Raw genomic sequence first — 115343 nt, 5'->3', positions numbered from 1 at the left:
AAATGCTGTCCAATTAACAGAAGAACTTGTTAGAGTAGGAGAGATGTCTGTAAATGTTGTGCTTCTAGAGAAAGAAGTATAATCATCTGTAGAAACATATAATTTTGGTGAACTTCCTTTTCCAAAGACATACATTTTATTGGAAGTTGGTTGAATTATAATGTAAAATAAATCTGTAAATGATGGAAAACTAATAGAAGAACCTGAACCAGCTGTATAGCTATTGGATGCATCTAAAGTACCAAAATGTAGTTGTCCAGAACCAGCAGCAAAAATATAATTACCTTCAATAATTACTTGGTTTACACCTGTAATACCTGTATTATTTGCTGTTACATTGGTTATATTTGTTGAATATAATTCGTTTGAAGAGTTTGTAAAATAAATACTTTCTGAGTTTTCATGAATTTGAATATTCTGTATTCCTGAACCAAAATTTTGAGTGTTATCTAAACTTGGTACAACTTTAAATTTTTTTATTAAAGGAGTTGAACCATTTGTTAGTGCATCTGCATAAAAAACAGAATTTGCACTTTGGGTTGAAACAAATATTCTGGTAGAATCTGCGTGAAATTTATATCCATTTATATAATTAATTCTTCCTCCATAAACATCTTCTACAGTTGGAACACCAAGTGTAGAAAAGTAAGTAAACTCAATAAAAGCAAAGCTTAAAGTAGCAAGTAGCAATAATAAAAATAAGTGTTTTTTTTTCATAATAGTAGTTTTTTGGTTTCATAAAATTATGAAATTAAGTGTATTAAAGAAAAAAAAAGTCAATTATAGGTGTTTTTCCTGTATGAGTCACGTGCTTTTTTTAAACAAAAAAAAGCTCTGAAAAACAGAGCTTTATAAAAAAAAATAAAAATTATAATTTATTTAGATTTATATTTATTAGAATAACGTTTCCACAATTTTGTTTGGTGTGTTTCTAAACTAATTTTTCTTCCTTGAATAAAAGCCTCTGTTAAAATATTAGTTCTCATGTCTAAGGCATCACCTTCAGAAATAAATAATGTTGCATCTTTTCCTACTTCTAAAGTTCCTACGAAATCATCAATTCCTAAAATTTTTGCATTGTTAGAAGTTATCATTTTTAAAGCTTCTTCTCTATCAATTCCAAAAGCTGCATAGGTTCCTGCATAAAATGGTAAGTTTCTAGTATTCATGCGTTCCATTTGTCCTTCCATTCCTAAACCAACAGTAATTCCTTTATCAATTAAAATTTTAGCATTTCTGTATGATAAATCATAATCATCATCTTCTCCATTAGGAATTCTATGTGATCTATCAATAATAACAGGAATGTTATTTTTAACTAATAAATCAGCAACGTTTTCAGCACCATTTGCATGCACCAATACAATGTTACTAACGCCTAATTTTTTAAATGATTTTATAGCATCAGTAATTTCTTTTTCTCCATTTACATGAATAAAAATCTTTTGAGAACTATTAAATAATCCTTTTGTAGCTTTAAATGGAAGGTTTTCTGTTGATGAATTACTTGCTAAGTACCTTTTTGCTTTGTTAAAAAAAGTTATAATTTTTTCAATGTTTTTCACATAGTTTTTGTCTTCTTTTAAAGCAGGATCTTCTCCTAACCACCAACGACCACGAGTTAAGCTTCTAGGCCAATTAATATGTATTGCATCGTCTTTTTTAATAGCAGCATCTTCCCAGTTCCAGGCATCAAATTGCATTACAGAAGAAGTTCCAGAAATTGTTCCTCCACGAGGTGTAATTTGCCCCATAAAAACACCATTTGGTCTCATAGATTCTACAACTTTACTTTCAGCATTATAGGCAATTAAACTTCTAATATGTGGCAACATAGATCCCACTTCATCTTCATCATCAGTGGCTCTTACAGCATCAATTTCAACCAAACCTAAAGATGCATTTGCTGCAATAAAACCAGGGTAAATATGTTTTCCTTTTGCATTGATAATTGTTCCATTTCTTGCAATTTTCATCATTGCAGAACCCACAAATGTAATTTTACCATCAGCAAACATTATGAGTGAATTTTCAATTACTTTTCCATTTCCTAAATGTGCTGTTGCTCCTTCAATAGAAAAAGCTACTGTTTGTTTTGATGCTGGTGTTTGTTGTGCAGAAATGTTTCCTAAACAGCATAAGAAACATACCAAACTATATATATATTGTTTTTTCATTTTGTTTGTTTTTAAATTCTTATTCTGTATCACAATGAAAGTGTTGATTACGTTTTTTCTTAGGCATCACTGTTTTTCCCCCATTCATTTTTTCTGCAAGCATCATTTTTAACAATTTGCTTTTTTCTGATTTTATAGCTGAACGTTTTTCTAAATCTTTTTCGATATCAAAGTAAATAGTTCCATCAATAATTGTTTTTTCTGCTTTTGCATAAATTGATAACGGATTGTGACTCCATAAAACGACATCACCATCTTTACCAACTTTTATAGAACCTGTTCTGTTATCTAAATGTAATAATTTTGCAGGATTAATAGTAACCATTTTCCAAGCTTCCAATTCAGAAACACCACCATATTTAATTATTTTAGCAGCTTCTTGATTTAATCTTCTAGACATTTCTCTGTCATCCGAATTAATTGCAACCGTAATTCCTTGATTGTGCATAATTGCTGCATTATAAGGTATTGCATCTAAAACTTCGTATTTGTATGCCCACCAATCTGAAAAAGTAGAACCTCCAACACCATGTTTTTTCATTTTATCAGCAACTTTATATCCTTCTAAAATATGTGTAAATGTGTTGATGTTAAAGTTAAACTTCTCTGCAACTTTTATTAACATATTAATTTCTGATTGTACATAAGAATGACAAGAAATAAAACGTTCTTTATTAATAATTTCTGCTAAAGTTTCTAATTCAATGTCTTTTCTATAGGGTTTTCCGCTTTTCTTTAAAGCATCATATTCTTTAGCTCTTTGAAAATAATCGATAAAAACCTGTTCTGTTCCCATTCTTGTCTGTGGAAAACGAATGTTGTTATTTGCTCCCCAATTAGATTGTTTTACATTTTCTCCTAAAGCAAATTTGATAAACTTAGGCGAATCTTTATAAATTAAACCTTCAGCATTTTCTCCCCATTTTAGTTTGATGATTGCAGAACGCCCACCAATAGGATTTGCAGAACCATGTAAAATTTGTATTGATGTAACTCCACCGGCTAAATTTCTGTAAATGTTCATATCTGTAGGATTCACAACATCTTCTATAGATACTTCTGCAGTAGAGTTATGGCCAGCTTCATTAACAGCAGATGTAGCAATATGAGAATGCTCGTCAATAATTCCTGCAGTTAAATATTTTCCTGTTCCATCTATAACTTTAGCGCTTCTAGATTTTAAGTTTTTACCAATTGCTGTAATTTTTCCATCTTTTATTAAAACATCTGTATTTTCTAATATTCCTACTTCTTCAGAAGTCCAAACTGTTGCGTTTTTAATTAAAATAGTTTCTTGTTTTGGTAAGGTAAAATTACCATAACCAACATTAGGATAACTTACAGGTAAAAGAGTTAAATCATCTTCTTTCTTTTTATTATCTTTTTTCTTTTTACTGTCTTTTTTTACTTTTTTGAAGCAGACCAAATAGATTTGTTACCTGCTTCATCATAAGCTGTTCCTTGCATTGCATTAGAAGCATTAATGGTTTGACCTATTAATCTTGTATAACCATTATCCATAATTGTTAAGTGAATCCATCCATCTTTAAAAGCAAATTTAGATTTCACTTTTTTATCATCCTTTTTTAAAGAACCAGCTTGTTTAGCTCCTTTACCTGAAATTAGAAGTGAATAATTTTCACCATCAACATTTACCATATAATCACCAGTTATATCAGTAACATTCATATCATTAATAACATTTTTATCACCCTGAACCCAGTTTTCATAAATAGTTGTTTTGCTATTAAAAACATCACCAGAAGTAATTATAAAATTAGCATAACTGCCTGTATTTAAATTACCAATAGTTGTTTTTCCTAACAATTTTGCAGGAATAGTTGTTAAAGATTCCAATGCTTTTTCTTTATCAAAACCATATTTAATTGCTTTCTGTAGGTTTTTATGAAAAGAACTTACTTTTTTTAATTTGTGAGTTGTTAACGCAAAATTAACTCCGTTTTTTGCTAAAACACTTAGGTTAGATGGTTCTTGATTCCATTTACGCATATCACTCAATGCAATGTGTTTTGCAATTAAAGGATTACTAACATCATAAGCATCTTGAAAATTAATAGGAATAATTAAACTTGCATTTGTTTTCTTAATTTCATTAATTCTTTCATATTCATCTCCTCCACCAAGAATTGTAAATTGAATATTAAATTCGTCTCCAACTTTATCAGCTCTTAAAATATCTAACCAACTACCACCTTCAAAAACTTGTAATAGATTTTTATTAGTATTTAAAGCTTCTAAAGATTTGTCTTTGTTTTTTGTATTACCAGTTGCGTACCATTTTGCATCTAAATACATTTGACGTAAAAGTGACATAGATCCCATTTTTGAAGTAGGGTAGGATTGTTTTGATAAAGCGCTTTTAGTAAAAGATAAATATTGGGCAGAAGTATTGTCTAAAATTCGGTAAGCATCTGAAGAATTTGGATTTAATGCTACTAGCATTCCGTTTCCACGAACAATTCCATCCTGTAAATGTGTATTTACAACTCCAAAACCAGCTTTAAGATAGTCAGTTGATTTTTTTGTGTCAAATTTAAATGAATTAGCAGCTTTGGTTTCTGGTCTAATATGATCATTCCAATAAAAACCTTTTCTACCAGCATCATATTGTGGTTTTCCGCTTCTTCTATTTGTAGAAGTCCTTTTTGGTTTTGTGATTCCAAAACTCGAATAAATATCAATAAATGAAGGATAGATTGTTTTTCCAGCAATATCAATAATTTCTGTTCCTTTTGGAATAGAAACAGATTTACCGACAGCTAAAATTTTACCATCTTTCACTAATAAAGTCCCTTTTTTTATGACTTTCTGTGGGGTTACATAAATAGTAGCATTTTTAAAAGCCACTATTTTGTTGGTTGAAGTTTTTACACCTGTATTTGTCGGGAAATATTCTTGCGAATGCAAAGAAAAAGCAACAAATAAGGAGAAAAATAAGAGTAGTTTTCTCATATTAAGTTAGTATTAGTTATTTGAATTGTTTTACAAAATAATTAGAAGGAATTTGTAAAATGTTAAAAGTAATTATTTTAACAAAATTTTAAGGATTTTAAGATGGAGTAGAAGACTCAAAATAACTGATAAATAAATCAACCACATAATTGTAAGATTGTACACCTTTATCTTGTTTATTTGCCTTTAAATAAGCATTGTATCCTTTTTTCATTAAAGGTTCAAAAGGGTTTTTAAATTGTTGCCAATGTTTAAAACTAGCATTATAATCCTTTACAACTCCTTTGTTTACAGTTTTCCAAAGTTCTTTTGTTAATTCTTTATCACGTTTTCTTAATTCAGAAATACAATACCCATAAGCCATTCTATAACTTGCATATTTAAAATAAATATCGTCATTATAATTTGCAGCTAAAAAACCAACAAAATTTGCTTCGTTTTCTGCCGCAAAACCTATTTGATGTGCCATTTCATGACAAGTAGTTGTTGGATAACTTGTTTTAGGAACTCTATTATTAACTTGAGCTTCGCCTGTTAATGGATTTAAATATCCAGAAGTTCCATTATAAGATTGAAACAAACTCATTAACGAGCTTTTAACAGATTTGTGATTGTATTTTAACTGCGGAAAATCATTAGATAAATTTTCATAACCAGCAATTGCCATTTCATACATTTCCTTTTGAGAATAAGGGTTTTCAACTTTTAATGTATCGTTATTTGTAATTTTAAGTTGATAGTCATTCAGTTTTAAAATAATGTGTTTAGTAACTTTTTGTAGTTGTTCTGTGGTATATTTTTGTTGTTGATAGTGTAAGTTTTTTGCTAAAGGTTCTCTGTAATAATTCAATCCCCAAAAAAGATAAAAACAAAAGTAAATGACAGAAAAAACAGCGACTAAATGAATAAGTTTAGGTATTAGGTTTCTAAAACGATTTTTAATCAATCTATAAATAAATCGAATAAAAACAAAGAGTCCAAAACCTAATAAAAGATCGCCAATAGAAAACGGAATCCAACCTAAAATAATTCTAAAAAAAGAAGAAATAGTCGGGTAAATTCCGTTCGAATAATAGTGTTCTATAAATTCAGGATTTTTCGCCACCAATTTCATTAAAAGCATTTGAATTGGTAAGATAATTGCTAAAATAATATGTTTTTTATTCCACTTCATTGTTGTAAAAATAGGTAATCAAAATAGAAGTTGACTGGTTATTAACAAGATAATAACATTTTTGTTTACAATTTTGTTTACAAATTAAAGTTAATTTTTAGAAAGCACTTTCAACCTAAAAAAGTACATTTGTGATAATGGAAAAAACGACTCCTGTTACAGGTAAAAAGATAGACAAATCAAGATTAATTAGTCTTGAAAAAGGGAAAATTCCCCCACAAGCAATAGAGTTAGAAGAAGCTGTGTTGGGAGCAATGATGATTGATAAAAAGGGTATTGATGATGTAATTGATGTCTTAAGTGCTGATGCTTTTTATGATCAGAAACATCAAGAAATTTATGCGGCAATTTATGAATTGTTCCAAAATTCTGAACCTATAGATCTTTTAACAGTATCAAATTTGTTAAAAAAGAATGGGAAATTAGAATTTGTTGGTGGTGATTTTGCATTGATTCGTTTAACTCAAAAAGTAGCTTCTTCTGCGCATATTGAGTTCCATGCTAGAATTATATTACAAAAATTTATTCAACGTAGATTAATATCAATTTCATCAGAAATTATAGAGAATGCCTATGATGAAAGCACAGATGTATTTGACTTATTAGATGATGCTGAGGGGAAGCTTTTTGAAGTTACACAAGGAAATTTAAAAAAGAGTTCAGAACCTGCAGGTTCACTTGTTAAACAAGCATTAAAAAAGATTCAAGAAATTGGGAATCAAGAAGGAATGTCTGGTTTAGCAACTGGTTTTACTAAATTAGATGCTTTAACTTCTGGTTGGCAACCATCCGATTTAGTTATTATTGCTGCACGTCCTGGTATGGGAAAAACGGCATTTGTAATTTCGATGGCAAAAAATATGGCTATTGATTTTAATCATGGTGTTGCAGTATTTTCTTTAGAAATGTCTTCTGTTCAGTTAATTACACGTATGATTTCTTCGGAAACTGGTTTAACATCAGAAAAATTAAGAAAAGGTAATTTAGAGCCACATGAATGGGAACAATTAAATGTAAAAGTAAAACGTTTATCTGATGCTCCTATTTTTATTGATGACACTCCATCTCTTTCTGTTTTCGATTTACGTGCAAAAGCACGAAGATTGGTTTCTCAACATAGCGTTAAAATTATTGTAATTGATTATTTACAATTAATGACAGCTGGAGGAAAAGCAGGAGGGAATCGTGAACAAGAAATTTCTATGATTTCTAGAAACTTAAAAGCTTTAGCAAAAGAATTGGAAGTTCCTGTAATTGCACTTTCTCAGTTATCACGTGCTGTAGAAACTCGTGGAGGATCTAAAAGACCTTTATTGTCTGATTTACGTGAATCTGGTGCAATTGAGCAAGATGCAGATATTGTATCGTTTATTTTTAGACCAGAATATTATGGAATGACAGAATGGGATGATGATGAACATACGCCATGTGAAGGACAAGGAGAATTTATTGTTGCAAAACATAGAAATGGTGGTTTAGATAATATTCGTTTGAAATTTACAGGGCATTTAGCAAAATTTTCGGATTTAGAAGAAGGTTTTAGTTCTGAATTCCAATCTTCTATGAATGCTGATTTCCCAGACGATGTTTTTCCTGATCAAAGAATTGAACCAAAAGATGCTTTTGGTGATGATGATGTTCCTTTTTAGAACATTAAAAATTTTATAAAATTATAGAAATACACAATTGCTTCGGAGTAATTGTGTATTTTAGTTTTTAGAATGAAAAAACTTTTAACAATACTTACGTTTCTTTTAGTATCAAACTCAATTTGGGCATCATTTATATATGTACCAATGAGCCATGATAATCAGAAAAACCATTTAAAAGCATATGGAATTGTTTATTTTTCATTAGAAGCAGGTTTAAAATCGAAATGGTTATTAAATTACGATGGAGGTGCTTTTTTAATAGAAAATAATAAAATTGTAGAGAATGAATGTAAAGTAAGAGGCGTTTCTTATCAAGTAATTTCTGATGCCAAATCTCAATTAATATTACAAGAAATATCATCACCTTCATCAAATCAAGATGCAATAACTTTAGAAAAGGCGCCAAAAATTGCAGTGTATTCTCCAAAAGATAAAATGCCTTGGGATGATGCTGTTACCATGGTTTTAACTTATGCAGAAATTCCTTTTGATGTAATTTATGACAAAGATGTTTTGGCAGATAAGCTCCTTATATATGAATGGTTGCATTTACATCACGAAGATTTTACAGGTCAATATGGGCGTTTTTATGGTTCTTTTAGAACTGCTCCCTGGTATATTGAAGGCAAACAAAGAGCAGAAAAACAATCTGCTGAATTAGGTTTTTCTAAAGTTTCTCAAGAAAAATTAGCAGTTTCTAAAAAAATTAGAGATTTTGTAATTGGTGGTGGTTTTATGTTTGCTATGTGTTCTGCTACTGATAGTTTTGATATTGCTTTGTCTGCAGAAGGAGTAGATATTGCAGAAGCAATGTTTGATGGAGATGCATCAGAACCAAACTATCAATCTAAAATTAATTACAATAAAACTTTTGCTTTTAAAGATTTTCAATTAGTTAGAAACCCAATTACTTATGAGTTTTCTACGATTGATATGACACGTAAACGTAAAATTCCTAAAACTTCAGATTATTTTTCTTTGGTAGAATTTTCTGCAAAATGGGATCCTGTTCCAACAATGTTAACGCAAAATCACACAACTTTAGTAAAAGGTTTTATGGGGCAAACCACTTCTTTTGATAGAAATACTGTAAAAACAAATGTGTTAGTTTTGGGTGAAAATAAAGTAAATAGAGAAGCACGTTATATTCATGGAACCAAAGGAAAAGGAATGTTTACTTTTTATGGAGGTCATGACCCAGAAGATTATACACATAGAGTAGGAGATCCAAAAACAGAATTAGATTTACATCCAACTTCACCTGGTTATCGTTTAATTTTAAATAATGTGTTGTTTCCTGCTGCTAAAAAGAAGAAGCAAAAAACATAATATTATTTTCTACTCCTGTAATTACATTGAAAACAGTAATCTATTTTAAATTTAGGTACAATTATGAAATTCCTACCTTAATTTATCTTGAGTAATAAAGAATGAAAATTAAATAGGTACTATAAAACTTAAGCAACTTCTTTTTTGTTTAATTCCTTAATATAAAATGAAGGCTTTAAACCTGTTTTTTTATAAAATGCATTAGAGAATGATTCTGCTTTTTTAAAACCTACTTCGTTTGCAATCGCTTTAATGGTATATTTTTTTAGAGTAGTATCAGTTTGTAAAATTTCTAAAGCATAATTAATTCGTAAGTCATTTAAATAGGAAGAAAAACTTTTTTCTTTAAAATGGTTTATTGTTTTTGATAAATAATTAGAATTAGTGTTCAAACTTTTTGCTAAAGAATTTAATGTAATATTATTACTAGTAAATTCATTATTTGCCTCAAATAGATCTAACTGCTTCAATATGGTTGTTGTTATATCTTTTGACAAAGAGAAGGCTTCCATAATAGTATTTTGTTTTGGAAGTATTTCTTTCTTATTTTCTAGTTTTACTTGTAATTTATAAAAGCGTTGTTTTAATATTTTTCTTTTTCTATATTGATAAACCACCAAAATAATAGCTAACAAAGCTATTATTCCTAAAACTATTTTTATTTTGTTAGAAGTAAGTGCTTTTTCTTCTAGTTGTTTAATAGCCTCTTCTTTTTCAGTTTTCAATTTTGGAATATCATATTTTTCTGTAAACGTTTTGGCAAGTTTTTTTTCTCTAGAATTTAAAATACTATCAACTATTAAAAGTTTTTCTATATACTTTAATTGATTTTTTAAATCTTTTTTTTCTTTATAATGTTTTATTAAAAAAGTATAGCTTTTTTTTTGTGAGGCTTGGGTAATATTGGTTTTTTGATATAAAGAATCTATCTTTAAATTATAAATAAGAGCTTTTTCTTGTTGATTTAATTTTGAATACGATTCTGCGATTAAATTATAACTTTTTGATAAAATAATATAATTTTCATCTTCAATTATACCAGATATTGATTTTTTTAAATTGTTAATAGCAAGAAGATATTTTTTTTGATTGAATTCTATTTGACCTTTTCTGTAAAAAGAATAGCCAATTAAATCTGAAAAATTTCCTTCTATTGAAAGTTTTAGAGCTTTTTCATTGAAAAAAATAGCAGAATCATATTTTTTTTCTTTTAAATAATTTGAGGAAATATTAATTAATAGAGTACAATATTGAAGATTTTCTTTATTTTCTGAATAATTATTATAAAAGTTATAGGCTTTCAATCTTAATTTTTTTGCTTCAGAATAATTTCCATTTTTGCCATTTAATACAGATATACTTTTTATAGCGATATATCTTAAACTATCATTTCTATATAAATCTGTATATTTTTTTACTAATAAATAATTTTTTAGTGACTGACTATTAATCCCTTTATGAATAAAATACCTCCCTTTATCTAAATAAGCGTAGGCAGGAAACATTTTAGTAGGTTTCCTTTTAGTTTTTTTTATTAAACTATCTATATAATTTAAGTAAATTTTATCATCATTAAAAACTTCACCTAAAAAAGAATACCCAGTAATGGTGTTAATAGTATCTTTCTGTTTTTTAGCCTTTTTTAGAAATATTTCTGCCAATTTTTTAGATTTTATAGAATCAATAAATTTATATTCATAATATTTTTCTGAAATATATTGATAAGAAGAATCTATTAAAGAGTTTATGTTTTGAGAACATGTAGTTTTAGAATAAACTAATGTGGTAAATAAAATAATATAATAAATAATTTTTTTCATAGCTAAGGCCAAATATATGAAACATATTTATCTTTTTTAGTACTCGAAATTTATGAATATCGAATACAGTTTCTTTTTAATAGCAGTATTTAGGCTTAATTTTGATTTAAAGAAAAAAGAGTTCTGTGTACTTTAAGTGAACACTCTTATTATATAGAAATTTACTCGGGAAATAGCCATGAAAAAGATATTTTCACAAACTCTTTTTCTTTTTTTAATACTAGTTGCAAATTGTTTTGTCATTTGTATTTTTAAAATTACTTTTGTGATCAAATTAAAATAACAAAATGCCAACAACACAACAATTACAAGATTTTACACAACAAGTTCGTAGAGATATTTTAAGAATGGTTCATAAAGTAAGTTCTGGTCACCCAGGAGGTTCTTTAGGATGTGCAGAATTTATTACTTGTTTATACCAAGAAGTAATGGAGTATTCTACAGATTTTAATATGGATGGAAAAAATGAAGACTTATTCTTTTTATCAAACGGACATATTTCTCCTGTTTTTTACAGTGTTTTAGCACATAGTGGATTTTTTCCTGTGGAAGAATTAAATACTTTTAGATTATTAGATTCTCGTTTACAAGGACATCCTACAACACATGAAGGTCTACCTGGAGTAAGAATTGCTTCTGGATCTTTAGGTCAAGGAATGTCTGTTGGTTTAGGTGCTGCACAAGCTAAAAAATTAAATGGAGATGATAAAATTGTGTACACTTTACATGGTGATGGTGAATTGCAAGAAGGTCAGAACTGGGAAGCAATTATGTATGCATCAGCAAAAAAAGTGGATAATATTATTGCTACAATCGATTTAAATGGAAAACAAATTGATGGTTCTACAGACGAAGTTTTACCAATGGGAAGTATTAGAGCTAAATTTGAAGCTTTTGGTTGGGATGTTTTAGATGTTAAAAAAGGAAATGATATAGATGCAATTTTAGCTGGTTTAGCTAAAGCGAAATCTATGACAGGAAAAGGAAAGCCAGTTTGTATTTTATTATATACAGAAATGGGTAATGGTGTAGATTTTATGATGCATACTCATGCTTGGCATGGTAAAGCACCAAGTGATGAGCAGTTAGAAAATGCATTGGCTCAAAATCCTGCAACTTTAGGAGATTATTAATACTGAACTTGTTTCAGTATCTTTTTCATATAAACCTACAATTAATTTTGTAGGTTTTTTTATGCTTTTATTTTGATTTCAAGTGTAAGATTACCTTTATCTTTACAACTAAGAAGTTGAAGTTTTTCAGTTTTTAATCATTTAATTTTTAACCTTTCAATATTTATATGAAAATAGGAATTGTTTGTTACCCAACTTTTGGAGGAAGTGGAGTCGTAGCTACAGAATTAGGAATGGCATTAGCAGATAAAGGTCATGAAGTCCATTTTATTACCTATAATCAGCCCGTTCGATTAGATTTTATCTCTCATCATTTACACTTTCATCAAGTTTTATTAGAAGAATATCCATTATTTCAATACCAGCCTTATGAGCTAGCTTTGTCAAGTAAAATGGTGGAAGTTGTAGAAAAATATGAATTAGAAGTTTTACATGTGCATTATGCAATTCCTCATGCATATGCAGCTTACATGGCAAAACAAATGCTAAAGGAAAAAGGACTTTCTGTAAAAGTAGTTACTACATTGCATGGAACAGATATTACTTTAGTAGGCAGTCATCCCACATATAAAACAGCTGTAGAATTTAGCATTAACAATTCTGATGTTGTTACTTCGGTTTCTAATGACTTAAAAAAGACAACCAACAGACTTTTTAATATTAAAAAAGATATTAAGGTTATTTATAATTTTATAGATGTTGATAAATATGATAAAGCACATCAACAAAAGTGCAATAGAATAGCCATTGCAAAACCTCATGAAAGGATTTTAACACATATTAGTAATTTTAGACCTGTTAAAAGAGTTGATGATGTAATAAAGATTTTTTACAAAGTACATAAAGATATTCCTTCTAAATTATTAATGATTGGTGAAGGGCCAGATAGAGCAAAAGCAGAAAATTTAGTAAATAGATTAAAGATTTCTGATGATGTTTTATTTTTAGGAAATAGTTCTGAAGTTACAAAAGTACTTTGTTATACAGATATTTTCTTATTGCCTTCACAAACTGAAAGTTTTGGTTTAGCAGCTTTGGAAGCAATGGCAGCAAAAACGGCTGTAATTTCAACAAATACAGGAGGTTTGCCAGAAGTAAATATACAGGGCGTTACTGGTTATTTAAGTGATTTAGGCGATGTTGAGGACATGGCAAAAAATGCAATTTCTATTTTAAAGGATGATGAAACTTTAGAAACCTTTAAGCAGAATGCAAGAGAGCACACAAAAAGATTTTCGTTAGAAAATATTCTTCCAGTTTATGAAGAAATATATAAATCTTGTTATAAAAGCGAGGTTGAATAAAAAGAAAAAGCTCAAACAAATTAATGTTTGAGCTTTTTTTATATGTAAAATTTAGAAGGTCTTATTTTCCAAAAAGTCCACCTAATAAACCACCAAGTCCACCAGATTTTTTACTTCCACCTAAAACCATTCCAGCAACATCATCAACAATACTACCATCTCCATCTGCGTCTAATATTTTTTCTAAGAAACTTTGTTCATTTGCAGTTTCATTTCCACCTAACATTCCACCTAACAATCCTCCTAATCCTGCAGAATCAGTAACATTACTTTGACGAGATTGCTTTCCTAAAACTCCCATTAATAAAGGAGCAGCAACTTTTAAAATATTACCAACAGAACCAGCATCTAAACCAGATTTCTGACCAATAACTTGTTCAACACCTTGTTGTTTGTTTCCTAAAATATGTCCTAAAATCCCAGCACCATCTTGTTTTACACTTTCTTCTACACCACCACCAAACAAACCTCCAAGGTTGTCTAAAATACTACCATCATGTTTACTAGATAAAGCACCTAATAATCCTGCAGCTCCTTCTGGAGTAGAAGAATTTCTTTCCATTGCTTTCATTAAAACTGGCAAAGCCATTGTTAAAACACTACTTGTTTTGTTTGAGTCATTTCCTGTTGAACCAGAAACTCCTGAAATAATTTGTTTTCCTAAATCACTATTTAATAAGTCTAAAATACCTGCCATTTTTTTGTTTTAATAATTAATATGAATGTTTTCTAAAAATATGACACAATATACAAATAAAGTCACATCACCTCTAAAATATTTTTTTTACCTTTCAAAAATCTTAATAATTTTAAACTAATTAATGAAAAAACTAGCACTACACTGGAAAATTTTAATAGGAATGGTTCTTGGAATCATTTTTGGCTTTATAATGAATTCTGTTGATGGAGGTAAAGGCTTTGTAACGGATTGGATAAAACCCTTTGGAACAATCTTTATAAACTTATTAAAATTAATAGCAGTACCATTAATTCTAGCTTCTTTAATTAAAGGAATTTCTGATTTAAAAGATATTTCTAAAATTAAAAAAATGGGCTTTAGAACCATGATTATTTATATGATAACAACTTTAGTTGCTATTATAATTGGTTTAGGAATTGTAAATGTTGTAAAACCAGGAGCTGGTATGTCTGCAGATACTATTGAGAAAATAAAATCAAAATATGAAACTTCTTCTGGTGTTGTAGATAAATTAGCCAAAGCAACGGCACAACATGACGCTGGTCCTTTACAAGCGTTGGTAGATATTTTTCCGAGTAATATTTTTACTTCTTTAGGAAATGCCAGTATGCTTCAAATTATCTTTTTTGCTTTATTTGTAGGAATTTCTTTGTTATTAATTCCTGAGAAAAAAGCAAAACCATTAATGGATTTCTTTGATTCATTAAATGAAGTAGTGATGAAAATGGTAGATTTAATTATGCTTTTTGCGCCTTATGCCGTTTTTGCTTTATTAGCAAACGTTATTATTGCTTTTGATGATACTGAGATACTTTTAAAACTATTAGTCTATGCATTGTGTGTAGTTGGTGGTTTATTATTAATGATAGGTTTCTATTTGATGTTAGTAAGTGTTTACACTAAAAAATCGCCACTTTGGTTTTTAAAACAAATAAGTCCTGCACAATTATTAGCATTTTCTACCAGTTCTAGTGCTGCAACTTTACCTGTAACTATGGAGAGAGTTGAAGAGCATATTGGAGTAGATAAAGAGGTTTCTGGTTTTGTTTTGCCTGTTGGAGCTACTATTAATATGGATGGAACAAGTTTATATCAAGCCATTGCTGCTGTGTTTATTATGCAAGTTATTTGGCCAGAAGGTCTAACTTTTTCTAACCAATTAATTATTGTAGCTACAGCTTTATTAGCTTCAATTGGTTCTGCAGCTGTGCCAAGTGCAGGTATGGTAATGCTAGTAATTGTATTAGAATCTATTGGTTTTCCGGCAGAATTATTACCAATAGGTTTAGCATTAATTTTTGCAGTAGACAGACCTTTAGATATGTGTAGAACTACTGTAAATGTTACTGGAGATGCTACTGTTTCTATGATTGTTGCAAAATCTTTAGGTAAATTACATGATCCTAAACCAAAAGAATGGGATGACAATTATGAAAAAGTAAAATAGTTTTATATAATATGTCTTTAAAAATATCCAAACCCATTGTTTCTGCAGAATGGCTAGAATCTAATTTAGAGAATCAAAATCTAATAATTTTAGATTGTACCATTCCTAAAGTAACAGTAAAATCTACTTCATCAATTTATAATGATAAAAAACAAATAAAAGGAGCCATTTTTTTTGATATTAAAAAGACTTTTTCTATTGTAAATGCACCTTTTCCTAACACAATTATAGGTTCTAAAGAATTTGAGGTAAAATCCCAAGAATTAGGTATTAAAAAAGACAGTGCAATTGTTTGTTATGATGATTTAGGTATTTATTCATCACCAAGAGTTTGGTGGATGTTTCAATTAATGGGCTTTACCAATATTGCTGTTTTAGATGGAGGTTTCCCAAAATGGGAAGAAAAAAAATATCCTGTTGAAAAACAACAATTTAAATCACCCAGAAAAGGAGGTTTTAAAGCAAATTATCAACCAAATAAAATAAAATTTACAGAAGATGTACTTTCTTCCATCAATAATAAGGATATAATTATTGTAGATGCGCGTTCTAAAGGACGTTTTTATGCCACAGAACCAGAACCAAGAAGTGATGTAAAGGGAGGTCATATTCCTAATTCTGTGAGTTTGCCTTATTCAGAACTAATAGAAAATGGTAGTTTAAAATCTGAAGTAGCTTTAAAGACAATTTTTAATAACCTAAACCCTGAAAATAAAGCGTTTATTTTTTCTTGTGGAACAGGTATTACTGCTTCAATTTTAGCGTTAGGTGCAGAAATATCAGGTATTAAAAATAATGCAGTTTATGATGGTTCTTGGACAGAGTGGGGAAGTACAGAAGGTTTACCAATAGAAATTAAGATGAAAAATATAACTTGGAGCAAAAATGAGTTTTTAGCATATGTATTATTATATGCTGCTCATTGTAATTTTTTTGAAACTAAAGAAGAAGAAAATTATATTCTTTCTAAAGTAGATAAAATCATTTTTAATAAAATACATACTGAGGTTGTTATAGATTCAGATGAAGAAAACTTGAATAAAATTCAGCAATATATTTCTGAAAATAAGCTTAGTCAAGAAGAGAAAGACGCATTGTTAAAAGATATAAAAAATGTTTTTTTTGCTGATGGATCTGTAGATGTTATTGAAAAAAAGGTATTTGGTTTGTTAAAGAAGATTATAAGTTAGTAGTGTGAAATTATAAGATAGGATTAATATAAGTAGTTTTTTATCGAAAATATTAATGATTAAAAGCGTACTTTTTTTACAACAAAAAAACCTCAAAAATAGATGAGGCTTTTTAATTTCTGATGATTTGGTTTAATTTATTTTGCAGGTAATATTTTACCAATACATTCACCAAAACCAATACGAACTTTATCATTTTTACAATGTGCGCGCATAATTACAGTATCATAATCATTTATAAATTTACGTTCTGTACCATCTTTTAATTTAATAGGATTTTGGCCTCTCCAAGTTAATTCTAACATAGAACCATAACTATCTTTTGTAGGTCCAGAAATTGTTCCAGATCCCATCATATCTCCAGCTTCAACAGGACAACCATTTACTGTATGATGTGCTAATTGTTGAGCCATTGTCCAATACATATATTTAAAATTAGAATTGGCAAGTATTGTTTCTTCACCATTTTCAGGTTTAATTCCAACTTGCAGTTTTATATCATAACTTCCTTTTCCTTTTTGTTTTAAATATGGTAAAGGTTCATAAACTTGCTTAGGATTATCAACTCTAAAAGGTTCTAAAGCATCTAAAGTTACAATCCAAGGAGAAATAGTTGAAGCAAAGTTTTTACCTAAAAACGGACCTAAAGGCACATATTCCCATGCTTGAATATCTCTTGCAGACCAATCGTTAAATTGTATTAATCCAAAAATATATTCTTCGGTTTCTTCAATCGGAATTCTATCACCTAAAACATTAGCATCTGTTGTAATAAATGCCATTTCAAGTTCAAAATCTAATAATTTTGTAGGTCCAAATCCTGGAGTATTACTTCCTTCAGCAGGTTTTGTTTGTCCATAAGGTCTTCTAATTGGTGTTCCAGAAGGAATAATAGAAGAACTTCTACCATGATACCCAATAGGTACATGCAACCAATTTGGTAATAATGCATTTTCTGGATCTCTAAATAAAGAACCAACGTTTGTAGCATGTTCTTTACTTGCATAGAAATCTGTATAATCACCCACAGAAACAGGTAATAACATTTCTACTTCATCCATTCTAAAAATAATTTTGTCTTTATGATTTGCATTATCTCTTAGAGTACCATTGGTAACATCGAAAACTTCTGCAATTCTATTTCTAACTAAACGCCATGTTTTACGACCATCAGCAATAAAATCATTTAAATTATCTTGTAAAAAAATATCTTCTGTTAATGGAATTCCTTTAAAATACCCTAATTGATGAAAAGCACCTAAATCTATGGCAAAATTTCCAATTCTACTTCCAATAGTAATAATATCATCTCTAGTAATAAAAACTCCAAAAGGAATATTTTGAATTGGGAAGTCTGAATCTTTATCTATTTTTAACCAAGATTTTCTGTTAGGATTATTTGCTGTTATGATCATAATAGTTCAATTTATTTTTTATCAAACCTACACATTTTTTTTGCATTTTTAAATAAAAAAACAGCGAAAAATGCATTTTTAACACTACTTTTTTCTTAATTATATAATAATAACAAAAAAATATAAAATATCGTTAAAACATGTTTTTTACAAATTTGATTTTGTTATTTTTGATGCTTCTTTAAAAACAACAACAATGCAATTAGATAATCAAATTTTTGACCTTATTCAGGAAGAAAAAGAAAGACAGTTAAATGGTTTAGAATTAATCGCTTCAGAAAACTTTGTAAGTGATGAAGTTATGAGAGCTCAAGGTTCTATTTTAACAAACAAATATGCTGAAGGATATCCTGGTAAAAGATATTATGGAGGTTGTGAAGTAGTTGATGTTATTGAGCAAATTGCAATAGATAGAGCAAAAGAATTATTTGGTGCAGAATATGTAAATGTGCAACCACATTCTGGTTCTCAAGCAAATACTGCTGTTTTTGCTGCTTGTTTAAAACCAGGTGAAACTGTTTTAGGTTTTGATTTATCTCATGGAGGTCATTTAACTCATGGTTCTCCAGTTAACTTTTCTGGTAAATTATACAACCCAGTATTTTATGGAGTTGTTAAAGAAACAGGAAGGATAGATTATGATCATGTAGCTCAACAAGCAAGAGAACACAAGCCAAAGTTAATTATTGCGGGTGCTTCTGCGTATTCTAGAGATATAGATTTTGCAAAATTTAGAGAAATTGCTGATGAAGTTGGAGCTGTTTTAATGGCAGATATTTCTCATCCTGCAGGATTAATTGCAAAAGGAATTTTAAATGATCCTTTACCTCATTGTCATATTGTTACCACTACCACTCATAAAACTTTACGTGGACCAAGAGGAGGAATGATTATGATTGGTAAAGATTTTGAAAATCCTTTTGAATTAAAATTAAAATCAGGAAAATTAAAGAAAATGTCAACTTTAATTAATTCTTCTGTTTTCCCTGGAAACCAAGGTGGACCTTTAGAGCACGTAATTGCTGCTAAAGCAGTTGCTTTTGGAGAGGCTTTAACAGATGAGTTTTTAGAATACCAATTACAAGTAAAAGCAAATGCTGCTGAAATGGCAAAAGAATTTGTTGCCAAAGGATATGATATTATTTCTGGAGGAACAGACAATCATTGTATGTTGATCGATTTAAGAAATAAAGATATTTCTGGTAAAGATGCAGAAATTGCTTTAGGAAAAGCAGATATTACAGTAAACAAAAACATGGTTCCTTTTGATGATAAAAGCCCATTTGTAACATCAGGAATTCGTATTGGAACTGCTGCTATAACTACTCGTGGTTTAGAAGAAGAAGATATGAAAGCTGTAGTTGATTTTATAGACGAAGCAATACAAAATGCTGAAAACGAAGAAGCTTTGCATGAAATTGGTGAAAGAGTTGCGCATATGATGAGTGCAAGAAGATTATTTGTAATGTAAATCACATAACGATTTTTAAAACCTCACTTTTGAGAGCATAAAATTTAAAAAAGCATCAAGTTAATTCTTGATGCTTTTTTGTTGTTATGGTACTGACAATTATCATAGTTAAATTGGAGATAATTTTCGTACTTCGTTGTAATGCAATACGTTCATTATGGGGTCACAAGCTGTTACTGCAATTAAAACACAAAAAGATCGTAAAGAATTTGTACTTCATTTACTCAATGATATAGAAGCTTTTGAGTATATGATTAAGCATAACTTGTTCGAAACTGGCATTCAACGAGTAGGTGCAGAACAAGAGTTATGTATTGTAGATAAACACTTTAGACCTTCTACAAAAGCTTTAGAAATTCTCGAAAAAATTAATGACACCCATTATACAACAGAGTTGGCATTATTTAATTTAGAAATAAACTTAGATCCTTTTGAATTAAAAAACACGTGCTTTTCTGAAATTGAAAAACAATTAAAAAACTTATTAGAAAAAGGATACAAAGCTGCAGAAGAAACAGAAAACAATAAATTTATACTTACAGGAATCTTACCTACTTTAAGAAAAAAAGATCTTGCTTTTAAAAATGTTACACCATTTAAACGTTACAAAACACTTAATAAAGTTTTAAAAAAAATAAGAGGAGATGATTTTAAGTTACATATTTTAGGGGTAGATGAACTCATTTTGAAACATGAATCAATCTTATTTGAGGCTTGTAATACTAGCTTTCAAGTCCATTTACAAATTAGCCCAGAAGAAGCCATCGATAAATATAATTGGTCTCAAGTAATTTCTGGTCCATTGTTATCTATCATGACAAACTCTCCACTTTTATTAGGAAAAGAACTTTGGAGTGAAACAAGAATTGCATTATTTCAACAAAGTATCGATTTAAGAAATGTAACACATTTTTCTAGAGAGCAAAAACCAAGAGTGTCTTTTGGTAATAGATGGGTAAAAAACTCAATATTAGAACTATATACAGATGATATTTCTAGATATCCACCAATTGTTTCATCGCAATTTGATGAGAATTCTATAGAATCTGTTAAAAAAGGAATTATGCCAAAATTAAAGGCATTAAACTTACACAATGGTACTTTATATAAATGGAATAGATTGTGTTATGGTGTTCATGAAAATATAGCACATTTGCGTATTGAAAATAGGTATATTCCTGCAGGGCCAAGTATTAAAGATGAGATTGCAAATGCACTTTTATGGGTAGGAGTAATGCAGGGAATGCCAAAACAATATGAAAAAATTTGGAAAAAAATGCCTTTTCGTGATGCTCGTGGAAATTTTATAAATGCAGCAAGAAATGGTATTAACACCTATTTTAATTGGTTTGGAAAAGGGATTTCAGCAAAAAAATTGTTAGAGAATATTTTAATTCCGATGGCAAAAGAAGGTTTGTTAAAATCGAATATTGATGAAACTGAAATTGATTATTATTTAGAAATTATTCAAAAAAGAATTGATACAAGTACAACAGGAAGTAAATGGTTAATTAGAAACAAACGTAAATTAAGAAAAGAAGTTTCTAATTATGAAGCGAATGTAATTTTAACAGAGCTTATTTATAAAAATCAAAAATCAAATAAAAGTATTTCTGAATGGGAATCTGTGGCTTATCATGAGAATAAAAGTGATAAAAAATATGATAAAGTCTACAAAATAATGTCTACAAGCCTTTTTGTAGTTCATGAAAATGATTTATTAAAATTGGCTCTCAAAATAATGGAATGGAATCATATACATCATATTCCAGTTGTAAACAAACACAATAAAATTGTAGGTATTATTGAAAAAACCCAAATAGAAGAATTGGATTTTTCATCGAAAAAAGTGATGAATAAAGTTGCTAAAAATATTATGAATAAACGTTTTGATATTGTACATCCAGAAACCTCTTTTAAGAAAGCAAAAGAATTAATTATTAAGACAAAAAACACCTGTATTGTTGTTATCAATGAAGATAAATTAGTTGGTATTTTTACTAAAAATGATTTAGAGAGAATAGAAAAAATCAAAAAAAATAATGATTAACCAAATAGAAATAGAATCATTTAATGAAAAAATTCTTGTACAGAGGATTATAGGAAGTGTACAAGGTTCAAAAAAAACTCCAACAGTAATTGCAATAGGCGGTATTCATGGTAATGAACGAGCAGGAATAAATGCTCTCTTAAAAGTTTTTAAGACAATAAATGATGAAAATATTGCCCTAAAAGGAAATTTTTATGGAATTGCAGGTAATATCAATGCTATTTCAGAAAATATTCGTTTTAAAAATGTTGATTTAAATAGAATTTGGACAAAAAAAGAGATTCTAAAACTGTTGTTAGAAAATCATCTAGAAATAGAATCTCAAGAGCAAAATGAAATATACATTATTATTAAAAATATTCTAAAAACAGAAAAAGGACCTTTCTATTTTTTAGATTTGCATACCACATCTTCAGATACAAAGCCATTTATAACAATAAGTGATTCTCTAAATAATAGAAAATATTCTTCATACTTTTCAATTCCAACAATTTTAGGAATTGAAGAATTTTTAGAAGGACCATTGCTAACGTACATTAACGAATTTGGGCATATTGCTTTAGGGTTTGAAGCTGGTCAGCATGATAATGAAGTGTCTGTAGATAATTGTATTGCTTTTCTTTGGTTAGCTTTAGTGGCTGCAAAATGTGTACATAAGAAAGACGTGAAGAAGTACTCTTTCTACAAAAGCTCATTATCTCTATTTAATGAAGATCAAGATTTTTATAAGATTGATTATAAATATACCATTAAACCTTTTGAAAATTTTAAAATGGTGAATGGTTATAAAAATTTTCAAGAAATTGCAAAACATGAATTGTTAGCAAACAGTAATGGAAGAAAAATTGAGTCAAAACAAAAAGGAAAAATTTTTATGCCTTTGTATCAAAAGAAAGGTGATGATGGTTTTTTTGTAATTACAAGAATTTCTAAATTTTGGTTAAAAGCCTCAAGATTGGCAAGAAAACTTCATTTCCATCAATTTTTAAGGCTCTTACCTGGTGTTAAGTCAGATAAAAAAAACACATACACTTTAATTGTGAATCCAAAAACAGCAAAGTTTTTAGCTACAGAAATTTTCCATTTATTTGGATATAGAAAGAAAGTAATTAAAGGTGATAAATATTATTTTATAAAAAGGGATCGAAAAATAAGTGCATTTATTTAATCAACTTGACTTGCCCTGTCAATAATATTTTCTGGAATTGCTTTTTTAGCTTTTGCACCCATTTTCTTAAGCTTTTCAACACTAGTAATTAAGTTTCCTCTTCCATCAAAAAGTTTGTTCATAGCATTAGAATATTCTTTTTTACTATCATCAATACGCTTTCCAATACCAATTAAATCACCTAAAAGACCTTGAAATTTATCATACAAAGCACCAGCTTGTCTCGCAATTTCTATCGCATTTCTTTGTTGCTTTTCGTTATTCCACATAGAATCTATAGTTCTTAAAGTGGCCAATAGGGTAGATGGAGTAACAATTACAATGTTTTTTTCAAAAGCTTTATTGTATAAGTGATTGTCTGTGTTTATTGCAACGGCAAAAGCGGGTTCTATAGGAATAAATAAGAGTACAAAATCTGGAGATTCAATTTTATAAATATCTTCATATTTTTTCTCACTCAATTGTTCTACATGTCTTCTAAGTGAAGCAACATGTTCTTTTAAAAATTGTGTTTTTAAAACTTCATCATCTTCATTTACAAATTGCTCGTAAGCAGTTAATGAAACTTTAGAATCAACAATCATTTTCTTATTATCTGGCAAATGAATTACAACATCTGGTAAAACTCTTTTTCCTTCGTCGTTTGTAAAGCTTTGCTGCACAAAATACTCTCTATCTTTCTCTAAACCAGACTTTTCTAAAACACGCTCTAAAACCAATTCTCCCCAATTACCTTGCATTTTATTATCACCTTTCAACGCTTTTGTAAGGTTAATGGTTTCTTTACTCATTTGTTGGTTTAACTCTTTTAAACCTAAAATTTGCTGACGTAAAGCTGCATGATAATCAATACTTTCTTTGTGAGTTTTATCTACTTTGTCTTCAAAAACCTTTATTTTTTCTTGAAGTGGATTTAGAATTACTTTTAAGTTTTCTTTGTTTTGTTGCGTAAATTTAGTTGATTTTTCTTCTAAAATTTTGTTTGCCAAAACTTCAAAATCGTTAGTAAATTTTTCTTGTAGTTTTTCAACTTCGTTTTTATTTGCTGCTAGTTTTTCTTCTGTATTTTTAAATTCTGTTTCTAAACGCGTTTTATCAGAAATTAAATTTTCTTTTTCTTTTTGAATAAATTTTAACTCGCCTTGCAACTCTTCAACCTTAAATTCAGCATTTTTTACAGTTTCATGTAGCTTAGAAATTTCAAATTCTAATACAGATTTTTCTTTTTCGGTGTTTCCTTTTTCCTTTTCAAAATTTAATTTGGTTAAAAGCTTGCCAATAAAAAAACCTATAACACTAAAAATCAGTGCAATTAAGAAGTATATAATCAATTCGTTCATCATATCAAATTAAGTTCATAAATTTATCACTTTTAAAACAGACAATGAAAGCATTTGCAAGATTTATATTATTTACCATTTTAGGTTGGAAACTAGAAAACGATTTCCCAAAAACTCCTTTAAAATATGTAGTTATAGCTGCACCACATACAAGTTGGGTAGATTTTCCTATTGCAATTTTAGCAAGAATGGCTTCTGGAACTATGGTTCATTTTATAGGAAAAGGTTCTTTATTTAAGCCTCCTTTTGGATTTTTCTTTAGAATGTTAGGAGGAACACCAGTTGATAGAACAAAAAGTAACAATTTAGTTGACGCTGTTATTGCTGTTTTTAATGCTAATGAAAAATTTATACTAGGTTTATCTCCAGAAGGAACAAGAAAAAAGGTAGATAAGTGGAAAACAGGGTTCTATTATATTGCAAAAGGAGCAAATGTGCCAATTGTGATGGCAACTCTGGATTTTGGAAATAAAAAAATAAAAATTTCAGAACCTTATTACACAACAACCAACAAGGATAAGGACTTTGAAGTCTTTCACGCTTTTTTTGAAAATGTAAAAGGGAAAAATCCAGAATTATTTTAAGTATTTACTTTGTAATAAGATAAAATTGACTAAATTTGCGTTGTAGACAATATTTTTCTAATAGAGATTAGGGGCTTTATTATTAATGAGTTTACAAATAGCATACGCTATGATAATAAGTCTCCAGTTTACTGGAGACTTTTTTTTTGTTTATTTCTGAGATACTTTTTGTGCTATTCCAATAATTACTTCTGTAGCTTTTATCATAGATTCTACTGGTACATATTCAAAACGACCATGAAAATTATGTCCACCAGCAAAAATATTAGGACATGGCAATCCTTTGTATGATAATTGAGAACCATCTGTTCCTCCTCGAATTGCTTTAATTAATGGTGTAATTCCTAAATCATTCATAACTTCTTCAGCAATATCTACAATATGCATCACAGGAGTTATTTTTTCTTTCATATTAAAGTATTGGTCTTTAATAGAAATATCTATAACATCTTGTTTGTATTTTTTATTGAAATCTGTAGCGATTTTTTGCATCAATTCTTTTCTATCTTCAAACAACTCTAAATCATGATCTCTAACAATATATTCTAAAACAGTTTTTTCAACATTACCATTTATATCATGCAAATGAAAAAAACCTTCATAACCTTCTGTCTTTTCAGGAACTTCGTTTGCTGGAAGTGCAGCAATAAATTGATTAGCAATTAGCATAGAATTTATCATTTTACCTTTTGCATAACCTGGATGTACAATTTTACCTGTAATGGTAACTTTTGCTCCAGCAGCATTAAAGTTTTCGTATTCTAACTCACCAATCTGACTTCCATCCATTGTATAAGCCCATTCTGCACCAAATTTTTCTACATCAAACAAATGTGCACCTTTACCAACTTCTTCATCTGGCGTAAAACAAATTCTAATTTTACCATGTTTAATTTCTGTATGCTGAATTAAATATTCCATCGCAGTAACTATTTCTGTAATACCAGCTTTATCATCAGCACCTAAAAGCGTTGTACCATCTGTTGTAATTATAGTTTGACCTTTATATTGTAATAAATCATCAAAATAATTTGGAGATAAAACAATATTTTGTTCTTTATTTAAAATGATATCTTTTCCATCATAATTTTCTACAATTTTAGGATTTACATCTTTACCAGTAAAATCTGGACTTGTATCTATATGAGCTACAAAGCCTATTGTTGGTACTTTATAATCTAAATTACTAGGTAAAGTTGCCATGATGTAGCAATTGTCATCTAAATCTACATCTTGCATTCCTATTTCTTTCAATTCATCAACTAAAACCTTTGCTAAATCCCATTGTTTTTCTGTACTTGGAAAAGCAGGATTGTTAGGGTCTGATTCTGTATCTATAGTAACGTATTTTATAAATCGATTGGTAATGTGTTGTTTATTAATCATTTTAATTTGATATTTTAATTTTTTCTATGAGAGCTAAAGCATTACAAAACCTTTTTTTTATTAAAGAATCTCCGTAAACTTCTGCTTTTGCAAGTATAAATTTTTGTTCGTTTGTTTTGATAAAAAAATGACAAACTTGATAATTATGTTTTCCTTTTTTACCTTTAGAAATTGTGTAAAAAGAAGGTTTATTAAGTATTTTTGTTTCTTTTGATGTTGTTTTTATTAATTTTTTTGATAAATTTTCTTGCTCTTGCTTTAATTTAAAAGCTTCATCAAATTTAATGTTTTGATTGATAGCAGTGATATCTAAAAGTAAAGTTTCTGTTAATTGTTTTGTTGTGTCTGCAGTATAAATTGAAGATTGAATATCATCATAATATAAATTTGTTTTCCAACTTTTTGGAATTTGAATAGAAAACAACTTTTTAATGTCTTTTACTTCTTCTAACCTTTTAAAGCTAGAAGTTTTACAATTAAAATCTTTACTAATTTTAGATTGCTGTGAGCAAGAGAAAAATAGGAGTGAAGCTACAATAAGGAAGAATAACTTTTTTGTCATTTTAGTTTAAAACTAGTTTTCCTATTTTATTATTTCCAGCTAACCAAGCTGTATTTCTATCTACAAACTGAATTGTATAATAGGCCTCTTTTGAAACTTCTTTCCAGGTATTTCCACCGTTATTAGAATAAGATATTCCAGTTTTTCCAACTGCAAAAACTTCTTTTCCATTTGTTTTTGGAACATATTGCACACAACTTTTATAGTTAGGGTTTTGTCCATCAGAAATTAATGTCCAAGTTTTTCCACCATCTATTGTAACAGCTTTATTTGCTTTATTTGCTAAAGGTTTTGAATAATCTCCACCAATTGCAATTCCATTGTTTTTATCAGCAAAATCTATAGAATAGATTCCTTGAGGTCCATTTCCTTGAATAATTGGAGTTTCAAAAATTTGCCATGTTTTTCCATAATCATCAGATTTTAAAATACGTGCTTTTTTTCCTCCAGAAGCAATCCAAACTGTACTTCCAATGGTTTTAATATTGGTATTACTAGCAGCAAAAAAGGCTTCACCTTCTTCAAAATTTGGAAGATTTGTACATGGAATTTTATTCCAAGTTTCACCAGCATCAGAAGTTAAAATAATAGAAGCACAATTTTCTGTTGGATCACCAACTACAATTCCATGTTTATTATCATCAAAAAAATGCATCGAATCATAAAAAACCTTTTCATGCTTTTCTGAATATTTTAATTTATATTTCCCACCAGAAACACGATATAATAATGCAGGATTAGCAATACTTAATGCAAAAACTGCTTTTCCATTAGAAGCTATACTTCTAAAGTTTGGACTAATAGAGTCTTGGTATTTAATTGAAATTGGAGGTAAAATTGATTCATCTTTGTCATAAAAATAACCAACATCACCATTTGAACCAGCATAAATTACTTTTTCTTTATTTACCACCTGAATTGCACGAATGCTAACACTGTTTATTTTATACTCTTTCACTGTTATTGTGTCTATTTCTCTTGGTTGATAATCTTTCTTACAAGAGACAAAAACTAGGAAAATAAAAATAAGTGCGTATATTCTTTTCATTTTTGATACTTTTATAGCACTAAAATAAAGTTTTTTTTCAGACCAAGTTATACTAATGATTAAAATGATAACAATATTTAATTGGTTTTATAATTAGCAACTTAAAAAACTTTATTTTTAGATTCTCGATTTCTCGAGAATAACAATTTTATAGAAAATTACAAGGTAAAAGCCTTGTAGGCTTCTTTTTAAATAAACAAATCATTTTTAGATAATGAAAAAAGCGTTGGTAATTTCTGGTGGAGGAAGTAAAGGAGCATTTGCAGGTGGTGTTGCTCAATACTTAATGAAGAAAGAAAAAAAAGATTATGATCTATTTTTAGGTACTTCTACAGGTAGTTTAATGGTTTCTCATTTGGCTTTAGGTAAATTAGATGCGTTAAAGAAGCTTTATACCAATGTAAATCAGAAAACTATTTTTAGTAATAATCCTTTTAAAATTAAAAGAGTTGCTGGTGAGAAAGTGATTAGTATTCGTCATTTAAATACATTTTGGAATTTTTTAAATGGAAGAAAAACTTTTGGAGAAAGTAAAAATCTAAGAAGTTTAATAAAAAAGAATGTTACTAAAGAAATGTATAATGAAATTAGAGCAAATAATAAAGAGGTTGTTGTTACAGTTTCTAATTTAACAGCAAATCATATTGAATATAAATCTATAAATGATTGTACTTACGATGATTTTTGCGATTGGATTTGGGGGTCTTGTAATTATGTACCTTTTATGAGTTTGTTAGAAAAAAATAATTGTCAATATGCAGATGGAGGTTTTGGCTCTTTAGTACCAATTAGAGAGGCTATTTTAAGAGGAGCAACAGAAATTGACGCTATTATTTTAGAAACTGAAGTAACTCAATTTAATAGGCTGCCAGCAAAAAACCCGTTTTCATTATTGTTTGATGTTTTCGATTTTATGTTAACGCATGTAGAAAGGCACAATATTACAATTGGAAAATTAGCTGCTAATAATAAGGATATAAAGCTGAATCTTTATTATACACCTACTGTACTAACTACAAATTCTTTAGTGTTTGATGAAGTTTTAATGCGTAAATGGTGGAAATCTGGTTATAAATACGCAAAATCTAAAAGAGAAGAATTAATGAGTGAGTTTAGACCAGATGTTTTAACCGATCAAGAAATTGAAGAATTTATAGAAAAGCCTGAATTAAAGTAATGAAAATTTATAGCATAAAAAAAAATCCAGTTAAAAACTGGATTTTATATGTTTTTAAAAATTATTTATTTTAAAATCTACATACATTTCATTTGCAAAAGGTCTTTGTAATTTAGAATTTGTTATTTGTTCTTTTTTGATGTTAATTTTTCTTTTTCCAGAAAACTTTGCACCAGTTGTTATATAGTTAATTGTTCTATTTAAAAGAGGATCAGATTTTTCTCCTAAAACACCTAAATTTACATTGCCAGAAATTTGTCCAAAATCTTCATAGAGTTCTACTTCAGGAATATATCCATCAGGATTATTCTCTCCTTTAGAATTTTTTATTTCTAATACAATTGGCTGCATTGCATATGTATGATTTGAGTTTAAATTAGAACCAGTTCTTCTTAAATTATCAGAATCATATAAAGTAATAGAACCTACTTGTTTTCCAACAGTTTGTGTACCAACTAAATTTACATCAATATAAGCACTTAAAGCATTTATTACTAATTCTGAAGCAGATGCAGTATCTTCTGTAACAATGAAATACACACTGGAAAGGTTTAAGCTATTAATGGTTTCTTCAAGAATAATATTTTCATTTTCATCAGTATTTCTTATTTCATCTGTAAAATAATTTAAGAAATTACTAGCATCATTATTTTCCATAACTTTTTCATTCCAAATTTGCTGAGAAAATAAAGTTTGATTAGATTTTGTAGCAATCATACTTCCTAAATAGGTTGCAGTTTTTACAGATCCACCACCATTGTATCTTAAATCAACAATTAATTCATTCACACCTTGTGTTTTAAAATAATTAAATGCCGTGTTTAATTGACCATCATATGAGCTTGCAAATTGATTGTATAATAAATATCCTATTTTTTTTGCACCCTCGTCAAAAGTTTTTACAATTGAAACTGGATTTTCTTGCAATTCAAATTTTTCTAACGAAATAGAATTTCCATTTAATATAGGGTTTCCTGCATTAAAATCTGCTAAATTAATTGTGTAACTTGTATTAGAGCCGAATAATAAATTTTGGTAATTATTTTTAGTAATAGGATTTCCATTTACTTCACTAAAAACCATTCCTCTTAATACACCTTTTACATCTGCATCAGAGTTAGGAACTACATATCTAACAACACCATAAGCATTTGTTGTACTCCCTTTTTCATAATACAATTCGAATTCCATACCATTATTTAAAGTAATTCCTTGAAAATAGTTTTCCAAAGCAATATAATCATCAAATATCCTAGAAAATTTGTCAATTAACCCTGGTTGATAACGTACTGTTTCAAATAATTCTTCTGGAGTAGGAAACCCATATGAGAAATCATTTATTTCGGTTTGAGATGAAAAACGTTTGTCAGCTAAATTTGGAACATCATTTTGCCAATAATAATATGCATTCATACCTTTCCATACAAAATCTTGAATTTCTATATCTTGAGGAATAATAGAATTATCGTCTTTAGAGCAATTATAAAAGAAAATTAAAACTATAAAGAATACGAATGTTTTTATAATATTTTTCATTTAGAATAAGAATGTTTATAGTAAAACTAACGCAATATAAAGAGAATTAGTATTATTTTTAAAATATCTTGTAACAAAATATATTGTGCCTCGTCTTAATTATGTAAACCTGATATAAAGAATAGTATTTATTATATGTTTACAAGACAAATCAACCAAACCAAATGAATCAATCAGACTTTTTAAAAGTTGTTTTACCATTTAAAGATAAAGTCTTCAGATTAGCAAAAAGACTTTTAGTTTCTACAGAAGAAGCTGAAGATGCTACGCAAGAATTATTCTTTAAACTATGGAAAAGTAAAGAAAAAATTGCTGATTATAAGAATGTTGAAGCCTTTGCAATGACAATGACTAAAAATTATTGTTATGACAGATTAAAATCTAAACAAGCAAGTAATTTAACATTAGTACACAGTAATTATAAAGAAAAAGATACAAGTTTAGATAAGAAAATTGAACATAGAGATAGTGTAAACCAAGTACACCAATTGATAGAAGACTTACCTGAACAACAAAAAATTATTATTCAATTAAGAGATGTTGAACAATATGATTTTGATGAAATCTGCAAAATGGTAGATATGAAACCAACAGCAGTAAGAGTAGCCTTGTCTAGAGCAAGAAAAACAATAAGAGAAGCATTAATTAAACAACACAACTATGGAGTTAGCTAACATAGAAATATTAGTAGAAAAATACGAAAAAGCAGAAACGTCTTTGCAAGAAGAAACAACCTTAAGAAACTATTTTACAGGAGGTAATGTTGCACCACACTTGCAAGAATACGAGTTTATGTTTAATTATTTTGCTGCCAACAAAGATGAAACCTATACAAAAACCATTCAGTTAGAACCTAAGAAATCTAAAAAGAGAAACTTAAAATGGTTATCTGTAGCAGCGTCAGTAGTCTTATTATTTAGTGTATTTATTGGTAAACAAGAATACAATAAATACCAAGCACAAAAACAATTCGATCAAATAAGTAAAGGATTAAGACTTTTATCGTCAAACCTTCAAAAAGGAGAAAAGGCAGTAGCAACCTTACATACTTATGAAAACACCGTAAAAAAAATATTAAAATAAAACCAAGTAAACAAGTAAAATAATAAAACCAAGTAAACACAGAAATTATGAAAAAAATAGCAATATTAATAGCGTTAGTAGTTGCACCAATGGTAACAAGCGCACAGTCATTTTTTGACTCTTTAGAAGATATGGATGGAGTAGATATGGTAGTAGTTACCAAAGATGCTTTCGAATTAATCTCTAAATTCAAAAATGTAAAAATTGATGATAATGAAGGAATGAAAGTTTTTCAAATGATTCAAGATTTAAAAGAATTTAAAATGTTTTCTACCAAAGATGTTGCAATTGCAAACAAAATGGAAACAATGGCAAATTCAGCAATTAAAAGACAGAACTTAACTCAGTTAATGAGAATAAAAGAAAATAATTCTCGAGTTAAAATCTATGTAAAGTCTACTAAAAATAAAGACTATGTTAGTGAAGTGTTAATGTTTATAAAAGGTATTGACGAAAAAACAAACGGTAATTCTGAAGCTGTAGTCGTATCTTTAACAGGTAGTATAGATATTAATAAAATGTCTGAATTAGCAGATACGTTCACTAGTGGGAGCAACAAGTAAAGATATGTCTGTTCGAGCGCAGTCGAGAACTTATGAAGTTTTTGACAAACAAAAGACCTTTCGACTGCGCTCAAGGAAACAGGCAATTTAATTTTTATCAACTAAAAAATAAACAATGAAAAATATAACTAAAATACTTTCGCTTTTATTGCTTGTATTGATGATTACTTCATGTAAAAATGAAAAATCCTTACAAGGATATTTAGTAGAAAGTCAAGAAAAAACAGGCTTTATAACTGTTGATATTCCTACAAGTTTTTTACAATTAAAATCTGATGATGTTTCTGATGAAGTAAAAGCTACTTTAAAAAGTATACGTAAAGTAAATGTAGTTGCATTGCCTGTTAAAGGAAATGAAAAAGCTTATGAAATTGAAAAAGCAACACTAAAAGAACTTTTTAAGGATAATAAAGATTACAAGTCTTTAATGACGATGAAGGCTAAAGGAATGCATGTAAACTTATACTATACAGGAGATACAGATTCTATAGATGAAGTAATTGCTTTTGGTTATGGAAAAGAAGCAGGAGTAGGAGTTGCAAGATTATTAGGAGATGATATGAATCCTGCTAAAATTATAGAAATGATGAATAGTGTAAAAATTGACGGAGACAATGTTGGTTTAGAGCAATTTAGCGCAATTTTTAAAGGAAAATAAATTTTTTATATAGTTACCTAAAAGCTGTAATCTCTTATGAGTTACAGCTTTTTTTTTGTCATCATAAATAGAAAAGATAAAAAAACTCATTTCGTTGACATTAATAAAAAAAAGTTTATCATAATTTTGACCACACAGACACATAGTTGTTACTTCTTATTTAATTTAAAAATCAATTTCATGCTGCTTTATTACTGATTTACTGCCTACTAAAAACTGCTTACTTAATATTAACTGCTCATTAACAACTACACTGTTAATATTTCTTACTTTTGATGCTTATGAAAACGATGTTTATGATGATTAAAAAAATGCTCCTTATTGTTTTATTGCTAATAAGTTTTGTAAACTTTTCTCAAACTTATACTACCTACAAACCAGAAAGAGATAAAATTCATGATTTAGTACATACAAAATTAAAAGTCAATTTTAATTTTGCTAAGAAACAATTAAATGGTGAAGCCTGGGTAACTGCAAAACCTCATTTTTATGCAACTAACAAATTTACGTTAGATGCAAAAGCAATGATTATTCATCAAGTTTCTTTAAATAATGAAAAACTAGATTATAATTATGATGATTTTAAAATCATTATTGATTTACCAAAAAAATATAAAAAGGACGAAGAGTTTATGGTATATATAAAATACACTGCACGTCCAGAAAAAGTAAGGCAAAAAGGATCTGTTGCAATTACAGATGCCAAAGGCTTGTATTTTATAAATGCAGATGGTTTTGATAAAAACAAACCAACTCAAATCTGGACACAAGGTGAAACTGAAGCAAGCAGTTGCTGGTTTCCAACGATTGATAGTCCGAATCAAAAAACAACGCAAGAAATTTACATGACTGTTCCAGATAGATTTGTAACACTTTCTAACGGAAAATTAGTCAGTCAAACTAAGAACGGAACCAACAGAACCGATTATTGGAAAATGGATCAAAAACATGCTCCATATTTGTTTTTTATGGGAGTAGGAGAGTATGAGATTATTAAAGATTTTTATAAAAATATTCCTGTAAACTATTATGTAGAAAAGGAATATGCACCTTATGCAAAAGCTATTTTTGGCTTAACACCAGAAATGATGGGCTTCTTTTCTGAAAGATTAGGAGTAGAATATCCTTGGAATAAATACCATCAGATTGTAGGTAGAGATTATGTTTCTGGCGCCATGGAAAACACAACCGCTGTAATTCATGGAGAACAAGCATATCAAACTCCTGGTCAATTAATTGATGAAAATGTACAAGAAAACACCATTGCACATGAATTGTTTCATCATTGGTTTGGAGATTTAGTAACTTCAGAAAGTTGGTCTAATTTAACTTTAAATGAATCTTTTGCAAATTATAGCGAATATTTATGGAGAGAGCATAAATATGGAAAATTAGATGCAGATATGCACTTATTTGAAAATAATGAAGCGTATAAAAACGGACAAAGTAGCGATAAACATTTGGTACGTTTTAATTATGATGACAAAGAAGATATGTTCGATTTAGTTAGCTATAATAAAGGGGGCGCTATTTTACACATGTTACGAAATTATTTAGGTGATGAAGCTTTTTTCTTAGGATTAAAAACCTATTTAACAGAAAATAAATACAAAGCGGCAGAAGTACATCAATTGCGTTTAATCTTCGAAAGAATCACAGGTAAAGACTTAAATTGGTTCTTTAATCAATGGTATTATAATGCAGGACATCCAAAAATTGATGTTTCTTACGATTACAATACCATTCAGAAAAAAGTAACGGTAAATCTTTTACAATTAAATGTTACGGAGTTTAAATTTCCTTTGGCAATTGATATTTATGAAGATGGAAAAAGAAATAGACACAATGTTTTTGTAGATGGTAATGATGCTTCTTTTACATTTCCTTATACAAAACAACCAACCTTGATTCAAGTAAATGCAGATGGGGTTTTATTGTGTGAAATTTCAGAAAATAAAGTATTGAGTGATTATATTTTTCAATTAAAAAACGCAGAAAATTTTGCACACAGAAGAGAAGCATTGTTAGAAGTAGCAAAAAAACAAGAAGAAAAAAATGCTTTTAATGCAATTGCTAATGCAATGAGTGATCCTTCTTATAAAATTAGAATTTTAGCTTTACAAAAGATAGATTTAATTAATAAGTTCTCTAAGAAATATGCGATTCAAAAAATAATGCAAATTGCAAATACTGATGAAAAAACATTGGTACAAGCAACCGCAATTGAAACTTTAGGAAAATTAACAGACCCTGAGTTAACAACAATATTTGCAAAAGGATTAGAAAGTAAATCGTATTCTGTGATAGGTAAAGCCTTAGTTGCTATGTATTATGTAGATAAACAGTTAGCAATTACCAAATCTAGAGAATTACCAGATGCAATTAGAAAAATATTAGCAACACCTTTAACGCGTATATATATTGAAGAAAAAGACGAAAAAGAATTGCCTTTTATTGCAAAAAGTGTCTTGTCTGGTATGTTTTTAACTGGTGATGATGCTACAAAAGCAATTTATCAAAAAGCATTTAAACAAATTTCTGAAAGTAATAATGCAGAAGCAATTCAGAATTTAGTAGATGATATGGTTGTAAAAGGAAATCAATACAAATCTTTTAATTTTGATAAAGTAGTGATTAACTTAATGCGAAGAATGGTACAAGATCAAAAAACGAAAAACACGCCTAATAAAGTTAGAAATACTGCTATTATAAAAGAAGCTATGGCGAAGTTACTTTAAAAATAATCTGAAGTGTTTTGGTAGATTAACATTTTTTTCTTTACAGATATATAAAGATATATCAGTATAATTTATTTTTTATTGAGAAATTAAAAAACTGAATTATGATTTTTATTAGTTTTTACTATAAATGGTTCGTTTATTTTTATCATCATTATAAAATAACTTACTTATGAGTAACACAAAATCATGCTTGGTTTGTAAAAAATCTTCTACAGAAACACCAGTAACAAAATTCTATTATCAGGAAAGTGAATTTTATATTTGTCCACAACATATTCCTGTTTTAATACACAAACCTCATGAATTAGAAGGTTTATTAGATGGAGCCGATAAATTACAAGGAGGATAATAAACGGTACTTAAAAAATAAACACATATATGTTTTAAATCTGCTAGAGAATACTTTTTTGAGTGACCAAAGTTGTTTTAAATATTAGCAGTTTGTGTATGGTTAGTTGCGAGTCTCGCGCAACTAATTTAGCAAAAGGAAACCGAACCTTAGGAAAATTCGCAGGATTTTCCGAGTACACACAGACCCAAGCAATTAGTTATACACGTTGTTGCCACACGTTTTTCTTCGGTAACTTATTCCAAAACCCAATTTATTAAATCATCAATATCAACTATTGACCAACTGTGAGGATTCCTTTCTCCATCATTTTGGAAACCTTTATCTTTTGTTTGAATTAACTCTACATAATCCCAATTATTATCAGTCAATAACTCTTTTGTTTTTTGAATAGTATAGGCATTTGTGCTTTCAAAATCGGTTTGTCTATTTTCTTTCCACCATAAAGTATCGGGTTCTGTATAGAAACGTAATTTTTCGTTTTTCAGATTTTTTATATTGTTTACATTTTTTGTTGTTATTGTAAGTGGCGATACTTTTTGGATATTAGTAAGTAAAGAATTTTTTCCTCCAAATTCTTCTTCAAAATAATTGATTATCCACTTTGGTTCTGCAAGACGTTCTTCTGAAAAGTTTTTTCTCAATACATCTTTTTGAGAACTTTCATAAAGTGCGAAAAGGTCAATGGGTGAATCAACTATAAATACACCTTTGGGTTTTAAAGCTGAATTGGTTTTGTGTAAATAATCTGAAAGAGTTAATGCAACCGTTCCTCCAATTGACATACCACCAATAAAAACATTATTTGTGCTTAAATTATTTTCTTCAACTGCCTTGATTATTAGTTTTGACAACTCTTGTGAATCTTCATTTTCAATCCATAGCTTTCTACCAAAATTCATTAGAAGGACGGTTATTCCTTTTTCTGTAGCCTTGTCAATAATTTTAAAGTCTCGTTTTGTTTCTTTTGAAGTTGAGCCACCTCCAGGAAAAATAATTAATAGAGCTTTTGAGTTATTTGCCTTAACAAGTTCGTAATTCTCATTTACAACATTCGTGATTTCCTTTTTTTTGTCTGATGGTTTTTTCGATTCATTTTTACAGCCAATTAGTAATATGAGTGCAAGAAATAATAGTTTTTTCATTTATGATTTAATATTTTTATGATTTCGCGACTAATTTCTGCGTTAAGTCCGCGTCTTTCCTTTAATAATGTTAACACAGAAATTGTTGTGTTTAATTCAGGAAGATAAATAACGTCTGTTCCCCACCAACCTCCGTGATAAAAAGCCTTATTCCCAAAAAATGAGGGGAAATTGTATAAACCAAGACAATAATTTTTTGATTGCTCCTTTGGTATTACATACGAATATATCTTTGACAGAATATTTACATCCTTTATTATTTTTCCTTCAAATAGTAATTGAAAAAACAAAGCCAAATCTTTAGTATTTGATGCTAAACCGCCACCACCATATAAATCCCAAGAAGGATTTAAGTTATATGAATCCCAATCATATATATCAGCATATTGATGTGCGAGTGGTAAAGAATGTAAAGGTTTATCTTCTAAGTCAATAAACCAAGTTGTATTTAAATGATGCCCTTTAAAATCTAATAATTCACGTATTGAAATATAAAATGGTTTTCCTGTTGTGCTTTCTATAATTTCAGATAATAAGAGGTAATTAATATCTCCATAAGCAAACGTTTTTCCTGCTTGAATGGGGTTTGCTATTTGCATTGCAAGTTCGATTTGCTCATCTCTTGTCCATTTATAATTAGGATTTTTATCTACAAATTCAAAATAGTTGTTATTCACATAATCTGTAATTCCAGATGTATGTGAGAGCAAATGTTTAATGGTTATTTTGTTTAAGTCGTAGCCATTTTTATTTAATAGTTTTTTTGTCTTTTTATGTAAAAGTCTTTTTATAGGTTGGTCTAATTCAATGTGTCCATTTTCAACTAATTTTAATATTGTTGCAGATACGTAGGTTTTAGTATTGCTTGCAATAAGTAAAGGTTGGTCTTTGTTAATTTTCTCTTTTGTATTTTTATTAGAATAGCCAACAGCAGAAGTCCAAGATATATTTTTATTTGGCGACTCAACGTGAATCATAATACCAATAGCATCTCGATTTGCTTGATATGTAGAATCCAAAAGGTGTTGAAATTTGTTTTCAATTTCTTGAGCGTTGCAGGTATTAGAAATTAATGAAAATAAAATTCCAAAAGTTATTATGTATTTACGGTGTTTCATCAAATTTGTGGTAATTATTCTGATATTAAATCGTTTCAATGTTTTATATTAGAAGTTAGCTAAATTAGTTTTTTTGAGTGAAAAAATCAATAGGATAAACCCCATTTTAAAGTTTTTTTTCTTAAAAAACCATTTTAATTACTTTACTGTCTATAAACCTTTTATTCAAACTTAATTTTCAGTTCTATTTCAGGTTCCATAAAATAAGTAAAAATAGCAGCACTATTTTTAAAAGGTTTTTCTAGTTTAAAATTATGGGCTATAGTTAAAGAAGATTCATTTCTAGTCAGCCAAATATCATTGTAAATATGAACTTTAGTATCTAATAAAAATGTGTCATAAAAACCCATATTTAAAGAAGGTAAATTCATTTTAAACACTGGTAATTGGGAAGGAATACCTTTTGAGTTTTCAATTCCTGAAATGGCATCTCGCACATTAAAAAGACTACCAAGATCACATTCTTTAGAAACCTCTTCATTTTTTGTTTCAGAAACAAAAGACATGTTTAAAATTACATTTTGAGGTATTAATACAATGTCTTTTTTAAATTGTGGTAATAAATTAATTAGAATTGGTACGTAGCATTCTCTATACAACAAAGCATCTAGAGTTTCGCTAATAAGAATATCAAATGTGTCAGCCTCAGGTACTTTAAAGGTAATAGCATCTGCAGTATAAAAATCTTTAATATGTTCATTTAAATCAAGTGAATCAATTAATTTTTTGGCAGAAATTACAGCGTTTTTATTAATTTCTAATAAAGAAAATTGTACTTCTTCGGGTTTAAAATAAGGAGCAACTAAGGTAAAAAGTGTTGCATAAGGCCCACAACCTGCATAAAATACCTTAATTAATGTATTGGGCTGTATTTTTTGCTTTTCTAAGATAACAGTTGCAATTGCTCTTAAAAATTTAACAGTTCTTTTGTAATCTAATAAACATTGTGCAGCAAAATTTAAACCTAATGCTTTTCCTTTTGCAGCAGGTATTGCAGCCATATTTTCTATAGAAAAGTCATAGCCCGTAATTTTAGTAATTTCCTTAAAGTGTGCATGAATTTCATTTAAATTTTTTTCAGCTTCTAAATGAGTAATAGAATTGTCTAATATGTCAGAAATTAATTTTTGAATTATATTTATTACCTTGTTTTCAATCATTATTGTAATTTATTTTGAAGTATTTATCAAGTTATGCTTCATTTTATAGTTGTAATTCTGTAAGTAGTAAATTTAGTATTTACGACTAAAAATGAAGCAAGTAGAAATACCCTTTTTTTATTTAAAAAATAGAATTCTAAAAAAGCAAATACAATTTTAAGTATTATTCTTAAATGAGATAGTATCTTTGCACTTTTACAGTTCATTTATGTCTATAAACACGCTTTTAATAACACCTCCTTTTACGCAATTAAATACTGCGTATCCTGCAACTGCTTATTTAAAAGGTTTTTTAGAATCTAAAAATGTACAAGCAACACAATTAGATTTAAGTATCGAATTGTTTTCTGCAGTGTTTACCAAAGAATTTATAGATGCTATTTTTAAACAAGCAGAAATGCTTGGTAATAAAGAATATGCGTTGGTGTATCAACAAAAGGAAGAGTACATAAATAAAGTAGATTCTGTTATGAATTATTTGCGTGTACAAGAAGTTACGGCAGCGTATCAAATTGTACATAAAGATTATTTACCACACGGACACAGACGTATAAAACTAGACAAAGATTTAAGTACAGAGTTTGGAAAATTAGGAATCTTAGACAAAGCCAAACACATTGCAACGTTGTTTGTAGAAGAATTGGGCGATTTTATAAATGCCAATGTAGATGAGTTTTTCTCTTTTACGCGTTATGCAGAACAAATTGGTAGAGCTGCTTCTAGTTTTGATGAATTAGACGAATGTTTGCAATATGAAACTACGTTAATAGAAGATGAAATGTTGTATTTGTTAAATGAGCAATTACAACAAGATAGTTATGATTTAATCTGTTTTACAATTCCTTTTCCTGGTAATTTATTTTCAGCATTAAGATGTGCGCAATTTATAAAGCAAGAATATCCAAACATAAAAATTGGTTTTGGTGGTGGTTATTGCAATACAGAATTAAGGCGTTTATCTGATGTTCGAATTTTCGATTTTGTAGATTTTATCACCTTAGATGACGGCGAAGGTCCGTTGCTAAGAATTACCGAATTTTTAGACGGTAAAATAGGCGAGGAGCAACTAGAAAGAACGTATATCTGTAAAAATAACGAAGTTGTATATGTAAATAAAATACCCAACACAATTTTTCATCATAAAAACTTACCCGCGCCAAGTTATATTGGTTTGCCAACAGCAAAGTATTTGTCATTTTTAGATGTAATGAATCCGATGCACAGAATGTGGTCTGATGGAAAGTGGAACAAACTCACAATTTCACACGGTTGTTATTGGAAAAAATGTTCTTTTTGTGATGTTACCCTAGATTATATCAGCAATTACCAAAATACCACTGCAGATGATTTGGTTGATAAAATTGAAAAAATAATATCAGAAACCAGTATTACAGGTTTTCATTTTGTAGATGAAGCGGCGCCACCTAAAATGCTAAGAGCATTGGCAAATAAGTTGCTAGAACGTAAAGTGTACATTACTTGGTGGACAAACATTCGTTTCGAAAAAACCTTTAATGCAGAATTGTGTACCTTATTATCAAAATCTGGTTGTATTGCAGTAACAGGAGGTTTAGAAGTTGCGTCTGACAGATTGTTAGATAAAATGAAAAAAGGAGTAGATATTGGTCAAGTTGCTAGAGTTACCAAAGCTTTTGCTGACGAAAATATTATGACGCATGCGTATTTAATGTTTGGTTTTCCAACAGAAACAACGCAAGAAACCATCGATTCTTTAGAAGTTGTACGTCAGTTGTTTCAGAACAATTGTATTCATTCTGCTTTTTGGCATCAATTTGCGTGTACAAGTCATAGTCCTGTAGGTAAAAATCCAGATGAATTTCAAATTAAAATTATTGGTCCAGAATTTAAAGGATTTGCAGAAAACGATTTGTATCACGAAGATCCAACAGGAGCAGAGCATCATTTATATAGCGAAGGTTTAAATATAGCTTTAAACAACTACTTAAATCACAAAGGCTTTGAAATTCCGTTGCATGAATATTTCAATTTTAAAGTTCCAAAAGTTACTTTAGAAAGTAATATGATTGAAAAATGCTTGAAAGAGTAGTTTTATTAGAAGCTATTTCCAGCTTTCACTACTCGCTTGTTTTAGTTTGTTCTCGATACAAATTTGTTCATTCTTCAAAAATTCACTCGAACCGACACTAAAAAAGAGCTCAAACATACCGTTCAACCTGGGCTAAACTTGTTTGCTAGCAACACGTTTTTCTTAAAACTTTTCTAATTTAAACAAACAATAGAATTACAGTTAAAACAATTCCTCCAACTGTAAAATACATTCCTTTCTTAAAAACAGGCATTTTTGGTGTATACATCCAAAAAGCAGAGAAAACGAAAAACAATAAGGCAATACCAAAAAAGACATTTAAAAAATAAATCGGACTATTCGTATTTGCTTTGTGCAGTTTTTCCATTTTATCTAAAACAAACGGAAGTTGCATTTTTTTAATGTTTGCAACACCTGTTTCTTTATTGTAATTACCGTTTCTTAGGTATAAAATAGCACCTTCTTTTTTTATTACTTTTGCGCCTTTTTTAAATATAGGAGCTAGATCTCTAGGGGTTAAATTTGGTGCTAGTGTTCGTTCTGTAGTTACTTCAGTTTTTAGAAAATCAGTATCTCTATAAACCATAATAATTCCACTTAAAGCATACACAAACATAATTCCTGATAAAAAATAACCTAAATATCTATGAATAATTCTTACTTGAAATGAAAACGGAGTTTTTCTTTTTGCCATGATAACCTGTAATTTGAATGTGTATAAATTTAGACATTAATTTGGGCTGAAGGTTTAATGAAAAAAGATTTTTTTTTATAAAAAAAAACAATTTCTAGAAACTCATTTTTTATTACTTATTACGTAATAAAATAAGGCAACGATTAAAGTAAATAGTACGATGCTTATAATTGAATTCTTAATTTTATCAGTTTTATACTTTTTCTATTTACTTTTTATATTCATCAAAAGTACCATCATTATAAAAAACCACAATGCGTTGAATTTTTTTTCCACTACTTTCAGAATTTGATTCAAAAAAAGATGGAGTAGAAGTAGTGTTAGATTCTGCACTTTTAGGAAAAGTACCTTTTCCATTTAACAACCAATACATATCTACATCTTTAAATTCAGCAGTAACTTTAAGTATAAAATCTAAACTTGGTTTATTTCTTCCAGAAAGAATATGAGAAATACTTGAGCGTTGAACACCTACTTTATCTGCAAACATAGAGGCGGATAATTGATGAAAGTCCATCACTTTTTTAAGTCGAGAAGTAAATTCTGCTATGTTTACCATTGTAATAATACTGCTTTATACAAATGTAAATAATATAAAAATAGTACCAAAGAATAATCTTTTAAATATAAATAATATTGTTTATTAATTTGAAGTTTTACTTTATGTAAACCCTATAATATGCTGAAATAAAATAAATTAATTATTTATTATTGATATTTTTTATTCAATAGTTTATTGTTATACAATGTTGAGTTGTTTTGAAAGTTTGTAATTTACAATCGTAACAATTGTATACAGATAGTGGGTTTACATTTGTAACATGTATGTAATTTACAATTGTAATTTTTTAGTTTGATGACAATTGTAAATAAAGAAATTGAAGTTTTTTAAATTTAAAAACCTTTAGAAATTATAGGTTTCATTTTATGATGAATGTTAAATATTGATTCAATATTTAAGGATATGTTATTATTACAATCTGATGCGTTTTATATGATTGCTAGCTTTCATAAATTCTTTATTTTTGAAAAATATATTTTATAACTATAATGAATACTTTATCTGCAGATTTTTTAGAAAATATCTTTACTGTGCAAAAAGAAAATTCTTTACATGGAAAATGGATTACTTATAAAGACATCGAACACTTATTTTATAAATATGAATCGCAATTTGTAGTTTCTCAAATTGGTACATCAGAAGAAAATAGACCAATTCATCAATTACAAGTTGGTACTGGTTCTAAGAAAATCTTGTTATGGTCGCAAATGCATGGAAATGAAAGTACAGGTACAAAAGCATTGTTTGACCTTTTTAACTGTATCATAAATTCATCAGAAGAAATATTTTCTAAAATATTAAAAGAATGTACGTTGGTTTTTATTCCGATGTTAAATCCTGATGGAGCACAAGTATACACAAGAGTTAATGCAAATCAAATTGATTTAAATAGAGATGCTGTAGATAGAGTAGCTAAAGAAAGTAAGCTTTTACGCAATATTTTAGAGGGCTTCAATCCGCAGTTTTGTTTTAATTTACATGATCAAAGAACTATTTTTAATGTAGAAGGGACTAAAAATGCTGCAACAATATCTTTTTTAGCGCCATCTGAAGAAGTTACAAGAGCTTTAACAAAAGGTAGAACAGAAACGATGAATGTTATTGTAAGTATGAATAAAATGCTACAAAACGTAATTCCTGACTATGTTGGTAGATATACAGATGAATTTTACCCAACTGCAACTGGAGACAACTTTCAAAAGCTAGGTTATAATACTATTTTAATAGAATCTGGTCATTATCCTGATGATTATGACAGAGAAGAATCTAGAAAATATACCTTCTTTTCAATTCTACAAGGAATTCATCATATTGCAAATACTTTGTCTTTTGATGATTATGAAGCTTATTTTGATATTCCGAATAATGATAAAATTTTCTACGACATTATTCATAGATATTCTGACTCAAAAAATGACATTGCATATCAATATGAAGATAAAATTATAGATGGGAAGTTTGTTTCAAAATTAAACAAAGTGGACGAAAAAGTGCAAAATTCCAATATTGGGCACTCCGAAATCGTTTTCGAAGGTAAAATTATTTAAGTATTTGTTAATTTTATACTAGTTTAATTAAATTAAATTCATAAATTTGCATAGTAATTTGAATAATACGTAAAAAATGAAAAAATTTATATTAGACGAAATCGATCATCAAATTTTAGACATCTTAATCGAGAATGCAAGAACTCCATTTACAGACATTGCAAAACAATTATTAGTTTCTGCAGGTACAATTCATGTACGTGTTAAAAAAATGGAAGACGAGGGTATTATTCAAGGTTCTACACTTACATTAAATTATGAAAAAATGGGTTATTCTTTTATAGCGCATGTTGGTGTGTATTTAGAAAAAACATCAATGACTCAAAATGTAATTGCAGATTTAAGAAGTATTCCAAATGTAACTGTTGCATATGTAACTGCAGGTAAATACAATATTTTCTGTAAAGTAAGAGCTAAAGGAACTAATGATGCAAAAGATATTATTTACAGAATAGATGATATTCCAGGAGTAAACAGAACAGAAACTATGATTGCTTTAGAAGAAAGTATCAATGATAAAAAAAGAATGATGCACGCAATTTTTCAAGAATTATAAACAGCGTTTCTTAACAATATTAAAAAATCCTTATCAATAAAATGATAAGGATTTTTTTATGGATTCTACATCATAATCGTTATGTTTGTTAGTGTAATTATGAAATCTATAATTTATGCAAGCTAAAATTGATTTTATTAAAAACTCCATAAATAACGAAACGTTATTAAACTTATACAAAAACATGTTGAAGCCTCGTTTAATTGAGGAAAAAATGCTGATTTTGTTAAGACAAGGAAAAATTTCTAAATGGTTTTCTGGTATTGGGCAAGAAGCGATTTCTATTGGAGTTACTTTAGCTTTAGAAACAGATGAATATATTTTACCAATGCATAGAAATTTAGGTGTTTTCACAACAAGAGAAATTCCTTTATATCGATTGTTTTCACAGTGGCAAGGTAAAATGAATGGTTTTACAAAAGGGAGAGATAGAAGTTTTCATTTCGGAACACAAGAGCATCATATTATTGGTATGATTTCTCATTTAGGGCCACAATTAGGAGTTGCAGATGGAATTGCATTGGCAAATATGCTAAAGAATAATAATAAAGTTTGTGCTGTTTTTTCTGGAGAAGGAGGCACAAGTGAAGGTGACTTCCATGAAGCTTTAAATGTTGCCTCAGTTTGGAATTTGCCTGTTTTATTCTGTATAGAAAACAATGGTTATGGATTATCTACACCAACTTCAGAACAATTTAATTGCGAAAAACTTGCTGATAAAGGGATTGGTTATGGAATGGAAAGCCACACAATTGATGGTAACAATGTATTAGATGTGTATGCAAAAGTTGATGAACTTGCTAAAAGTGTTCGTAAAAACCCAAGACCAATCTTAATAGAATTCAAAACCTTTAGAATTCGAGGTCATGAAGAAGCAAGTGGAACAAAATACGTTCCTCAAGATATTTTAGATTTTTGGGCAGCTAAAGATCCTTTAGAAAATTATCAAGAATTTTTAAAAAATGATGGAATTTTAACGGAGGAATTTGAAGTTTCATTAAAAGAAGAAATCATTCAAGAAATAAACAAACACCTACAATTAGCTTTTAATGAAGAAAATGTTGTTCCGAATTTAGAAACGGAATTGAATGATGTTTTTAAAAACCATCAATATCAAGCAATAAAACCTTTAAAATCAACTAAAAAGATACGTTTAGTAGATGCAATTTCAGAAGGATTACAACAATCTATGGAAAAATATGATGATTTGGTGATTATGGGACAAGATATTGCTGAATATGGAGGTGTTTTTAAAATTACAGATGGATTTGTAGAAAAGTTCGGAAAAGAACGAGTTAGAAATACACCAATTTGTGAATCTGCCATAGTTTCTACAGCTTATGGATTATCTATAAACGGAATGAAAGCTGTAATGGAAATGCAGTTTTCAGATTTTGTTTCTTCTGGTTTTAATCCAATTGTTAATCTATTGGCAAAATCTCATTATAGATGGGGACAAAATGCAGATATTGTAGTTAGAATGCCTTGTGGAGCAGGAGTAGGAGCTGGTCCTTTTCATTCTCAAACCAATGAAGCTTGGTTTACAAAAACACCAGGTTTAAAAGTGGTGTACCCTGCATTTCCTCAAGATGCAAAAGGTTTATTAATTGAAGCTATTAATGATCCAAATCCTGTGCTTTTCTTTGAGCACAAAGCATTATATAGGTCTGTTTATCAAGATGTTTCAGAAAACTATTTTACAACAGAAATTGGTAAAGCTGCAATTGTAAAAGAAGGAACTCAACTTACAATTATTAGTTATGGAGCAGCAATTCATTGGGTTTTAGAAGTATTAGAAAAAAATACAAATATTTCTGCAGAAGTTGTTGATTTAAGAACACTACAGCCTTTAGATGTGGAAACTATTTATAATTCAGTTAAAAAGACAGGAAAAGCAATTATTGTGCAAGAAGATTCGTTATTTGGTGGAATAAGTAGTGATATTTCTGCATTGATAAATGAAAACTGTTTTGAATATTTAGACGCTCCTGTTAAAAGAGTTGCAAGCTTGGAAACCCCAATTCCTTTTGATAAAAAACTAGAAAATCAGTACTTAGGAAAAAACAATTTAGAAAATAGTATTTTAAATTTGATTGATTATTAAAAAATACTATTTTTAAAACTTAAAAAATTACAATGACTAATAAGCAAATTATTTTAAAAAATCGCCCACAAGGAACACCAGACAAAAATACTTGGCAATTAGAAGAAAATCCAATTCCAGAATTGGAAGAAGGAGAAATTTTAATTCAACAACATTATATTTCTTTAGACCCAGCAATGCGTGGTTGGATGAATGATACCAAATCATACATTCCTCCAGTTGCTTTAGATAGTGTAATGCGTGCAGGTGCAATTGGAAAAGTAATTCAGAATAATAACAATCCAAATTTTCAAATTGGAGATTGTGTTTCTGGTTGGGGAGGAGTACAGCAATTTATTGTTTCTGATGGAGAAGGTTGTTATAAAGTAGATGAAAAAATAGCACCTATGCCTACTTTTTTAGGCACTTTAGGAATGCCAGGAATGACAGCTTATTTTGGAATTCTTGAAGTTGCAAATATTAAAGAAGGAGATATTGTATTGGTTTCTGGAGCTGCAGGTGCTGTTGGAAGCATTGTTGGTCAAATTGCTAAAATTAAAGGTTGTAGAGTAATTGGAATTGCTGGAGGAAAAGAAAAATGCGATTATATTGTAAATGAATTAGGTTTTGATGCAGCGATAGATTACAAATCAGAAAATATTTATTCAGCTTTAAAAAAGAAATGCCCAAAAGGTATAGATGTTTATTTTGATAATGTTGGAGGTGTAATTTTAGACGCAGCTTTAAGTAAATTAAGAATGAATGCAACAGTAGTTATTTGTGGAGCAATTTCTCAATACAATAACAAGAAAAAAGTAAGCGGACCAAGTAACTACCTATCTTTATTGGTTACGCGTTCTACGATGAAAGGAATGGTAGTAATGGATTATACGAAAGATTTTGGAAAAGCTGCAAAACAAATGGCAATCTGGATGCATGAAGGAAAATTAAAATCTCGAGAAGATATTTATGAAGGTATCGAAAATTTTCAAGAAACGTATAATAGATTATTTTCTGGAGATAAAAACGGAAAACTTGTTTTAAAAGTAATAGAATAGTGGAGTTAGAGCACTTTTTTCAATGCCCATATTGTTGGTCAGAAATTTCTATGATTTTAGATAAAAGTGTACATCAGCAAACCTATATAGAAGATTGTGAGGTTTGTTGCAATCCAATTCAAATTACACCAACTTTTGAAGAAAATGAGTTAGTTTCATTTTCTTCTCAATCTATAGAGCAATAATTTTTTAGAAGCTATTTCCTGCTTTCCACTGTATCTTTTTATTGTTGTTCTCGATACAAATTTGTTCATACTTCACAAATTCACTCGAACTGACAGTAAAAAGGATGTCGTTTCAAATGCAGCGCATTCAACGACTCAATAAAAATATAAAAGTGGAGTTAATCAGGGCTAGACTTGTTTGCAGACTAATGTCATTGAGAGTTAAGAAGCAATCTCATAATAAGAAACAGGTCTCTTCAATTGTTCTTCATTCGTAATGAAGATTATTAATAAACGTGAGTTCGATATAACTTCTCTGGTTTAGATAGGCTTATTTATTTGAAAATTAACTTGTTGTCATTTCGAACGAAACGTAGTGTAGTTGAGAAATCTCAAATTTAGACTAAGATTTCTCCATTTCAGTAGAAATGACATTCTTTTCAAATAATAGAAACCGTAACTAACTAATAAACAGTAGTTCTTAAGTCGAACTCACGTTCATAAAGTTAAAAAAAAAGATGTCACTTCAAATGTAGAGGTTTCAACGTTTCAATAAAATATAAACCTGGAGTTAATAAGGGATAAATCTGTTTAGTAACTTCTGGGAAATGATTAACTTAAAGGGTTTTTCCATTTAAACTCCTTAAAAAGAGCAATCCAATCCTTTGGAAAAGGAGCTTTTAATACTAAATCTTCATTTGTAAAAGGATGATTAAAGGCTAACTTGCCAGCATGTAAAAACATGTTTTTCCAACCAAAATTTTCATCAAACATCATATCATGATTTTTATCACCATATTTTGTGTCACCAATTAAAGGATGGCTTATTTTGTTAGCATGCACCCTTAATTGGTGCATTCTACCTGTTTTAGGAGCTAATTCAACTAAACTATAGCGAGAAGAATCATAAGGTTTCACAGGAATGTCTAAAGTAACTTGTTCAAGTGTTTTTAAATGAGTTAATGCTTCTTTATGCACATTTGCATCTCTTCCTTTTACAGGAGAGTCAATAACTTTTGTTTCTGGAGAAAATCCACGAACAACTCCATAATATGTTTTCTGAATTTCATTCGCAGTAAACAAATCTTGAAATTTAGAAACAAACTGTGTTTCTTTTGCGAGTAGTATAATTCCAGAAGTTTTTCTATCTAATCTATGTATAGGATATACTTTTAAACCTTTTTCTTGTTCAATTAATTGTAAAAGGGAAATCTCTTCAGCAACATTTCTAGAATGACGCGCATGATGTACCAACATATTGTTTGGTTTGTGCACACAAATTAAATAATCATCTTCAAAAATTACTTGTAAATTCATTTCTTAATTCAATTTTTAAATTATACGCTTTTCTTATAACTCACCTTTAAATAACCAATCAATAATAAAGAAATTACACCACAAACAAAAAAACCAATAAATAGAGGTAAAGCTGTTTTTTCTATAAAACTACCAATATAAGTAGCAATGGGTACAGCCATAATTGTAGAGAAAAATCCATTAATTGCAGCTCCAATTCCAGCAATATGTCCAATTGATTCCATAGCTAATGCTCTTGTGTTTCCAAAAAGAAAACCTATAGAAAAGAATTGTATTCCGAAAAATAGAATTAAAACATAAATACTAGGATTGTTTTCTCCAGAAAACAGCAGGATATATATAAGTGGAATTACTGTAAACGCAACTGTAAAAATGGAAACTAATTTATACATACCTAGTCTTACAACCAGTTTTCCATTTAAAAAAGTTGCAAAACCAATGCTTATTGCTAGACCTGCAAAAATAAAAGGAAACTCTTCTTTTAGGTGATATTGTTCTTCAAATATTAGTTGACTTGCACTTAAGTACACCATAAAAGAACCTGTAATAAACCCAGAAAACAAAGTAAATACAATAGCATATTTGTGTTTTAAAAATTCTTTAGTACCCTCTATAAAAAGCGAAAATTTAAACTTTTTTCTATGTGCTATTTTTAAAGTTTCTGGTTGACGTTTCCAAACCCAAATCATGGTAAATAACCCAAATATTAATTGACTGTAAAAAATAGATTTCCAGCCATAAGCATCTAACATAAGTTTTCCTATTGCTGGAGCAACTACAGGTACTAAGATAAAAATTACCACAATAAAAGACATCACTCTAGCCATGTAATTTCCGCTAAAACGATCTCTAACCATTGCAATACTTATGGTTCTTGGTGCAGAAAGCCCCATTCCTTGTAAAAGTCTACCAAAAATCATCATTTCTAAACTAGTTGCAGAAACACAAATAAAACTTGCCAAAGCAAACACCATAAAACCGACATAAATCACCGGTTTTCTACCAAAGCTATCAGATAGTGGTCCAGAAATAAGTTGCCCAAAACCCAGTCCTAAGAAAATCATGGTTATAAATAACTGATTGTCTTTTGGATCTGAAATATGTATTGTTTTGCTGATGTCTGCAATTGCAGGTAATAAAGCATCTATTGCTAACGCAACTAATGACATTAAAGATGCCATTACAATTATAAATTCTGATTCTGATTTTTGTATAATTTTCACTTGACAAAAGTACTTTTATTTAATTTTAAATAGAGTTTTATGTTCATAAAAAAAGGTTGCTAAATTAGCAACCTTCTGTATTATTTTGATGTTTTATGCATTACTCTCTACCAATTTGATTGATTGCAGAATCATTACCAATTCCTTTTGGGTTTTCTCCCCATTCATTGGGTCTAGATTCTCCTTCCATCGCAAATAAAACAATCAACCAAATCCATCCAATAATTGGAATAAATATTAATAAGTAATACCAACCACTTTTACCAACATCATGCAATCTTCTTACGGATACTCCTAGACCGGGTATTAATACAAGAAGAGAATAAATTAACGAAAGCATACTAAATATAGTTGATCCAGTAGCCCACTCTAAGCCTGTAAAAGAGTAAGAAATAATGATGTTAATAAGTGTAAACATCCAAAATTCTTGACGTCTTGCTCTTCCTTTAAAATCTAAATAGTGATCTCTTAATACTTTTAAATACCAATTCATTTTTTTTATTTTAACTTCAAAGATAAAGAATTCCTTAAAAAAGACCTCTAGATTTTAAGTCTAAATACTTGTTAATTGTATCACCTGTTAAATTTTCTGGTTTGGTTAAAACAGATTGAATTCCGTATTTTTTTAACTCTTTTACAATGCTTTTCTTTTCATACATAAACTTCTCTGCAATAATACTATCATAAACACCTAAAACATCTTCGCTTTTAGAAGTTGTTAATGCTTCTAGTTCTGTGTTTTCAAAGAAAACAACCAATACTAAATGGTTTTTAGCCAACGCTCTTAAATAGGGGAGTTGTCTTTTTAAACCATCCATCGTTTCGAAATTTGTATATAAAATCAACAAACTTCTATGGGTAATTTTCCTTTTTACCACAGCATATAAAGTACTAAAATCTGATTCTGAGAAATCCGTTTTTATATTGTGTAAAGCTTCAGAAATTAAACTTATTTGAGAGCTCCTTTTTTCAGCAACTACCCAATCTTCTAGTTTTGTTGAAAAAGAAAGCATCCCTGCTTTGTCTTGTTTTCTTAAAATAACATTACTGATTGCTAAAGTGGCGTTTATCGCATAATCTAAAAGACTTAAATTATTAAAATGCATTTGCATTGCACGTCCTTTATCAATAATTGAATATACTGGTTGCGATTTTTCTTCTACATATTGATTGATCATTAACTGATTTCTTTTTGCAGTTGCTTTCCAGTTTAATGAACGGATATCATCACCAGAAACATATTCTTTAATTTGTTCAAACTCTAAAGAATGCCCAATTCTTCTTACTTTTTTTGTTCCGTATGAAATTGCATCGTTATTAAAGGCTCTAAAATCAAAATCTCTTAATTTTAAAAAAGAAGGATAACATTTTACTTCTTTTTCAGTTCCTAAAATGTATTTTTTAGTTGCTAATTGTAATGGAGAACAAGCGTATATATTAATATTTCCGAATAAATAAACACCTCTTTTTGTGGGGATTAAGTCATAATGGATGGTTTTTTCTTCTTTATTGGATAAAATTAAATTAAAGATAAAATCTCTTTTTTGAAATTGAAACGGAATTTCTTCAATAATTGATAAATGTGCATTAAATCCATACAAATTCTGTAATTGCATCGAAATTTTATTTACATCTCCATTCGATAAACGCTCTGGTAAATAACGATTTACCGTAATTGCATTTTTTATATTGTATAAAATAAAAATATCTACCAACACTAAAACTACTAAAATAAAAAGCAACACTTTAGAGATGTCAAAAAAGACAGGTATAAAAAAACCAACCACAAAAAGGATTGAGATTCCTCCTAAAAAGTAGAAGAATCTGTTATTTAAAAATAAAGTGTTGTAAAAGTGTTTCAATGTTGTTTATATAATTGTGAGTTTTTTAAAATTCAGATCTCATTCCGAACAAAGAATGAGGGGGAATCTATAATCTATAATAATGAGATCTCTCAATCGTTCCTCATTTCGAGATAACAGATTTATAAATATTATTTTTTACCTCGGTATTTCTACTGCTTCAATAATTTGTTCTATAATTTGTTTGCTTGTTAAACCTTCCATTTCTCTTTCTGGTGTTACAATTACTCTATGCTCTAGAACCGGAATTGTAGCTCTTTTAATATCTTCTGGTGTTACAAAATCGCGTCCTTCAATAGCAGCAAATGCTTTAGAAGCGCCTAAAATAGCAATACTTGCTCTGGGTGAAGCGCCTAAATATAAAAAGGAATTAGAGCGTGTATTCACAACAATATTCGCAATATATTTTAATAAGTTTTCTTCTATTTTTATTTGATTGACTAGATTTCTAAACTCAATTATTTTCTTACCTGTAATTACGGTTTCAATTTTACTTGCTTTTGTAGTGTTTTCTAAAGCTTGTTCTTTCATGATGATTTGTAATTCTTCATCAGCATTTGGGTATTCTACATTAATTTTAAATAGAAAACGATCTAATTGCGCTTCAGGCAATCTGTAAGTTCCTTCTTGTTCTATTGGGTTTTGGGTCGCTAAAACAACAAAAGGCTCTTCCATTTTAAAGGTGTGTCCATCAATAGTAATTTGCTTTTCTTCCATAACTTCAAACAAAGCAGCTTGTGTTTTTGCAGGTGCTCTGTTGATTTCATCAATTAAAATCATGCTAGAAAAAATAGGTCCTTTTTTAAACTCAAATTCGGATGTTTTTACATTAAAAACAGAAGTTCCTAAAATATCTGAAGGCATTAAATCTGGTGTAAACTGAATTCTACTAAAACCAACATCAATAGTTCTTGCTAACAATTTAGCTGTAATTGTTTTGGCAACTCCAGGAACTCCTTCTATTAAAACATGACCATCAGAAAGGAGGGAAACAATTAATAAATCCATCATTTCTTTTTGACCAACAATTACTTTTTGTAATTCCTTTTTTATCTTAAAAACACAGGCTTGTAATTCAGATAAATCTATTCTGTTTTCAAATTCTAAATTATTTGGTGTTTCTTCGTTATTTGGTGCTTCCATATTTTAATTTTTTAAGAATTTTTCAATCATTTTATGTAATACAACTAACTCTTCTTCAGAAGATTCTGTTCTTTTATTTAAAGTAATGATTGTATTGATTAAATATTTTGTTCTCTGTAATTCATTACCAGATTTAGCAGCTAATTTTTCAATAAAATCTGCGTTTAAATTGGTGGTATTTAAAAGGTATCTAGAACGTACTTTCTCTAAAAAATACCCTATTTTTTTATCAACCAAATTCTTGTGATCTTGTTCTTTTAAATACAGGTTTGCAATGGTTTGTGTAAATGCTACCGTTGAGTTTTTTAAAGGCTCAATAATAGGAATTGGTCGTTGTTTTCTTCTTGCATTAAAAATCATAAACAATAATAAACCAACTAATGACACAAATAAAAACCACGTTAAAGTTTGATGTTCTAAAAAGAATTTAAAAACATTGGTACTGTCTTCTTTTTTTTCTGAATATTTACTCGATTTTATGTGTGGATCCCACAAAATAGCAGCATTTGGTAAATAAGAAAATACATTTGCAGCATAGGTTTCTCTACCATTTAATAAATTGTAATTGGTAAATGCAATTGGCTGCGTGTGTAAGTAAAAAGCGCCTTTTCCATGATGTATTTTTACAAAATTGGGTACTTTTTCTCCATCAACCTCAATAGTTCCTAAAACATTGGTACTGTTTTTATTGTATTGTAAAAAGTAGTTTCTGCGTATATTTCTATCAAAAGTAAAAGACGTTTTAGAAAATTGATCATTATTCAATTCAAAAGTTCCTTTTAACTTCTTTAAATCTTTAACTAAAAAAATCTTTTCATCTAAATTATTGGTCGTAAATTTTAAGGATGCTTGTAAAGTATCTTTAAAGTGATTAAAAGCTAAGAACACGTTATTTCCTTTAGAAACAAAGTCTAAAAGTTCCGTAACACCTTCATTAGAATACTTATAACCACTATGTTTAATACAAACATAATTCTGAATTTTGGTGCTATCTAAATCAGAATCAAACAATAAATAGTCATATATATTTTCTTTTAACAAAGTAACTTCATAGTCTTTAAAAAGTGCTGAAGCTTCATTATAAATGATGTAATTTCCAAACGGAGTTTTCTCTTTTTCTTTAAAATTTTCGTTCCAATCTGTTTTATTACAGCTTATTAATACAAATAAGAATAGGAGAGGAGCATATTTTTTCAGTTGATTAAATACCATCATTTTAAAGAATTTTTAAAAGATTGATACTTATTTTCTGCCAATTTAAAGTTGACTTCATCTATTGGAAAATCTCCATACCAAACATAAGAATATACATATGACAAATACGAAAACTCGGTTCTTGTCGTTTCATTTTCAATTTCAAACAGGTATTCTGAATTGGTTTTATCTTTATGATAATCAATAAGTTTACTGTTAGACAAGGTTTTTAAAACTGATAAATAGTAATAACGAATTGCCAATCTATATGCTTTATTGTTGATTGCTTTTTGTAATAAACCATCAATATCTGTTTCATGAATATCTTCCTCTTCGTAGATTAATTTTTCTGCTACTTTCTTTTTCGACTTTTTAAAGTTCCAAAAGTTGGTTTCTGTGCCTAAAAAGGTTTTTAGAATGATAAAAATGATAATTCCTCCTAATAAAAAAGGGAATATTTTACTGATAAAAAATAAAATAGCTTGTGCAAAAGCAGGATTTATTGATGACGGTTCCTCTTCTTCCTCAATTTCTTCTTCCGCATAAACAAACTCCTTATCATCATACTTTTCTTTTAAATCTTCTCTAAAAGCTCTTTTTTCTGCATATTCAATAGATTTGTTATATTGAGAGGTATCTATCTTTATTTCTTTTTGAATTACCTTTTTTATTACTTTCTCGACAGCAACAGTTTCTTCTTGCAAAAACTGCCCAAAAGTGATGGTAGCAAAGAAAAGGAACCCTAAAAAAAGTAATTTTTTCATGAACGTAAATTGTATTTATTAGCCACTTTAAAAGGGAAAATTAAATAATAATAACTAATAGAAATCAAGCTAAAACCAATAATTACAAAACACATAATAGTGGGCATACTATTAGAATATCTGGTAATATAACCTTCTAAAAAAGCTGCAACTAAAGTAAACGGAATGGTACTTATAAAGATGTAAAAAGCATTTTTCATTCCTCTTTTAAACGATTCTAAGCGTTTAAATGCACCAGGAAATAAAATACTTGCTCCAATTATATAACCCGCTGCAGCTTCTATAATCATGCTAAATATTTCATAAGTTCCATGAATCCAGATACCTTTTATACTATCAAAAAAACTATTGTTTTGATAGAAGAAGGCCTGAAAAACAGCCACCATAATTGCATTGTAAACCACGTAAACACCGGTTCCAATCCCTAAAAACAAACCCGAAAGAAACATGTTTAATCCAACACGTTGGTTGTTGTCATAAATTCCAATAAAAGTTCCCCAATTGCTTCCACCTTTATAAATGGCCATTGCATCGCCACTTTCTATGTTTTCTATGGTTTGATTTACATAACTGTTTCCTAATATTTGACGCGCAAAAGAAGCATCATTAAATGTTGATAATAATCCGATTAAAAAAAAGGCGAAAAAGACAATAAAGGATAAGTAAATAAATTTTTTGTACTGATAGCAGAGTAGTGGCACTTTATCAAAAAAGAAATATAAAAAGACATTTCTATTGCGTCTTTTTGAGTGATATACCTTGTCAAAGCTTGTTTTTGCTAACTTATTTAAAAACTGAGTAACCTTACTTTTTGGGTAATACGTTTGGGCATAAACAAGATCATTCATAATCTTAATATGCAAGTTGGCTATGTCGTCAGGACTTTTTTTCTCTTTATTTGAAATTACTTGTTCAAATTCAAGCCATTTTTCTTTATTTTGCTTTATAAAAGCGACTTCTCTCATTCAGAGCGAATTTAACCATTGCATGAAAAGACTCCAAATAAAAACAGCACAAAATGTAAACATCAATTTTACCCTTGCAAATGTGGGGCAAAGACTCTTGGCATTTGGTGTAGACAACATTTTAAAGTTTACTTATCTCTATTTTGCCATTTCTTTTTTAGACTTTAAATTATTTGAGGCAGCAGTTGGAGGAGATTCTTGGTCTGTTCGTGCCATAGATGTCATGATTTTTTTACCTGTAACCTTTTATTCTTTATACACAGAATTGTTATTAGGCGGACAAACCATAGGAAAAAAATTACTGCAATTAAAAGTAATCAATATAGAAGGTTTTAAACCCTCTACCACAGATTTTGTAATCCGTTGGTTTTTAAGAGTGGTAGATTTTAATCTTTTTATGCTATTATTTGTCTATGTTTCTTCTTTAGGTTTAGATAACGAAATTGGGTTGTTATGGATTTTATTTCTATTCGGAAAAATGATTGGTTTCTTTATGATTCTTTTTACAAAGGACAATCAGCGTTTTGGAGATTTCATTGCAAATACAGTGGTCATTTATTTGAAAGATGATGTAAAGTTCTCTGAGACCATTTTAGAGGATATTTCTAATAAATATGTACCAACATATCCCAATGTGATTAAATTGTCTGACAATGATGCTAGAATTATCAAAAACACGTTTCAAACGGCTCAAAAATATAATGATTATAAGACCTTGATAAAATTGCGTTCAAAAATTTTAGAAGTAACTCAAATTAAGTCTGTACATAAAAGTGACAAAGAGTTTATAGATGCCGTATTAAAAGATTACAACTTTTACACACAAAGCATGTAAGTTTTTCTAAAACCTAATAAAAGTCATATTTTTCATGTATTTATATTTTTAAATTTATAGGGTAATCTTATAAATCGACGAGTATGAAAATATATGATGATAAACACATTAAAAATGTTGTCTTTGTTGGTGCCCATAATAGTGGAAAAACCACTTTAGCAGAAACCATGTTATTTGAGGCTGGAATAATTAAAAGGAGGGGAGCCATTGAAACTAAAAACACTATTTCTGATTATCAGGAAATAGAACATGAAAGACAAGCTTCCGTTTTTGCAACCCCTTTACATACAGAATGGAGAAATTATAAGATAAACATTATAGATACTCCTGGTTTAGATGATTTTATAGGAGAAATTATATCTTCTATTCGTGTTTCAGATACTATTACCACCGTAATTAATGCCAAACATGGTGTAGAAATAGGAACCGAAATTATTTGGAATTATATCGACAAATATCACAAACCAACACTTTTTGTAATCAACCAAATAGATCATAAAGATGCTAATTTCGAAAATAGTTTTAATAGTATCAAAGCACTTGTTGGTAACAATGCAATTAAAATTCAATATCCTTTAAAAGTTGATGGTAGCCAATGTATTATTGATGTTTTAAAGATGAAGATGTACAAATTTGGTCCAGAAGGAGGAAAGCCTGAAAAATTGGCGATTCCAGAAGATCAAATTGAGTTGGCAAATCAACTTCATAATGAGCTTGTGGAAAAAGCCGCGGAAAACGACGAAGAATTGATGGAGCTTTTCTTTGACAAAGGCACATTGAACGAAGATGAAATGAGAACAGGAATCAAAGCTGGAATGTTAAATCATGAAGTTTTTCCTGTTTTTTGCGTTTCTGCCATAAATGACATGGGAACAGGCCGTTTAATGGGCTTTATAGATAATGTGGCTCCTGCAGCAGCAGATTTAAAACCAGAACAAAGTGTTGAAGGAAACGAAATAAAAAGAAGCAAAGATGCAGCTCCTGTTTTGTTTGTGTTTAAATCTATTTATCAACCTAATTTAGGACAAATAACCTTCTTTAAAGTAAAATCTGGAGAAATACATGTAAATGATAAATTGATTAATAGTAGAAACGGAGAAACAGAAACCATCAATCAGTTATACATTATGGATGGTAAAAATAAAGAACCTGTTGCAAAATTAACTACAGGAGATATTGGTGCAACTACCAAATTAAAGTTTACAGAAACCAATGATACTTTAGCTACAAAAGCAGAAGGTTTTACCATAAAACCCATTCAATATCCAGATCCAAGAATTACCAAAGTTATTTTTGCAGAAAACGTAAAAGAAGAAGAAAAACTAAGCGAATCTTTAAAACGTTTACAGAGTCAGGATCCAACAATTGTTGTCAATTATTCTAACGAGACCAAAGAAACTTTAATTGGTTGCCAAGGAGAATTGCATTTAGCAACCATTACTTGGACTTTAGAAAACATTTATGGTGTAAAAGTAGGGTTTAAAAAGCCTAAAATTCAATACAGAGAAACCATACAACGTTCTGCAAACGCAAACTACAGACATAAAAAACAATCTGGTGGTTCTGGTCAGTTTGCACAAGTACACTTAAAAATTGAGCCTTGGTATGAAGGTATGCCAGAACCAGAAGGTTTTAATTTAAGAGGAAAAGAAGTGGTAGAATTGCCTTGGGGAGGAAAACTAGTTTTCTATAATTGTATTGTGGGTGGTGCAATAGACACTCGTTATTTACCTTCTGTACAAAAAGGAATTTTAGAAGTAATGGAAGCTGGTCCTTTAACAAATTCTTTTGCAAGAGATATTAGAGTGATGGTCTATGATGGAAAAATGCATTCTGTAGATTCTAATGATATTTCTTTTAAAATAGCAGCAGCACATGCTTTTAAAGAAGCTTTTTTAAACGCAAACCCTAGATTGTTAGAACCTACAAAAGAAATTTCTGTAAAAGTACCAGAACAAATGGTGGGTAATGTAATGACTGAGTTACAATCTAGAAGATCTATGATTTTAGGAATTGAAACAGAAGGTAATTATCAAGTGTTAAAATGCATTACACCTGCTGCAGAATTGTTTGGTTTTTCTACTGTGTTACGTTCTTTAACACAAGGAAAAGCAACTTTTAATTCTAAGTTTTCATCCTATCAAACAGTGCCTACAAATGTTCAAAAAGAATTAGTATCATAAAAGTTTAATCTAAAAAATTAATAATATGCAAACCAAAGTATCACATTTAAGCGATCTAAAATTTAATTTAGAAACCTGGAGAAGAGAGTTGCGTTTTCATTTTGATGAAATGGATACGTTTCAAGATAAATTAGAAGAAATTGCTGCAAGAGAGTATGACAAAAATGCTTCTATGAAAATAGAGCAGTTTCAGAATAGGATTCTAATTGAAAAGGATGTAATCTCTAAATTAAAGCATCGCTGCAAAAATAAAATGAACATCTTAAATAATTTGTATGCTAATGAAGCCAATGAATTAAAATATCAAACAGCACAAAACCCGTTAATGGATGATATGAGAACTTATATAAAAATGCATTATGAACTCAAAGAAGAAATGATGACTTTTTTCTTAAATTGGTTGGAATAAGTTTTATTTTAATGATTTCTATAAAAACCACATACTATACAAAAGGGTGTGGTTTTTTTTATGCTCTTAAAAACTCTATTTAACATAATATAAATTATAATACAAATACGCCCATTTGATAGTTATAATGATATTATGTAAAATATCCCAGAAAGTATTGTTTCCATTAGAAACCTTTGAACTTGGGTCATTAAACATTAGTAATATACTTCTCGTATAATTTTAATATTCTGAACTATTGTTCAAGTTTTTTTAAATACGCGATTCACGAGAAACATCACGTTTACAAATTTGTATTATAATTAGTCGTTATGTAAAATTGCCACTGCAATTGCGCTCGATTGCTTTTTATAATCAAATTGCTATGGCAATTTATTTTAAACACAATTTCCAACCGCATTGCCAGCGCCAAAAAAAAGCTAGCTTTTAACTATTATTGAAATTCTCGTTTTCGAGGAAATGTTCGTTATAATTTTTTTTACTAGATTCTCGTGGATTACCACAAGAGCTTAAATTTTAAAAAAGTAAAATTCTAAGCGCTTGTTATATTTATAACTCCTATTAATGTTTTAATTCCGTTTCTATTAGAAATCCTATTTTACATAATAATTTTAGTTTTTAGAATTTCAATCAATTCTTTAGAACCATATTTATAGATATCATTAATGTTCAACACAGTTATTTTATTATAATAAGTATTACCAAAAGCTTCTTTAATAGCTTTTAAATGCTTGTTTTCCATTACAAACACATTATCAGCTAAATCTAATTGTTCTTCGCTCATGTAGTTTGTTCCAAGCTTATTACAAGTCTTTTTGTTAGTTCCAGCAGAATCAAAAGATAAACTTGGATAATGCTTACTAAAATAATCTTCGGCAGTTTTTGAACGGTCTTTATTAGCTGAACAAACAAATAGTATACTTTTCATAACTAAAGTTTTACATTCTCTAAAGCATATTTGCTTAATTCTGGAATTGCATTTGTAAAAACGCTAATTTCCCAATTAGATAAATGCGCTAACATTACGTCATTACTTTTAAATATTGAGTTTGGATTTAAAAATACTATTGATGGAATGAGATATAAAACTTTCGCTTCGCTCTCAATTAAAAGAACTAAACTAATTAATAGATTTTCATTTAATTCTCCTAAATCTTGCTTTGAGATTTTAATAGATTTTTCTGCAACAGCATCAATAAATTTAAAGAATAATTGATAAGAATTACCATTATTAACCTTGATAATAAAGTCTACTGCTTCTTTCCTACTTTCCTTTTGTGATAGTTCTATTTGAGCTTTATTAAGCTCTGATTTCATGAAATTTAATGCGTTTTCATTGAGAGTATTCATAGATAACAAGATACATTTTAAACTTAATATCTTTTGTCTTGAAACAAAAGAAACAAAAATTCAAGACTACATATAATTTTGGAAACAATTACGGTTCGTTACGCTATATTTTAGGAAAGATTGTAGACGAACCAAGATTTCTGTAAAAAATGCTTTAAAACACTTAAAAACCATTAATAATAATAATAATAATAACTAAACCCCTAAAATATTACGCTCCTCTCTCCTATTGTTTTACCAAAATTCTATGAGGTCATTTTGCCAACACTATTTATGAGTAAAAACGTACTGACTCTATTTTACATAGTATAAAACATTATTCCTTAATTATCTTTCGTGTTATACTATTTCCTAAATGCAAAATATTTAAAAAATAGATTCCTGATTTTAGATTTGTAATATCTATTTTTCTTGAATTATTACTTTGTGCGGATATATCTCCATTTAATACTTCTTGCCCCATTATATTAAAAATGGCAAACTGTAATTTTTCATTTGCTAATTTATAATTTAACTTGACATTAATCTCTTCAAATGCAGGGTTTGGGTAAATAATTACTTGTTCTTGTTGAGTTAGTTCCTGATCTTCTATGGAAAGAGGGGATGTTGTATCAATGGAAAAAAGAGTATTTCCCATAGAGATATACCATGTATTGTTAAAATAATAAGGGCTACCTAAGGTATTATTTGATATTTGAAAGATACCATCTTCTTGAGTATATAAATATCGTTTGTTATTATTAATAAAGATAACTTCTCCTTCTTCATTTAATTCTTCAATTCTGCTATCAGTACCAAAAGGAGCCACTGTAACTATATCGCCTGTAGGCTTTCTTAACATTATTAATTCTTGACCTAAATTACCTTCTTTTCTGTAAGTGATATAACCATTATTGATTTTAAAATCATCAGGCCAAAGAAATTGGGAACCAGCTTCTCTAAGTACAATTTGTTCTACTCCATCATATAAAACAATAGCATAATTGTCTTGTAGTTCCATTTCTTTAACATAAACATATAAATTACCATCAGAAGCTACAAATCGATTTCTAATTTCGCCTGAAATACCATCAGTGGTAATATTTTCTGCAACTTCATTGTTTAGTAAAATGATATTTCCATCGTTATTGTAATATAGTATACCACCGTTAGTGAATATTTTTTCAATACTATCATAATTCTCTCCTCCATGAAAACCATCCAATAAATTAATACTAGAAGGATTTGATATTTTTTGAATAAAATAATGAGGTTGACATTCTTGTAAAAATGTACCAGGAGATATTTCGGTGTATTCACAAACGTACAAACTAAACAATAAATCATCTCCAATAACAGAGTTATCATGTACTTGTACTATATGATTTTCATCATCATATACATCAATACCCGTAAATCCTATTTCTGTAGTAATATTGGTATTGGGATTCCAAATAAAACTGCGTCTACCATTAAGATTTTCAGAATCCGCTCCAAGTATATAAATGCCTTGATCTAATAATTTAAAAGATTCATTATAATTCAATAAAGGAGTATCAGTAGTGAATGAAATATCCATTACTTGCCCTGTACTTATTTCAGTTTTTGAAACTGATTCAATCTCATACAAGTAACTCTGATACAGGGGACTCCAAGCATATTCTCTATTAGTGTAAAGTATGTTGTTACCATCAAAATCCATTATCTCATTTTGAACGGAGTATTCTTGAACTAGAGGTTCGCTTGGATCAACATAAACTTGTCTTCTAACAGATGTTGTTTGGTTTCTAATATCGGTAACCTCGAGAAGTAATGTTACCTTAGTGTTCATGTAATCTGTAAGGTCAAAATCACCTGTAATCAATGTATCAGAATCCATTAAAGTATAAACTGCTCCATTCTCATCAACTACTTTAACACTATATGATAACATAACTGGAAGATCTCCTTCAATATCCATTCCATCAAATTCAATTGCTATTTCTGGTCTAGCAACACTATGATTCAATGGTAATAGAACATTTACCTCAGGTTTTGTATCAAAAAAAAAGTTCTATTTTCTGAAGTTGTATTATCTAAAACATCTGTGACATTTATCTGCAAAATATGAATTCCTTGAGGAATACTTGAAAGACTGATAGTACCATCAAAAGTATTACTTCCTTCTACTGGATTAAGCTGAGTTACATTACCATCTATAACAGCCTCTACTATTGAAATTTCATAAGTAGCATTGATTGCTAGCTGCACATACATACTCTCACCAACAATTTGTTCAGGAGAAGGATTATATATATTCAAATTAATTTCTTGACTGTAAGCGTTTGAAGTTATACAAACAATCAAAAAAACTAATAAACAGGTTCTAATCATAATTTTAATATTTATAATCAAAGTTACAATTATTTATACTATAATAATAATCCATTCCACACACATTCCACTTCTCTACTATCGTCGTTTCGTAAAAAGCGTGTTCCATTAACATCCGTAGAGAAAAATTTGAGAAGAAAAAAATTAAAGAAATTTGAGGAGATAACTTCGCTTTTACCCAAGCAAAGTAACATAACGCAGAACATTATAATACTTTTTAGTAATTATAATATGACATTATATAAAATGTCTTTGTAACGATTTATATGTGGGTAATATTGTATTCCAACGCTTGCCAACTTGCCCGTACAAAAAAGGGACGTTCGGGCGGGCGCCAAAATAAAAGCTAGCCTTTTTGCTCTTATTAAAAATCGCGTATTCGATAAAATACGTAATAAAAAATTTTAGACGATTCTCGTAAGCTTGCCACAAGATCTTAAATTTTAAGAAAAATAAAATTCTAAGCACTTATTCTATTCTCGTTACTATTTAAGCTTTTTTAATTGTAACTACCAATATTATGTAAAATAGAATTTGAAGATTTAAACTTCTTGAGTTTTGAGTATATCTTTTTTTCTTGAAACAAAAGAAATCGACTTTAGGAGATTCATGAATACTTAAAACAATAAAAACGCATGAACTAAACAAAAAAATCATGACTGCATACAATTTTGTGAACAATTACAGTTAGTTACGCTATATTTTAGACTATTTAGCGTTAAGAAAATGTACCTAAAGTACATTTTTAGATAAATACGATTTGAAGCAGACTTTTAGTAAAGTATTGTATCCAAAGACAATCATCCTCAGGATAATTGCATTTGTATAGCATAAAATATGTACGCTCATTTCTTCTATTGTTTTGACCAAAATTTTATGAGACCGAGCTAAATAATGAAGTTTTATATACATAATAGTAGATTAGAAAATTCGCTTCCTTTCTAAAAGAACATAGATTAATCCACCAAGAAGAAATGAATCTATAAAATACGCATGCGTTAATTGAAAAACTTCTAAATACGTAAATAGCGTAATAATTGAACTTAAGACCCAACTAATCAAAGCTGAAGATTCCCATTTGTTTATATCCTGTAGGTTATAGATTTGCTTTTTAATGAAAAAGAAATGAAGAAAATATATTGAAGAAATTGATGGTGCTAATATTCCTAGGAATTCTAGAAAATCAAATAGATAGGTAGCAAACCCTAATAATGCCAATATTGTACCGAATATACTAGACGCAATAGCAACCTTTTTGAAGGTCCAGCTTTTGTTGATTGTACTAAACGTTAAGCTTGCTGAATATAAATTGGTAGCATTTGTGCTCCAAGTCGCTATAAACAATAATAAAAAAGCAGGAATTACCAAATTGTACTGCTCCATTATTTTAATAATATCAACTTCACCAGTTTGAATAGATGGTACAGCACTAAGCATATAGGCCAAAGGTGTACCAATGGTTAAACCCAATACTGAAAATAAACTTTGTTTATCTGTTTTTACAAATCTAGAAAAATCTGCCATTAACACAGGAAATAAAACCGCAGCACCTATTAAAATTGATGTTGCTTCAAAAAGTGTCATTGAATTTTTTTTTGGAACATAGTCGAAAAGTTGCGATAGACTTTCTAAATCTGCTACAGAGCGATAAAAGACATACCCTAAAAACGCCGTTAAAATTGGAATAGAGAAATTGGCAAGCTTTTCAATACTGCGTAAGCCATAAACTGTTGTAATGGTTATAAATAGACTGGTTACAATAATGATAAGCTCCTTTGATACAACAACATCAAAAGTACTTATTGAAGTATCATATATGGCAATTGCTAATAACTCTATAGCTACAGCAAACCAACCAATTAATGTAACACCGAAAATAAAATTGACAATTTTAGCTCCATATTCTCCAAAACTAAAATGTAATATCATGTAAGTTGATAACCGAGATCGATTACCAATTAATGTGGTTGCCATACACATTATAGTTAAAACAAATGTGGAAATACCAAATGCTATAAGCGCTTGATTAAGACCTAGATTGAGTGCAATTTCTGAACCTAAAAATAGTGTAGAAACTGATAATCCTGTACTCGCAATAATGAAACCAACAACCCAACCAGACACAAAGTCTTTTGGTTGCACTTTTGTGGTTGTGTATTGATTTTGGTCTTCTGCCATTTTAATTAGTTAATAAGTTATTGACCAATGGTACTAAATCTGGATGACAAACTATACCATTGTCAAAAATTTGAATGTCGTCTAAAAATATAGAAACATTTGTAACTACCCCATCAAAATGCGATTTTGCTTCTTGACCATAAGGTGGCATATCCATTGCACTAGTGTGACCAAACCCAAAGTCTACTCCACCCCAAATACGTTCGTCTTCACAAAGTTCGCCTGTTAAGGCTTTTATTCCTGGATTTAAGCCAAACATATTATGAGATATTTTATACATGTTTTCGTCTTTAAATGATGCCAAATATGATTTAAAATCTTCTACTCCATTTTCTCCATTTACATCTATAATCGAACCATTTTTCATGGTAAACTGTATTTGGCCATCTCTTGGAGCTCCTTCCAATATGTCAAAAGCGATAGTCCCATTCATACTGCCTAATTTAGGAACTATATTTATAAATCCAGGAGCTGTACCAAACTTTGGCATAGAAAAATCGCCGTCATCAATATCGAATGCATAATTAAGATCTATATCGTAAGATACATTTGTACCATTATTACTAGTAATATGAACCTTTTTACAAGCCATTGCCATGTCTCTAACTTTACTTAAAAGAGATTTAAGTAATTGGATATCAAAACCAGTAAACATTCTATCTAAAGATTCAATACTTGAATCTGCAATAATCAAATAACGTAATTTATTATTTTCTTTAAAGGCGGTTTCCCAAATATCTGAATATAAAATTACGGTAGATTGTGCTTCAATCCAAACATCTACCTTGCATAGTGCAGCAGTTAACGCTTCAGATGGCCAATCTTTCATTCCTGCTTGTCCGCTTTGTTCTGCTTTTGGCATCCACATTACTAAAGGTATACCTGCTGCTGCTGCTGCTGCATTTGCCATGGCATCTATTATTTCTCTATCAGAGCCTGTGTCTGCTGTTATCGCTACTGTTTCTCCAGGTTTAACTTGAAACATAGTTTCAATTAATATTTTAGAAAAACGTGCAGTTAATATTTTTTTATCTTTTGTCATAAATAGTGTGAAAAAAAGAGGGAACTTTTGCTCCCTCTTGGTAATTAATTAAACTAAAATGGAGCATTTTAAAATTTTACTGAAATAGAAGTACCAACAGTTAAAGGTCTACCTCTCCAAGCTACATCATCAGGGCTACCCACAAATTCTCCTGGAGAAAATTCTTGATAATATAATTTATCTGTTAAGTTTTTACCCCAAAAATCTAATTTCCAGTTTTTATATTCTAATCCAATTCTAGCTCCTAATAAAGAATATGCAGCTGTAGTAAAGTCATCTCTGTTGCTCTCATGCCAATATGTTTCTCCCGTAGTATCTAGGTTTAAAAAACCGTTAAATTTTAATTCTTCGTTTATTTTAAAAGAAGATTCTAATCCAATACTAAAATTATCAACTGGCACAAAAGGTGTTTTATTACCATTATAGACTGTGTTATCTGTTGTATTACCATCATCACCACCAACTTTACCACCATCTATTATTTCGGTCTTAGTATATCCGTAACTTGCAAAAGCATCTAAAAAGTTTGTAAGACGTAAGCGAGACTCTAGCTCAAATCCAACAAATTTACTATCATTATAATTGTAAACACCTGCAATAAAAGTATCTAAATCCAAAATATATTGTTGTTGATTATTCATTCTGGTAGTAAATACAGAACCGTTAAAAATAAATCGATCATTCCATGAAGTTGTTTTAAAACCTAGCTCATAATTCTCTGAGGTTTCATCTTTAAATTCTCTATTAAAAAGACCTGTTGCTTGCGCATTATAACCTCCAGTTCTATATCCTTTACCGTAATTAGCATAGAAAAGAATATTTTTTGTAGCTTGATATGATAGTGATGCTTTTGGTTGAAAAACATTGTTAGTTCTAGATGATGCTGTTTCAAAAAGCGTATCGTCTTGACTAAATTTATCCATATCATATCTAAAACCAGCAGATGCAGTTAATTTGTCTGTCAATTTATAATCTGCAAACCCAAAAAGTGCAATTGTTTCTGTTGTATTTACATAGTCTGCAACTGGATAAGGGTCACTTTCATAAGTTCCATTTTCTAGAAGATCTTTTTCTGTATTTTGATAAAAACCACCTATACTCCAATCAAATTTTGTGTCGGTGTTTTTATTATTTAATCTAATTTCTTGATTGAAAGTAGTTGTTTTAGTAACTCTGTTTTGTGTAAATAAATCAAAATCCAAAAAGTCGAGATCTCCATTCATTGTTTTTTCAACATTGTTAAAAGAAGTGATACTTTGAAGACTCATGTTTTCAAATTTATATTCCATTTTTATGTTTCCGTAATTATTTTTCATATCCGATTTACCTAATACATCCGCTACAATTACATTGTTATCATTTGTTGGATTTGGATCCATTACTCCACCAGGAAATTCGCCTTCAAAACCGATTGGATTTACGGCATAATAGGCTGCACCTCCTTTTAAATCAAAATACTGATAAGTACCTGTTACACTAAAATCATTAGAAATTCTAGCTTTAATTTGTCCTCTAACATTAACATCTGTTCTAAAATCTACTTTTTCATTTAAAAAATCATTGGTAAATAAACCATCAAAATCTTTATATTGAGTAGAAAAACGATAAAATATTTTGTCTTTTTTTAAAGCTCCAGAAGAAATAAATTGCACTTCTTTTTGACCACCATTTCCAACGCCTAACTTTATTTTGTTAGCCATTTTATTTGTAGGTTCTTTCGTATAAATATTTACAGCACCTCCAATTGCATTTTTCCCATATAAAGCACCTTGAGGACCTTTTACAACTTCAATTAATGCTAAGTCATATAATTCTTGACTTAATAAACTTGGATCTGGTATTGTAACACCATCAATTACAAAAGCTAAAGGAGCATCTCCTCCCCTTACTTGCGAAATACCTCTAATAGTTATGGTATTTAAACCAATTTCTTGTGAAGTGTTAAACTTTAAATTAGGAACTAAAGCAGAAAATGAACTAACATCTATAATACCTGCGTTTTCAATACCTTTCGCATTTAAAGCTGTTACAGATTCTGGTGTAATTTGTATCGATGATGTACGTTTTCTAGATTTTCCAATAACTCCAGAAAAACCTTTAACAACTACTTCATCTAAAGATTCGTTAGATTCTTTTAATTGTACATTTATTATTTTTTTATCTCCAACAGTAATGGTCTGTTCTTTAAAACCAATAAATGAAAATACTAAAACAGTATTTGCATCTGTTGTTCTTATTTGATAATTTCCATTAAAATCTGTACTTATACCAAAAGTTGTACCCTTAATGGCGATACTTACTCCAGGAATAGGTTCTCCATAGGTATCTGTAACTTTACCTGTAACTCTATTTTGTGAAAAAGATATTGTACTTATTAATAAGAACAATAATAAAATACTTTGTTTCATAATATATATGTTATATAAGTGTTAATTTTATAATGTAAATGTAATCTACAAATCTTAATTCCTGTTCATTTTAATTATTAAAAATATTTTTAATAATTTTACATTAATTTTTAAGAATTTTTATGGAAGAAAAAAGAACTTCATTATTATTAACATCAGAATATTTTAAATTATTATTAGAAGTCATTTATGACACTTTTAAAAAGAAGCATAATCTTAAAAAAACGCCTAAAACTTTTCAACTATTCGGGTACGGAGCTTTTAATGAAAGCAAACCCAGTTTAAAGAAAGATTTTGAAGAAATTGGAACTGAATTTATCAATGGAAAATATTTATATGATAAATCACGAGAATTAGAAAAAGGAAAGTCAGTTATTAAATTAAATGACTATTACAAATCTGTTCTTCTATTGTATATTGGTTATGAGGATTTTGAAAAATTTTTAGATGACAATAAGTTAAGTAAAGATGAAAATGAAAAACAATCTGCCTTAATTCACAAAGATAAATCGAATACTTCTTATTATTATTTAAACTATTACTTTGGTGAAGACAACATCATTTTAAAAGGAAAAACCATTATTTCAAATAATTGGAAAAAAATTCAGCACTTTTTCATATATCCACTTGATGATGGTTCTATGAGAGAACATTACAGTCATGGTAATATTGCACGGCAAGGAGATACCTTATATATTAGAACCAAAACACTTTCGGGGACAAAATATATTGAAGGTTCAAGTGAGATCTATTACATTGGTCATAAAACACCTTCAAATATAAATTATTTAGTTGGTACCTATTGTGCATTTGATATTTATACAAATCCAGTAGCGGGTCGTTCTATTTTAGAAAAATGCAAGAGTAAAGAAGAGATGGAGGAAAAATCAAAAGATCCAAATATACCAGCATATATAGCCTTAGAAATTAGAAATAAACGGATTGTTAATGAAAGTATTGTTGGAAAACATTTTTTAGAACTATCAAATAAAAGCCCTTATGCATCTATCTATTATAACATTCCTGGTATTTATGACATAACTTTTCAATTTGAAAATGGTTTTAAAGAACATTTAAAGTTTGAAATTGTAGCAACTAACTATAAAATAGAGACACTTACAGAAAATGTTTATATCGAAAAAGATAGAATTGAGCTACTAAACAAAGGATCCATAATTAACTTTAGATTTAATTTTTCAGGAATTATTGCTCTAGAAAGAGTAAATTTTTATCTAAAAACGTATTATTTAAAAGGTAAAAAATACAATCAAACTGGTGTGTTTTCTGGAATAGATAATGAAAATCGACTTGTAAATGGGAATGTTTTTATTGAGTATAGTAAGTAATGATTTTCCATTTTATACACATTTCACTACTCTCCTATCGTCGTTTCGTAAAAAGCGTATTCCATTACATTTTTAAAGAAAGTTTTTAGAAGAAAAAAATAAAATAAAAATTGTGTAATAATATCGCTTTTTACCAAAGCAAAGTAATCCCGTTTCAAGAACGGGACAGGCGCCACGCAGAACATTATAGTACAAATGTTATCATTGGTATTTTATGAGAGAAGTCCATTTGATAGCTATAATGTAGTATTATGTAAAATATCCCAGAAGCATTCGTTTTCATTAGTATAATTGGAACTTGGGTCATTAAACTATTAAGCGGTTTGCTTCGCAGCGTTTAAAAAAAATTTGTATCTATAATTAGCCGTTATGTAAAATAGCCGCATGCCAATGCGCTCGATTGCTTTTTAAAAATTTAAATGCCTTATATGGCATTTATTTTTAAACACAATATCCAACCGCTTTGCCAGCGCCAAAATAAAAGCTAACCTTTTTGGGCTGTATTAAAAATCGCGTATTCGATAAAATCCTAATGATGTTATTTTACAGATAATTAGAGATGTATATTTATTTTATGATTATTTTTAAAAACTCATTTCTAATTGCAGTTTCAGAAAAAGAACCACCATATTCTAAAGTTGTAGTATAACTACTTTGGTCTTTTATACCTCTAGAGGAAACACAAAGGTGTTTTGCTGTTACTGAGACAAATAACATCTTGTGTATCTAAAACCTCTTGTAAATCATTTAAAATTTGAAGTACCAACCTTTCTTGTACTTGTGGTCTGCGTGCATAATAATCTACCAAACGATTAATTTTTGAGAGTCCAATTACTTTGTCTTTTGGAATGTATGCTACATTTGCAAAACCAACTATTGGTAGAAAGTGATGTTCGCAAGCAGAATCTATAGTGATATTCTGTTCAATCAACATTTTTTTATATCCGTACTTGTTATCAAAGACTGAAAGTTTAGGTTTGTTTGCTGGGTTTAAGCCATAAAACAATTCTTTTATGTACATCTTTGCAACACGATATGGAGTTCCAGACAAACTATCATCCGTTAAATCGAGCCCCATTTCTTCCATGATCATTTTAAAATGATGTTGTATATTCTTTATTTTTTCATCATCCGATTTATCGAATGCATCAGCCCGTAAAGGAGTTTTAATGTTTGATGAAAAATGATTATCTCCTTCGATATCAATTTGTTCTTTATCCTTCATTTGTGCAGCATTTAGTCGTATTGCATTGGCAATACTTTTTATTGTATAGGTGTAATAATATTAAGGCTAGTGCAGATACATAAATAGCTTTTTCATTTAAAGAAAACCATGCTACTTTTTCGTTTATAATGATTATAAACAAAGTAAACCAACTGAACCATAAAGCAGGTTTTACCCATTTACTAGAAGTTGTTTGTGTAGAACGATACACTGCGAAAAATGAAATTACTAAGAAAAAATAGTCTATAATTTTCCACCAAGAAGGCGCTCCATCACAACAAGTCATGGTACAGCTTTGTGTAATAAAAATAAATGGGGTAGCAACACAATGTATCAAACAGAGTGTACTTGAAATAGCTCCAATACTGTCTGGTTTTTGATTTATTAATATCATTATTTTTATGAAATAATTAGTTGAACTATTCTACAATTTTTATATCCATTGAGGTTACACTTTGCCAACCTGTAACATCGGTTACAGAAAAAGAGCAATGGTAATCACCAGTATCAATAGTGTTTGGTATCGTAATGCTAACGTTTATTTCGTATGATGTTAATCCTTGGTCTATACTATAGTTTTCAATAAATATAAATGGATTAACAGGATCTTTTATAGTTCCTAAATCACAAGTTGCTTCTTGGTCATCATGCGTATGATGATCAAAATTATTGTGTATATCTATACTGTAAGCAGCTAATTCTAAATTGTCAGTTACTTGTGCTTTAAAATGATACGTTTCTCCTTTAGTCAATACTTCACATGCTTTCGGAAAACCAGCATCATAATTTAATGAAATTGTAGGTTTTTGTAAATCCTTTTCGTTATCGTCTTCACTAGAACAAGATGCTACTAATAATAGCATTAAACTTGCTATGAATCCTAATTTTATTGTTTTCATAATTTTGTGTTTTAGAGTTATAGAGACCTCCGTAAAGAGGTCTCCAATAAACTCATTTTATTTATTTAAAGACTGATGTTAATTGGGTAATGAGCAGAAATTGCACCATTACCATTAGCATCACTTGTTTTAATTAAAATATAGTAGCTACCAGTTTGCCACGCATTATCACCTGAAATTACTGCTGGTGTCATATTATTATCCATTGTAGCGCCTACATTGATAGAAGCAGTAAAATCAACTTCATCTGGATCTGTAAAATCATGAGTATGCATCATTACAATTACAGATGTATTAGAGCCTCCTACATTTGCATCTGTAATGTTATCTTCTGTTCTTACTAATGCCACTATCATACCAGACAATGCAAAGTTATCTGTTATAGTTCCTGAGATACTTATAGTTTCTCCTGTACTAAAAGAAGCTCCGTCTGCAGGACTCGTTGTTATTGAAATAACAGGGCTTTCATCATCAATAAGTTCTTGAATTTCTAATTCTTCTTCTTCTATTATTGTTTGATTTCCTTCCATATCAGTAACTATAAAATGAAAGTGATAATCACCTTCAGCTATATCAGCAGGAACTTCAACATGTTTGTGGAACGTGGTATTCAATAAGCCCGAAAATTCTTCATAGGTATATTCATATTCCCATCCATCAGGATCTTCTTCATTATGTACTTCTACAGTAATAGTACTTATTTTTCCTTCTGCAACAACATCGGCTTCTATATGAATATCAGAACCTAAGTATGCAACGTGGCTATCCCCTATTCCTAGTTCAAAATTAGAAATTACTGGTGCAGCATATGTTGGTCCATCGTCATCGCTACTACAAGATGTTAATGCGATTCCAAAAAATGCAATAATGGCTAAAAGTTTAAAATTTGTTTTCATTGTTTTTAAATTTGATTTAAGGTTTAAATTGATTGTTTTCATTGTTTTGGTTTTTGAATTATTAAAAGGTTTGAGTTAATGCTATTGATATGTTTCTACCAGCTTCTGGTACATCTATTAGGCGGTAAAAACTTGTATGGTTATAATATTTGGTGTCGAATACATTGTTAAGTTTTAATTTTAATTGCAAAGGGGTGCTTTTGTTAAATGCAGCAATTGTAGCTAAAAAAGACATGTTTAGTACTTGATAACCACTTGTTACTTCTTCTGGTGGTACAATTTCATTTTGGTCTGCAGTAATTCTAAAATCAGCAGAAATTTGTGGTTCTTTCAAAAAACGGAAGTCGTTAAATTGATAATTAGCTGATAATAATGTAGAAAAAGGTGGAGAAAATGGTAACGTAAAATCTTTTTTAGGTCCACTTGTTTGTCTAGAATATACATATTCTGTCGAAGCGTTTAATTGTAAGTTTTCAAAAATGGTAGTTGTAGCTCTAAGTTCTCCTCCAAATCGTACTACTTTAGCTTGGGTGTATTCGTATATCTGTTGGGTTTGAAAATAGTTTGATGTTGGATTTAAATAGATGTAGTTTTCAAAATAATTAGCAAATGGGCTCACACCTATACTACTATTTTTAAATTGATGACTAATATCGAGATCTAATTGATACGATTCTTCTGGTTCTAAATTGATATTCCCTTTTTCGTAACGATACATGTGATAATTAACACCATTTGATGCCAATTCATTTGCCAAAGGCATTCTAAAGCTTTTACCAATATTAGCTTTATACGTAGTTTTGTTGTTTATATAACTTATACCTACTGATGCACTAATGTTTCCAAAATCTAGTGTTTTGTTTTGAGATCTTTGTAAATAAATTAATGAGGTGGAACCATCTTCATTATCAACAGAAGATTGAAACCAATCATTATAAGCTTTACTTTCTATAACTCCATAATCGTAACGTATACCTGCTAAAAGATGAAAATCAGAATTAATTTTGAAGGTGTCAAAAGCAAAACCACCAATGGTAAAACGATTATATGCTGGTATTAAAAATCCCCAACCAGCAATATTATTATCTTGGTATTCGGTATTTATACCCGCAACAATAATGTGGTTTCCATTAGGTTTAAAAGTATCTTTAATATTTAATGAGAATGTTTTTTTATGAAAATCACGCTCTTTAGTATTAGAAGGTTTTGGCATATAACCATGAGATGTTGGTTCTGTATACTCTTCTCTCTTATTATTTTGAAATCCGATATCGAAAAGTAGTGTATGATTATTAAATATTATTGAAGTATTATTTATCACTTTAAAATGATTTACTGTATGATAGGGTAAATCAATATCTCTATTAGAAGCATCATAATCTATTGAAGAAATTCTAACCTCTAAACCATGTGCATTGGCAAAAAAACCATTTTTAGCATATACATTACTTATAAAAGTTTCTGATATAACATTATTAGAAATATAACCAACACTAAAGTTTGCGTTTGCTTCTGTACCTGCTGTATTTCTTAAATTATGATCATGTAATGTAAAAATGTAGTTATCATAATTAATTTTTTCTGTGGGTACTTTATAATCAGCATAATCTCTAAATGTTAATCGCGTACGATAAAACAATTTTTCTTTTCGCTTTTGTAGGCCCAAAGAAATACCTAACAAATCATTATTGCTTTCTGCTAATAGATTTACTTCGCCTTTAAAAGAGTTTTCTAGCGGAACTTTATTAGGTTCTATATCTACTACACCCGCAATAGCATCTGAACCATAAACTAATGATGCAGCCCCTTTTATTATTTTTATATTCTCAATTCCATATTGGTCTATTTCTAAACCATGATCACTTCCCCATTGTTGTGCTTCATGCTTTACACCATTTTGTACTACTACAACTCTATTAAATCCTAAACCTCTAATAACTGGTTTAGATTGACCAGAACCAATTTTAATGGTACTAACTCCAGGTATTTTACTTAAGGTTTGCATCAAACTATTTTCTCTATTTTTTACAAGAAAATCTTTAGAAACTAACTCAGTTACTGTTGGTGTTTCTTTAATGATCCTTTTTTTAGTTTTTCCAACAAGTTGAATTTCATCAAGCTTATTATCAGACTCATCTAAAAGAATTTTAATTAACGGCATATCTGGACCAACTATAACAGTGATATCCTTATGTTTACAACTTATATGAGAAATTTTAAAATTGTAGGTTCCTTCTAATACCCCATTAATGCTGAACTCTCCTGTTACAGAAGTTACTGCATGTAGATTATCACCAATAATATATACCCCTTCTAATGGTTGATGGGTTATGGCGTCTAATACAACACCTTTTACTTGATACGTTTTTTGTGCAAATACGATGGTATTTAAACTAATAAATAGCCATACTAATGTTTTTTGAAACATAATTATATTAAAAAGAGATTTGAATAATTGTTCTTGAGTTAGAACTTAAACCACCTATATTTTAGAAGTATTTGTATGGTGAAAAAGAGCTAATTATTATAACTAAAAATTGTTTTATATAATGAATTATCTTCATTCAGAGATTCTTAATAAACGATAGAATAACGAAATAAAAGGTGTTCTTTTTTATAAGAAAAGCATCTTTTTAATACAAACTTACTATAGGGAAACATTTACTATAAAAGGAGGAGGTCTACAAAATAATTGATTAGACGCAATGCTGTTAGAAACTTTAAAACTGTAGTTGTTTAGAACAATGTTGTTAATTAATAACGTTGTGTTTTTTATTGAAAAATCTTGTTGTTCAGAAGAGAGTTCTGTTGTAAAATTATGAATTATTGCATAATGACATATTTCACATGGTGCATCATGATTATCATCACCATTATGTGAGAATGTATGCAAACCTACCATTTTCATTGACAGAAAAAGTACAAGGAATAAATAAGTGATGGTATGTTTTATACTACTAGATTTCATTAAAATACGACTCTAATTCTATATGTATTTACTTTGCAAAGATATTATTATTTTTTATTATTGCAATTCAATCGCATTAATTTAATGCAAATAAATCGCATTAGCATGAAAAGAAGAAATACACCTGCCAAAGAAGCTATTTTAAATGTATTAAGTAAAGCTGATAAAGCTATGAGTCAAGATGCAATTGAAGAAAAAATTACTATCGATATTAATAGAGCAACTATTTACCGTGTATTAAATCGGTTTTGTGATGATGGCATTTTACATAAAATAATAGCAGAAAGTGGAAAGCAGTATTTTGCTATATGCCTTGACTGTAAAGAAAAACACAATCATAATCACTTCCATTTTAGATGCACTAAATGTGACACTATAGAATGTTTACCTGTTGAAGTCAATTTTTCTGCTCCAGATGGTTACTTAGTTACGGATATGAACTGTGTTTTAACAGGGCTATGTAAAGAATGTTCAACGTTTTTATAATAAAAAATGATATAAGCTTATAAACATTAATAAATTAGAATAGCTTTAATGAACATTAATTACGAATAAGTATTAATTAAATCATGTTTATGATTGCTACTATTTATTAGTTGAAAGTCATTCCACACACATTCACACTTCGCTCCTACCATCGCTTCGGGCAAAGAGTACTTCAATACATTTTTAAAGAAACTTCTAGAAATAAAAAAATCAAGGAAAAGTAGTAGTTTAAACTTCGCTTTTTACCAAATCGACAAAGGAGATTCACGAATATAAAAAAAATAGAAATGCATGAGTAAAGCAAAGTAATCCCGTTTCAAGAACGGGACAGGCGCCACGCAGAACATTATAGTACATTTTTAATTAGGGATTATCCAGTGGATGATTCATAATTAAAAGCTTCCTATTAAAAATATAGCCGTTTTTCAGGCTATTTAGCATAATATCAGTTATAATGGCTGTAAGACTTATATCGTCAGATATTATGTTAAAAGAAATTACAGCTATTTAACTTATAGGTTTATTTGATAGCTATAATTTTACTCAACTCTTTAATATTTAATAAATTGGTTTTCGTGAATGCTATGCATTTCAATACTATGTAAAATAAATATCCCAGAAACATTCTATTTCTATACGATATCCAGTACTTAGGTTATTAAAATTTTAAATATTCAAAATTTTATTCAATCAAACCCAAAAATAATTTCAACCGTATAATTTTCTTAATGGATTGATAAACTTGTTGCTTATAAATAGAATCTTTCTCCATCTCTGCCAATATTGAATGAATCGCTTCAGTCTCATCAATCGGCATCAAAAGCATATCATTTCCCGCTTTTGAGGCCAGTAAAGGTGCGTTATCAATAATAGTAACGGCTTTCATGATGTTAAGAGCATCAGTAATTATAAGGCCTTTAAAACCTAATTGGTTCTTTAATAAACCTGTTACAATATTTCTCGAACAACTTGCAGGAAGACCATTGGTAGTATATGTAGCATTATTGACTATCGTAATATGTGCCATCATTATTGAAAGTACTCCAGCCTCAATAAGTGGTGGATATACATCCAACTCTTGCAACGTTCCATCTATATACACTGATTTTTTATGCGTATCGCCTTTTACCAATCCGTGTCCAGGAAAATGTTTGGCTGTAGCTATAATTCCTTGTTCTTGTGTAGTTTGAATAAATTGTTTGCTCAATGCGATGACCTTTTCTTTATCATTCCCAAAACTTCTGTTTTTAATGGCTTCATTTTGAGGGCTTATATCAGCAACAGGTGCAAAATTTTGACGAAAACCAACTTCAAGTAAATGATTGTTGATAATTTTTGCAATAGAATCTGACTGCTTAACCGTTTTAATATCAATGGTATTCATAAGAGGATTGGTTCCTTGTAATCTACCATTAAACAGACTTGGTTCTGCATCAATTGAGTACAATAATGGCAAGTGATTACGAGTATTATTAATAGCATTAAGACTATCAATCATCCTTTTATGATTTTCCTTGGTGCCTTTAAGAAATACAATCCCTCCTATTTTATGCTCCCTTGCCAATTGTAAAACAACATTTTCAGGCTTCCCCAATTCCCCTGCAGATGTTACAATCATTTGTGCTACACGAGTCGTGTCATTTAGTGAATGAAAGATTTCATCAACTCTATGTTCTATCGCAGGATCATAATTATAAAAATCTTGAAGTTTATGTGATTGTGCATTTACAGTTAAGCAAATGTTTACTATAAATAAGACTTTAAGTATTAATTTAATCATATTATATTTTTTAATAAGTTGTTGTTTTTCTTGTTGTAAAAAATACTCTTTTTTTAGTTAAAGTAATTTTAACTAACCTCCCATTTCCATGCCGTACGGATTATAATGAGTAACGCAATCATCTCTATACCAGCACATATAATATAATGAGGTAATAAACTTCCTCCTCCGATTACGAAGACTAGCGTTATAAAACTAGCAATAATATTCAAAATACGGTTTAATTTAAAGTTTAATGTTCTCGAAAAATAGATCATCAATATAGGAATATTGGTTAAAATTGCTGCAACGGCCATGGTCATTGTTACTTCTCCTATAATGTCTCCTAAAGTATTTTTATTTACAAGTTCTACCATGATTGATAGAATATCAGCAAATAATAAATTAATCATTACTACAATCCACAAGGTAGATAATTTAACTTTTGTATTCATAAATATTTATTTTGCTTGACTTTAAAAATTATATCCGAAATGAAGTCCTGGTTCTCCAAAAAAGAATTTAGAGTATTTATGATCAAGTTGCCTAAAAGAATCTGGCATTGCTGTGTGATATGGCCTATGGGTTATTGCAATAGATGGTTGAATAAAAAATCGATCTCCAAAAAGTTTAAAATGATAACCAAGTCTGTACGTATTAAAAACTTGAAAACCATTGTCAATTTTTTTATCGTTAGTATTTACAAACGATTGCCAAGCACTCATAACATGAACTCCAGTATATAATCCCTTCCACAAAAATCGTTGATAAGCAACAGCAAACCCTTTTTCATGTATATATCCTGGAAATTTTTCTTCTGGTGCATTAAAAGATGGTCCGTAAGGTAATCCTAGAGGCTTGTAATACTTCCAAGTTTTTAGTTCCAACGAAATTGCATCTTTTTCTGTTAAGCGATAGCCAATATTAAATTGTGCAAAATCTGGTTTCTCATTTGGAAATAAATTTCCCAACATAGCAAAAGTGCTTCCAATAAAGTACTTTTTATATATCGTATCAGATTTATGATATTGTGCATTTAACTGTACAGAACTGATGCTAATAAGAATGAGAAATAAGTGTTTTTTAATTTGCATATAAAGGTTTTCATGCAAATTTAAACGGAGCGATACCAATAGTTCGTTCACTTTAGTTAATAAATGTATGGATTCAAATAATATTATTTTGCCCCAACGGAAAGTCTTTTTCGTATTCTACTCAATGATTGTGGTGTAAGACCTAGATAACTTGCTATTTGGTATTGAGGAACTCTTTGAAGTAGTTGAGGCCTTGATTGAAATAAATTTAAATAACGTTGTTCTGGTGAAGATGTTTTAAAATCATCAAAATCTGCTTTGTTTTTGGCAAGTAATTCTTCAGAAAGCACACGGCATAAAGTTTCAAATCTTGGGAATTTTTGAAAGATTTCTTGTTCAATTTCAGAATCAGCTACCATCAATATTGAATCTTCTACACAAGAAATAAAATAATCAGACGTTTTTTTATTAATCTTACATAAAGGTTCTAGAGATTCTGCCTCTGTATAAAATTCGGTTGTTTTTTCAACTCCGTCTACGATGTAAAAAGTTCGAATACAACCCTTAATTACAAAATAACCGTTATCTGATAACTCTCCTTCTTTTAAAAGTTGTGTTCCTTTTTTGAATTGTTTGAATATATCTAATTCTAGAATTGCTTTCTTTTCGTCATCAGTTAATAAGATGTACTTCGAGAGATAATTGAAAAGTATTTGCTCCATTTTCTTTTCTATTTTAATGTAGGTTTATTTTTTTTAAGTCTAAATTTTATCTAAAACATCTTTTCTATATAATTTACCAATAGGCAATTTAATTTCATTCTGAAGTATAATTTGATTACCATCTATTAATTTCAATTTATTAAAATTTATTACAAATGATTTATGGATTCGCAAAAATGAACCTGGAAGTTTAATAAGAAAGTCTGAAAGTGTTTGTGATGTTAAAGTCATCTTATGCGTGTGAATTTTAATATAATTACCATAAGCTTCAATATATTTTATTTCGTTAAAGTTAATTTTAATAATTTTCTTTTCACTCTTAACAAATATTGATGTTGGAGCTTCTTCCCTAACCTCAGTAACTATTTTAGATTCAGTTATTGGTCTTTGCTGAACTTTATTTACAGCTTGTAAAAAACGTTCTAAAGAAAAAGGCTTCAATAAATAGTCTGTTACTGAGAGTTCAAATCCTTCAATTGCATATTCTGGATATGCCGTAGTAATTATAACTGCTGGTTTTTGCTGCATCGTTTTCAACAAACTTAAACCAGAAAGCTTGGGCATATTAATATCTAAAAATAATAAATCGATTGTTTTTTCTTGTAAAATTTCGAGTACTTCAAAAGCGTTTTTACAAGAAGCAACAATTTCAAAATTAGGAAGTGCTTCCATATAGTTCTCTAAAATTTGACGTGCTATTGGTTCATCATCTGCAATGATACATTGTAATTTCTTCATTTTACAAATTAAGTTTTAGTACAACACTAAAAATTCTGTTATTTTTATTTGTTGTTAATTTATGTTTATCTGAATAGATTAATGCCAATCTTTTCTTTGCATTTTTTAAGCCTATTCCGCTTTTACTCTTTTCTAAATTTTCTTCATTTAAATCAAATTTATCAATTGTATTTTCACATTTAAAAATTATACTGTTGCCTTCTTCTTTTATAGAAACAGATACACTACTCTTTTTAGTTTCCAAAACCCCTAAGTGTTTAAAAGCGTTTTCAACAAAAACTATCAATAACATAGGTGCTATTTTTTTTGATGATAAATTGCCTGATTTTGTATATTGAATATTGGTTTTATCTTCTAACCTAATTTTTTCTAAAGACATATAATTCTCTAAATAAGTAATCTCCTTTTCTAAAGGAACTAAGGTTTCTTTTGTTTCATACAAACTATAACGTAATAAATCAGACAATTTTAGCATCAAATTTGGTAATTTATCTGATTTTATTACAGATAATCCATACAAGTTATTAAGAGTATTGAATAAAAAATGTGGGTTTAACTGTGCTTTTAGAAGCTTTAACTCGGCTTCTTTTTCTTGTTGTCGTCTAGTAAAACTATCTCTTGCTAATTTAATTGCTGATGAAAAAACCATTGCTAAAATCATTATTCCAAAAAAGTTAATTAACATTCTTAGCTCAAAATCTTGTTTTGATACAACAGTTATTAATAAAACAGAAACTGCTGTAAAACATAAAATATTTACAAGAAAAAAAAGGAAGAATAGTATTGTTTTTTTTCTTAAAAAAGGAAGAACAAATAAATTATTTACATAAACGGCTGGGACTAATAAAAGAATAATAAAAAGTGATGTTAGAACTCTATTTTCAGATTGTACAGTACTTAATAAAATTAAAAAAAAGAAAAACCAAATAAATAGGTTTTGTACAATTTTATTATCTATCCAAGAATCTAGTTTTGACATTTTAGTTGTTTAATTATACATTCAAAAATAGCAATTCATCTATCAATCTCCATTTTTTAATGATGAACGTTCATTAATGAAGTTCAAACATACCATTTTTAATGATAACAGTGCTTTTTAAAGGTTATCATTTTATAAAAGACGTTTGTCATTCTTTTTTTTAGGTATTGAAGAATTGTATGAGTTTTGTATCAAACTTTAAAACAAGACAAATATGAAAACTTTACAACAACTTGCAATTTTAGTATTTTTAGGAATACAATGTATTTCTTATGGACAAGAAAACAAACTAGACATTATTAAACAAAAATTTGATCCATTATTAACAGAACAGAATAAGGGTGTAGCCGTTCTTATTAAAAAAGACAAAGAGATAAAAACACTAAGTCTTGGTAGTTTTAATCTAAACGAAAACAATGTTTTTAATATAGGTAGTGCAACCAAAACTTTTACTGCTATTCTATTTCTTCAAGAGATGGAAAAAGGTAATATACATTTAACAGATAGTATTGGAACATACCTTACTCCAATTAAAAACGTACCTCAATGTTTAACCATTGAGGCCTTATTAACGCATGAAAGTGGATTAGATGAAATTATAGGACGAAATATTGAAACCATTTTTTATGCAAAAAATGACTCTTTATACAATGATAACTTGCTAAATCAAGTAGAAAAAAACGATCCGAAAATGATTGACAAGTATGATTATTGCAATACAAACTATTTTTTACTAGGAAGAATTATTGAAAAAGTAACAGATCAAAGTTATTTCGATTTGGTTAGAGAACGTATTATTACTCCGCTTAAAATGGAAAATACATATCCTTATGTGCATAAAAATTTACCAAATTTAGCGACTCCATTTCATCAAGAAAAAGACGTAACAGACTATTTAGATTATAAATACTATGCAAATATTGCATACGCTGCAGGAAGTATTGCCTCTACGCTATCGGATATGGAAATATTTTACACTTCTTTATTTGAAACAGAAATTTTGCTAAAAAAAGAAACTGTAAAACAAATGATAGAGTCTGGGAATGATTCTTATGGTCTTGGTCTTATGAAATCTAGTTATGATGGCAAAAAACTAGTTGGGCATGGAGGAAATAATATTGGATATTCTTTTAGAAACAACTATGATCCAGAAACAAAGAATCTATATTTAATGTTTAATAATACTCATAGAATGCCATTAAACGAGTCCTTAAAAAACGATTTGTTAGCATATTTAGACAATAAAGAAATTGAAAAATTCAACAATGTTAATATTGATAATTTCAAAAAATTCGTGGGAAAATATTTACTTAAAGAAGCAAACTTAATTTTTGAAATTGCACAAGAAAACGGCAAATTATTTTTAATAGCAGAAGCACAAGGAATAAAAAGTAAATTGACTCAAAAAAACTCAACTACACTTTATGACACAACAGTTGGTGCTACACTGGAAGTTGTAGATGGAAATGAAAATGCATTAACATTTTCTCAAAATGGATTTACAACAATTATCAATAAGGTAATTACTAAAAGTTAAATTATGAAATTAGAAATACAAAATGTATCAAAACGATACAATAAAAATAAATACGGATTAAAAGACTTTTCAATTACTATAGAAAAAGGAATTTTAGGGTTATTAGGACCAAATGGTGCAGGAAAATCGACCTTATTAAAAATGATAGCAACCGTTAACAAACCCACAGATGGAATCATTAGTTTAAATAAAAATAACATTGCAAAAGATCCAAATTATATGCGAAAACAATTAGGTTTTTTGCCTCAAGATTTTGGTGTATACCCAAACCTAAACGCTTATGAGTTTTTAGAATATATGGCTGCTATGAAAGGTATAGGAGGAGAAAATCTAAAACCAAGAATCACACAATTATTGGAAGGTTTGAACCTAATAGATTCGGATAAAAAACCAATAGGAAGCTATTCTGGAGGAATGAAACAACGTGTTGGAATTGCACAAGTATTACTAAACAACCCTATAATTGTGATTTTTGATGAACCTACAGTTGGTTTAGATCCAGAAGAACGTGTACGTTTTAGAAATTTGATTTCTGATTTAGCAAACGATTGTATTGTTATTCTTTCTTCTCATATCGTGTCTGATATAGATACTATTGCTGATAAAGTTGCAATTATGAAAAATGGGACCTTAATAACACATGGAGATCAAGAAAACACCATAGATACTGTAACTGGAAAAGTATTTGAAACTACAATTAATAAAGAGGAATTAACAACTTTTAAAACACAACAAATAGTTGTAAGTACTTCTCGAAAAAACAGTGAATTGATTGTAAGATATATTGCTGAAACTCCTGTTAAAAATTCAACTAGTAAAGAAGCAAATTTAGAAGATGCTTACTTATACCTGACCAAAATTAATTAAGTCACTATTAAAAAATCAACTTATGAAATCTTTCATCAACATTATAAAATCTGACTATTTACAACGCACAAGAGGTTATGCGTTTTTAATTACTCTTTGTGCGAGTTTAGCAATTTCCTATACATTTGTTCCTGAACCAAATGCCAGCTATTCTACGATTAGAATTGCTGATTATGTTGGCTATTACAATTCTGCTTGGTTTGGTTATGTTACTGCAATTATGACTAGTATTTTTTTATCATTAATTGGATTTTATTTAGTGAATAGTAGCATTAAAACAGATATAAACTCAAGAGTAGGTCAGATTATTGCAACTACAAAAATCAATAATTTTAATTATTTATTTTCTAAAGTAATCAGTAATTTTTTAGTCTTATTAACAATTGTTTTAATTGTTTTTATAATGAGTGTTTTACTCTTTTTCTTGTATAATGATGGGTATTCATTTGATCTATTTCAATTTATAAAACCATATATACTCATTACAATTCCTGCAATGTTTATCATTTCGGTTTTAGCAATTGTTTTTGAAGTTTTTTTAGGAAAATATTCTGTAGTTCAAAATATTGGATTCTTCATTATATTTTCAATTCTAATGGTATTTTCTCCTAAAACTGAAACAGAATATTGTTTAGATATTTTTGGAAGTAAAATTGTGATGCATCAATTAGAAGAAAGTGTTCGGATAATTACGAATACTGATAAAAACACCGATTTGAGTATTGGCTACATATTAGGAAATGTAAAAAAACCAAGTAAGTTTGAGTTTAACGGAGTTAATTTTCCAACTTCATTTATTTTAAGTCGTTTTATTTGGATTGCTATAGGTATACTCATAATCTTTATGATTTCGCCCTTATTTCATCGATTTAATATAAAAGAACATCGTTCCATAAAGAAATCTATAAATGCAGTTAATAAACCAAGTAACTTAAATGATATTAATTTATCAAACTTACCCAAACCTCAAATAACTCGCAGTATTTTTCCTTTATTAAAAGTAGAATTATTATTGTTATTTAGAAAAGGTAAAAAATGGTTATGGATAGTAAATATTGTTGGTATGGTTTTACTTTTAGTACTTCCTTTAAAAATAGCACATCAAATGATCTTACCAATTTTATGGTTTTTACAAGTAAATAGAGTCTCAGATATAACCACAAAAGAAATTACAAACAATGTTCATTATTTTGCATTTACTTCTTACAATCCTATTCGTAGGTTATTATTCTCACAAATATTTTCGGTTATTTTTTTAATGCTATTATTGGCTTTTCCATTATTAATTCGTTTAGTATTATCATTTCAATTTACTGCAGTTATATCAATATTATTAGGTGGTATTTTTATTGTACTTCTTGCTGCTATATTGGGTATATACTCAAAAGGAGAGAAACTATTTGAAGTGCTTTTTTTTATGATCACCTATGCAAATATTAACGGAATTATTTTTGTTGATTATTTTGGTGGTTTCGATCATCCTAAATTTTATTTAATACAACTTGCTGTTTTAATTATTATTTTAGGAACTATTAGTTTTTTAAAACGGAAATATGAATTATATAAATAATATTTTATGTCATTCCAATTCCCCTCACATTGCACTACGCTCCTATCGTTGTTTCGTATAATAAGTGTTCCATTAACATTGCAGAAGAAGCTTTTAAGCATAATTTTTTTTAAGAAACTGTAGTTTGCCAAAGCGCTAGCTGACCCATTCACTAAAAAGGTTTACCAGATCTTTTATTAACGCTCTGTCCTGCTTTTAACCAAATCGACAAAGGAGATTCACGAATACAAAAAAAATAGAAATGCATGAGTAAAGCAAAGTAATCCCGTTTCAAGAACGGGACAGGCGCCACACAGAACATTATAGCACATTTTTAATTAGGGATTATCCAGTGGATGATTAAATATTAAAACAATGAGTTTGCCTTCAATGAGAATATGTATTTACCGTAAAATCTCTATATTTCAACAAAATTCTGAATTTCTTTGGCCAGTATCTGTGATGATTTATGTACCTTTTTCTGGAACTCTTTAAAATTGGTTGGGCAATTATACATATAAGCTCCAAAATACAGTGTAATTACAGGATTGATGTCTTTTATGGTACTAAAACCAATATGGCGAAAATGAATATCTTGACAGTTATTATTGTTAAGCTGACTTTGAAAGCTATTAGGCAAGTCTTTTATTATAAAATCTACTCTTGGGTGCCAAAAAAAAGGAATGTAGTATTCTTTGATGCTTCCGTTCTGGTATTGCGTTAATACTCCAGACTCTTTGCTAATTTGATAATATGAAGATAGTTTTAGAAATGTTTCTTGTAAATCACTATGAATCCAAGGCAAAGTAGTTTCTAATACATTTTCTGAGCTAAAATATTTAAATTTATAAGTACTGGTTTTTATTATTTTCCCGTTTGTATTCCAGTAAAAAGCTTCCATTTTTCGTTCTCCCAACACTGTTGTATAATCTAAGTACAATCCGTAGGGTTTTGTTGCATCAGAAACACTCCCTCCTATTCCTTGAGTTCTACAAAATGCTAACAGATTTTGTTGTTTAACTAACAATTCTTTAGGGCAGTTGAGATGGATTAATGCTTCAGTAAGGTATCGGGAAGACTCCGTAGTATCTTCTGATGCATCAATCCAAAATAATGCATTATTTCTTACATCACATGTATCTGTTGTTACTTCTATAGAATACTCTGCACGCAAATTGGTTATAGTGTTAAAGTAGGTATTTACAATAGAAAGTATCATACAATTACCAGTTGGTAGGGTTTAAGTATTTAATGATGTTTTTTACTACTTTACCAAAATCGCCTGCTACTTCTTCAAACTTTCCTCCCATATCAACAAAAGTATCTGCAATTATTTGCCCAGGGATTCCAGCTACAGATAGTAAATCTCCTGCTCCTTTAGCGCTTTCTTCCATAAGGTTTACAACAGAATATGTAACCGTTGATACCGCAAACTGATTCATATTTACCAGCATATTAGTAATTCCCTGTTTATTACTATCCCAAGTAGTTGGATATTGTAATTTAATGTTCTTCACTAAAGAATCAGCATTAAAACTTAACAAAGAACCTAATTTTGGAATCAAAGTGAATACGGAGGTTAAGGGTGTTGTTAAGATACTTAATCCGTCAACAGCAAATTTAGACACATCATTCTGAATTGGTTTTGGAATCAGTTTTTTGGCAAGACCTTCTACCCATAAAGCAGGTTTTGATCTAAATAAAGAAGAAATTCCTAGAGGATTACTACCTATAGCAGTAGTTAATGTAGTAAGCATGCTAGCTATAGAGGTACAACCACTTAAATTTACATTGTTTGCAAGGTTTATTGTATTTCCTAAAATGGTTACATTTAAATCTGCAGTAAATGTGGTTTGGGTTACTGATATAGAAGCACTAATACCTTCTTTAGCCAAAATAGAACTTCCTAAATCACTTGCTATAGTAATAATTCCGTTGGGCATATCAAAAGAAAAAGTTCCTGCTAAGGTATCTTTATTCATAGTGAAAGAGGCTTCTTCTTTGATTAGAATATTATTCAAAGACATGCTCATAGATGCCCCATTTTTACTAAAATTAACCGATACAGAAGTGTTGATGACATCTAAAAGGCTTACTGTAGCATTTCCTTGGATGACTGGAATCTTATCTTTTTCTAAATCCATTTTAAATACTGCACCACCACTCTTAGCAATAGTGGTTTTTGGTGCTGATTGTATTTTATCGTATTCCTTTTTTGTTTTCGGAATGGTTCCATTACTAATGGTTTCTTTCCTTTTCACTGCTGTTGCTGTTCCTCCTAAAGAAAAAACAGTCAACGATCCTACCTTAAGAGCAACAGGACCATCCATTTGAAGCGTACCCTTTGCTGTTGTTCCTTTGGCATAGGTAACGGCTGTATAGAAATCGAATCCTAATAAATTTACATCAGCATTGAAAGAAGTACCCGCAGGTGCTAGTACACCGTCTGGTAAAGTAACTGCTTGCTTTCCCCAAGAGAATTTTGGATTTTTTAAGTTAAAAGGAATCTCTGGTGTTGGAAATGCCAACCCTATAAATCCGAGTGCTGTGGCAAGACTTATATCATTTACACTAAAAGAAACGTATATTGGAATCGGTTCTCCTTCTACATCGCATACCAATGCAAACTCTTTTACTTTAATTTGCTCATACGATGAAGAGATGGTTCCTGCTACCTCAATCCCTAATAGAGCTCCTGGTGGTTCTAATAAAATTCCTACACTAGCACCAAAACTCTTTAAGTCGATGGAGATATTGCTAAACTCAGAAGGCAATTTTAATAATTCTACTTTATGTTTAAAAGTGTCATAGAAATTCCCTTGAATGGCAGTCAATCCTGTTTTTGAGAAGGTCAGACTAAAATTAAAGAAGATGTCTAGCGATTGATGACTAAATAATGGAATGTCGAAATTTCCACCAAAACTAAAAGAAGCATTTGCCCATTTACCATCTTCAAATATCGAAGTAATGTTTACTCCAGGGTTGTTAATAGAAACCTTTTTATTACCTAAAGGAAGCTTGAAAGTTCTGGCCACAAACTGAATAGAAACAGTTGTTTTGCTTTTAGAATTCAATGTAATAAGTATTAATACATCAAGATCCTTTACATTGTCCATCAACATACGATCATCAAATGGCAAGCCTAGGAGGTGAAAAGGAATCCAATTTATAAATCCCATTTTACAATGCAAACTCGCTTGTACAGGGTATGCCCCGTTTGGCGAAGGAGTTACTTTAAAAGAAGGCTTTAAAAAAATAAGTTCTGGGTATCCATCTGGTAATAGAAAGTGCTGGTCTTTTAAATATGAATTTAATTTGTACGGATTGAAAAAGTTATGATGTTCATGAGGTTGTTTAGAGGGTGAGTTGGTGTGATGTGATGGAGTTACATGGTGTTTACGGCTTGACATAAGATATAGTTTTGTGTGCCGACGACAGTATCTTATCTGTAATAGAAATTATGAGACGGCACTGTGTATTAATCTATAAAAACAATAGTTTTATAACATTGGTTATCACAAATTTATAAAACTAATAAGTATAAATAAAGCGTAGAAATACGCGTTTTGAAAACCAAGAAAAATTACCAAATGCTAAAAAAAGACCAATACAACTAGAGATAATTATTAAGCCCCTACTTTTTTTATTAAAAACAGATTTATTTAATTATATTAAAATGATTAAATAAATATCAAAATTATCATAATCTCTATTTTCAGAACATAAGAGTAATTTTACAGTAAAGTAATAGTTACTCATAATATTATTTATTTGAGATGATTTTAGTAATTTATTGTTCAATATACACATTACGCTTCCCTCCTTTCGTTATCTCGACTACGCTCTATACAGGCTAATATAAAAGTGTTTACGCGCCCACTGTATTTTAATAAATAGATGCTCATGAATCTCGTAAACTCGATTTCATAAACATTATAGAAGAAGCTTTTAAGCATAAATTTTTTAAAGAAACTGTAGTTTGCCAAAGCGTCAGCTGGCCCATTCGCTAAAAAGGGCTACCAGACCTTTTCTCAACGCTCTGTCCTGCTTTTTACTCAAATCGGCAAAGGAGATTCACGAATACAAAAAAATAGAAATGCATGAGTAAAGCAAAGTAATCCCGTTTAAAGAACGAGACAGGCGCCACACAGAATATTATTAGTAATGCACTAACTATTAAAGAAAAATTGCTATTTTTAAACAAAAATTGTCATTGACAAGCTTTTATGTAAACTGAAACCCTCAGTTTTATTACAATAACTTCAATGAGCATGTTAACAACAACTAAAAATCAATAGAATTATTGATATATAACTAGTTGGCATTAATTAAAGAAATGAACAAACTCAAAATCATCTTACTATTTACAATTGCCTTTTTGAGTTGTAAAAATGAAAACGATAGTACCAAAATGCAATTTTTAACAGACGAAATTCCAAACAATATACCTTTTGAATTTAAGCCAAATATAGTACCAGAAAATAAACTTATCCACAAGGGAATATTTAGTCCTGACTTAAAAGACTATTATTATACTATTTCGGATAATAGCTTTGAGAAATTTACAGTCTTCGTAATAAAAAATAATAGCGGAAATTGGTCTGAACCAAAGAAAGCATTTTTCTGCAGTAAATATAACGAACACGGAATGAGTTTTTCACCTGATGGGAATTCTATCTATTTTAGTTCAACAAGACCGACAAATATTGAAGGTATTTTGGAAACTTGGCATATTTGGAAATCTGATAAAGTTAATGGAGAATGGAAAGAACCTGTTTTTGTGGATATCCCAAACTTGAGGAAAAAATTAGTTTCGCATCCCACAATTACCAATTCAGGAACTCTATATTTTCACACTAGCAATTTGGATTATAGCGAAATGGATATTTATCATTCAAAAGAAGTAAATGGCAAATTTGAAGATGCAGAAAAAACTACAATTTCGATGAATTCCAAGACTGGAAAATGCACACCATATGTTTCACCAAAAGAAGATTATCTGATTTTTGCCTCTATTGGTAACCAGCTTGACTTAATGATAAGTTTTAGTGATGGAAATGGTAGATGGATTAATACCAAGAAATTGAACAAGGAAATCAATAATACTGGACAAGGAAATCCATATGTGACACCTGATAATAAGTTTTTATTCTATACAACTGGTGAACTTTTGAAAACGAACTGGAGAGTTAATTGGGTTAATATAGAATCTGAATTTAAAAAAAACTAATGCCAACACCGTGTATATTTTATTGCTTTCTTTTAGCCAACTTGCGAAAATCCTCGCGGATTTTCTATTCAGTTTTTATTTGCTAAATTTACGCTAAACCAACGCAACTAATCTTATACAACATGTTATGCAACAATATAAGCCAACAGAATGAATAGAAAAATAATCACACTTTTACTTTTAACAATATTCACAAATTTTGGATATTCTCAATCGGACAAAATAAATATAAAAACTAAACATTTGACAGAGGCGAATTATCTGAAAATGGATGATTTTTATTTGACTCATTACTTATATATTGATCTCTTTTTAAGAGAAAATCTGTTTCCAGAAGCAAATGCAGAAGATGTTTCCTCAATTTTAAAAGCTTTGAAAAAATATGTTTCAGTAGAAAACAAACTAGACATTGAAATTGAAAAACCTGGAAAAAGAAATTACTTAATCCGATTTGCAATTTTAAAGAAAGATGACGGAACTAAACTTTTAATAGCTTTCACGAATTGGAGCGTTAAGAAAAAGGAGTTTGAAAAAGATATTAAAATGAAAAATGATTCCTATACCAGATGGTATTTTCTAAATGGAAACAAAATGACTTACCGAAAAGATATGTCTGACCAAAGCGATTATTCAACTATGAATAAATCTGACTTGGCTAATGCTTATCTATTCGATGAAATATCTGAAAATGATTCTAAGATAAAAAACACAATAGACGAATATCTAAATCAAAGCGAATTAAGTGTTTCAGATAAAATTATGGCGAATTTAATTTTATTGAAATACCAAATTTTTCAAAAAAACAACGATAATATAACTAAACAAACAGAATACGTAACTGAACTATTTGAGAAAAATAAATCGGAATCTAATTTAAGAGGTTTAAAAGCTGCATTTAATGCGACAAAATTTCAAATAGAATTAAGTAAATAAATACTGTGTACAACAACGCTGTGTGTAATTAAAGAAAGCCTAGTAATAAACTATGAATTTTAAGTCTTTATTAGATGTTAATGAAAACATTAATTTAGTAGTTGAACCAAAAAAAGGAATAATGCTTCACACAAATGACCTGTTTAAAATTATTTTTGGACTATTCTTTCTTACTATTACCTTTTCAATTGGACTTACTGCTCATATAGGTTTTCTAATTTTCGGAATTATTGGTTTATCGTTTATCTTATATGCTATTTATGTTAGATATAATAATACTAATGGAATGGAATACGTAATTAGTAACAAACGAATATTTTTCATAAAAAACGGAATTATTAAAAAACAGAAAAGTATAATTGATATTGATGAAGTTACTTATGAAAATTCTGGAAATAACAAAGGATATATTATTTTAGGAAAAGTCGAACCTCTATTTGCTGGACGAGGAATTAGTTTTAGCGAAGATGAATACGTTTTAGATAATTTGACTAATTATAAACAAGTATCTGACTTAATAAAGAATCTGATTAAAGCGCAGAAAACAAAACCTACTACCAACAACCTATAAAATTAATTGTTAGTTTATACACTACTCCAACTCTATTTCTAAACGAACTCACCTATTTGTATTGTATAATTCACCATAAATTTAGGTAGAAACCAACCTACAACACAACGTCATCCTATGTTTGTAAAATATAATAATCTGTTTTAAAAAAGTTTAAATTAGATTTAATATTTAACAAGAAAAGTAAGGGTAAAGGAAAAGATTATAGTCCGTCATTTGTCATTAAAGACCGTTCGCAATGCTAATCACTTTACCTCTTACTACATAAACTTGAACAGATCATTAGACGTCTAAGTCTGTATTTAGGATTGATAAGTAAATGTAGTAATTTTTCTATAAAAACATTTGATATGAGTAAAATTATAGGAATTGATATTAGTAAGCAAACCTTTGATGTTTCTTATTTAGAAAAAGATAAATGGATACACAAAATTTTTAAAAATCAAAATAGAGGATTTGAGCAATTTACTAAATTGATTGGTACATCAGACTGGATTGTAATGGAGGCTAGTGGTCCTTATTATGTTCAGTTAGCAACTTTTTTACATGCATCTAATTTTAATGTATGTGTATTAAATCCATTGATAATTAGAAGATATAGTCAAACAAGATTATATAGAGCAAAAACGGATAAAAAAGACGCAAAGACAATTGCCGAATATGGTGCTCAATATGAGTTAAAAAGATGGTGCCCAGAGAGTAAACCTAGTATAGAGATTAAACAACTTTACACAGCTTTAGAATTACTAAAAAAACAAAAACATCAAACAAAAAGACAACTAGAATCCTTTGAAGTAACAGGTTTGTTGAGTCCTGATCTTAGAAAAGAATTAAAACAAGTACTAATATTATTAATAAGACGCATAGATAAGTTTGAGAAAAAGATAGAGCAAATAGGGAAATTAGCCTATAAAGACACGGTCGAAAGAATAAAAACAATTCCAGGGATCGGGCTGAAAACGGCTATTATGATGAGTGTTATTACAGACAATTTTACAAAATTTGAAAATTATAAACAACTCACAGCTTTTGTAGGTTTTAGCCCAAGATTATATCAATCAGGAACAAGTGTAAAGGGAAAGGGACATATTTGTAAAATGGGAAAACCACAAATTAGAAAGTTATTATACTTGTGTTCTTGGTCTGCAAAAAGAGTGAATAAAACGTGTATGGAAATGTATAAGAGACTAAAAGAAAAAGGAAAACCCGAGAGAGTTATTAAAATCGCAATAGCAAATAAGTTAATAAAACAGATTTTTGCTATCGCAAAAAACAAAAAATATTACAATGAAAACCATCAAAGTTTATATTGCATAAATTAAAAAAAAAATAACTAAAAATAATAGTTTTTTAACACAGATCATTACGAGGAAGAATGACGAAGTAATCTGTCAATTAAAACCAGATCGCTACCCTTTTTTTTTAAATAAAAATTGTCATTGAAAGCTTTTATGTAAACAGAAACCCTCAGTTTTATTTTCTATAACTTCAATGAGCATGATCATAACAACCAATAATCAATAGAAGTATTGAGATATAACTAGTTGGCAGTAATTTAACGCAACCATTTCGGAATTTCTACATCTATAAAATAGAACTCAAAATAAAAATTATGAAAATTGGAAGATTAACTTTATTAATAATTTTAGGAATTATATTTTTTACAAGTTGTAATAATGATGATGATTCTAATCAAGAAGAAAGACTAAGCGGAATTTGGAATGTTAAAAATATTAGCGGTGGATTTGCAGGGATAGATGACGATTACGAAATTGGAATTATAACTTGGACATTTAGCAATCAAATGCTAACAGTTAAAAATAATGAAGCTCAAGGGAATATATATAGCAGTTTTGAAAGCGGAACATACAATTACTCTACTTCTGAAATAAATGGAGTTAATTATATTACCATTGATAATGCTGAATATGGTGGTTTTACACTTTCAATGAACAACTTGACAATTAATCAAAATGAAACAACATCTGGATCTGGAGCTGACGGATTTATATTACAATTTGAAAAATAAAACTACAGCCGTATAAAATTAATTGCTGGTTTTGGCTTATTTACAAAATTCCTCTCCGATTTTCTATTCGGTTTTTATTTGCTAAATTAGGTGCTTAAACACGCAACCAATCTTACAACATGTTACCACACATTTATGAAACACTATAGACAAATAACATATTTCGGAATTTTAATATTATTGATTCTGGTAATTAGCTGTAAAAATAAATCCAAAACAGTAGAAACTAAAAAAAACGGAATCACAACTATTCTGAATGAAGATTACGAACTCATAAAATCAAGTGATTCAAAAGTACTCTTAATTGTTTTTCCTGGAGGAGGCACAACTTCAAAAGAAACAAAGGAAAATTTCAAAATTATTGACAAAGCAACTGAAAAAGAAATTTCTGTTTTATTAATGAATTTCAATCGTCATTTATGGATTGAAAATGAAGATTCACAACAGTTAGCAAAACTAATAACCAAAGCAGTTGAGAAAAATAATTTGAATACAGACAACGTATTTATTGGTGGTATGTCAATTGGAGGAACGGTTGCGTTAACACTTTCAGATTATTTACACAAGACTAATTCAACCTTAAAACCAAAAGGTGTTTTTGTAGTTGATTCACCAATTGATCTTTACGCTCTATATGAAAGTTCTCAAAAAGATATATTGAGAAAAGACTTTTCTGAAGAACGTCTTGCAGAACCAAAGTGGATAATCAATTATTTTGAAGAACAATTTGGAGGCAAAGACGCTTTACTTACAAATATTCAAAAAGTATCACCACTTACAATAACGACAAAAAATATAGACAATATAAAAAATCTAAAAAAAGAAAAATTACGTTTCTATACTGAACCAGATACGCTGTGGTGGAAAGAAAATAGACAAACTGATTTTGAAAGCACCAATGCATATACACTTCAAAAAACGAAAGAGCTATTAAGTGATCAGAATTGGATTCATGTAGAGTTAATTCAAACAAAAAATAAAGGCTTTCAAAACAATGGAGAAAGGAATCCACATAGTTGGTCAATAGTTGATATAAATGATTTGGTGAATTGGATTTTGGAATAATTAAACACAGAAAAAACGTGTGGTAACACCGTGTATATTTTATTGCTTTCTTTTAACCAACTTACAAAAATCATCGCGGATTTTCTTGATCGGTAATTATTTAGTAGATTTATTGCTTAACTACAGCAACTAACCTTGTACAAACACGTTAGTAAGACATTAAAACCAAGATACCTACTTATAGGTATTTGATAATAAACTGAAATAATTTAATTTTACAGAATGGGAATTGTTATAAATACAGCAGTTGATGATATAAGGTTATATTACAAACACACAGGAGTAGCTGGTTCACCACAAACATCTTGGTTTATCAAAAATTTATCCACATCTAAAGCTATTAAAGTTACTATATATTTTTGGGAAGGTCATCCAGATTTAGGAATGAATGATACAGATTCTTGGAGTTTAGAGCCTGGTGAATTTAAATCTATTAGAATAAGGTCAAGTCAAGGTCCTACATTTTGGAATGCAAAAAAGGTTGGAGCTAGATATTTAGGTTGTTAAAATATTTATAAAATGAAGTACATCGTTTTCTTTCTTCTCATTACAAACTCTTTATTATCTCAACAAAATCATTATGTTGTCTTAGAGAAAATAAGCTATGATCAAAAATATAAGGTTTCAAATAACTTCCCTAATGATTGGATTAATAATAATTGGGAAAAGGGATTTAATATTGAATTAGTCAGTTTTAAAAATAATGAGTGGTTCGTTGTTTTAGATAAATATAAAAAGAGACACAAACAAGTTTTTTTAACAAATCCATCACAAAAACAATTAAATGATAAGTCGAAAGATGGCTATATCATCCGAGATATATGCTTATATACAAAAAATAATAAAATAAATAGACTTTATGCCCTGGCAAAGATCTCAATAAATCCCATTAGCAATTACTATACTGTTGGTAAATCAGATAAAAACAGTAATACAAGTAAAACTATAAAAAAAGCTAAAACCAATTCGAAGATTTGTAAAAATATGAAAAGTATTAAATTAGGTAATAATATTCAATATTTATTTTTAGCTTATGGCACTGAAAAGAACTCCCAAAAATATAATTGGTCTTCTACATATAGGGTTGATTTTCCTCAAGATTTAATTGAAAATAAAAAGCACAAGGCTATATATTGAATACAATGACTTATGATCATTATTTTAAGGAATGGGTTGTGTATATGAGTAAAGAAAAACCAGTTAGAATACCTGCAAATCCAAGTGGTTCTATTTATACTTACAGCCAACCAAAATCTAGAATTTGGGAACTATTGAATTATAAGACTGATAAAAGTAAAATTGAAGAATATATAAGCAATGGATATCGTATCATAAGTCTAAATTAACCTTAATTCTCTCTTTTATTCTTTCTGATTAGATATCAAATTTATTAAAAGACAAACTTAAGACGTGTATAATTAATTGCTTGGTTTTAGACTACTTACAAAAGTTCTCGCGAACTCTCTATCTTTGTTTTATTTACTAGCTTTAGTACTTAAAACACGCAATAAACCTTATACAACAATGTTGCCCACAATTTGAAAAAAATCGTAAATCAATGAAAATAAGTCTATTAATTGGAATTCTTTTTTGCTCAACTTTATTTGCATGCGGAAACAAAAATGATGACCGATTTGTTTTCTTACTACACAATCGATTTTTAGAAGAACACGAACTGAATGAATTACATCCCGAATTTGGGCGGACTGAATACAACGAAATTATTGCTGAATTAAAAAAAGGAGGACTTAAAGTAGTAAGCGAAAAACGTAGTGGAAATGTTAACGCAAGAGAATACGCAATGAGAATTGTAACCCAAATTGACAGTTTAATAAAAAACGGAACAGAACCGAAAAAAATAACTATTGTTGGAACTTCAAAAGGCGGATATATTGCTCAATACGTTTCGACTTTAGCAAATAATCAAGATTTGAATTTTGTATTTATTGCAAGTTTTAGGAATAGCGATATTCAAAATATACCTGAAATCAATTTTTGCGGAAATATTTTAACGATTTACGAAAAGTCCGACCCATTTGGAGTTTCTGCATTGGAACGAAAGAAAATATCGAACTGCAAAATAAAACACTTTAAAGAAATAGAACTGAATACAGGATTGAGACACGGTTTTTTATTTAAACCTTTAAAGGAATGGATTGAACCAACAATAAAATGGGCGAACGGAAATTACAACGTGGAATAAAAATTGTGGGCCGTATAAACTTTATTGCTAATTATAGCTCACCTAGAAAATTCTATCTGAATTTCGCTGTTCGTGTTTTATTTAGTAAATTACTAGCTTTAAAAATGCAACTAATTATAAACAACAACTTTGTAACCAATTAAAAAATTGAATTATATAACAAAATACAAACAAAAAAAGTAACTTTACCAAATCGTTAGGAGTGCCTAAATATGGCTGAGATTATATCCTATGAACCTGATATGTTTAACAACAGCGGAGGGAAACGAGGATTGTAAATAATTTAATACATATAATTATACAAGCCACTTTCGCAGCTGTGAAAGTGGCTTGTATATTAAAAAAAATAACAATAAAATTATGTATAAAAAAAAACAATTCAATACAATATTAAAAGAATTACGAGAACAATCTCCTTTAGTTCATAACATCACCAATTATGTAGTTATGAACAATACTGCCAATGCATTACTTGCTATTGGCGCATCACCAGTTATGGCACATGCAATTGAAGAGGTCGAAGAGATTACTTCTATTTCTTCTGCTTTGGTAATCAATATGGGAACACTGAGTCCAAAATGGGTTGAAGCAATGGAAATTGCTATGAAAAAAGCAAATGAGCTTAATAAACCAGTTGTTTTTGACCCTGTAGGTGTGGGTGCCTCTATATACAGAACAGAAACTGCATTAAAGATAATAGAAAACTATAAGCCTTCGGTTATTAGAGGAAATGCTTCAGAAATTTTAGCATTAACACAACTAGGTAATAACACTAAAGGAGTTGATAGTACTATAAGTTCAGAAAATGCATTGAATGCGGCTCAAAAACTTTCAAAAAAACTGAATAGTACTATTGTTATAAGCGGAGCAACAGATTATATAATAACGGGAGAACTTATTGATAAAGTAACCAATGGTAGCCCTATTATGTCTAAAGTTACTGGTATGGGCTGTACTGCTACCAGCATTATTGGATCTTGCATTGCAGTAAACTCTAACTACCATGTAGCTTCATACATGGCAATGGAATTAATGGGAAAGGCAGGTAATATTGCTGAAAAAATATCTAAAGGTTCTGGTAGTTTTCAGATGAATTTTATTGATACCTTATATCAAATAGCAGAAGAAGGATGAAAAAGGTAGATTATTCTCTAATGTATGTAACAGATGAACGAATAACAGACAATTCGCAATTCTTAAATATTTTAGAATCTAGCCTAAAAGGTGGGACTAGCATAATTCAGTTAAGAGAAAAAAAGCTAAATACAAAACAGTTTTATATTCGAGCAGTAGCTGTAAAGAACCTTTGTGCAAAATATAATACACCACTTATTATAAATGATAGAATTGATATTGCTTTAGCTATAGATGCAGCTGGTGTGCATATTGGTCAAAAAGACATGCCTGTAACTATTTCGAGGAAGTTATTAGGAAAAAATAAAATTATAGGTTGGTCTGTAAGTAATGAAGAACAAGCGGTAGAAGCCAACAATCTTGATATTGATTATATTGGCTTATCCCCTATTTTTAGTACAAAAACTAAAACCAAAGACCTAGATAACCCACTGGGTATTGAAGGATTAAGAAAAATAAAAACAAGAAGCAGTAAACCCATTATTTGTATAGGAGGAATCGACAAAAAAAATACAGCAAGAATAATTGAAAATGGATCAGATGGAATCGCAATAGTTTCAGCTATTTCACAAGCAAACAATCCAGAGCAAGCAACAAAAACTCTAAAAGATATTATATGTCAAACTGGTATGAAGAAATAAGTTTAAAAACAGCACATATTTTACAAAAAATTAAAAAGCATGATTTTATAAAAGAGCTAATGGCAGGAACCCTTCCAAAAGAAGTATTCTATTTCTATATAAATCAAGACGCTATTTATTTATCTGAATACAAAAAGGTTTTGGCACAAATTGGTATCAAATGCTCAGATGAAAATGACACACAGTTTTTTCTGGATGCAGCAACGGGAATAATAAATGTAGAAAATGCCTTGCATCAGAATTTTCTTAATCAAAAATCCAGTATAAATGAAGCCTCACCCACATGTGAACTTTACATAAGTTACTTGTCTCGAATGGCTCATACCAAATCTTTAGAAGAAGGGCTTGCTGCTGTACTTCCGTGTTTTACCATATACCAACAAGTTGGAGATTATATTTTGGCTAATCAAACGAATAAACACAATAATCCCTACCAAAATTGGATAAACACTTATGGAGGAGAAGAGTTTGCTAACTCAGTAAAAAACGCTATTAATATTACTAATAAGCATACAATTAAAGCATCAACAGAGACAATAAACAAAATGAATGACGCCTTTGAAAAAGCTTCAAAATTAGAATGGATGTTTTGGGACAGTGCATACAATAAAGAACCATGGAAACTATAAAGACCTCTTATAATAGTGTACTAACTATTGCAGGAAGCGATTCTGGTGGCTGCGCAGGAATACAAGCAGACATTAAAAGTATTTCGGCATGTGGAGGATATGCTGCGAGTGTTATTACTGCATCTACAGCACAAAATACACAAGGTGTAATTGACATACACCCTATTCCTATTTTACATATTGAAAAACAACTAGAAGCTGTGTTTTCTGACATAAGTTTTGATGCAATAAAAATAGGGATGCTCCACTCCTGTGAAGTGATAGAAACAATTAGTCAAAAATTATCTGAATACAACGCAAAAAATATTGTAATAGATCCTGTAATGATAGCAACATCTGGTGATAAGTTAATAACTGACAATGCCATAAATTGCTTAAAGAAATTATTGCCGAAGGCATCACTTATTACACCGAACAGTAAAGAAGCAGAAACATTGATTGGGCACTCAATTAATAAACACAACTCTAAAGCTTCGGCTAAAGAAATTGGTAAAAGGTTTAAAACATCTGTACTATTAAAAGGGGGGCATTTAGGTGATTTAACAAAAGATATGTTTGATGTATTATATGAATATTCAACAGACACAATATTCGTGTTTAAAAATCCAAGAATAAACACGAATAACACACATGGCACAGGTTGTAGTTTATCATCAAGTATAGCAACATTTTTAAGCAAAGGATACGACTTAGAAAATGCTGTTAAACAGGCTTGCCAATATATAAACCTTGCTATTGATAATGGCAAAAACAAAATATTAGGCAAAGGAAATGGTCCAATAAATCATTTTGGATTGAAATAGCTGGTTACAACAAAGTACAAAATTAATTACTTGGTTTTAGCCTACTTACAAAAATCCTCGACGATTTTCTTTATCAGTAATTATTTAATAGATTTATAGCTAAATTACGCAACTAAATCTTATACCCAAACATGTTGCCAACAATACCTAAAAACATATAGTAATGAACAAAATATTCGGAATTTTTATAATTGGTCTCACTCTATTTGGTTGTAAACAGAAAAGTGCAAACAAAAATGTACCTGAAGAAAAAATAGAGTTTAATCAAGAACTAGTTGAAGAACTTGAAAAAATGGCTAAAATTGACCAAGTAGCTGCTTATATTCCTCAAGGAAAATATAAAGAACTATCCAAGAGTGAATGGAATTCTTTTAAAGACAGTGTTTTTACAACAAATCAAAAACGGGTTAGTGAACTATTCGAAGAATATGGCTTTGTAGGTTTTGACTTAGCAGGAAAAAATGGTTCTAGAAATTTTTGGGTGATTGTTCAACATTCTGACCATAACCCTGAATTTCAAAAAGCAGTCCTTAAAGAAATGAAGAAAGAAGTTGACAAGAAAAACGCAATCTCAACGGATTATGGGCTTTTAGTTGACCGTGTAAATTTAAATACTGGTCAACCCCAAATATATGGTACACAAGTGACCTACAATATGAATAATGGACTAGCGTACCCGAAAAAATTAATGGATAGCATAAATGTAAATCAACGAAGAAAATCAATAGGACTTGAACCAATTGAAGAGTATTTAAATGGAATGTCAGAAATGCATTTTGAAATGAATAAAGAATACTATTCGGGTAAGGGAATTACTAAGCCAACACTTTATCAAACAAAATAAAACGTAAAAAGCCGTATAAACTTTATTGTTAATTATAGCTCACCTAGAAAATTCCATCTGAATTTCGCTGTTCGTGTTTTATTTATTCAATTACTTGCATAAAATACGTAACTAACCATACAAAAAACGTGGTATGTAATGAAAAAAAAACTAGAACACAGAAAAAAAAAGACGAAAACTATTTAGTTTTCGTCTTCAGGTTTGATAAATTCCGACTGATATTTTTCTAAAAATTTCTTCTGTCTCGCAATCATTTGTTGTCTTAATTTATCAATACCCATAAAGTCTTTTCCAAAATTACTTCCAAAAAAATCATCATTAAAGAAATGTTTGCTGAAAAGTGAGTCTTGAGAAAAAACATCTTCAAATCCTTGATTTTTAAATCCTGAATAGTTTGAAAAAAATCTTGATTTAAAAGATTGCATCAAACGATCTTTATCAGCAAATGAGAGATTATCGAACTTTTCATTAGAAGACCAAGAATAAATGCTGTCATATCTAATTAAGTTTCCGTTTTCATCAAATTCTTTATCAACTTTCCAAGTTCCTTTAGGCTCTTCAACTATATTAGTTTCATTTTCTTCTTTTTCAACTTTTTTAGTTTCATTTTGTTGCCCTTTACAACTAATAGTTATCAAGCCAATTATAAATAATAAAACATACTTTTTCATCACTTTATATTTTAAGTTCAACTTATTATTAAGAGGATGCAGAAAAATTAGCACCCTCTTAATATTTTACTCTAAAATTTAATGAAACAATTATGAAATCTTAATGCTTCTGGCTGGTTTTTGTTTAGCCTCTTCTTTTTTTGGTAAAAGAATATTTAAAATACCATGTTCATAATTTGCATTAATCTTTTCATCGTTTACACTTTCTGGTAAGTTAAAGGTTCTTTTGAACGAAGAATAACCAAACTCTCTACGAGTATAATTTTCTTCCTTATGTTCACTTTCTTCCTTTGTTTCCGTAGAAATAGATAATACTTGATTATCGAGGTCAATTTGAAAATCTGATTTCTTTAAACCTGGAACTGCCATTTCAACCATAAAAGCATCGGCAGTTTCTTTAATATTTACTTTGGGTAAAGTAATTCCAGTATTAAAATTTGAAGTGAATACTGATGGTAGGTCTCTATTAAAGATATCATCTAACCAATTTGACAAAGTTGGGAAGTTTTGATTTGAATTGCTGTTCGCTAAACTTCCATTTTTAGGAACACTAACTAAATTGCTCATAATTACAAAATTTTAAATTAAACATTATTTCAAATTTGAAATCTTAATTGATTTCGACTTCAATAAAGCAAAAAAAATACCAAAATAAACAGAACCCAGTTTTTGTGCAGAAAACCACTTAATTCTCTGAAATTTTGACATATTAATAAATTATTGACATATTTTAATCTAAATAACTGACATATTTACATTATATAATCGATTTATTATTTGAGAACTGGCTAATAAATAGTATAAAAACCTATGAAAGTAACTTGTGGTAAAGTACTACACACAACAACTTGTATAAGTTATTGCTTGCAAATTGTTTACTTACGAATATCCTCTCGGATTTTCTTGGTTTATGTTTTATTTATTAACTTTATTGCATAAAATCAGAACAAACCATACAAAAACACGTTGGCAACAAGCTGAAGAAATAAAATGAATAAACTAAATACAGGAGAATTTTACGGAACACATTACCAAAAATCAGCTTTTGAAAATCTAATAATCACAGATACTGAATATACACATAGTAAGGTGGATTGGCATTATCACGAAAATCCGTATTTCACGTATTTACTTCAAGGAAAATTATTTGAATCCAACAAAAAAGAATCCTACTATTTAGAGCCAGGGAATCTACTATTTCATAATTGGCAAGATGCACATTACAATATAAAACCACCAGAATTTACAAGAGGTTTTCACATTGAACTGAATAAGAATTGGTTTTCAATTTTTGATATTCAAATAATAGATTTTGAAGGAAGTATTAATTTAAAGAATCCGATAATAAAGAACTTGATGAACGATATTTTTGTTGAGACTAAAATTAACGACCAGTATTCAAATTTAAGTATTGAGAGTAACTTGATTGATATATTTAACACAATAAAAGAATCAAAAAAAGAAAATTCAAAAAAACCAATTTGGGTAAACCAGCTAAAAGAGTTATTGATTGAGGAAAAAACAGACTATTCTTTAAAAAGCTTAAGTTCAAAATTAGAAATTCATCCTGTCCATTTATCAAGAGAATTTAACCGATATTTTGGAACAAGTCTGAGTAACTACATTCGATTGATGAAACTGAATAAAGCATTTTCATTACTTATTTCAAACAAATTTTCCATGACTGAAATTTGTTACCAATGTGGTTTCTACGACCAAAGTCATTTCATCACTAACTTCAAACGAATTTACAAGACGACACCTTCAGAATTTTTGAAGAAAATTTCTTAATGTTAATTTCATACAATTTTGAGGTATTAATTAATCGCAACTTTGCTATTCATCAAAACTCAATCAAAACTCAAAATATGAAATCAAATCATTTTTTTGCCCTTATTGCTTGTTTTCTAATATCGTGTAAAAATAGTAACACCACAAAATCAACAAACAGTAATTTAAATAAAATAGAAAATTTACACTTTTCAAAAGTTGACATAACAAAGATTAAACCTACAACTTCAGATTACTCAGATAACTTCGTTTTAAATAAAGATGAGTTTTTAAGCATTCATTTCAAATTAGACAAACCACTTATAAAGAATCTTCAAGTAATTGGGGCAAACCTAACAGAAAATGAATTATTGGAAAAAGGAAATTTTCAATTTTCTTTTTTGGTAGATGGGAAAATAGTTTATGTGGAAAATTTAAGCAAGGGAGCTGGATTAAAAGCATCTAAAACAGAGCAACTAATTCACACAATACGTTTAGTAGCACCAAAACAATTAGATTTTTGGGGTTGGTTTATGTGGCTTAAATTTATGAAACTAGGTGGTGGACAAGACGAACTTAGTAAAGGAAGTCATACTTTAAGCATAGAAGTAAGACCGTATATAAAACAAGATACATTAATTGTGGGTAATCTTTTAGCCAAAGGAAAAATCAACGTAGAAGTTGCAGAAATACCAGTAGATGAAAAACTAATTACTGTTCAAAAAATACAGACTAATAGTGGTTGGGAAATATCTAAAGATTATTTTGATAAAAATAAAATTAGGGCATTGAATAGAAAGATAGCGGAAAATAGATTTGAGAATATAAATGGAATTGTTATAATAAAAGAGGGCAAACTTTTAATAGAGGAATATTTTAACGGTGAAACTAGAGATAGTTTACACGACCCAAGGTCTGTTGGGAAATCAATAGCTTCTACAATGATGGGAATAGCAATTGAAGAAAACTATATAAAAAATGAAAATGCCTTATTAAAAGATTTTTACAACTTAAAGTCTTTTAATAATTATAGCCAGAAAAAAGATTCTGTTTCTCTTAAATCTCTCTTAACAATGAGTTCTAGGTTTCAAGGTGATGACAATGATTATAGCAGTTTAGGAAATGAAGAAAACATGTATCCAACAAAAAACTGGGTAAAATTCACACTTGATTTACCGATGCAAAAAGATGGTAAAATTAATGAAGATTTTGCCTATTTTACAGCTGGCGTAGTAGTTTTAGGAGATATCATTGATAAATCTGTTCCAAAGGGATTAATTTCTTATGCAGATAAAAAATTATTTTCACCTCTTGGCATTACAAATTATCAATGGGAATATACACCACAAAAAGTTGGTAATACCGCTGGCGGAATTAGACTAAGGGCAATTGATTTTGCAAAATATGGTCAGTTATATAAAAACAAAGGACTTTGGAATGAGAAACAAATTTTAAACGAAACATGGGTAGAAAAAAGTTTAGACAAACATATAGAACAATCACTTGATAATGGTTACTATGGTTATTTGTTTTGGAACAAAACTTTTTCACTAAACAACAAAGAATATGAAGTATCTTATTGTAATGGTATGGGAGGAAATAAAATATTTATTTTCAAAGACATTCCTTTTGTAATTGTTATTACTACTTCTGCATATAACATTCCCAATGCACATGCTAATGTTGACAAAATGATGATTGAATATATATTACCAGCTGTTATAGAAAAAAAATAAAGCCAGTTACCGTATAAAAAAATTGCTAAATTAGTGCTTTATTAAAGGTCGTTGCATTTTTATCAACTTCTGAATTTCCTTCAGAAATTCCTCGCTGACAAAACCACAACTTTCCTTATATAACAACGTAAGTAAACTTACCGAGTTCTAAATAAAAGCTACTATTCCAATTTAAAATCCTACAATCATATTTGTATAAAATAAGATTCATAAACAATAGCATTCTATTAGCTAAAACTTAAAAATTGCTTCCTTCTTTGTAATAACACCATTGCACTATCCTTTACCCAAGTTTCCCTCAGTTTTACTCCCCAAAAAGTCCGTTTTTAAAAAATAACCCCTTCCTACTCCCGAACAAATCTCATAAAAAGCTGATTTCTATGTCACCATGTGTCATTATCTTTTCAAATTGTCAGTTCGAGTGATTTTGAGATTAGCAAAATCAAAATATATTTTGATTGAAGGTAGCTAGCGAAGCTAAAAAATTGTATAGAGAACTTATGAAGTGTTTAAATTCACATTCTCAGTACAAATTGTATGCATTTTATAGATCTATTTATTACCCTATAAATATTAGTTATGCACCCTATATTAAAATTATAATTGTTAATTTTAAACAAAATTGTAAATGAAACTTTTTAAATAAAAATTGAACTCTCAGTTTTATTTCTTAACTTGAATTATCATTATTACTAAAAATCAATATATTAATTGATGTATAACCAGTTAGCTACAATTAACACCAATGAATCTAGAACCAAATAAATATTTTGGAATAACAACAAAATCAATAAAAACCGAAAGTTTTAATATTTCATTGACTAGTCATTCAGCAAACTCAAAAATCTTATTACACTCTCACGACAAACCATATTTGTGTTTACTAGCTTCTGGAACATATAAAGAAGACAGTAATATTACAGATATTATCACACAAGGAGAAGTTCTCTACAGAACAGCTAACTATGAGCATTCAAATAGTTTTTCAGACAAAGGAGGGTTATGTTTAAATATTGAAATTAATAATCATCAAAAATTCACAACACTAAATAAACTTCATCTACCTTTTAAGGTTTCAAAACAAAAAGGAAATTTAGAAATGTATAAATTACTGTATGGTTTAAAACGAGGTTTATCAAATGACATTTTAAATATATATTGTTACGAATCAATGATTGCAGTAATGAATGTTTTTAATGGAGAAGGTGATATTAATTGGGTAAAAAAAATTAAAGAACTAATAAACGATAATCCATTAGAAACGATTTCACTTGATAAATTGAGTATTGAATTTTCACTTCACCCCAATTATATTGTTCGTAAATTCAAAGAAATTACTGGCTTTAAACTTTCTGAATATTTAACCAAAATAAGACTGGAACACTCAGTAAAACAACTACTTATAAGTAAAGAAAACATCACGTCTATAGCTTTAGAAAATGGGTTTTACGATCAAAGTCATTTTAATAGGAACTTCAAAAAACATATAGATACAACACCTAATAATTTCAGAAAAGTCATTACAGGTTAGTCTCATACAATTTTAACAGGATTATAGCATTTATATTTGTGGCTTAAACAAAATTAAAAACTGCTATTGAAATGAAGAAAAAAACAAGAAATATTATATTTATTACTATTGGGGTTTTGACTTGTCTATTCTTCTATGGAAAAAATAATTTTGAGAATGACAAACAAATTTTATTAGAATTAAAAACAAAAGCTGGAAATGGAGAAATTAAAAATGCTTTTGACAAAATGGAAAAAATAGAAAGTTTTTCAAATCCGCTTATAAATTTTGCTTACCAAAAATGGAAAAAAAAAATGTACTCTAGATTTATTACAAATGAAGATATTATTGCAAATACATCTGAAAACAAAATCATTAATGATATTTCAAATATTTATCGTGATTATTGGAGGGTTGAACTATTAAAGGAAACTCAAAAAAAGCGAACTGATACTAAACTTTATAATAAAATTGCTAATTATTTATTGCTGAATAATTTGACAAATATTTCATCAGACAGTTTAATAAAAACAATTAGAGATGATACTCAACTCAAAAGAATAATAGACAAAGAAGGTTTCAAATCAAAGTTTATGTATCGTAATGGATTTCAGGATTTGTTAATATGGAACAAAGAATCGAATAAAAAATATAAAGTTATTTTACCCAAAAGCACAATAAATACAAATGTTGTATTCATAGAAAATTATAATTTAAACGGATATGATAATTATGCTACATTTGGTTCTTCCCAAGTTGGAGGTTGGGCTGAAAAGGAATCTGCTACTTTGTATTGTAACAAAGGGGAATATGATTTAAATTCCGAGAAATTTAATATATCTTACTTAAAACACGAAAGTTTACATTTTACTGACCTAAATGAGTATCCGAATTTAAGTGCAGCCGATTTAGAATACAGAGCAAAAATAATTGAACTGATGTACTGTACTGAAAAAACTATTTATGACAGAATCGCACAATTTCTAAACGGAGCAAATTCAGAGAATAGAAAACATTCACACTCTTATGCGAATTACAGTTTAATTAAAAATTTATCTCAAATTATATTTGAGTCAGATTATGAAAGTGATTATAATAAATGGATAGAACTATCTGTAAAAGAGATTAATAATTCGGCAAGTTTATTATATAAGAATAGCGAAGAAACCTTACAGAATGATAACGACTTGAATGAAATAATATAATAACTGTGGCTAATACCGTGTATAAAAAATTGCTTATTTTTAGCATAACCTAAAGTCAGTTGCATTTTTGTAAACTCCTATTTTCCTGCAGAAAATAGCCGTTCACTTTAAACGCAACTTTCCATAACACAACAACGTTAAATATCTAGAGTGTTGCTTCGTTAACACCCACAATAACAACATACCACTACCCTTTCCAAGAGTCTGCTACGGGTTTCCTCCCAAAAAGTCCATTTTTAAAAATACCCCCTTCCTACTCTCGAACAATCCTAAAAAGTGGGTTTCTGTGTCATCATGTGTCATTATCTTATCATACTGTCAGTTCGAGTGATTTTGAGAGTAGCGAAATCAAAATATATTTTGATTGAAGGGAGCTAGCGAAGCTAAAAAATTTGTATCGATAACTTATTAATTGTTTAAATCCCTATTCTCAGTACAAATTTTACGCATTTCAACCTAAAAAGTGTATTACCTCTTATTTATATTACCCAATGCCTTATATATAAATATTTTGTTTAATAAGTGTTTCGGATACATGGGGCTATGCCCTAGTTTAATACTAGGAATGTTTTGTTGTTTGCGCAATCGGTTCATGGTACTGCGGCTAACGTTTAAATGTGCCATGACTTCTTCTGTGGTGAGCCATACTTCATTTTCTAATAAATGGGAATCAAATTCTACATGGGTGTTTTGTAATTTTGGTGGGTGCTTTTTTTCTTTTTCATAATCGCTTTTTCTTAATAACATAGGATATTGATATAGAGTATATTAACCACAATATAATTAATTTTTTATAAAGTATTGTTTTATAGGTATAAATACGGGGTGTTGTTTTTGGGGATTAAAAGGCTTTAAAATACCACGTCATTACGAAAGAGGCACGATTGAAGTAATCTGTTTCTTCTATTGTTTATATTACTCTTCTTTTCCATTGACCTCTCGACTTCGATCGAGATAAATTCCAAGAATCAAAAATCTAGACTTCTTATAATTTCATTGAATACTACAAGAAATTTCACTATCGAATCCAGACCTTTTATTTGGTTCCCCAATCTAGTTGAGGACAGGCTTTGGACACTTGCCTTTCCTTATCTTTTGAATTCTTACTAAAATTACAGTATGTCGGGTTAAGATTCGTTGTTAATTAGTGAGATTTCCATAGGAATTATTAAATTCCATTTCACACGCATATAATTCTCTATGGAGTTTATATTGAGTGAAGTCAAAATATAAAATAGCCCATTAAGTTAAAAAGATGCATTAAACTTTGTTATTGTGGTGTTTTAAAATTTATAATAAGTAATAATTGATATTAAAAAAACTTTTCTAAATTATCAAAAACTCCATTGATATCTTCTATACTTACAGGTTTTATAAAATAATCAGAGATTTGATTTGTTTTATTTGCTCTTTCGATATCCTTAGGATCTACTGAAGAACTTACCATAAAAATAAGTACCTTTTTATTAATTTTAGATTCCATTTTTTCATATTCCTCTATAAATTGCCAACCATCCATAATTGGCATGTTATTATCAAGAAAAATAACATCAGGTATATTATCCTCAATCAATATATTATCTGTAAGGTATTCCATTGCTTTTTCTCCATCTAAAAAAGAAAGCGTCTTGTAGGTTATTCTATAACGACTTATAATTCTAGTTAAGGTAAATTGATAAATTTCATCATCATCAATAATACCTATTAAAAGGGGGGTATTCATAATTATTTTTTTTCTTTAGCATTATTGTAAAGGTAGTTCCTTTTTCTTCTTCACTTTCTACGTCTATAGAACCACCTATTGTTTCTATTTGAATTTTAGTCATAAAAAGTCCAACGCCTTTAGAATCTGGATGTCTATGAAACGTATTGTTGAGTTTAAAAAGGCGGTGCCCATGTTTTTTTAAATCGATTCCAAGTCCATTATCTGTAACTATAAGCGTTATTTCATTGTTATTTACTTCTGTAGCGAGATGTATTTTAGCTATGCGATTAGGAGATCTATATCGAATGGAATTAGACAAGAGGTTTAGTATAATACTTTCTAAATAAAGTTTAGGGTATTCAATATCTGGTGCTTCAGAAAAATTTGATGTTATCACAGCATTAGACTCCAATATTTTACCTTCTAAAATTTGCATTGTTTTACTCAAAACCGCATCAAAAGTTACAGAATCATGCTTTATATTTACATCCATCTGAATTTTTACAGACGCTATTAATTCATTTAACGTTTCTGTAAGATGATCTATCACTATTTCAAATTTAGTGAAAAGCATTGCCTTATCTTCTGTATCTGTACTTTCATTATAGAAAGCCATTAATGAATTAAGGTTACTAACAGGTGCTCTTAAATTATGAGAGGCTATATGTGTAAAATTTGAGAGTTGCTTATTTTTGTTTTCTAATTCTTGATTGAATTTTTCTAACTGTAACTTTTGTTGTAAAATTAATTCAGAACCAATTTGTAATTCTTTATTTTTAAGGACCAATTCATTAGAGAGTGCTTCTGATTTTTTTTTGGCAATTAGAAGTTCTGTTTCATATTTTTTTCTTTGAGATATATTGAATACCGTAGACTGCGTAAAAATGTGATGTCCTTCTTTATTTTTTATTTCTACTGAATTAATCAGAACAGGAAATTTAGTTCCGTCTTTTTTAATAAAGTCAAAATTTATTTCTTCTACAGTACCCGTTAAATTTAACTTTTGAGCATAAATCGTTTGAAAGTATATTTTGCCTCCTACAGAAAGAAAATCTGTAAATTTTTTTATATGAATGACCTCTTCTCTTTTATAGTTAGAAAATTCTAAAAAACGTTTGTTAGAATCAATGATGGTACCATCTGGTAATGAACAAAAATAACCGCAAGGAGATGTGTTATAAAGTTCTTTATAGTCTATATTATAATTCATTAAAATTTGTAACTAAGTTTATGAGAATTTATACTAAATAGCTTTTCATTGCTTCAATCGTTTGCTTAGGAGCACTGAGATGTGGACAATGACCCGTTGCGTCTAATAAGACAAATTTACTATTAGAAACATGTTTATGTACATACTGCCCTACTTCTATGGATGCTATAACATCTGAGTTACATTGTAGTATAAGAGTTTCAGTAGTAAGCTTATCAAGGTCACTTCTGTTATCTCCTAAGAAAGTAACTTTTGCGAAGTGCTTTGCTATTTCAGGATTGGTTTGACAAAAGCTCTGTTCTAACTCTTCTGCTAGTTCTGGTTTTTCAGGATTCCCCATAATTGCAGGTGCCATCGCACTAGACCAGCCTAAGTAATTAGATTCTAAGGTTTCTATAAGCTCATCAATATCATTTTGAGAAAAACCTCCGTAATAATCAATATCATTAATATATCGTGGAGATGGACCTATCATAATTAATTTATCAAAAATAGCAGGTCTTTTTAAATTAGCAAGTACTCCTATCATTGCACTCACAGAATGTCCAACAAAAGTTATATTCTTTAAATCTAAGGCATCACAAACTTCAACGATATCGTCTGCATAACCATCTAGCGAACTATATTTCTCAAAATCATACGCATTTTCATCAGAGTTTCCTGAACCCACAAGATCAATAAGAATTATTTTGTAGTCCTTTTTAAATTGGGGAGTAACAAAACGCCACATATTCTGATCACATCCATAACCATGAACAAGTAACATAGATTTGCTACCATCACCTTGAATTGTAATATTATTTCTTGCAATTAATTTTTCTAACATATAAGGGGGATTTATTCTATTAATGCCACCCAATTTTGTGGCTTGGAGCTAAAAGTACTATTTTTTTGTCTAAACTACTTGTTTATTATAATATACCCTATTCTTAATACTTATTTGAAACGTTGTTTATGAATCGTAAAACCGATTTAAATATTGATGATACTTTTTTAATTCGATTACAGCCTGATACCAAAGTAAATTTTGCTTCTGGTGATTTATTAGCGATAACTCCAGAAGTAGACAATGTAAAACGTTTGTATTCTATCGGAAAAATAGATAATGACATTTTATTGAGTATAAAAAAACACGAATTCGGAGTTTGTTCAAAAATTCTTTTAGGCTTAGATAAAAATGAACTACTAAAAGCAAACATCGAAAAAAACAAAAGCTTTCATTTTCCTAAAAAATCGAAAGAAGTAATTTTAATTGCAAACGGAACAGGTATTGCTCCGTATTTAGGAATGTTAAACACCACAGTAAAAACGCATGTTTTCTGTGGATTAAGAACTAAAGCTTCTTGTAACATTTACAAACCATTTTTAAAAACTAGCAAAGTTCATTTTGCTTTTTCTCAAGAAAAAAACAAAGAATACGTTCAAGATAGTATTGCAAAACAAGAAGCATTAGTTACTTCCGTTTTAAAAAATAAAGGGGTGATAATGATTTGTGGTTCTGTGGCTATGATGAAAGAAGTTTTATTAGTACTAGAAAGTATTTCTATAAAAAATTTAAAGAAAGATTTACATCATTTTAAAAACCAAATAAAAACAGATTGTTATTAGTATTAAATTATTTTGTGCTATACCTCTTTCCTTAAAACCTCTAAAGGTGGACTGCTCAACACAGTTTTTAAATTACTGAGTCCTATAACAACTACTAAAATTGTTATTGCTGGTAGAAAAACCAAGAACGGAATTACAGAGGGTATAAAAGGTTCTTTAAATAATAAGGTTGCTAATAATTGACTGCCAATTAAAGACAATAAAATTCCTGTTAAACTACCTAATAAACCTAAATACACATATTCTAAAGCAGTAATTTGTAGAATTTGTTTACTTTTTGCACCCAAAGTTCTTAACAAAACACTTTCTTTTATTCGTTGGTATTTGCTATTTCTAACAGAACCAATGAGCACAATAAAACCAGTGAGTATGCTAAAAAATGCCATGAAATTAATAATCCAAGAAATTTTATTTAAAATATCTTCTACAATAGTAAATACTTGGCGTAAATCTAAAATAGTAACATTTGGAAAATTTTTGACTAAATCTCTTTGCAATTCTGCAGAACGCTCTTCATTGGGCACATGAGTAGTCATCACGTTAAATTTAGGTGCTTTTTCTAAAATACCTATTGGAAATAAAATCATAAAATTGACTTTCATACTGCTCCAATCTACTTTTCTAATACTTCCAATTGTGGTTTCCATTAAAACACCTTGAATATTAAAAACAACAGCATCCCCTATTTTTAAATTTGCGTCTTCAGCAAGATTATCTGCAATAGATATGGGTACAGGCGTTCCTTGTACTGCTTTTCCAATAAATTCTCCTTCTAATAACTCTTCTGTTTCTGTTAAAGCATTTCTGTAGGAAACTCTAAATTCACGATTTAGCATCCATTTACGCATTCTTGTTGTAGTGTCATTACGAATTTCATTGACAGTTTTACCTCGTATTTTTTCCATTCGCATGGTAATAATTGGTATGTTATCAATCACCTCTAAACCTTTGCTTTTAAAATTGGTTAAAATTGCAGTTTCTTGATTGCTTTGCACATCCATTAAAATGATATTTGCATCCGTTTTTTTATTTTCGATAGCTGTTTTTGCCAATAAAATATCTTTCGTAAAATATAAAGTACTAATTAAAAAAGTACCCAATCCAATAGCCAAAACCAATACCATTGTTTGGTTGTTTGGCCTGAATAAATTTAACAAACTTTGACGCTTTGTATATCCCCAAGAACTTGGAAAAAACTTTTTTATTAACTTGATAAATAAATTGGCAACACCTGCCATTATTGCAAATGTGATAAAAATACCAATGGTAAATACGATTGCATTAATGATACTTTTTAACATCCAAAAAGAAAATAAAAAGATAAATAGAAGAATAGTTATAAAAACGAAAATTCTTGCTTTTTTGGTTTTTTGTAAATTATCTTCTGTACCTCTTAAAACTTCTAAAGGAGAAATATACCAAGTACCTAAA

General features: G+C 29.1%; 104 protein-coding genes, 1 pseudogene and 1 riboswitch (2 of these 106 cut by a window edge). Of the genes and pseudogenes, 51 read left to right on the top strand and 54 right to left on the bottom strand.

Annotated features, from left to right (window positions below):
- From PHEL85_RS02800 to PHEL85_RS02785, 5 genes are all read right to left on the bottom strand, one after another.
- Nucleotides 1-717 carry the 5' portion of a T9SS type A sorting domain-containing protein gene (locus tag PHEL85_RS02800; protein ID WP_036820756.1) on the bottom strand. Its footprint begins 1665 nt before the window's first position, so the window shows 717 of its 2382 coding nt (coding positions 1-717); its start codon is at nucleotides 715-717; the stop codon falls past the left edge of the window.
- A gap of 158 nt (nucleotides 718-875) precedes the next feature.
- Complete coding sequence (locus PHEL85_RS02795) at nucleotides 876-2177, bottom strand: amidohydrolase family protein (protein WP_036820753.1); 1302 nt, start codon at nucleotides 2175-2177, stop codon at nucleotides 876-878.
- A gap of 19 nt (nucleotides 2178-2196) precedes the next feature.
- Nucleotides 2197-3603, bottom strand: coding sequence for an amidohydrolase (locus PHEL85_RS18320; RefSeq protein ID WP_410477242.1), 1407 nt, complete (start codon nucleotides 3601-3603; stop codon nucleotides 2197-2199).
- On the bottom strand, nucleotides 3582-5150 hold the full coding sequence (locus PHEL85_RS18315) for an amidohydrolase family protein (RefSeq protein WP_410477241.1): 1569 nt from the start codon (nucleotides 5148-5150) through the stop codon (nucleotides 3582-3584). The genes PHEL85_RS18320 and PHEL85_RS18315 overlap by 22 nt, the downstream gene beginning before the upstream one ends.
- Before the next feature lie 97 nt (nucleotides 5151-5247).
- Entirely contained in the window at nucleotides 5248-6324 is a 1077-nt protein-coding gene (locus PHEL85_RS02785) for a DUF3810 domain-containing protein (protein ID WP_036820750.1), read from the bottom strand.
- A 137-nt stretch (nucleotides 6325-6461) separates the two neighbouring features.
- Between PHEL85_RS02785 and dnaB the strand changes: the two genes are divergently transcribed.
- Together dnaB and PHEL85_RS02775 are read left to right on the top strand one after the other, a co-directional pair.
- Nucleotides 6462-7973, top strand: a complete 1512-nt coding sequence (gene dnaB / locus PHEL85_RS02780) for a replicative DNA helicase (RefSeq protein WP_036820747.1) — start codon at nucleotides 6462-6464, stop codon at nucleotides 7971-7973.
- Between the two features lie 147 nt (nucleotides 7974-8120).
- Nucleotides 8121-9305, top strand: coding sequence for a hypothetical protein (locus PHEL85_RS02775; protein ID WP_036823024.1), 1185 nt, complete (start codon nucleotides 8121-8123; stop codon nucleotides 9303-9305).
- Nucleotides 9306-9433: 128 nt separating this feature from the next.
- Here the strand turns inward: PHEL85_RS02775 and PHEL85_RS02770 are convergent, their stop codons facing one another.
- On the bottom strand, nucleotides 9434-11125 hold the full coding sequence (locus PHEL85_RS02770; RefSeq protein WP_036820744.1) for a helix-turn-helix domain-containing protein: 1692 nt from the start codon (nucleotides 11123-11125) through the stop codon (nucleotides 9434-9436).
- Between the two features lie 287 nt (nucleotides 11126-11412).
- Between PHEL85_RS02770 and PHEL85_RS02765 the strand changes: the two genes are divergently transcribed.
- On the top strand, nucleotides 11413-12258 hold the full coding sequence (locus PHEL85_RS02765; protein ID WP_036820741.1) for a transketolase: 846 nt from the start codon (nucleotides 11413-11415) through the stop codon (nucleotides 12256-12258).
- 167 nt (nucleotides 12259-12425) lie between these two features.
- Nucleotides 12426-13562, top strand: coding sequence for an N-acetyl-alpha-D-glucosaminyl L-malate synthase BshA (bshA, locus tag PHEL85_RS02760; protein WP_036820739.1), 1137 nt, complete (start codon nucleotides 12426-12428; stop codon nucleotides 13560-13562).
- Nucleotides 13563-13623: 61 nt separating this feature from the next.
- Here the strand turns inward: bshA and PHEL85_RS02755 are convergent, their stop codons facing one another.
- Complete coding sequence (locus PHEL85_RS02755) at nucleotides 13624-14259, bottom strand: DUF937 domain-containing protein (protein ID WP_036820737.1); 636 nt, start codon at nucleotides 14257-14259, stop codon at nucleotides 13624-13626.
- Between the two features lie 124 nt (nucleotides 14260-14383).
- On the opposite strand from PHEL85_RS02755, the gene PHEL85_RS02750 reads away from it, so the two are divergent.
- Complete coding sequence (locus tag PHEL85_RS02750) at nucleotides 14384-15709, top strand: dicarboxylate/amino acid:cation symporter (protein WP_036820733.1); 1326 nt, start codon at nucleotides 14384-14386, stop codon at nucleotides 15707-15709.
- 11 nt (nucleotides 15710-15720) lie between these two features.
- The gene (locus PHEL85_RS02745; RefSeq protein ID WP_081965064.1) at nucleotides 15721-16899 is read left to right on the top strand and encodes a sulfurtransferase; all 1179 of its coding nucleotides are present in this window, start codon (nucleotides 15721-15723) and stop codon (nucleotides 16897-16899) included.
- 137 nt (nucleotides 16900-17036) lie between these two features.
- Here PHEL85_RS02745 and fahA read toward each other — a convergent pair whose 3' ends face one another.
- On the bottom strand, nucleotides 17037-18314 hold the full coding sequence (gene fahA / locus PHEL85_RS02740; RefSeq protein ID WP_036820730.1) for a fumarylacetoacetase: 1278 nt from the start codon (nucleotides 18312-18314) through the stop codon (nucleotides 17037-17039).
- 196 nt (nucleotides 18315-18510) lie between these two features.
- On the opposite strand from fahA, the gene glyA reads away from it, so the two are divergent.
- From glyA to PHEL85_RS02725, 3 genes are all read left to right on the top strand, one after another.
- Complete coding sequence (gene glyA, locus PHEL85_RS02735) at nucleotides 18511-19785, top strand: serine hydroxymethyltransferase (protein WP_036820727.1); 1275 nt, start codon at nucleotides 18511-18513, stop codon at nucleotides 19783-19785.
- Between the two features lie 157 nt (nucleotides 19786-19942).
- Nucleotides 19943-21835, top strand: a complete 1893-nt coding sequence (locus tag PHEL85_RS02730) for an HPP family protein (RefSeq protein WP_036820725.1) — start codon at nucleotides 19943-19945, stop codon at nucleotides 21833-21835.
- Nucleotides 21828-23003 carry a succinylglutamate desuccinylase/aspartoacylase family protein gene (locus PHEL85_RS02725; RefSeq protein WP_052108434.1) on the top strand — a complete coding sequence of 392 codons (1176 nt, stop codon included), beginning with the start codon at nucleotides 21828-21830 and terminating at the stop codon, nucleotides 23001-23003. The genes PHEL85_RS02730 and PHEL85_RS02725 overlap by 8 nt, the downstream gene beginning before the upstream one ends.
- Here the strand turns inward: PHEL85_RS02725 and rmuC are convergent.
- Nucleotides 23000-24343, bottom strand: a complete 1344-nt coding sequence (rmuC, locus tag PHEL85_RS02720) for a DNA recombination protein RmuC (RefSeq protein ID WP_036820723.1) — start codon at nucleotides 24341-24343, stop codon at nucleotides 23000-23002. The two genes, PHEL85_RS02725 and rmuC, sit on opposite strands and share 4 nt — an antisense overlap.
- A gap of 44 nt (nucleotides 24344-24387) precedes the next feature.
- On the opposite strand from rmuC, the gene PHEL85_RS02715 reads away from it, so the two are divergent.
- Nucleotides 24388-24927: a 1-acyl-sn-glycerol-3-phosphate acyltransferase gene (locus PHEL85_RS02715; RefSeq protein WP_036820721.1), complete on the top strand. Its 540-nt coding sequence runs from the start codon at nucleotides 24388-24390 to the stop codon at nucleotides 24925-24927.
- Nucleotides 24928-25077: 150 nt separating this feature from the next.
- Here the strand turns inward: PHEL85_RS02715 and pepT are convergent, their stop codons facing one another.
- From pepT to PHEL85_RS02700, 3 genes are read right to left on the bottom strand one after another with little or no spacing between them, the layout of a single operon-like run.
- Nucleotides 25078-26313: a peptidase T gene (pepT, locus tag PHEL85_RS02710; RefSeq protein WP_036820717.1), complete on the bottom strand. Its 1236-nt coding sequence runs from the start codon at nucleotides 26311-26313 to the stop codon at nucleotides 25078-25080.
- Between the two features lies 1 nt (nucleotide 26314).
- Entirely contained in the window at nucleotides 26315-26875 is a 561-nt protein-coding gene (locus PHEL85_RS02705; protein ID WP_036820714.1) for a hypothetical protein, read from the bottom strand.
- Nucleotide 26876: 1 nt separating this feature from the next.
- Nucleotides 26877-27923: a sialidase family protein gene (locus PHEL85_RS02700; protein WP_036820711.1), complete on the bottom strand. Its 1047-nt coding sequence runs from the start codon at nucleotides 27921-27923 to the stop codon at nucleotides 26877-26879.
- Nucleotides 27924-28137: 214 nt separating this feature from the next.
- Between PHEL85_RS02700 and PHEL85_RS02695 the strand changes: the two genes are divergently transcribed.
- On the top strand, nucleotides 28138-29100 hold the full coding sequence (locus PHEL85_RS02695; protein WP_036820708.1) for a patatin family protein: 963 nt from the start codon (nucleotides 28138-28140) through the stop codon (nucleotides 29098-29100).
- Between the two features lie 54 nt (nucleotides 29101-29154).
- Here the strand turns inward: PHEL85_RS02695 and PHEL85_RS02690 are convergent, their stop codons facing one another.
- Nucleotides 29155-30636 carry a S41 family peptidase gene (locus PHEL85_RS02690; protein ID WP_036820705.1) on the bottom strand — a complete coding sequence of 494 codons (1482 nt, stop codon included), beginning with the start codon at nucleotides 30634-30636 and terminating at the stop codon, nucleotides 29155-29157.
- 164 nt (nucleotides 30637-30800) lie between these two features.
- Between PHEL85_RS02690 and PHEL85_RS02685 the strand changes: the two genes are divergently transcribed.
- The 6 genes from PHEL85_RS02685 (at nucleotide 30801) to PHEL85_RS02660 (ending at nucleotide 36030) form a co-directional block, all read left to right on the top strand.
- Nucleotides 30801-31310, top strand: a complete 510-nt coding sequence (locus PHEL85_RS02685; protein ID WP_036820703.1) for an RNA polymerase sigma factor — start codon at nucleotides 30801-30803, stop codon at nucleotides 31308-31310.
- On the top strand, nucleotides 31297-31719 hold the full coding sequence (locus PHEL85_RS02680) for a hypothetical protein (RefSeq protein WP_036820700.1): 423 nt from the start codon (nucleotides 31297-31299) through the stop codon (nucleotides 31717-31719). The genes PHEL85_RS02685 and PHEL85_RS02680 overlap by 14 nt, the downstream gene beginning before the upstream one ends.
- A gap of 47 nt (nucleotides 31720-31766) precedes the next feature.
- On the top strand, nucleotides 31767-32282 hold the full coding sequence (locus PHEL85_RS02675; RefSeq protein ID WP_036820697.1) for a DUF4252 domain-containing protein: 516 nt from the start codon (nucleotides 31767-31769) through the stop codon (nucleotides 32280-32282).
- A 115-nt stretch (nucleotides 32283-32397) separates the two neighbouring features.
- On the top strand, nucleotides 32398-32940 hold the full coding sequence (locus PHEL85_RS02670; protein WP_036820694.1) for a DUF4252 domain-containing protein: 543 nt from the start codon (nucleotides 32398-32400) through the stop codon (nucleotides 32938-32940).
- 296 nt (nucleotides 32941-33236) lie between these two features.
- The gene (locus PHEL85_RS02665; protein ID WP_036820692.1) at nucleotides 33237-35678 is read left to right on the top strand and encodes a M1 family aminopeptidase; all 2442 of its coding nucleotides are present in this window, start codon (nucleotides 33237-33239) and stop codon (nucleotides 35676-35678) included.
- A gap of 172 nt (nucleotides 35679-35850) precedes the next feature.
- Nucleotides 35851-36030, top strand: coding sequence for a hypothetical protein (locus tag PHEL85_RS02660; protein ID WP_036820689.1), 180 nt, complete (start codon nucleotides 35851-35853; stop codon nucleotides 36028-36030).
- A 236-nt stretch (nucleotides 36031-36266) separates the two neighbouring features.
- On the opposite strand, the gene PHEL85_RS02655 is transcribed toward PHEL85_RS02660, so the two are convergent.
- The 3 genes from PHEL85_RS02655 to PHEL85_RS02645 all read right to left on the bottom strand — a co-directional run bounded on the left by PHEL85_RS02655 (nucleotide 36267) and on the right by PHEL85_RS02645 (nucleotide 39453).
- The gene (locus tag PHEL85_RS02655) at nucleotides 36267-37175 is read right to left on the bottom strand and encodes an alpha/beta hydrolase (protein WP_036820686.1); all 909 of its coding nucleotides are present in this window, start codon (nucleotides 37173-37175) and stop codon (nucleotides 36267-36269) included.
- Nucleotides 37172-38293: a serine hydrolase domain-containing protein gene (locus PHEL85_RS02650; RefSeq protein WP_036820684.1), complete on the bottom strand. Its 1122-nt coding sequence runs from the start codon at nucleotides 38291-38293 to the stop codon at nucleotides 37172-37174. The genes PHEL85_RS02655 and PHEL85_RS02650 overlap by 4 nt, the downstream gene beginning before the upstream one ends.
- Nucleotides 38294-38454: 161 nt before the next feature.
- Nucleotides 38455-39453 carry a phytanoyl-CoA dioxygenase gene (locus PHEL85_RS02645; protein ID WP_036820682.1) on the bottom strand — a complete coding sequence of 333 codons (999 nt, stop codon included), beginning with the start codon at nucleotides 39451-39453 and terminating at the stop codon, nucleotides 38455-38457.
- A gap of 208 nt (nucleotides 39454-39661) precedes the next feature.
- Between PHEL85_RS02645 and PHEL85_RS02640 the strand changes: the two genes are divergently transcribed.
- Nucleotides 39662-41521, top strand: coding sequence for a B12-binding domain-containing radical SAM protein (locus tag PHEL85_RS02640; protein ID WP_036820680.1), 1860 nt, complete (start codon nucleotides 39662-39664; stop codon nucleotides 41519-41521).
- 178 nt (nucleotides 41522-41699) lie between these two features.
- Here the strand turns inward: PHEL85_RS02640 and PHEL85_RS02635 are convergent, their stop codons facing one another.
- Together PHEL85_RS02635 and PHEL85_RS02630 are read right to left on the bottom strand one after the other, a co-directional pair.
- Nucleotides 41700-42215 carry a membrane protein gene (locus tag PHEL85_RS02635; protein WP_036820678.1) on the bottom strand — a complete coding sequence of 172 codons (516 nt, stop codon included), beginning with the start codon at nucleotides 42213-42215 and terminating at the stop codon, nucleotides 41700-41702.
- Nucleotides 42216-42423: 208 nt separating this feature from the next.
- Entirely contained in the window at nucleotides 42424-42774 is a 351-nt protein-coding gene (locus PHEL85_RS02630) for a helix-turn-helix domain-containing protein (RefSeq protein ID WP_036820675.1), read from the bottom strand.
- Nucleotides 42775-43265: 491 nt separating this feature from the next.
- Here PHEL85_RS02630 and PHEL85_RS02625 point away from each other — a divergent pair, with 491 nt between their 5' ends.
- The 5 genes from PHEL85_RS02625 to PHEL85_RS17590 all read left to right on the top strand — a co-directional run bounded on the left by PHEL85_RS02625 (nucleotide 43266) and on the right by PHEL85_RS17590 (nucleotide 48206).
- A complete protein-coding gene (locus PHEL85_RS02625; protein WP_036820673.1) occupies nucleotides 43266-44324 on the top strand; it encodes a M14 family zinc carboxypeptidase in 1059 nt (352 codons plus the stop codon).
- Between the two features lie 76 nt (nucleotides 44325-44400).
- Nucleotides 44401-44880 (top strand): Lrp/AsnC family transcriptional regulator, encoded by a 480-nt coding sequence (locus PHEL85_RS02620; protein ID WP_036820671.1) that lies wholly within the window; start codon nucleotides 44401-44403, stop codon nucleotides 44878-44880.
- A gap of 115 nt (nucleotides 44881-44995) precedes the next feature.
- A complete protein-coding gene (locus tag PHEL85_RS02615) occupies nucleotides 44996-46984 on the top strand; it encodes a thiamine pyrophosphate-dependent enzyme (RefSeq protein WP_036820668.1) in 1989 nt (662 codons plus the stop codon).
- 32 nt (nucleotides 46985-47016) lie between these two features.
- Nucleotides 47017-48021 (top strand): NADP-dependent oxidoreductase, encoded by a 1005-nt coding sequence (locus PHEL85_RS02610; protein ID WP_036820663.1) that lies wholly within the window; start codon nucleotides 47017-47019, stop codon nucleotides 48019-48021.
- A complete protein-coding gene (locus tag PHEL85_RS17590; protein ID WP_036820660.1) occupies nucleotides 48021-48206 on the top strand; it encodes a CPXCG motif-containing cysteine-rich protein in 186 nt (61 codons plus the stop codon). The genes PHEL85_RS02610 and PHEL85_RS17590 overlap by 1 nt, the downstream gene beginning before the upstream one ends.
- Nucleotides 48207-48797: 591 nt before the next feature.
- On the opposite strand, the gene PHEL85_RS02600 is transcribed toward PHEL85_RS17590, so the two are convergent.
- The 8 genes from PHEL85_RS02600 to PHEL85_RS02565 form a co-directional block, all read right to left on the bottom strand.
- Entirely contained in the window at nucleotides 48798-49502 is a 705-nt protein-coding gene (locus PHEL85_RS02600; protein WP_036820657.1) for a pseudouridine synthase, read from the bottom strand.
- A gap of 20 nt (nucleotides 49503-49522) precedes the next feature.
- Nucleotides 49523-50725: a multidrug effflux MFS transporter gene (locus PHEL85_RS02595; protein ID WP_036820654.1), complete on the bottom strand. Its 1203-nt coding sequence runs from the start codon at nucleotides 50723-50725 to the stop codon at nucleotides 49523-49525.
- A 100-nt stretch (nucleotides 50726-50825) separates the two neighbouring features.
- Nucleotides 50826-51218 carry a DUF805 domain-containing protein gene (locus tag PHEL85_RS02590; protein WP_036820650.1) on the bottom strand — a complete coding sequence of 131 codons (393 nt, stop codon included), beginning with the start codon at nucleotides 51216-51218 and terminating at the stop codon, nucleotides 50826-50828.
- Between the two features lie 34 nt (nucleotides 51219-51252).
- The gene (locus PHEL85_RS02585) at nucleotides 51253-52587 is read right to left on the bottom strand and encodes a DUF58 domain-containing protein (protein ID WP_235318219.1); all 1335 of its coding nucleotides are present in this window, start codon (nucleotides 52585-52587) and stop codon (nucleotides 51253-51255) included.
- 138 nt (nucleotides 52588-52725) lie between these two features.
- Nucleotides 52726-53730, bottom strand: coding sequence for an AAA family ATPase (locus tag PHEL85_RS02580; protein WP_036820646.1), 1005 nt, complete (start codon nucleotides 53728-53730; stop codon nucleotides 52726-52728).
- 3 nt (nucleotides 53731-53733) lie between these two features.
- On the bottom strand, nucleotides 53734-54945 hold the full coding sequence (locus PHEL85_RS02575) for a DUF4350 domain-containing protein (protein ID WP_052108433.1): 1212 nt from the start codon (nucleotides 54943-54945) through the stop codon (nucleotides 53734-53736).
- Nucleotides 54942-55688: a hypothetical protein gene (locus tag PHEL85_RS17220; RefSeq protein WP_052108432.1), complete on the bottom strand. Its 747-nt coding sequence runs from the start codon at nucleotides 55686-55688 to the stop codon at nucleotides 54942-54944. Before PHEL85_RS17220 ends, PHEL85_RS02575 begins: the two co-directional genes overlap by 4 nt.
- Nucleotides 55685-56653, bottom strand: a complete 969-nt coding sequence (locus PHEL85_RS02565) for a stage II sporulation protein M (RefSeq protein ID WP_036820643.1) — start codon at nucleotides 56651-56653, stop codon at nucleotides 55685-55687. The genes PHEL85_RS17220 and PHEL85_RS02565 overlap by 4 nt, the downstream gene beginning before the upstream one ends.
- Nucleotides 56654-56675: 22 nt before the next feature.
- Here PHEL85_RS02565 and PHEL85_RS02560 point away from each other — a divergent pair, with 22 nt between their 5' ends.
- The 3 genes from PHEL85_RS02560 (at nucleotide 56676) to PHEL85_RS02550 (ending at nucleotide 60080) form a co-directional block, all read left to right on the top strand.
- On the top strand, nucleotides 56676-57488 hold the full coding sequence (locus tag PHEL85_RS02560) for an RDD family protein (protein ID WP_036820640.1): 813 nt from the start codon (nucleotides 56676-56678) through the stop codon (nucleotides 57486-57488).
- Between the two features lie 83 nt (nucleotides 57489-57571).
- Entirely contained in the window at nucleotides 57572-59671 is a 2100-nt protein-coding gene (locus PHEL85_RS02555) for an elongation factor G (RefSeq protein WP_036820637.1), read from the top strand.
- A 25-nt stretch (nucleotides 59672-59696) separates the two neighbouring features.
- Nucleotides 59697-60080 (top strand): hypothetical protein, encoded by a 384-nt coding sequence (locus PHEL85_RS02550; protein ID WP_036820634.1) that lies wholly within the window; start codon nucleotides 59697-59699, stop codon nucleotides 60078-60080.
- A 598-nt stretch (nucleotides 60081-60678) separates the two neighbouring features.
- Here the strand turns inward: PHEL85_RS02550 and PHEL85_RS02545 are convergent.
- The 7 genes from PHEL85_RS02545 to PHEL85_RS02515 all read right to left on the bottom strand — a co-directional run bounded on the left by PHEL85_RS02545 (nucleotide 60679) and on the right by PHEL85_RS02515 (nucleotide 69410).
- Complete coding sequence (locus PHEL85_RS02545; protein ID WP_036820631.1) at nucleotides 60679-61008, bottom strand: phosphotyrosine protein phosphatase; 330 nt, start codon at nucleotides 61006-61008, stop codon at nucleotides 60679-60681.
- A 2-nt stretch (nucleotides 61009-61010) separates the two neighbouring features.
- Nucleotides 61011-61397 carry a hypothetical protein gene (locus tag PHEL85_RS02540; protein WP_156109083.1) on the bottom strand — a complete coding sequence of 129 codons (387 nt, stop codon included), beginning with the start codon at nucleotides 61395-61397 and terminating at the stop codon, nucleotides 61011-61013.
- Between the two features lie 349 nt (nucleotides 61398-61746).
- Nucleotides 61747-63417 carry a T9SS type A sorting domain-containing protein gene (locus PHEL85_RS02535; protein WP_036820626.1) on the bottom strand — a complete coding sequence of 557 codons (1671 nt, stop codon included), beginning with the start codon at nucleotides 63415-63417 and terminating at the stop codon, nucleotides 61747-61749.
- A 14-nt stretch (nucleotides 63418-63431) separates the two neighbouring features.
- Nucleotides 63432-63782, bottom strand: a complete 351-nt coding sequence (locus PHEL85_RS02530) for a hypothetical protein (RefSeq protein ID WP_036820623.1) — start codon at nucleotides 63780-63782, stop codon at nucleotides 63432-63434.
- Nucleotides 63783-64703: 921 nt separating this feature from the next.
- Nucleotides 64704-65960 (bottom strand): purine-cytosine permease family protein, encoded by a 1257-nt coding sequence (locus tag PHEL85_RS02525; protein WP_036820620.1) that lies wholly within the window; start codon nucleotides 65958-65960, stop codon nucleotides 64704-64706.
- A 1-nt stretch (nucleotide 65961) separates the two neighbouring features.
- Complete coding sequence (locus PHEL85_RS17215; RefSeq protein ID WP_052108431.1) at nucleotides 65962-67002, bottom strand: hypothetical protein; 1041 nt, start codon at nucleotides 67000-67002, stop codon at nucleotides 65962-65964.
- 68 nt (nucleotides 67003-67070) lie between these two features.
- On the bottom strand, nucleotides 67071-69410 hold the full coding sequence (locus PHEL85_RS02515) for a TonB-dependent receptor (protein WP_036820617.1): 2340 nt from the start codon (nucleotides 69408-69410) through the stop codon (nucleotides 67071-67073).
- Between the two features lie 122 nt (nucleotides 69411-69532).
- On the opposite strand from PHEL85_RS02515, the gene PHEL85_RS02510 reads away from it, so the two are divergent.
- Nucleotides 69533-70756: a hypothetical protein gene (locus PHEL85_RS02510; protein ID WP_036820615.1), complete on the top strand. Its 1224-nt coding sequence runs from the start codon at nucleotides 69533-69535 to the stop codon at nucleotides 70754-70756.
- A gap of 567 nt (nucleotides 70757-71323) precedes the next feature.
- Here the strand turns inward: PHEL85_RS02510 and folE are convergent.
- From folE to PHEL85_RS02480, 6 genes and pseudogenes are all read right to left on the bottom strand, one after another.
- Nucleotides 71324-71981: pseudogene (gene folE, locus PHEL85_RS02505) on the bottom strand (GTP cyclohydrolase I FolE).
- Nucleotides 71971-72375, bottom strand: a complete 405-nt coding sequence (locus tag PHEL85_RS02500; RefSeq protein WP_036820613.1) for a MerC domain-containing protein — start codon at nucleotides 72373-72375, stop codon at nucleotides 71971-71973. Before PHEL85_RS02500 ends, folE begins: the two are co-directional and overlap by 11 nt.
- Before the next feature lie 25 nt (nucleotides 72376-72400).
- On the bottom strand, nucleotides 72401-72880 hold the full coding sequence (locus tag PHEL85_RS02495) for a DUF4625 domain-containing protein (RefSeq protein ID WP_036820610.1): 480 nt from the start codon (nucleotides 72878-72880) through the stop codon (nucleotides 72401-72403).
- 65 nt (nucleotides 72881-72945) lie between these two features.
- Nucleotides 72946-73818 (bottom strand): DUF4625 domain-containing protein, encoded by an 873-nt coding sequence (locus PHEL85_RS17210; RefSeq protein ID WP_052108430.1) that lies wholly within the window; start codon nucleotides 73816-73818, stop codon nucleotides 72946-72948.
- Nucleotides 73819-73837: 19 nt separating this feature from the next.
- Nucleotides 73838-76204: a TonB-dependent receptor domain-containing protein gene (locus PHEL85_RS02485; RefSeq protein WP_036820608.1), complete on the bottom strand. Its 2367-nt coding sequence runs from the start codon at nucleotides 76202-76204 to the stop codon at nucleotides 73838-73840.
- A 219-nt stretch (nucleotides 76205-76423) separates the two neighbouring features.
- Entirely contained in the window at nucleotides 76424-76744 is a 321-nt protein-coding gene (locus PHEL85_RS02480; protein ID WP_156109081.1) for a hypothetical protein, read from the bottom strand.
- A 105-nt stretch (nucleotides 76745-76849) separates the two neighbouring features.
- On the opposite strand from PHEL85_RS02480, the gene PHEL85_RS02475 reads away from it, so the two are divergent.
- Nucleotides 76850-77230, top strand: a complete 381-nt coding sequence (locus PHEL85_RS02475; RefSeq protein ID WP_036823007.1) for a Fur family transcriptional regulator — start codon at nucleotides 76850-76852, stop codon at nucleotides 77228-77230.
- Nucleotides 77231-77912: 682 nt separating this feature from the next.
- Here PHEL85_RS02475 and PHEL85_RS02470 read toward each other — a convergent pair.
- The 6 genes from PHEL85_RS02470 to PHEL85_RS02445 all read right to left on the bottom strand — a co-directional run bounded on the left by PHEL85_RS02470 (nucleotide 77913) and on the right by PHEL85_RS02445 (nucleotide 82462).
- Entirely contained in the window at nucleotides 77913-79010 is a 1098-nt protein-coding gene (locus PHEL85_RS02470) for a glycoside hydrolase family 3 N-terminal domain-containing protein (RefSeq protein WP_052108429.1), read from the bottom strand.
- 68 nt (nucleotides 79011-79078) lie between these two features.
- Nucleotides 79079-79444 carry a DUF6326 family protein gene (locus PHEL85_RS02465; RefSeq protein WP_036820601.1) on the bottom strand — a complete coding sequence of 122 codons (366 nt, stop codon included), beginning with the start codon at nucleotides 79442-79444 and terminating at the stop codon, nucleotides 79079-79081.
- Between the two features lie 21 nt (nucleotides 79445-79465).
- Nucleotides 79466-80083: a hypothetical protein gene (locus PHEL85_RS02460; protein ID WP_036820598.1), complete on the bottom strand. Its 618-nt coding sequence runs from the start codon at nucleotides 80081-80083 to the stop codon at nucleotides 79466-79468.
- Nucleotides 80084-80166: 83 nt separating this feature from the next.
- Nucleotides 80167-80745 carry a Crp/Fnr family transcriptional regulator gene (locus PHEL85_RS02455; protein WP_036820596.1) on the bottom strand — a complete coding sequence of 193 codons (579 nt, stop codon included), beginning with the start codon at nucleotides 80743-80745 and terminating at the stop codon, nucleotides 80167-80169.
- A 39-nt stretch (nucleotides 80746-80784) separates the two neighbouring features.
- The gene (locus tag PHEL85_RS02450) at nucleotides 80785-81483 is read right to left on the bottom strand and encodes a LytR/AlgR family response regulator transcription factor (RefSeq protein ID WP_036820594.1); all 699 of its coding nucleotides are present in this window, start codon (nucleotides 81481-81483) and stop codon (nucleotides 80785-80787) included.
- Nucleotide 81484: 1 nt separating this feature from the next.
- Nucleotides 81485-82462, bottom strand: coding sequence for a sensor histidine kinase (locus PHEL85_RS02445; RefSeq protein ID WP_036820591.1), 978 nt, complete (start codon nucleotides 82460-82462; stop codon nucleotides 81485-81487).
- A gap of 214 nt (nucleotides 82463-82676) precedes the next feature.
- On the opposite strand from PHEL85_RS02445, the gene PHEL85_RS02440 reads away from it, so the two are divergent.
- Genes PHEL85_RS02440 through PHEL85_RS02430 form a run of 3 tightly spaced genes read left to right on the top strand, consistent with a single transcriptional unit; the run spans nucleotide 82677 to nucleotide 86436 of the window.
- On the top strand, nucleotides 82677-83999 hold the full coding sequence (locus tag PHEL85_RS02440) for a serine hydrolase domain-containing protein (RefSeq protein ID WP_036820587.1): 1323 nt from the start codon (nucleotides 82677-82679) through the stop codon (nucleotides 83997-83999).
- Between the two features lie 3 nt (nucleotides 84000-84002).
- The gene (locus PHEL85_RS02435; RefSeq protein ID WP_036820582.1) at nucleotides 84003-84866 is read left to right on the top strand and encodes an ABC transporter ATP-binding protein; all 864 of its coding nucleotides are present in this window, start codon (nucleotides 84003-84005) and stop codon (nucleotides 84864-84866) included.
- A 22-nt stretch (nucleotides 84867-84888) separates the two neighbouring features.
- Nucleotides 84889-86436: an ABC transporter permease gene (locus tag PHEL85_RS02430; protein ID WP_036820578.1), complete on the top strand. Its 1548-nt coding sequence runs from the start codon at nucleotides 84889-84891 to the stop codon at nucleotides 86434-86436.
- Between the two features lie 397 nt (nucleotides 86437-86833).
- Here PHEL85_RS02430 and PHEL85_RS02425 read toward each other — a convergent pair whose 3' ends face one another.
- Complete coding sequence (locus tag PHEL85_RS02425) at nucleotides 86834-87634, bottom strand: hypothetical protein (protein ID WP_156109079.1); 801 nt, start codon at nucleotides 87632-87634, stop codon at nucleotides 86834-86836.
- 4 nt (nucleotides 87635-87638) lie between these two features.
- The gene (locus tag PHEL85_RS02420; RefSeq protein WP_156109077.1) at nucleotides 87639-89825 is read right to left on the bottom strand and encodes a hypothetical protein; all 2187 of its coding nucleotides are present in this window, start codon (nucleotides 89823-89825) and stop codon (nucleotides 87639-87641) included.
- A gap of 908 nt (nucleotides 89826-90733) precedes the next feature.
- Here PHEL85_RS02420 and PHEL85_RS02415 point away from each other — a divergent pair.
- The 15 genes from PHEL85_RS02415 to PHEL85_RS02345 all read left to right on the top strand — a co-directional run bounded on the left by PHEL85_RS02415 (nucleotide 90734) and on the right by PHEL85_RS02345 (nucleotide 102497).
- Entirely contained in the window at nucleotides 90734-91645 is a 912-nt protein-coding gene (locus PHEL85_RS02415; RefSeq protein WP_156109075.1) for a PD40 domain-containing protein, read from the top strand.
- Nucleotides 91646-91795: 150 nt separating this feature from the next.
- Nucleotides 91796-92578 carry a hypothetical protein gene (locus PHEL85_RS02410; protein WP_156109073.1) on the top strand — a complete coding sequence of 261 codons (783 nt, stop codon included), beginning with the start codon at nucleotides 91796-91798 and terminating at the stop codon, nucleotides 92576-92578.
- A gap of 52 nt (nucleotides 92579-92630) precedes the next feature.
- Nucleotides 92631-93149 carry a hypothetical protein gene (locus PHEL85_RS02405; protein ID WP_036820567.1) on the top strand — a complete coding sequence of 173 codons (519 nt, stop codon included), beginning with the start codon at nucleotides 92631-92633 and terminating at the stop codon, nucleotides 93147-93149.
- A 350-nt stretch (nucleotides 93150-93499) separates the two neighbouring features.
- The gene (locus PHEL85_RS02400) at nucleotides 93500-94471 is read left to right on the top strand and encodes an IS110 family transposase (RefSeq protein WP_036820407.1); all 972 of its coding nucleotides are present in this window, start codon (nucleotides 93500-93502) and stop codon (nucleotides 94469-94471) included.
- A 290-nt stretch (nucleotides 94472-94761) separates the two neighbouring features.
- Complete coding sequence (locus PHEL85_RS02395) at nucleotides 94762-95178, top strand: hypothetical protein (RefSeq protein WP_036820565.1); 417 nt, start codon at nucleotides 94762-94764, stop codon at nucleotides 95176-95178.
- 135 nt (nucleotides 95179-95313) lie between these two features.
- The gene (locus PHEL85_RS02390) at nucleotides 95314-96243 is read left to right on the top strand and encodes an alpha/beta hydrolase (protein WP_036820563.1); all 930 of its coding nucleotides are present in this window, start codon (nucleotides 95314-95316) and stop codon (nucleotides 96241-96243) included.
- Between the two features lie 222 nt (nucleotides 96244-96465).
- Nucleotides 96466-96750, top strand: coding sequence for a hypothetical protein (locus PHEL85_RS02385; protein ID WP_036820560.1), 285 nt, complete (start codon nucleotides 96466-96468; stop codon nucleotides 96748-96750).
- Between the two features lie 12 nt (nucleotides 96751-96762).
- Entirely contained in the window at nucleotides 96763-97380 is a 618-nt protein-coding gene (locus PHEL85_RS02380) for a hypothetical protein (RefSeq protein WP_036820557.1), read from the top strand.
- Nucleotides 97377-97589: a hypothetical protein gene (locus PHEL85_RS02375; protein WP_162179427.1), complete on the top strand. Its 213-nt coding sequence runs from the start codon at nucleotides 97377-97379 to the stop codon at nucleotides 97587-97589. Before PHEL85_RS02380 ends, PHEL85_RS02375 begins: the two co-directional genes overlap by 4 nt.
- Before the next feature lie 212 nt (nucleotides 97590-97801).
- A complete protein-coding gene (locus PHEL85_RS02370; RefSeq protein ID WP_036820552.1) occupies nucleotides 97802-98446 on the top strand; it encodes a YqiA/YcfP family alpha/beta fold hydrolase in 645 nt (214 codons plus the stop codon).
- A 188-nt stretch (nucleotides 98447-98634) separates the two neighbouring features.
- A riboswitch (TPP riboswitch) is annotated at nucleotides 98635-98727 on the top strand.
- Between the two features lie 79 nt (nucleotides 98728-98806).
- Nucleotides 98807-99580 carry a hydroxyethylthiazole kinase gene (gene thiM / locus PHEL85_RS02365; RefSeq protein WP_036823004.1) on the top strand — a complete coding sequence of 258 codons (774 nt, stop codon included), beginning with the start codon at nucleotides 98807-98809 and terminating at the stop codon, nucleotides 99578-99580.
- Nucleotides 99577-100221: a thiamine phosphate synthase gene (gene thiE, locus PHEL85_RS02360; protein WP_036820549.1), complete on the top strand. Its 645-nt coding sequence runs from the start codon at nucleotides 99577-99579 to the stop codon at nucleotides 100219-100221. The genes thiM and thiE overlap by 4 nt, the downstream gene beginning before the upstream one ends.
- Nucleotides 100197-100850: a thiaminase II gene (tenA, locus tag PHEL85_RS02355; protein WP_036820546.1), complete on the top strand. Its 654-nt coding sequence runs from the start codon at nucleotides 100197-100199 to the stop codon at nucleotides 100848-100850. Before thiE ends, tenA begins: the two co-directional genes overlap by 25 nt.
- Nucleotides 100838-101653 carry a bifunctional hydroxymethylpyrimidine kinase/phosphomethylpyrimidine kinase gene (thiD, locus tag PHEL85_RS02350; RefSeq protein WP_036820543.1) on the top strand — a complete coding sequence of 272 codons (816 nt, stop codon included), beginning with the start codon at nucleotides 100838-100840 and terminating at the stop codon, nucleotides 101651-101653. Before tenA ends, thiD begins: the two co-directional genes overlap by 13 nt.
- A 163-nt stretch (nucleotides 101654-101816) precedes the next feature.
- Nucleotides 101817-102497: a DUF6624 domain-containing protein gene (locus tag PHEL85_RS02345; protein WP_036820539.1), complete on the top strand. Its 681-nt coding sequence runs from the start codon at nucleotides 101817-101819 to the stop codon at nucleotides 102495-102497.
- Between the two features lie 182 nt (nucleotides 102498-102679).
- On the opposite strand, the gene PHEL85_RS02340 is transcribed toward PHEL85_RS02345, so the two are convergent.
- Both PHEL85_RS02340 and PHEL85_RS02335 read right to left on the bottom strand, forming a co-directional pair.
- Nucleotides 102680-103168 (bottom strand): hypothetical protein, encoded by a 489-nt coding sequence (locus PHEL85_RS02340; protein WP_036820536.1) that lies wholly within the window; start codon nucleotides 103166-103168, stop codon nucleotides 102680-102682.
- Between the two features lie 90 nt (nucleotides 103169-103258).
- A complete protein-coding gene (locus PHEL85_RS02335; protein ID WP_036820534.1) occupies nucleotides 103259-103735 on the bottom strand; it encodes an Hsp20/alpha crystallin family protein in 477 nt (158 codons plus the stop codon).
- A gap of 423 nt (nucleotides 103736-104158) precedes the next feature.
- On the opposite strand from PHEL85_RS02335, the gene PHEL85_RS02330 reads away from it, so the two are divergent.
- The 4 genes from PHEL85_RS02330 (at nucleotide 104159) to PHEL85_RS02315 (ending at nucleotide 109389) form a co-directional block, all read left to right on the top strand.
- Nucleotides 104159-104959: a helix-turn-helix domain-containing protein gene (locus PHEL85_RS02330; protein WP_036820532.1), complete on the top strand. Its 801-nt coding sequence runs from the start codon at nucleotides 104159-104161 to the stop codon at nucleotides 104957-104959.
- A gap of 77 nt (nucleotides 104960-105036) precedes the next feature.
- The gene (locus PHEL85_RS02325; protein WP_036823003.1) at nucleotides 105037-106674 is read left to right on the top strand and encodes a serine hydrolase domain-containing protein; all 1638 of its coding nucleotides are present in this window, start codon (nucleotides 105037-105039) and stop codon (nucleotides 106672-106674) included.
- Nucleotides 106675-107419: 745 nt separating this feature from the next.
- On the top strand, nucleotides 107420-108205 hold the full coding sequence (locus PHEL85_RS02320; RefSeq protein ID WP_036820530.1) for a helix-turn-helix domain-containing protein: 786 nt from the start codon (nucleotides 107420-107422) through the stop codon (nucleotides 108203-108205).
- 71 nt (nucleotides 108206-108276) lie between these two features.
- Nucleotides 108277-109389 carry a hypothetical protein gene (locus tag PHEL85_RS02315; RefSeq protein WP_036820527.1) on the top strand — a complete coding sequence of 371 codons (1113 nt, stop codon included), beginning with the start codon at nucleotides 108277-108279 and terminating at the stop codon, nucleotides 109387-109389.
- 468 nt (nucleotides 109390-109857) lie between these two features.
- On the opposite strand, the gene PHEL85_RS02310 is transcribed toward PHEL85_RS02315, so the two are convergent.
- The 4 genes from PHEL85_RS02310 to PHEL85_RS02295 all read right to left on the bottom strand — a co-directional run bounded on the left by PHEL85_RS02310 (nucleotide 109858) and on the right by PHEL85_RS02295 (nucleotide 113130).
- On the bottom strand, nucleotides 109858-110136 hold the full coding sequence (locus tag PHEL85_RS02310) for a helix-turn-helix domain-containing protein (protein WP_036820524.1): 279 nt from the start codon (nucleotides 110134-110136) through the stop codon (nucleotides 109858-109860).
- Nucleotides 110137-110701: 565 nt separating this feature from the next.
- On the bottom strand, nucleotides 110702-111112 hold the full coding sequence (locus PHEL85_RS02305) for a response regulator (protein ID WP_200882307.1): 411 nt from the start codon (nucleotides 111110-111112) through the stop codon (nucleotides 110702-110704).
- Complete coding sequence (locus PHEL85_RS02300) at nucleotides 111081-112304, bottom strand: PAS domain-containing sensor histidine kinase (protein WP_052108427.1); 1224 nt, start codon at nucleotides 112302-112304, stop codon at nucleotides 111081-111083. The genes PHEL85_RS02305 and PHEL85_RS02300 overlap by 32 nt, the downstream gene beginning before the upstream one ends.
- Before the next feature lie 28 nt (nucleotides 112305-112332).
- Nucleotides 112333-113130, bottom strand: coding sequence for an alpha/beta fold hydrolase (locus PHEL85_RS02295; RefSeq protein ID WP_036822999.1), 798 nt, complete (start codon nucleotides 113128-113130; stop codon nucleotides 112333-112335).
- 128 nt (nucleotides 113131-113258) lie between these two features.
- Between PHEL85_RS02295 and PHEL85_RS02290 the strand changes: the two genes are divergently transcribed.
- Nucleotides 113259-113912, top strand: a complete 654-nt coding sequence (locus PHEL85_RS02290) for a hypothetical protein (protein WP_052108426.1) — start codon at nucleotides 113259-113261, stop codon at nucleotides 113910-113912.
- Nucleotides 113913-113929: 17 nt separating this feature from the next.
- On the opposite strand, the gene PHEL85_RS02285 is transcribed toward PHEL85_RS02290, so the two are convergent.
- Nucleotides 113930-115343, bottom strand: partial view of an ABC transporter permease gene (locus PHEL85_RS02285; RefSeq protein WP_036822994.1) — the 3' portion only. The gene runs 1079 nt beyond the window's last position; 1414 of the gene's 2493 nt are visible here — the last part of the coding sequence; its start codon lies off the right edge, out of view; it ends in the stop codon at nucleotides 113930-113932.

This window comes from Polaribacter sp. Hel1_85 (assembly GCF_000766795.1).
Lineage (GTDB): Bacteria > Bacteroidota > Bacteroidia > Flavobacteriales > Flavobacteriaceae > Polaribacter.
The sequence above is the reverse complement of the archived record's forward strand: the minus strand, read 5'-3'. Positions and strand labels throughout refer to the sequence as shown.

Excerpts from the sequence above, each read along its gene's own strand:
- tenA (WP_036820546.1), top strand. The coding sequence starts at position 100,197 with ATGTCAAACTGGTATGAAGAAATAAGTTTAAAAACAGCACATATTTTA.
- thiD (WP_036820543.1), top strand. The coding sequence starts at position 100,838 with ATGGAAACTATAAAGACCTCTTATAATAGTGTACTAACTATTGCAGGA.
- thiE (WP_036820549.1), top strand. The coding sequence starts at position 99,577 with ATGAAAAAGGTAGATTATTCTCTAATGTATGTAACAGATGAACGAATA.
- PHEL85_RS02545 (WP_036820631.1), bottom strand. The coding sequence starts at position 61,008 with ATGAAAAGTATACTATTTGTTTGTTCAGCTAATAAAGACCGTTCAAAA.
- dnaB (WP_036820747.1), top strand. The coding sequence starts at position 6,462 with ATGGAAAAAACGACTCCTGTTACAGGTAAAAAGATAGACAAATCAAGA.
- PHEL85_RS18315 (WP_410477241.1), bottom strand. The coding sequence starts at position 5,150 with ATGAGAAAACTACTCTTATTTTTCTCCTTATTTGTTGCTTTTTCTTTG.
- PHEL85_RS17220 (WP_052108432.1), bottom strand. The coding sequence starts at position 55,688 with ATGAAAAAATTACTTTTTTTAGGGTTCCTTTTCTTTGCTACCATCACT.
- PHEL85_RS02795 (WP_036820753.1), bottom strand. The coding sequence starts at position 2,177 with ATGAAAAAACAATATATATATAGTTTGGTATGTTTCTTATGCTGTTTA.
- PHEL85_RS02640 (WP_036820680.1), top strand. The coding sequence starts at position 39,662 with ATGTCTATAAACACGCTTTTAATAACACCTCCTTTTACGCAATTAAAT.
- PHEL85_RS02295 (WP_036822999.1), bottom strand. The coding sequence starts at position 113,130 with ATGTTAGAAAAATTAATTGCAAGAAATAATATTACAATTCAAGGTGAT.
- PHEL85_RS02465 (WP_036820601.1), bottom strand. The coding sequence starts at position 79,444 with ATGAATACAAAAGTTAAATTATCTACCTTGTGGATTGTAGTAATGATT.
- PHEL85_RS02530 (WP_036820623.1), bottom strand. The coding sequence starts at position 63,782 with ATGATTAGAACCTGTTTATTAGTTTTTTTGATTGTTTGTATAACTTCA.
- PHEL85_RS02330 (WP_036820532.1), top strand. The coding sequence starts at position 104,159 with ATGAATAAACTAAATACAGGAGAATTTTACGGAACACATTACCAAAAA.
- PHEL85_RS02335 (WP_036820534.1), bottom strand. The coding sequence starts at position 103,735 with ATGAGCAATTTAGTTAGTGTTCCTAAAAATGGAAGTTTAGCGAACAGC.
- PHEL85_RS02385 (WP_036820560.1), top strand. The coding sequence starts at position 96,466 with ATGGGAATTGTTATAAATACAGCAGTTGATGATATAAGGTTATATTAC.
- PHEL85_RS02670 (WP_036820694.1), top strand. The coding sequence starts at position 32,398 with ATGAAAAATATAACTAAAATACTTTCGCTTTTATTGCTTGTATTGATG.
- PHEL85_RS02515 (WP_036820617.1), bottom strand. The coding sequence starts at position 69,410 with ATGAAACAAAGTATTTTATTATTGTTCTTATTAATAAGTACAATATCT.
- PHEL85_RS02690 (WP_036820705.1), bottom strand. The coding sequence starts at position 30,636 with ATGAAAAATATTATAAAAACATTCGTATTCTTTATAGTTTTAATTTTC.
- PHEL85_RS02705 (WP_036820714.1), bottom strand. The coding sequence starts at position 26,875 with ATGACAAAAAAGTTATTCTTCCTTATTGTAGCTTCACTCCTATTTTTC.
- PHEL85_RS17215 (WP_052108431.1), bottom strand. The coding sequence starts at position 67,002 with ATGACAAAAGATAAAAAAATATTAACTGCACGTTTTTCTAAAATATTA.
- PHEL85_RS02395 (WP_036820565.1), top strand. The coding sequence starts at position 94,762 with ATGAAAATTGGAAGATTAACTTTATTAATAATTTTAGGAATTATATTT.
- PHEL85_RS02725 (WP_052108434.1), top strand. The coding sequence starts at position 21,828 with ATGATTAACCAAATAGAAATAGAATCATTTAATGAAAAAATTCTTGTA.
- PHEL85_RS02420 (WP_156109077.1), bottom strand. The coding sequence starts at position 89,825 with ATGTCAAGCCGTAAACACCATGTAACTCCATCACATCACACCAACTCA.
- PHEL85_RS02380 (WP_036820557.1), top strand. The coding sequence starts at position 96,763 with ATGAAGTACATCGTTTTCTTTCTTCTCATTACAAACTCTTTATTATCT.
- PHEL85_RS02305 (WP_200882307.1), bottom strand. The coding sequence starts at position 111,112 with ATGAATACCCCCCTTTTAATAGGTATTATTGATGATGATGAAATTTAT.
- PHEL85_RS02765 (WP_036820741.1), top strand. The coding sequence starts at position 11,413 with ATGCCAACAACACAACAATTACAAGATTTTACACAACAAGTTCGTAGA.
- PHEL85_RS02660 (WP_036820689.1), top strand. The coding sequence starts at position 35,851 with ATGAGTAACACAAAATCATGCTTGGTTTGTAAAAAATCTTCTACAGAA.
- PHEL85_RS02480 (WP_156109081.1), bottom strand. The coding sequence starts at position 76,744 with ATGAAATCTAGTAGTATAAAACATACCATCACTTATTTATTCCTTGTA.
- PHEL85_RS02650 (WP_036820684.1), bottom strand. The coding sequence starts at position 38,293 with ATGAAACACCGTAAATACATAATAACTTTTGGAATTTTATTTTCATTA.
- PHEL85_RS02460 (WP_036820598.1), bottom strand. The coding sequence starts at position 80,083 with ATGCAAATTAAAAAACACTTATTTCTCATTCTTATTAGCATCAGTTCT.
- PHEL85_RS02485 (WP_036820608.1), bottom strand. The coding sequence starts at position 76,204 with ATGTTTCAAAAAACATTAGTATGGCTATTTATTAGTTTAAATACCATC.
- PHEL85_RS02390 (WP_036820563.1), top strand. The coding sequence starts at position 95,314 with ATGAAACACTATAGACAAATAACATATTTCGGAATTTTAATATTATTG.
- PHEL85_RS02340 (WP_036820536.1), bottom strand. The coding sequence starts at position 103,168 with ATGAAAAAGTATGTTTTATTATTTATAATTGGCTTGATAACTATTAGT.
- PHEL85_RS02575 (WP_052108433.1), bottom strand. The coding sequence starts at position 54,945 with ATGATGGTATTTAATCAACTGAAAAAATATGCTCCTCTCCTATTCTTA.
- PHEL85_RS02410 (WP_156109073.1), top strand. The coding sequence starts at position 91,796 with ATGAATAGAAAAATAATCACACTTTTACTTTTAACAATATTCACAAAT.
- glyA (WP_036820727.1), top strand. The coding sequence starts at position 18,511 with ATGCAATTAGATAATCAAATTTTTGACCTTATTCAGGAAGAAAAAGAA.
- PHEL85_RS02290 (WP_052108426.1), top strand. The coding sequence starts at position 113,259 with ATGAATCGTAAAACCGATTTAAATATTGATGATACTTTTTTAATTCGA.
- PHEL85_RS02750 (WP_036820733.1), top strand. The coding sequence starts at position 14,384 with ATGAAAAAACTAGCACTACACTGGAAAATTTTAATAGGAATGGTTCTT.
- PHEL85_RS02315 (WP_036820527.1), top strand. The coding sequence starts at position 108,277 with ATGAAGAAAAAAACAAGAAATATTATATTTATTACTATTGGGGTTTTG.
- rmuC (WP_036820723.1), bottom strand. The coding sequence starts at position 24,343 with ATGAACGAATTGATTATATACTTCTTAATTGCACTGATTTTTAGTGTT.
- PHEL85_RS02755 (WP_036820737.1), bottom strand. The coding sequence starts at position 14,259 with ATGGCAGGTATTTTAGACTTATTAAATAGTGATTTAGGAAAACAAATT.
- PHEL85_RS02455 (WP_036820596.1), bottom strand. The coding sequence starts at position 80,745 with ATGGAGCAAATACTTTTCAATTATCTCTCGAAGTACATCTTATTAACT.
- PHEL85_RS02630 (WP_036820675.1), bottom strand. The coding sequence starts at position 42,774 with ATGGTAAACATAGCAGAATTTACTTCTCGACTTAAAAAAGTGATGGAC.
- PHEL85_RS02430 (WP_036820578.1), top strand. The coding sequence starts at position 84,889 with ATGAAATCTTTCATCAACATTATAAAATCTGACTATTTACAACGCACA.
- PHEL85_RS02730 (WP_036820725.1), top strand. The coding sequence starts at position 19,943 with ATGGGGTCACAAGCTGTTACTGCAATTAAAACACAAAAAGATCGTAAA.
- PHEL85_RS02425 (WP_156109079.1), bottom strand. The coding sequence starts at position 87,634 with ATGATACTTTCTATTGTAAATACCTACTTTAACACTATAACCAATTTG.
- PHEL85_RS02310 (WP_036820524.1), bottom strand. The coding sequence starts at position 110,136 with ATGTTATTAAGAAAAAGCGATTATGAAAAAGAAAAAAAGCACCCACCA.
- PHEL85_RS02775 (WP_036823024.1), top strand. The coding sequence starts at position 8,121 with ATGAGCCATGATAATCAGAAAAACCATTTAAAAGCATATGGAATTGTT.
- PHEL85_RS02675 (WP_036820697.1), top strand. The coding sequence starts at position 31,767 with ATGAAAAAAATAGCAATATTAATAGCGTTAGTAGTTGCACCAATGGTA.
- PHEL85_RS02445 (WP_036820591.1), bottom strand. The coding sequence starts at position 82,462 with ATGTCAAAACTAGATTCTTGGATAGATAATAAAATTGTACAAAACCTA.
- PHEL85_RS02370 (WP_036820552.1), top strand. The coding sequence starts at position 97,802 with ATGAAAATAAGTCTATTAATTGGAATTCTTTTTTGCTCAACTTTATTT.
- PHEL85_RS02655 (WP_036820686.1), bottom strand. The coding sequence starts at position 37,175 with ATGAAAAAACTATTATTTCTTGCACTCATATTACTAATTGGCTGTAAA.
- PHEL85_RS02565 (WP_036820643.1), bottom strand. The coding sequence starts at position 56,653 with ATGAGAGAAGTCGCTTTTATAAAGCAAAATAAAGAAAAATGGCTTGAA.
- PHEL85_RS02665 (WP_036820692.1), top strand. The coding sequence starts at position 33,237 with ATGATGATTAAAAAAATGCTCCTTATTGTTTTATTGCTAATAAGTTTT.
- fahA (WP_036820730.1), bottom strand. The coding sequence starts at position 18,314 with ATGATCATAACAGCAAATAATCCTAACAGAAAATCTTGGTTAAAAATA.
- PHEL85_RS02325 (WP_036823003.1), top strand. The coding sequence starts at position 105,037 with ATGAAATCAAATCATTTTTTTGCCCTTATTGCTTGTTTTCTAATATCG.
- PHEL85_RS02625 (WP_036820673.1), top strand. The coding sequence starts at position 43,266 with ATGAATACTTTATCTGCAGATTTTTTAGAAAATATCTTTACTGTGCAA.
- PHEL85_RS02580 (WP_036820646.1), bottom strand. The coding sequence starts at position 53,730 with ATGGAAGCACCAAATAACGAAGAAACACCAAATAATTTAGAATTTGAA.
- PHEL85_RS02345 (WP_036820539.1), top strand. The coding sequence starts at position 101,817 with ATGAACAAAATATTCGGAATTTTTATAATTGGTCTCACTCTATTTGGT.
- PHEL85_RS02320 (WP_036820530.1), top strand. The coding sequence starts at position 107,420 with ATGAATCTAGAACCAAATAAATATTTTGGAATAACAACAAAATCAATA.
- PHEL85_RS02475 (WP_036823007.1), top strand. The coding sequence starts at position 76,850 with ATGAAAAGAAGAAATACACCTGCCAAAGAAGCTATTTTAAATGTATTA.
- PHEL85_RS02685 (WP_036820703.1), top strand. The coding sequence starts at position 30,801 with ATGAATCAATCAGACTTTTTAAAAGTTGTTTTACCATTTAAAGATAAA.
- PHEL85_RS02700 (WP_036820711.1), bottom strand. The coding sequence starts at position 27,923 with ATGAAAAGAATATACGCACTTATTTTTATTTTCCTAGTTTTTGTCTCT.
- PHEL85_RS02590 (WP_036820650.1), bottom strand. The coding sequence starts at position 51,218 with ATGAATTGGTATTTAAAAGTATTAAGAGATCACTATTTAGATTTTAAA.
- PHEL85_RS02550 (WP_036820634.1), top strand. The coding sequence starts at position 59,697 with ATGCAAACCAAAGTATCACATTTAAGCGATCTAAAATTTAATTTAGAA.
- PHEL85_RS02525 (WP_036820620.1), bottom strand. The coding sequence starts at position 65,960 with ATGGCAGAAGACCAAAATCAATACACAACCACAAAAGTGCAACCAAAA.
- PHEL85_RS02635 (WP_036820678.1), bottom strand. The coding sequence starts at position 42,215 with ATGGCAAAAAGAAAAACTCCGTTTTCATTTCAAGTAAGAATTATTCAT.
- PHEL85_RS17210 (WP_052108430.1), bottom strand. The coding sequence starts at position 73,818 with ATGAAAACAATCAATTTAAACCTTAAATCAAATTTAAAAACAATGAAA.
- PHEL85_RS02560 (WP_036820640.1), top strand. The coding sequence starts at position 56,676 with ATGAAAAGACTCCAAATAAAAACAGCACAAAATGTAAACATCAATTTT.
- PHEL85_RS02785 (WP_036820750.1), bottom strand. The coding sequence starts at position 6,324 with ATGAAGTGGAATAAAAAACATATTATTTTAGCAATTATCTTACCAATT.
- PHEL85_RS02500 (WP_036820613.1), bottom strand. The coding sequence starts at position 72,375 with ATGATATTAATAAATCAAAAACCAGACAGTATTGGAGCTATTTCAAGT.
- PHEL85_RS02770 (WP_036820744.1), bottom strand. The coding sequence starts at position 11,125 with ATGAAAAAAATTATTTATTATATTATTTTATTTACCACATTAGTTTAT.
- PHEL85_RS02470 (WP_052108429.1), bottom strand. The coding sequence starts at position 79,010 with ATGATTAAATTAATACTTAAAGTCTTATTTATAGTAAACATTTGCTTA.
- bshA (WP_036820739.1), top strand. The coding sequence starts at position 12,426 with ATGAAAATAGGAATTGTTTGTTACCCAACTTTTGGAGGAAGTGGAGTC.
- thiM (WP_036823004.1), top strand. The coding sequence starts at position 98,807 with ATGTATAAAAAAAAACAATTCAATACAATATTAAAAGAATTACGAGAA.
- PHEL85_RS02695 (WP_036820708.1), top strand. The coding sequence starts at position 28,138 with ATGAAAAAAGCGTTGGTAATTTCTGGTGGAGGAAGTAAAGGAGCATTT.
- PHEL85_RS02400 (WP_036820407.1), top strand. The coding sequence starts at position 93,500 with ATGAGTAAAATTATAGGAATTGATATTAGTAAGCAAACCTTTGATGTT.
- PHEL85_RS02745 (WP_081965064.1), top strand. The coding sequence starts at position 15,721 with ATGTCTTTAAAAATATCCAAACCCATTGTTTCTGCAGAATGGCTAGAA.
- PHEL85_RS02610 (WP_036820663.1), top strand. The coding sequence starts at position 47,017 with ATGACTAATAAGCAAATTATTTTAAAAAATCGCCCACAAGGAACACCA.
- PHEL85_RS02450 (WP_036820594.1), bottom strand. The coding sequence starts at position 81,483 with ATGAAGAAATTACAATGTATCATTGCAGATGATGAACCAATAGCACGT.
- PHEL85_RS02300 (WP_052108427.1), bottom strand. The coding sequence starts at position 112,304 with ATGAATTATAATATAGACTATAAAGAACTTTATAACACATCTCCTTGC.
- PHEL85_RS02405 (WP_036820567.1), top strand. The coding sequence starts at position 92,631 with ATGAATTTTAAGTCTTTATTAGATGTTAATGAAAACATTAATTTAGTA.
- PHEL85_RS02645 (WP_036820682.1), bottom strand. The coding sequence starts at position 39,453 with ATGATTGAAAACAAGGTAATAAATATAATTCAAAAATTAATTTCTGAC.
- PHEL85_RS02540 (WP_156109083.1), bottom strand. The coding sequence starts at position 61,397 with ATGAAATCAGAGCTTAATAAAGCTCAAATAGAACTATCACAAAAGGAA.
- PHEL85_RS02555 (WP_036820637.1), top strand. The coding sequence starts at position 57,572 with ATGAAAATATATGATGATAAACACATTAAAAATGTTGTCTTTGTTGGT.
- PHEL85_RS02680 (WP_036820700.1), top strand. The coding sequence starts at position 31,297 with ATGGAGTTAGCTAACATAGAAATATTAGTAGAAAAATACGAAAAAGCA.
- PHEL85_RS02440 (WP_036820587.1), top strand. The coding sequence starts at position 82,677 with ATGAAAACTTTACAACAACTTGCAATTTTAGTATTTTTAGGAATACAA.
- PHEL85_RS02715 (WP_036820721.1), top strand. The coding sequence starts at position 24,388 with ATGAAAGCATTTGCAAGATTTATATTATTTACCATTTTAGGTTGGAAA.
- PHEL85_RS02510 (WP_036820615.1), top strand. The coding sequence starts at position 69,533 with ATGGAAGAAAAAAGAACTTCATTATTATTAACATCAGAATATTTTAAA.
- pepT (WP_036820717.1), bottom strand. The coding sequence starts at position 26,313 with ATGATTAATAAACAACACATTACCAATCGATTTATAAAATACGTTACT.
- PHEL85_RS02435 (WP_036820582.1), top strand. The coding sequence starts at position 84,003 with ATGAAATTAGAAATACAAAATGTATCAAAACGATACAATAAAAATAAA.
- PHEL85_RS02495 (WP_036820610.1), bottom strand. The coding sequence starts at position 72,880 with ATGAAAACAATAAAATTAGGATTCATAGCAAGTTTAATGCTATTATTA.
- PHEL85_RS02620 (WP_036820671.1), top strand. The coding sequence starts at position 44,401 with ATGAAAAAATTTATATTAGACGAAATCGATCATCAAATTTTAGACATC.
- PHEL85_RS02615 (WP_036820668.1), top strand. The coding sequence starts at position 44,996 with ATGCAAGCTAAAATTGATTTTATTAAAAACTCCATAAATAACGAAACG.
- PHEL85_RS02600 (WP_036820657.1), bottom strand. The coding sequence starts at position 49,502 with ATGAATTTACAAGTAATTTTTGAAGATGATTATTTAATTTGTGTGCAC.